General features: G+C 62.4%; 116 protein-coding genes and 1 other annotated feature (2 of these 117 running past the window's edge). Of the genes, 68 read left to right on the forward strand and 48 right to left on the reverse strand.

All coding sequences use genetic code 11. The features are described 5' to 3' along the window. The 5 genes in view from ACDK93_RS03190 to ACDK93_RS03210 are tightly spaced (at most 59 nt apart) and all read left to right on the forward strand, a layout consistent with a single transcriptional unit that may run on beyond the window. Positions 1-757, forward strand: the 3' portion of a protein-coding gene (locus ACDK93_RS03190; protein WP_458071143.1) for an ABC transporter permease. Its footprint begins 245 nt before the window's first position; the window shows 757 of its 1,002 coding nt (coding positions 246-1,002); its start codon lies off the left edge, out of view; its stop codon occupies positions 755-757. Then, positions 754-1,875, forward strand: a complete 1,122-nt coding sequence (locus ACDK93_RS03195) for an ABC transporter permease (RefSeq protein ID WP_458071144.1) — start codon at positions 754-756, stop codon at positions 1,873-1,875. Before ACDK93_RS03190 ends, ACDK93_RS03195 begins: the two co-directional genes overlap by 4 nt. A 51-nt stretch (positions 1,876-1,926) precedes the next feature. Continuing rightward, positions 1,927-2,934 carry an autoinducer 2 ABC transporter substrate-binding protein gene (locus ACDK93_RS03200; RefSeq protein ID WP_458071145.1) on the forward strand — a complete coding sequence of 336 codons (1,008 nt, stop codon included), beginning with the start codon at positions 1,927-1,929 and terminating at the stop codon, positions 2,932-2,934. A gap of 59 nt (positions 2,935-2,993) precedes the next feature. Further along, positions 2,994-3,881 carry an NAD-dependent epimerase/dehydratase family protein gene (locus ACDK93_RS03205; RefSeq protein ID WP_458071146.1) on the forward strand — a complete coding sequence of 296 codons (888 nt, stop codon included), beginning with the start codon at positions 2,994-2,996 and terminating at the stop codon, positions 3,879-3,881. A 44-nt stretch (positions 3,882-3,925) separates the two neighbouring features. Further along, positions 3,926-4,615: an aspartate/glutamate racemase family protein gene (locus ACDK93_RS03210; RefSeq protein ID WP_458071147.1), complete on the forward strand. Its 690-nt coding sequence runs from the start codon at positions 3,926-3,928 to the stop codon at positions 4,613-4,615. A 20-nt stretch (positions 4,616-4,635) separates the two neighbouring features. Here the strand turns inward: ACDK93_RS03210 and otnC are convergent, their stop codons facing one another. Continuing rightward, positions 4,636-5,307, reverse strand: coding sequence for a 3-oxo-tetronate 4-phosphate decarboxylase (otnC, locus tag ACDK93_RS03215; protein ID WP_458071148.1), 672 nt, complete (start codon positions 5,305-5,307; stop codon positions 4,636-4,638). 142 nt (positions 5,308-5,449) lie between these two features. Between otnC and ltnD the strand changes: the two genes are divergently transcribed. The 3 genes from ltnD to otnK are packed head-to-tail and all read left to right on the forward strand — an operon-like array spanning position 5,450 to position 8,498. Beyond that, positions 5,450-6,415, forward strand: coding sequence for an L-threonate dehydrogenase (gene ltnD, locus ACDK93_RS03220; protein ID WP_458071149.1), 966 nt, complete (start codon positions 5,450-5,452; stop codon positions 6,413-6,415). Positions 6,416-6,447: 32 nt separating this feature from the next. Next, entirely contained in the window at positions 6,448-7,233 is a 786-nt protein-coding gene (otnI, locus tag ACDK93_RS03225; RefSeq protein WP_458071150.1) for a 2-oxo-tetronate isomerase, read from the forward strand. Then, positions 7,230-8,498: a 3-oxo-tetronate kinase gene (gene otnK / locus ACDK93_RS03230; RefSeq protein ID WP_458071151.1), complete on the forward strand. Its 1,269-nt coding sequence runs from the start codon at positions 7,230-7,232 to the stop codon at positions 8,496-8,498. The genes otnI and otnK overlap by 4 nt, the downstream gene beginning before the upstream one ends. Before the next feature lie 21 nt (positions 8,499-8,519). Here otnK and ACDK93_RS03235 read toward each other — a convergent pair whose 3' ends face one another. The 3 genes from ACDK93_RS03235 to ACDK93_RS03245 all read right to left on the reverse strand — a co-directional run bounded on the left by ACDK93_RS03235 (position 8,520) and on the right by ACDK93_RS03245 (position 10,537). Beyond that, the gene (locus ACDK93_RS03235; RefSeq protein ID WP_458071152.1) at positions 8,520-8,957 is read right to left on the reverse strand and encodes a hypothetical protein; all 438 of its coding nucleotides are present in this window, start codon (positions 8,955-8,957) and stop codon (positions 8,520-8,522) included. A 148-nt stretch (positions 8,958-9,105) separates the two neighbouring features. Then, positions 9,106-10,053 carry a serine/threonine protein kinase gene (locus ACDK93_RS03240; RefSeq protein WP_458071153.1) on the reverse strand — a complete coding sequence of 316 codons (948 nt, stop codon included), beginning with the start codon at positions 10,051-10,053 and terminating at the stop codon, positions 9,106-9,108. 22 nt (positions 10,054-10,075) lie between these two features. Then, positions 10,076-10,537 (reverse strand): hotdog fold thioesterase, encoded by a 462-nt coding sequence (locus ACDK93_RS03245; protein ID WP_458071154.1) that lies wholly within the window; start codon positions 10,535-10,537, stop codon positions 10,076-10,078. A gap of 73 nt (positions 10,538-10,610) precedes the next feature. Here ACDK93_RS03245 and ACDK93_RS03250 point away from each other — a divergent pair, with 73 nt between their 5' ends. Both ACDK93_RS03250 and ACDK93_RS03255 read left to right on the forward strand, forming a co-directional pair. Then, complete coding sequence (locus tag ACDK93_RS03250; RefSeq protein ID WP_458071155.1) at positions 10,611-11,663, forward strand: 2Fe-2S iron-sulfur cluster-binding protein; 1,053 nt, start codon at positions 10,611-10,613, stop codon at positions 11,661-11,663. Positions 11,664-11,722: 59 nt separating this feature from the next. Further along, on the forward strand, positions 11,723-12,724 hold the full coding sequence (locus ACDK93_RS03255) for an IS5 family transposase (RefSeq protein ID WP_458071156.1): 1,002 nt from the start codon (positions 11,723-11,725) through the stop codon (positions 12,722-12,724). A 198-nt stretch (positions 12,725-12,922) separates the two neighbouring features. Here ACDK93_RS03255 and ACDK93_RS03260 read toward each other — a convergent pair whose 3' ends face one another. From ACDK93_RS03260 to ACDK93_RS03275, 4 genes are all read right to left on the reverse strand, one after another. Further along, positions 12,923-14,302: a leucyl aminopeptidase family protein gene (locus ACDK93_RS03260; RefSeq protein ID WP_458071157.1), complete on the reverse strand. Its 1,380-nt coding sequence runs from the start codon at positions 14,300-14,302 to the stop codon at positions 12,923-12,925. A gap of 87 nt (positions 14,303-14,389) precedes the next feature. After that, the gene (locus ACDK93_RS03265; RefSeq protein ID WP_458071158.1) at positions 14,390-15,091 is read right to left on the reverse strand and encodes an HAD family hydrolase; all 702 of its coding nucleotides are present in this window, start codon (positions 15,089-15,091) and stop codon (positions 14,390-14,392) included. Positions 15,092-15,130: 39 nt separating this feature from the next. After that, positions 15,131-16,552 carry a LysM peptidoglycan-binding domain-containing protein gene (locus ACDK93_RS03270; RefSeq protein WP_458071159.1) on the reverse strand — a complete coding sequence of 474 codons (1,422 nt, stop codon included), beginning with the start codon at positions 16,550-16,552 and terminating at the stop codon, positions 15,131-15,133. A 220-nt stretch (positions 16,553-16,772) separates the two neighbouring features. Next, positions 16,773-18,173 (reverse strand): Do family serine endopeptidase, encoded by a 1,401-nt coding sequence (locus ACDK93_RS03275; RefSeq protein ID WP_458071160.1) that lies wholly within the window; start codon positions 18,171-18,173, stop codon positions 16,773-16,775. Between the two features lie 442 nt (positions 18,174-18,615). On the opposite strand from ACDK93_RS03275, the gene ACDK93_RS03280 reads away from it, so the two are divergent. The 9 genes from ACDK93_RS03280 to ACDK93_RS03320 all read left to right on the forward strand — a co-directional run bounded on the left by ACDK93_RS03280 (position 18,616) and on the right by ACDK93_RS03320 (position 29,029). Next, positions 18,616-20,775 (forward strand): adenosylcobalamin-dependent ribonucleoside-diphosphate reductase, encoded by a 2,160-nt coding sequence (locus tag ACDK93_RS03280; protein WP_458071161.1) that lies wholly within the window; start codon positions 18,616-18,618, stop codon positions 20,773-20,775. Positions 20,776-20,834: 59 nt separating this feature from the next. Beyond that, on the forward strand, positions 20,835-21,596 hold the full coding sequence (locus ACDK93_RS03285; RefSeq protein ID WP_458071162.1) for a hypothetical protein: 762 nt from the start codon (positions 20,835-20,837) through the stop codon (positions 21,594-21,596). Positions 21,597-21,763: 167 nt separating this feature from the next. After that, complete coding sequence (locus ACDK93_RS03290) at positions 21,764-22,534, forward strand: TSCPD domain-containing protein (protein ID WP_458071163.1); 771 nt, start codon at positions 21,764-21,766, stop codon at positions 22,532-22,534. 197 nt (positions 22,535-22,731) lie between these two features. Continuing rightward, the gene (locus ACDK93_RS03295) at positions 22,732-24,978 is read left to right on the forward strand and encodes an NACHT domain-containing protein (protein WP_458071164.1); all 2,247 of its coding nucleotides are present in this window, start codon (positions 22,732-22,734) and stop codon (positions 24,976-24,978) included. A 154-nt stretch (positions 24,979-25,132) separates the two neighbouring features. Beyond that, positions 25,133-26,338 (forward strand): IS4 family transposase, encoded by a 1,206-nt coding sequence (locus ACDK93_RS03300; RefSeq protein ID WP_458071165.1) that lies wholly within the window; start codon positions 25,133-25,135, stop codon positions 26,336-26,338. A gap of 169 nt (positions 26,339-26,507) precedes the next feature. After that, positions 26,508-27,338, forward strand: coding sequence for a hypothetical protein (locus ACDK93_RS03305; protein WP_458071166.1), 831 nt, complete (start codon positions 26,508-26,510; stop codon positions 27,336-27,338). A 59-nt stretch (positions 27,339-27,397) separates the two neighbouring features. After that, complete coding sequence (locus ACDK93_RS03310; RefSeq protein ID WP_458071167.1) at positions 27,398-27,805, forward strand: GFA family protein; 408 nt, start codon at positions 27,398-27,400, stop codon at positions 27,803-27,805. Positions 27,806-27,857: 52 nt separating this feature from the next. Beyond that, complete coding sequence (locus tag ACDK93_RS03315; protein ID WP_458071168.1) at positions 27,858-28,313, forward strand: hypothetical protein; 456 nt, start codon at positions 27,858-27,860, stop codon at positions 28,311-28,313. Between the two features lie 188 nt (positions 28,314-28,501). Beyond that, a complete protein-coding gene (locus tag ACDK93_RS03320) occupies positions 28,502-29,029 on the forward strand; it encodes an AAA family ATPase (RefSeq protein WP_458071169.1) in 528 nt (175 codons plus the stop codon). A gap of 35 nt (positions 29,030-29,064) precedes the next feature. On the opposite strand, the gene ACDK93_RS03325 is transcribed toward ACDK93_RS03320, so the two are convergent. From ACDK93_RS03325 to ACDK93_RS03340, 4 genes are all read right to left on the reverse strand, one after another. After that, positions 29,065-29,355, reverse strand: coding sequence for a 4Fe-4S binding protein (locus tag ACDK93_RS03325; RefSeq protein WP_179482997.1), 291 nt, complete (start codon positions 29,353-29,355; stop codon positions 29,065-29,067). A gap of 191 nt (positions 29,356-29,546) precedes the next feature. After that, entirely contained in the window at positions 29,547-29,870 is a 324-nt protein-coding gene (locus tag ACDK93_RS03330) for an NIPSNAP family protein (protein ID WP_184507835.1), read from the reverse strand. Between the two features lie 222 nt (positions 29,871-30,092). After that, positions 30,093-30,527: an ester cyclase gene (locus ACDK93_RS03335; RefSeq protein ID WP_458071170.1), complete on the reverse strand. Its 435-nt coding sequence runs from the start codon at positions 30,525-30,527 to the stop codon at positions 30,093-30,095. 38 nt (positions 30,528-30,565) lie between these two features. Then, positions 30,566-30,949, reverse strand: a complete 384-nt coding sequence (locus ACDK93_RS03340) for a DUF4267 domain-containing protein (RefSeq protein WP_458071171.1) — start codon at positions 30,947-30,949, stop codon at positions 30,566-30,568. A 99-nt stretch (positions 30,950-31,048) separates the two neighbouring features. Between ACDK93_RS03340 and ACDK93_RS03345 the strand changes: the two genes are divergently transcribed. The 3 genes from ACDK93_RS03345 to ACDK93_RS03355 all read left to right on the forward strand — a co-directional run bounded on the left by ACDK93_RS03345 (position 31,049) and on the right by ACDK93_RS03355 (position 32,951). Further along, positions 31,049-31,618: a TetR/AcrR family transcriptional regulator gene (locus ACDK93_RS03345; RefSeq protein ID WP_458071172.1), complete on the forward strand. Its 570-nt coding sequence runs from the start codon at positions 31,049-31,051 to the stop codon at positions 31,616-31,618. A gap of 146 nt (positions 31,619-31,764) precedes the next feature. Next, complete coding sequence (locus ACDK93_RS03350) at positions 31,765-32,076, forward strand: hypothetical protein (protein ID WP_458071173.1); 312 nt, start codon at positions 31,765-31,767, stop codon at positions 32,074-32,076. Between the two features lie 467 nt (positions 32,077-32,543). Further along, a complete protein-coding gene (locus ACDK93_RS03355; protein ID WP_458071174.1) occupies positions 32,544-32,951 on the forward strand; it encodes a BLUF domain-containing protein in 408 nt (135 codons plus the stop codon). Positions 32,952-33,148: 197 nt separating this feature from the next. Here the strand turns inward: ACDK93_RS03355 and ACDK93_RS03360 are convergent, their stop codons facing one another. Beyond that, entirely contained in the window at positions 33,149-33,574 is a 426-nt protein-coding gene (locus ACDK93_RS03360) for a response regulator (protein ID WP_458071175.1), read from the reverse strand. 151 nt (positions 33,575-33,725) lie between these two features. On the opposite strand from ACDK93_RS03360, the gene ACDK93_RS03365 reads away from it, so the two are divergent. The 4 genes from ACDK93_RS03365 (at position 33,726) to ACDK93_RS03380 (ending at position 35,571) form a co-directional block, all read left to right on the forward strand. Further along, on the forward strand, positions 33,726-33,953 hold the full coding sequence (locus ACDK93_RS03365) for a hypothetical protein (RefSeq protein WP_458071176.1): 228 nt from the start codon (positions 33,726-33,728) through the stop codon (positions 33,951-33,953). Between the two features lie 251 nt (positions 33,954-34,204). Next, positions 34,205-34,606, forward strand: a complete 402-nt coding sequence (locus ACDK93_RS03370) for a hypothetical protein (RefSeq protein ID WP_458071177.1) — start codon at positions 34,205-34,207, stop codon at positions 34,604-34,606. A gap of 27 nt (positions 34,607-34,633) precedes the next feature. Continuing rightward, positions 34,634-35,017, forward strand: coding sequence for a GFA family protein (locus ACDK93_RS03375; RefSeq protein WP_458071178.1), 384 nt, complete (start codon positions 34,634-34,636; stop codon positions 35,015-35,017). 146 nt (positions 35,018-35,163) lie between these two features. Continuing rightward, positions 35,164-35,571 (forward strand): hypothetical protein, encoded by a 408-nt coding sequence (locus ACDK93_RS03380; protein ID WP_458071179.1) that lies wholly within the window; start codon positions 35,164-35,166, stop codon positions 35,569-35,571. A gap of 172 nt (positions 35,572-35,743) precedes the next feature. Here the strand turns inward: ACDK93_RS03380 and ACDK93_RS03385 are convergent, their stop codons facing one another. From ACDK93_RS03385 to ACDK93_RS03395, 3 genes are read right to left on the reverse strand one after another with little or no spacing between them, the layout of a single operon-like run. Further along, positions 35,744-36,271, reverse strand: coding sequence for a hypothetical protein (locus ACDK93_RS03385; protein WP_458071180.1), 528 nt, complete (start codon positions 36,269-36,271; stop codon positions 35,744-35,746). Positions 36,272-36,331: 60 nt separating this feature from the next. Next, positions 36,332-37,519: a peptidoglycan-binding domain-containing protein gene (locus ACDK93_RS03390; protein WP_458071181.1), complete on the reverse strand. Its 1,188-nt coding sequence runs from the start codon at positions 37,517-37,519 to the stop codon at positions 36,332-36,334. A gap of 38 nt (positions 37,520-37,557) precedes the next feature. Continuing rightward, on the reverse strand, positions 37,558-38,013 hold the full coding sequence (locus tag ACDK93_RS03395) for a lysozyme inhibitor LprI family protein (RefSeq protein WP_458071182.1): 456 nt from the start codon (positions 38,011-38,013) through the stop codon (positions 37,558-37,560). A gap of 117 nt (positions 38,014-38,130) precedes the next feature. Between ACDK93_RS03395 and ACDK93_RS03400 the strand changes: the two genes are divergently transcribed. The 5 genes from ACDK93_RS03400 (at position 38,131) to ACDK93_RS03420 (ending at position 41,554) form a co-directional block, all read left to right on the forward strand. Beyond that, a complete protein-coding gene (locus tag ACDK93_RS03400; RefSeq protein ID WP_458071183.1) occupies positions 38,131-38,487 on the forward strand; it encodes a hypothetical protein in 357 nt (118 codons plus the stop codon). A gap of 219 nt (positions 38,488-38,706) precedes the next feature. After that, on the forward strand, positions 38,707-40,227 hold the full coding sequence (locus ACDK93_RS03405) for a serine hydrolase domain-containing protein (RefSeq protein WP_458071184.1): 1,521 nt from the start codon (positions 38,707-38,709) through the stop codon (positions 40,225-40,227). Positions 40,228-40,300: 73 nt separating this feature from the next. Then, a complete protein-coding gene (locus ACDK93_RS03410; RefSeq protein WP_458071185.1) occupies positions 40,301-40,669 on the forward strand; it encodes a DUF6249 domain-containing protein in 369 nt (122 codons plus the stop codon). Continuing rightward, positions 40,662-41,231 (forward strand): RNA polymerase sigma factor, encoded by a 570-nt coding sequence (locus ACDK93_RS03415; protein ID WP_458071186.1) that lies wholly within the window; start codon positions 40,662-40,664, stop codon positions 41,229-41,231. The genes ACDK93_RS03410 and ACDK93_RS03415 overlap by 8 nt, the downstream gene beginning before the upstream one ends. Next, on the forward strand, positions 41,228-41,554 hold the full coding sequence (locus ACDK93_RS03420; RefSeq protein ID WP_458071187.1) for a DUF5056 domain-containing protein: 327 nt from the start codon (positions 41,228-41,230) through the stop codon (positions 41,552-41,554). Before ACDK93_RS03415 ends, ACDK93_RS03420 begins: the two co-directional genes overlap by 4 nt. A 250-nt stretch (positions 41,555-41,804) precedes the next feature. On the opposite strand, the gene ACDK93_RS03425 is transcribed toward ACDK93_RS03420, so the two are convergent. Further along, on the reverse strand, positions 41,805-42,197 hold the full coding sequence (locus ACDK93_RS03425; protein WP_458071188.1) for a YidH family protein: 393 nt from the start codon (positions 42,195-42,197) through the stop codon (positions 41,805-41,807). A 449-nt stretch (positions 42,198-42,646) separates the two neighbouring features. Here ACDK93_RS03425 and bla (ACDK93_RS03430) point away from each other — a divergent pair, with 449 nt between their 5' ends. After that, positions 42,647-43,684, forward strand: a complete 1,038-nt coding sequence (bla, locus tag ACDK93_RS03430; RefSeq protein ID WP_458071189.1) for a class A beta-lactamase — start codon at positions 42,647-42,649, stop codon at positions 43,682-43,684. Between the two features lie 220 nt (positions 43,685-43,904). On the opposite strand, the gene ACDK93_RS03435 is transcribed toward bla (ACDK93_RS03430), so the two are convergent. Then, the gene (locus ACDK93_RS03435) at positions 43,905-44,345 is read right to left on the reverse strand and encodes a hypothetical protein (protein WP_458071190.1); all 441 of its coding nucleotides are present in this window, start codon (positions 44,343-44,345) and stop codon (positions 43,905-43,907) included. Positions 44,346-44,846: 501 nt separating this feature from the next. Here ACDK93_RS03435 and ACDK93_RS03440 point away from each other — a divergent pair. After that, entirely contained in the window at positions 44,847-45,932 is a 1,086-nt protein-coding gene (locus ACDK93_RS03440) for a hypothetical protein (protein ID WP_458071191.1), read from the forward strand. Positions 45,933-45,954: 22 nt separating this feature from the next. Here ACDK93_RS03440 and ACDK93_RS03445 read toward each other — a convergent pair whose 3' ends face one another. Further along, positions 45,955-46,596 carry a TetR/AcrR family transcriptional regulator gene (locus tag ACDK93_RS03445; RefSeq protein WP_458071192.1) on the reverse strand — a complete coding sequence of 214 codons (642 nt, stop codon included), beginning with the start codon at positions 46,594-46,596 and terminating at the stop codon, positions 45,955-45,957. An 80-nt stretch (positions 46,597-46,676) separates the two neighbouring features. Between ACDK93_RS03445 and ACDK93_RS03450 the strand changes: the two genes are divergently transcribed. Beyond that, entirely contained in the window at positions 46,677-47,411 is a 735-nt protein-coding gene (locus ACDK93_RS03450; protein WP_458071193.1) for an SDR family oxidoreductase, read from the forward strand. 199 nt (positions 47,412-47,610) lie between these two features. On the opposite strand, the gene bla (ACDK93_RS03455) is transcribed toward ACDK93_RS03450, so the two are convergent. After that, on the reverse strand, positions 47,611-48,534 hold the full coding sequence (gene bla, locus ACDK93_RS03455) for a subclass B3 metallo-beta-lactamase (protein WP_458071194.1): 924 nt from the start codon (positions 48,532-48,534) through the stop codon (positions 47,611-47,613). Positions 48,535-48,645: 111 nt separating this feature from the next. Continuing rightward, the gene (locus ACDK93_RS03460) at positions 48,646-49,593 is read right to left on the reverse strand and encodes an AraC family transcriptional regulator (protein ID WP_458071195.1); all 948 of its coding nucleotides are present in this window, start codon (positions 49,591-49,593) and stop codon (positions 48,646-48,648) included. A 102-nt stretch (positions 49,594-49,695) separates the two neighbouring features. Here ACDK93_RS03460 and ACDK93_RS03465 point away from each other — a divergent pair, with 102 nt between their 5' ends. Then, positions 49,696-50,442, forward strand: a complete 747-nt coding sequence (locus tag ACDK93_RS03465) for an SDR family oxidoreductase (protein ID WP_458071196.1) — start codon at positions 49,696-49,698, stop codon at positions 50,440-50,442. A gap of 30 nt (positions 50,443-50,472) precedes the next feature. On the opposite strand, the gene ACDK93_RS03470 is transcribed toward ACDK93_RS03465, so the two are convergent. Continuing rightward, on the reverse strand, positions 50,473-51,534 hold the full coding sequence (locus tag ACDK93_RS03470; protein WP_458071197.1) for an SDR family oxidoreductase: 1,062 nt from the start codon (positions 51,532-51,534) through the stop codon (positions 50,473-50,475). On the opposite strand from ACDK93_RS03470, the gene ACDK93_RS03475 reads away from it, so the two are divergent. Continuing rightward, positions 51,500-52,477 carry an AraC family transcriptional regulator gene (locus tag ACDK93_RS03475; RefSeq protein WP_458071198.1) on the forward strand — a complete coding sequence of 326 codons (978 nt, stop codon included), beginning with the start codon at positions 51,500-51,502 and terminating at the stop codon, positions 52,475-52,477. The genes ACDK93_RS03470 and ACDK93_RS03475 overlap by 35 nt on opposite strands. Before the next feature lie 269 nt (positions 52,478-52,746). Here the strand turns inward: ACDK93_RS03475 and ACDK93_RS03480 are convergent, their stop codons facing one another. The 4 genes from ACDK93_RS03480 to ACDK93_RS03495 form a co-directional block, all read right to left on the reverse strand. Next, entirely contained in the window at positions 52,747-53,373 is a 627-nt protein-coding gene (locus ACDK93_RS03480; RefSeq protein WP_458071199.1) for a cytochrome P460 family protein, read from the reverse strand. A gap of 106 nt (positions 53,374-53,479) precedes the next feature. Then, positions 53,480-54,499 carry a GlxA family transcriptional regulator gene (locus tag ACDK93_RS03485; protein ID WP_458071200.1) on the reverse strand — a complete coding sequence of 340 codons (1,020 nt, stop codon included), beginning with the start codon at positions 54,497-54,499 and terminating at the stop codon, positions 53,480-53,482. A 325-nt stretch (positions 54,500-54,824) separates the two neighbouring features. After that, a complete protein-coding gene (locus ACDK93_RS03490) occupies positions 54,825-55,604 on the reverse strand; it encodes a TIGR00266 family protein (RefSeq protein WP_458071201.1) in 780 nt (259 codons plus the stop codon). Positions 55,605-55,866: 262 nt separating this feature from the next. Next, a complete protein-coding gene (locus ACDK93_RS03495) occupies positions 55,867-57,429 on the reverse strand; it encodes a histidine kinase famiy protein (protein ID WP_458072330.1) in 1,563 nt (520 codons plus the stop codon). 58 nt (positions 57,430-57,487) lie between these two features. On the opposite strand from ACDK93_RS03495, the gene ACDK93_RS03500 reads away from it, so the two are divergent. The 3 genes from ACDK93_RS03500 (at position 57,488) to ACDK93_RS03510 (ending at position 59,822) form a co-directional block, all read left to right on the forward strand. Continuing rightward, a complete protein-coding gene (locus ACDK93_RS03500) occupies positions 57,488-58,156 on the forward strand; it encodes a GFA family protein (protein ID WP_458071202.1) in 669 nt (222 codons plus the stop codon). Between the two features lie 82 nt (positions 58,157-58,238). Beyond that, on the forward strand, positions 58,239-58,817 hold the full coding sequence (locus tag ACDK93_RS03505; protein WP_458071203.1) for a transglycosylase SLT domain-containing protein: 579 nt from the start codon (positions 58,239-58,241) through the stop codon (positions 58,815-58,817). A 204-nt stretch (positions 58,818-59,021) separates the two neighbouring features. Beyond that, the gene (locus ACDK93_RS03510; protein WP_458071204.1) at positions 59,022-59,822 is read left to right on the forward strand and encodes a transporter; all 801 of its coding nucleotides are present in this window, start codon (positions 59,022-59,024) and stop codon (positions 59,820-59,822) included. Between the two features lie 174 nt (positions 59,823-59,996). Here the strand turns inward: ACDK93_RS03510 and ACDK93_RS03515 are convergent, their stop codons facing one another. Continuing rightward, positions 59,997-60,308: a putative quinol monooxygenase gene (locus ACDK93_RS03515; protein WP_458071205.1), complete on the reverse strand. Its 312-nt coding sequence runs from the start codon at positions 60,306-60,308 to the stop codon at positions 59,997-59,999. Positions 60,309-60,473: 165 nt separating this feature from the next. On the opposite strand from ACDK93_RS03515, the gene ACDK93_RS03520 reads away from it, so the two are divergent. Then, positions 60,474-61,391 (forward strand): M14 family metallopeptidase, encoded by a 918-nt coding sequence (locus tag ACDK93_RS03520; protein ID WP_458071206.1) that lies wholly within the window; start codon positions 60,474-60,476, stop codon positions 61,389-61,391. A gap of 8 nt (positions 61,392-61,399) precedes the next feature. On the opposite strand, the gene ACDK93_RS03525 is transcribed toward ACDK93_RS03520, so the two are convergent. After that, a complete protein-coding gene (locus ACDK93_RS03525; protein WP_458071207.1) occupies positions 61,400-62,251 on the reverse strand; it encodes a lysophospholipid acyltransferase family protein in 852 nt (283 codons plus the stop codon). Between the two features lie 304 nt (positions 62,252-62,555). Between ACDK93_RS03525 and ACDK93_RS03530 the strand changes: the two genes are divergently transcribed. Then, positions 62,556-62,777, forward strand: coding sequence for a TonB-dependent receptor (locus ACDK93_RS03530; protein ID WP_458071208.1), 222 nt, complete (start codon positions 62,556-62,558; stop codon positions 62,775-62,777). A gap of 136 nt (positions 62,778-62,913) precedes the next feature. Here ACDK93_RS03530 and ACDK93_RS03535 read toward each other — a convergent pair whose 3' ends face one another. Continuing rightward, entirely contained in the window at positions 62,914-63,441 is a 528-nt protein-coding gene (locus ACDK93_RS03535) for an SRPBCC family protein (RefSeq protein WP_458071209.1), read from the reverse strand. 320 nt (positions 63,442-63,761) lie between these two features. Here ACDK93_RS03535 and ACDK93_RS03540 point away from each other — a divergent pair, with 320 nt between their 5' ends. Continuing rightward, complete coding sequence (locus ACDK93_RS03540; RefSeq protein ID WP_458071210.1) at positions 63,762-64,289, forward strand: BLUF domain-containing protein; 528 nt, start codon at positions 63,762-63,764, stop codon at positions 64,287-64,289. Here the strand turns inward: ACDK93_RS03540 and ACDK93_RS03545 are convergent. Next, positions 64,276-65,139 carry an NmrA family NAD(P)-binding protein gene (locus tag ACDK93_RS03545; RefSeq protein ID WP_458071211.1) on the reverse strand — a complete coding sequence of 288 codons (864 nt, stop codon included), beginning with the start codon at positions 65,137-65,139 and terminating at the stop codon, positions 64,276-64,278. The two genes, ACDK93_RS03540 and ACDK93_RS03545, sit on opposite strands and share 14 nt — an antisense overlap. A gap of 178 nt (positions 65,140-65,317) precedes the next feature. Here ACDK93_RS03545 and ACDK93_RS03550 point away from each other — a divergent pair, with 178 nt between their 5' ends. From ACDK93_RS03550 to ACDK93_RS03565, 4 genes are all read left to right on the forward strand, one after another. Continuing rightward, on the forward strand, positions 65,318-66,220 hold the full coding sequence (locus ACDK93_RS03550) for a LysR family transcriptional regulator (RefSeq protein ID WP_458071212.1): 903 nt from the start codon (positions 65,318-65,320) through the stop codon (positions 66,218-66,220). A 93-nt stretch (positions 66,221-66,313) separates the two neighbouring features. Then, a complete protein-coding gene (locus ACDK93_RS03555) occupies positions 66,314-67,684 on the forward strand; it encodes a peptide MFS transporter (protein WP_458071213.1) in 1,371 nt (456 codons plus the stop codon). Between the two features lie 114 nt (positions 67,685-67,798). Continuing rightward, positions 67,799-68,317 (forward strand): MarR family winged helix-turn-helix transcriptional regulator, encoded by a 519-nt coding sequence (locus ACDK93_RS03560; protein WP_458071214.1) that lies wholly within the window; start codon positions 67,799-67,801, stop codon positions 68,315-68,317. 8 nt (positions 68,318-68,325) lie between these two features. Continuing rightward, entirely contained in the window at positions 68,326-69,831 is a 1,506-nt protein-coding gene (locus tag ACDK93_RS03565) for a DHA2 family efflux MFS transporter permease subunit (RefSeq protein ID WP_458071215.1), read from the forward strand. Positions 69,832-70,219: 388 nt separating this feature from the next. Here ACDK93_RS03565 and ACDK93_RS03570 read toward each other — a convergent pair whose 3' ends face one another. Continuing rightward, positions 70,220-71,617 carry an Hsp70 family protein gene (locus tag ACDK93_RS03570; protein ID WP_458071216.1) on the reverse strand — a complete coding sequence of 466 codons (1,398 nt, stop codon included), beginning with the start codon at positions 71,615-71,617 and terminating at the stop codon, positions 70,220-70,222. Positions 71,618-71,733: 116 nt separating this feature from the next. Next, positions 71,734-72,642: a LysR family transcriptional regulator gene (locus ACDK93_RS03575; protein ID WP_458071217.1), complete on the reverse strand. Its 909-nt coding sequence runs from the start codon at positions 72,640-72,642 to the stop codon at positions 71,734-71,736. A gap of 139 nt (positions 72,643-72,781) precedes the next feature. Between ACDK93_RS03575 and ACDK93_RS03580 the strand changes: the two genes are divergently transcribed. Continuing rightward, on the forward strand, positions 72,782-73,543 hold the full coding sequence (locus ACDK93_RS03580) for an SDR family NAD(P)-dependent oxidoreductase (RefSeq protein WP_458071218.1): 762 nt from the start codon (positions 72,782-72,784) through the stop codon (positions 73,541-73,543). Between the two features lie 477 nt (positions 73,544-74,020). Here ACDK93_RS03580 and ACDK93_RS03585 read toward each other — a convergent pair whose 3' ends face one another. Then, positions 74,021-75,097: a DUF6765 family protein gene (locus ACDK93_RS03585; protein ID WP_458071219.1), complete on the reverse strand. Its 1,077-nt coding sequence runs from the start codon at positions 75,095-75,097 to the stop codon at positions 74,021-74,023. Continuing rightward, positions 75,094-76,056 (reverse strand): LysR family transcriptional regulator, encoded by a 963-nt coding sequence (locus ACDK93_RS03590; RefSeq protein ID WP_458071220.1) that lies wholly within the window; start codon positions 76,054-76,056, stop codon positions 75,094-75,096. The genes ACDK93_RS03585 and ACDK93_RS03590 overlap by 4 nt, the downstream gene beginning before the upstream one ends. Before the next feature lie 110 nt (positions 76,057-76,166). Between ACDK93_RS03590 and ACDK93_RS03595 the strand changes: the two genes are divergently transcribed. The 3 genes from ACDK93_RS03595 to ACDK93_RS03605 all read left to right on the forward strand — a co-directional run bounded on the left by ACDK93_RS03595 (position 76,167) and on the right by ACDK93_RS03605 (position 77,920). Next, complete coding sequence (locus ACDK93_RS03595) at positions 76,167-77,246, forward strand: NAD(P)-dependent alcohol dehydrogenase (RefSeq protein ID WP_458071221.1); 1,080 nt, start codon at positions 76,167-76,169, stop codon at positions 77,244-77,246. 209 nt (positions 77,247-77,455) lie between these two features. Further along, complete coding sequence (locus ACDK93_RS03600; protein WP_458071222.1) at positions 77,456-77,677, forward strand: hypothetical protein; 222 nt, start codon at positions 77,456-77,458, stop codon at positions 77,675-77,677. A 30-nt stretch (positions 77,678-77,707) separates the two neighbouring features. Continuing rightward, on the forward strand, positions 77,708-77,920 hold the full coding sequence (locus ACDK93_RS03605; protein WP_458071223.1) for a hypothetical protein: 213 nt from the start codon (positions 77,708-77,710) through the stop codon (positions 77,918-77,920). Between the two features lie 8 nt (positions 77,921-77,928). Here the strand turns inward: ACDK93_RS03605 and ACDK93_RS03610 are convergent, their stop codons facing one another. The 4 genes from ACDK93_RS03610 to ACDK93_RS03625 all read right to left on the reverse strand — a co-directional run bounded on the left by ACDK93_RS03610 (position 77,929) and on the right by ACDK93_RS03625 (position 80,954). Continuing rightward, entirely contained in the window at positions 77,929-78,789 is an 861-nt protein-coding gene (locus ACDK93_RS03610; RefSeq protein WP_458071224.1) for an endonuclease/exonuclease/phosphatase family protein, read from the reverse strand. A 94-nt stretch (positions 78,790-78,883) separates the two neighbouring features. Continuing rightward, positions 78,884-79,627 (reverse strand): DUF1223 domain-containing protein, encoded by a 744-nt coding sequence (locus ACDK93_RS03615; protein WP_458071225.1) that lies wholly within the window; start codon positions 79,625-79,627, stop codon positions 78,884-78,886. A 121-nt stretch (positions 79,628-79,748) separates the two neighbouring features. Beyond that, positions 79,749-80,435, reverse strand: coding sequence for an EAL domain-containing protein (locus tag ACDK93_RS03620; protein ID WP_458071226.1), 687 nt, complete (start codon positions 80,433-80,435; stop codon positions 79,749-79,751). A gap of 375 nt (positions 80,436-80,810) precedes the next feature. After that, complete coding sequence (locus ACDK93_RS03625) at positions 80,811-80,954, reverse strand: hypothetical protein (protein ID WP_458071227.1); 144 nt, start codon at positions 80,952-80,954, stop codon at positions 80,811-80,813. 60 nt (positions 80,955-81,014) lie between these two features. On the opposite strand from ACDK93_RS03625, the gene ACDK93_RS03630 reads away from it, so the two are divergent. Continuing rightward, positions 81,015-82,475: an APC family permease gene (locus ACDK93_RS03630; protein WP_458071228.1), complete on the forward strand. Its 1,461-nt coding sequence runs from the start codon at positions 81,015-81,017 to the stop codon at positions 82,473-82,475. A gap of 72 nt (positions 82,476-82,547) precedes the next feature. Here the strand turns inward: ACDK93_RS03630 and ACDK93_RS03635 are convergent, their stop codons facing one another. After that, entirely contained in the window at positions 82,548-82,928 is a 381-nt protein-coding gene (locus ACDK93_RS03635; RefSeq protein WP_458071229.1) for a winged helix-turn-helix transcriptional regulator, read from the reverse strand. 81 nt (positions 82,929-83,009) lie between these two features. Between ACDK93_RS03635 and ACDK93_RS03640 the strand changes: the two genes are divergently transcribed. From ACDK93_RS03640 to ACDK93_RS03655, 4 genes are all read left to right on the forward strand, one after another. Continuing rightward, complete coding sequence (locus ACDK93_RS03640; RefSeq protein WP_458071230.1) at positions 83,010-84,068, forward strand: SDR family oxidoreductase; 1,059 nt, start codon at positions 83,010-83,012, stop codon at positions 84,066-84,068. A 328-nt stretch (positions 84,069-84,396) separates the two neighbouring features. Next, complete coding sequence (locus tag ACDK93_RS03645; RefSeq protein ID WP_458071231.1) at positions 84,397-85,539, forward strand: hypothetical protein; 1,143 nt, start codon at positions 84,397-84,399, stop codon at positions 85,537-85,539. A gap of 264 nt (positions 85,540-85,803) precedes the next feature. After that, on the forward strand, positions 85,804-86,934 hold the full coding sequence (locus tag ACDK93_RS03650) for a carboxylate-amine ligase (RefSeq protein WP_458071232.1): 1,131 nt from the start codon (positions 85,804-85,806) through the stop codon (positions 86,932-86,934). Next, positions 86,931-88,100 carry a hypothetical protein gene (locus ACDK93_RS03655; protein WP_458071233.1) on the forward strand — a complete coding sequence of 390 codons (1,170 nt, stop codon included), beginning with the start codon at positions 86,931-86,933 and terminating at the stop codon, positions 88,098-88,100. The genes ACDK93_RS03650 and ACDK93_RS03655 overlap by 4 nt, the downstream gene beginning before the upstream one ends. A gap of 219 nt (positions 88,101-88,319) precedes the next feature. Here ACDK93_RS03655 and ACDK93_RS03660 read toward each other — a convergent pair whose 3' ends face one another. Beyond that, a complete protein-coding gene (locus ACDK93_RS03660; RefSeq protein ID WP_458071234.1) occupies positions 88,320-89,216 on the reverse strand; it encodes an SDR family oxidoreductase in 897 nt (298 codons plus the stop codon). Positions 89,217-89,313: 97 nt separating this feature from the next. Between ACDK93_RS03660 and ACDK93_RS03665 the strand changes: the two genes are divergently transcribed. The 5 genes from ACDK93_RS03665 to ACDK93_RS03685 all read left to right on the forward strand — a co-directional run bounded on the left by ACDK93_RS03665 (position 89,314) and on the right by ACDK93_RS03685 (position 95,976). Continuing rightward, on the forward strand, positions 89,314-90,150 hold the full coding sequence (locus ACDK93_RS03665) for a helix-turn-helix transcriptional regulator (protein WP_458071235.1): 837 nt from the start codon (positions 89,314-89,316) through the stop codon (positions 90,148-90,150). Between the two features lie 345 nt (positions 90,151-90,495). Then, positions 90,496-90,549 (forward strand) — a sequence feature (sul1 is cis-regulatory element that is thought to sense ions involved in sulfur or methionine metabolism; They are found in Alphaproteobacteria). A gap of 83 nt (positions 90,550-90,632) precedes the next feature. After that, a complete protein-coding gene (locus ACDK93_RS03670; RefSeq protein ID WP_458071237.1) occupies positions 90,633-92,087 on the forward strand; it encodes a SulP family inorganic anion transporter in 1,455 nt (484 codons plus the stop codon). Between the two features lie 107 nt (positions 92,088-92,194). Further along, a complete protein-coding gene (gene mgrA / locus ACDK93_RS03675) occupies positions 92,195-93,226 on the forward strand; it encodes an L-glyceraldehyde 3-phosphate reductase (RefSeq protein ID WP_458071238.1) in 1,032 nt (343 codons plus the stop codon). Positions 93,227-93,759: 533 nt separating this feature from the next. Further along, positions 93,760-94,422 carry a cytochrome b gene (locus ACDK93_RS03680; RefSeq protein WP_458071239.1) on the forward strand — a complete coding sequence of 221 codons (663 nt, stop codon included), beginning with the start codon at positions 93,760-93,762 and terminating at the stop codon, positions 94,420-94,422. 102 nt (positions 94,423-94,524) lie between these two features. Continuing rightward, positions 94,525-95,976, forward strand: coding sequence for a glycosyltransferase family 2 protein (locus ACDK93_RS03685; protein WP_458071240.1), 1,452 nt, complete (start codon positions 94,525-94,527; stop codon positions 95,974-95,976). 399 nt (positions 95,977-96,375) lie between these two features. Here the strand turns inward: ACDK93_RS03685 and ACDK93_RS03690 are convergent, their stop codons facing one another. After that, positions 96,376-97,536, reverse strand: a complete 1,161-nt coding sequence (locus ACDK93_RS03690; RefSeq protein ID WP_458071241.1) for a family 16 glycoside hydrolase — start codon at positions 97,534-97,536, stop codon at positions 96,376-96,378. Between ACDK93_RS03690 and ACDK93_RS03695 the strand changes: the two genes are divergently transcribed. After that, positions 97,535-98,983, forward strand: coding sequence for a sensor histidine kinase (locus ACDK93_RS03695; protein ID WP_458071242.1), 1,449 nt, complete (start codon positions 97,535-97,537; stop codon positions 98,981-98,983). The two genes, ACDK93_RS03690 and ACDK93_RS03695, sit on opposite strands and share 2 nt — an antisense overlap. Then, positions 98,976-99,755, forward strand: coding sequence for a LytR/AlgR family response regulator transcription factor (locus ACDK93_RS03700; protein ID WP_458071243.1), 780 nt, complete (start codon positions 98,976-98,978; stop codon positions 99,753-99,755). The genes ACDK93_RS03695 and ACDK93_RS03700 overlap by 8 nt, the downstream gene beginning before the upstream one ends. A 70-nt stretch (positions 99,756-99,825) precedes the next feature. Here ACDK93_RS03700 and ACDK93_RS03705 read toward each other — a convergent pair whose 3' ends face one another. After that, positions 99,826-101,349 (reverse strand): glycosyltransferase family 39 protein, encoded by a 1,524-nt coding sequence (locus ACDK93_RS03705; protein ID WP_458071244.1) that lies wholly within the window; start codon positions 101,347-101,349, stop codon positions 99,826-99,828. 163 nt (positions 101,350-101,512) lie between these two features. On the opposite strand from ACDK93_RS03705, the gene ACDK93_RS03710 reads away from it, so the two are divergent. Next, on the forward strand, positions 101,513-102,139 hold the full coding sequence (locus ACDK93_RS03710) for a hypothetical protein (protein WP_458071245.1): 627 nt from the start codon (positions 101,513-101,515) through the stop codon (positions 102,137-102,139). Positions 102,140-102,228: 89 nt separating this feature from the next. After that, positions 102,229-103,308, forward strand: coding sequence for a hypothetical protein (locus ACDK93_RS03715; RefSeq protein ID WP_458071246.1), 1,080 nt, complete (start codon positions 102,229-102,231; stop codon positions 103,306-103,308). Positions 103,309-103,406: 98 nt separating this feature from the next. On the opposite strand, the gene ACDK93_RS03720 is transcribed toward ACDK93_RS03715, so the two are convergent. The 3 genes from ACDK93_RS03720 to ACDK93_RS03730 form a co-directional block, all read right to left on the reverse strand. Continuing rightward, the gene (locus ACDK93_RS03720) at positions 103,407-104,552 is read right to left on the reverse strand and encodes an acyltransferase family protein (RefSeq protein ID WP_458071247.1); all 1,146 of its coding nucleotides are present in this window, start codon (positions 104,550-104,552) and stop codon (positions 103,407-103,409) included. 76 nt (positions 104,553-104,628) lie between these two features. Next, a complete protein-coding gene (locus ACDK93_RS03725) occupies positions 104,629-105,573 on the reverse strand; it encodes an alpha/beta hydrolase (RefSeq protein WP_458071248.1) in 945 nt (314 codons plus the stop codon). Between the two features lie 317 nt (positions 105,574-105,890). After that, complete coding sequence (locus ACDK93_RS03730) at positions 105,891-106,064, reverse strand: hypothetical protein (RefSeq protein ID WP_458071249.1); 174 nt, start codon at positions 106,062-106,064, stop codon at positions 105,891-105,893. A gap of 395 nt (positions 106,065-106,459) precedes the next feature. Here ACDK93_RS03730 and ACDK93_RS03735 point away from each other — a divergent pair, with 395 nt between their 5' ends. Beyond that, the gene (locus tag ACDK93_RS03735) at positions 106,460-106,918 is read left to right on the forward strand and encodes a PA2169 family four-helix-bundle protein (protein WP_458071250.1); all 459 of its coding nucleotides are present in this window, start codon (positions 106,460-106,462) and stop codon (positions 106,916-106,918) included. Positions 106,919-107,050: 132 nt separating this feature from the next. On the opposite strand, the gene ACDK93_RS03740 is transcribed toward ACDK93_RS03735, so the two are convergent. Together ACDK93_RS03740 and ACDK93_RS03745 are read right to left on the reverse strand one after the other, a co-directional pair. Next, complete coding sequence (locus ACDK93_RS03740; RefSeq protein ID WP_458071251.1) at positions 107,051-108,151, reverse strand: catalase family protein; 1,101 nt, start codon at positions 108,149-108,151, stop codon at positions 107,051-107,053. A 229-nt stretch (positions 108,152-108,380) separates the two neighbouring features. After that, positions 108,381-108,875, reverse strand: a complete 495-nt coding sequence (locus tag ACDK93_RS03745) for a pyridoxamine 5'-phosphate oxidase family protein (RefSeq protein WP_458071252.1) — start codon at positions 108,873-108,875, stop codon at positions 108,381-108,383. A gap of 222 nt (positions 108,876-109,097) precedes the next feature. Between ACDK93_RS03745 and ACDK93_RS03750 the strand changes: the two genes are divergently transcribed. Then, positions 109,098-109,253 carry a DUF3309 family protein gene (locus ACDK93_RS03750; RefSeq protein WP_458071253.1) on the forward strand — a complete coding sequence of 52 codons (156 nt, stop codon included), beginning with the start codon at positions 109,098-109,100 and terminating at the stop codon, positions 109,251-109,253. A gap of 115 nt (positions 109,254-109,368) precedes the next feature. Here ACDK93_RS03750 and tsaA read toward each other — a convergent pair whose 3' ends face one another. Further along, complete coding sequence (tsaA, locus tag ACDK93_RS03755) at positions 109,369-109,893, reverse strand: tRNA (N6-threonylcarbamoyladenosine(37)-N6)-methyltransferase TrmO (RefSeq protein ID WP_458071254.1); 525 nt, start codon at positions 109,891-109,893, stop codon at positions 109,369-109,371. 277 nt (positions 109,894-110,170) lie between these two features. Between tsaA and ACDK93_RS03760 the strand changes: the two genes are divergently transcribed. Further along, positions 110,171-110,704 carry a DUF6630 family protein gene (locus tag ACDK93_RS03760; protein ID WP_458071255.1) on the forward strand — a complete coding sequence of 178 codons (534 nt, stop codon included), beginning with the start codon at positions 110,171-110,173 and terminating at the stop codon, positions 110,702-110,704. Between the two features lie 8 nt (positions 110,705-110,712). Next, positions 110,713-111,018 carry the 5' portion of an N-acetylmuramoyl-L-alanine amidase gene (locus tag ACDK93_RS03765; RefSeq protein ID WP_458071256.1) on the forward strand. It continues 483 nt past the right edge of the window, so only the first 306 of its 789 coding nucleotides appear in the window; its start codon is at positions 110,713-110,715; its stop codon lies off the right edge, out of view.

Here is a 111,018-nt window from a genome sequence, read left to right on the forward strand (position 1 = left end):
GGCACCGCTGCTCGGGTTGGCGGCCATGGTTTGCGGGCTGCTGGCGCAGTCGCACGGGCTGCCGCTGAGCTATGCGGTGCTGCTGTGCGTCGCCATCGGTCTGGTGCTCGGCACGCTCAACGGAGTGCTGGTGGCCACGCTGAAGATTCCGCCCATCGTGGTGACGCTGGGGACCTACAGCCTCTACAGCGGCCTGACCTTTCTGTATTCCGACGGCACGCAGGTAGACTCGGTTCCGCCGGCGTATGCGGCATTCGGCAACGGCCACCTGTTCGACTGGCTGCCGCTGCCAACCCCGGTGCTGGTCTTGCTGGTGGTGCTGGCGCTGTGCTGGTTTCTGCTGCGGCATACGCGCTTCGGCCGGTCGATTCTCGCGGTGGGCAACAACGACGCCGCGGCTTATCACGCAGGCCTGCCGGTCAAGTGGGTGCGCGTGCGTGTGTATGCCATTTCCGGTGTGCTGGCGTGCTTCGCCGGGCTGATGTTTCTCTGCTACACCGGTTCGGCAACGGTCACGGCGGGCACCGGTGATCACATCGAACTGCAGTCGATCGCGGTGGCCCTGGTCGGAGGCACTGCGATTGCCGGCGGCCGCGGCAATCTGGTCGGCACGGTGCTGGGCAGTTTGTTTCTCAGCGTGGTGTTGACTGCGCTGGTGTTTCTGCACGTGCCGCCGATCTGGTACTCGGCGGGCGAGGGTCTGATGATCCTGGCTGCGGTGCAGGGCGGCTTTGGTCGACGGAGTGCGACGCAGTGAACGCATCGATTCGCACGGCGTCGCTGCAGAAAGCCGGCCGGCTCGACAGCACCGTTTCCGACAATGCCTCGAGCAACGCCGTGACGCCGTTCAACCGCCGGCGCCTGCTGCCGATCGGTGGCTGGGAAGCGGCGCTGCTGCTTCTGCTGTTGGCGGTGATTGCCGGGTTCGGCATGAAGGTGCCGGGTTTTTTGGACAGCACCTCGGGACTGCTGGCGCTGACGGAAAATTTTTTGCCGTTCGGCCTGGTCGCGCTGGGCCTTTCGCTGGTGATCTTTACCGGCGGTATCGATCTGTCGGTCGGCGCCACGGCCAGCCTCGCCGCGGTGGTGGCGGCGCAGATATGGAGCACCTGGGGCGTCAATATCTGGCTGGCTTCTGCGATCGGCGTGCTGATCGGTGGCGTGCTGGGTGCGGTCAACGCGCTGGTGATCATCCGGCTGCGGGTCGAGCCGCTGATCGCCACGCTGGCGACGAGTTTCATCTACGGCAGCATGGCGGTCGCGATCGCCGGCGACTCGCCGCCGTCTGGATTTCCCGATGCGTTCAATAATCTCGGCGCTGGCGCGATGGCCATCAGCGCATCGTTTCAGCTGCCTTATCAGATCCTGCTGTTCGCCGGCCTGGCGCTGTTGTTCTGGCTGCTGGTGGCGCGCAGCGCGTTCGGCCGCAAGCTGGTGACGGTGGGCTATAGCGCAGAAGCGGCACGCTACTCGGGCATTCGCGTCAACCGGATTCTGGTGACGGCCTATGTGCTCAGCGGTGCGATGGCCAGCATCGCCGGCCTGGTGCTTGCCGCGTATTACAGCGCCGTGCGGCCGGACATGGGCGATGTGCTGCTGCTGACCACGATCACGATGGTGGTGCTCGGCGGCGTCAGCATCTTTGGCGGCGAAGGGAATCTGCTGGGCGTGATTCTGGCCGTGCTGCTGCTCGGCTTTCTGCGGCAGGGCATGCTGATCGCCGGCTTCTCCGACATGGTCACGACGATGCTGACCGGCGCGATCCTGATCGTTTCGATCGCCGTGAAAAATCTTTTCGACACCCGCGGCCTCAGCCTCGGTACCCGAATCCGGGCGCTGTTCAAGCGCTCGATATCGCCCGGCCATGCGTCGTGATTCCACGACTGCACAACGGGTTTCCCTGTAACCAGACGCACAGGAAAAGTCATGACTAACAAGCGCCGCCGTATCACGCTGGCCATCGTTGCCACTCTGCTCGCGCTGGGCGTGGGAGCCGTTGCCCAGGCCCAGCAGACGCCGGATATTTCCAAGCGCATCAAGGTTGCCATGGTGCCCAAGCTGGTGGGTCTGTCGGTCTTCAAAGCCAATCAGCAGGGCGCCGAGATGGCGGCCAAGACGCTGAATATCGACTTTCTCTATACCGGCCCGGTGACGGCGTCGGCACAGGGACAGGTCGATGTGTTCAACAGCCTGATCGCGCGCAAGTTCGATGTGATCACCACCACCTCGAACAACCCGACCCAGCTCGCACCCGCCCTGCGCCGCGCGATGAAGCAGGGGATAAAGGTGGTTTCCTACGACAGCGACGTGGCGCCCGACGCGCGCGACTTCTTCATCCAGAACACCGCCTACCCGGCCTTCGGCAAGGCGCTGGTGGAGTCGGTCGCGAAGTTTGCCGGCCCGGAAGCGAAGGTCGCGATTCTGTCGTCGACCAAGGATGCGACGATCCAGAACGAGTGGATCAAGGCGGTGAATGCGTATATCGCCGCCACGTATCCGAAGATGAAGATCGTCACCACCGACTACGGCCAGTCCAGCCCATCGCAGTCGCTGACCGCTGGCCTCAATATCCTGCAGGCGCATCCGGAAGTCACGGCGATCATCGCTCCCGATGGCGCGGCCGAAGTCGGTGCGGCGGCAGCGGTGCAAAAACTGGGCAAGACCGGCAAGGTCTTTGTCACGGGCTGCTCCGACCCGGATGCCATTCGTCAGTACGTCAAGGCCGGCATCATCAAGGCCAGCCCGCTGTGGGATGAGGTGAAGGAAGGTCAGCTGGTCATGCACGTGGCGCGCCTGGCCGCCAACAATGCGCTGAAGCCGAACGACCATCTGAGCGTGCCGGGCCTGGGCGACTTCGAGGTCAAGAACAAGGTGATCATCTTCAGCGAGCCGCTGGTCTTCACGGCCGAAAACATCGACCAATATAAATTCTGATCTGTTTTTCCGGCGCGCGCAGCATCTGCCGCGCCGGCTCCACTACCAAAGGAAATGTTATGAAGCGTGTGATCTTTACGGGCGGCAGCGGCAAGGCGGGCAAGCACGTCGTGCAGGACCTGGTCGACCACGGCTACCGTGTGCTCAATCTGGATACCAAGCCGCTTGACAATCCGGCGGTGCGCACGCTGATCACGGACATCACCGATTCCGGCCAGGTGTTCAACGCGCTTTCCAGCTATACCGGGCTGCACGAGTTCGACGAGAACCTCGAGCCCGAGCCGATCGATGCGATCGTCCATTTTGCGGCGATCCCGCGCATCATGATCGTGCCGGACAACGAGGTCTACCGCATCAATGTGATGGGGACGTACAACATCCTGGAAGCGGCCGCCAAGCTCGGCATCAAGAAGGTGATCATCGCCTCCAGCGAAACCACCTACGGGCTGGTGTTCAACTACACCCATCGCAATCCGGAATATTTCCCGCTCGACGAGGAATATCCGGTCGACCCGCGCGACAGCTACGCCACGTCGAAAATCTGCAACGAGCGCACCGCGCAGGCGTTTGCCGGCCGCACCGGTTCGGACATCTACGCGATCCGCATCGGCAACGTGGTCGAACCCCACGAATACGCGAATTTCCCGGAGTTTTTTGCCAAGCCCGACTTCCGCAAGCGCATCGCGTGGAGTTACATCGACGCCCGCGACCTCGGGCAGATCGTGCGCCTGGCGATCGAGAAGGACGGCCTGGGTTTCCAGATTTTCAACGCCGCCAATAACGACGTGTCGTCCGATCTGCCGACCGCCGAACTGCTCAAGCGCTATTACCCCGGCGTGCCGGTCAAGGGCGAGCTCGGCGAGTTCGAGACCCTGCTGTCCAACCGCAAGGCGCGCGAGGTGCTGGGCTTCAAGGAAGACCACAACTGGCGCATGTACGTGAAGTGATTCGCCCTGAGCTGTCCGCACCATTTGAGTAGGAGAAACGCATCATGAGCACCCAGACCACGCTGGTCATCATCCACACCGGGCCGGTGACCGTGCAGCCGCTGGCGTCGCTGGCGCCGGAGCTGCTGCCCGGCGTCCGCATCGTCAACCTGGTCGACGACAGCCTGCTGAAGGATGTGATGGCCGCCGGCCACGTCACGCCGGCCGTGACCAGCCGCCTTGCGCGCTACATGCTGATCGGCCAGGAGATGGGCGCGACCATGATCCTCAACGCCTGCTCGTCGGTGCGCGAGGCCGCCGACGCAGTCAGTCCGCTGTTGAGCGTACCGATGCTGAAGATCGACACGGCGATGGCCGAGGCCGCGGTCGCGCGCGGTACGCGCATCGGCGTGGCGGCGACCGTGCAGACGACGCTTGATCCGACCGCGCGACTGATCGAGCAGGTGGCGATCGAGAATGGCAAACGCATCAGCGTGACGAAAAAGCTTTGCGAAGGGGCCTTCGACGCTTTGCTGGCTGGCGATTCGGCGAAGCACGACGACATCGTCGGTGCGGCGCTGATGAAACTGGCCGGCGAGGTCGACGTGATCGTACTGGCTCAGGTATCGATGGGGCGCGTGGTCGACAGCCTCGGCGATCGCATCGGCGTGCCGGTGCTTACCAGTCCGCGGCTGGGCATGGAACGCGTTGCCGAGGCGATGCGCGCCCACCTGCAGCAGGCCAAGGCGGCCTGAGGACGCGTGGGAGCGGCGCGTCAGGTCGCTTCGTGGTTGTGTGCGTCGGGCGGCGGCGGGGCGGTGAATACGCGCTGCAGTTCGGCCACCTGCTCCGGCGACAGCAGGCGCGGATTGAGGCCCCGCAGCAGCAGATAAAGCCGCGCGGTTTCCTCAAGCTCTTCGATGGCGTAAACCGCGGCGCTGAGACTCGAACCGGCGACAACCGGTCCGTGGTTGGCCAGCAGCACCGAGGCGTGTCGGCCGGCCAGACCGCGGATCGCCTCGGCCACCGCGGGATCGCCGGGTCGGTGGTAAGGAACAAGCGCGGTGTCGCCGACGCGCATCACGTAGTACGGCGTCAGCGGCGGCAGCACGGAGCGCGCATCGATCTCGGGCAGCATCGACACGGCGACCGAGTGCGTGGAGTGCAGATGCACCACGGCGCCGGAGCCGGCCCGGGTTTCATAGAGCGCCAGATGCAGCGGCGCCTCCTTGGTGGGCTTGTCGCCGTCGATATGACGACCTTCGGCGTCCACATGCGACAGTCGCGCCGGGTCGAGAAAACCCAGCGACGCGTCGGTTGGAGTCAGCAGCAGGCTGCCGTCTTCCAGGCGTGCGCTGATGTTGCCGGATGAGCCATGCGACAGGCCGCGCTCGAACAGCGAGCGGGCGAACAGGCAGATCTGCTCTCTGGCCTGTGATTCACGCATGGTCGGTTTTCCTGTTTGAGGAGATGATGATGGACGCTGTGTTATCAGCCCGCGCCCAAGCGGTCAACCAGAACGTGATAGCGCAATCATCGCGGTCGGGCTTGGCGATGATTGTACGCGCCCTGCATCCGAGTCACGCAGCATGAGCATGGGCGCAAAGCCTGCTCCTCTCGCGCACGGGCGGCTTCCGCTGGGCGGGCGCACGGTGGCCGTGATCGGGCTGGGTTCCATGGGCGGCGGCATGGCCGCCAGCCTCTTGCGCGCAGGCGCCAACGTGCGCGGATACGATCCGTCCTCCGAAGCACTTGCGCGCTTTTCCCAACTCGGCGGCGCCACCGCGTGCGATGCCCTGCACGCGGTTGAAGGCGCCGAGTTCGTGCTGAGCGTGGTGGTGAACGCCGAGCAGACGGAACAGCTGCTGTTCGGCGAACGCGGCTGCCTCGAACACATGCTGGCCGGTGCGCTTTTCATCTCCTGCGCCACCATGTCGCCGGCCAACGCCCGCTCTTTGGGCGAGCGGGTGCAGACGTCTGGACGTCTATATCTCGATTCACCGATGAGCGGCGGTGCCGCGCGTGCGGCGGACGGCTCGCTGAGCATGCTGGCTTCCGGCAGTGCGGCAGCGTTTGCCGCGGCCGAGCCGATCCTGGCCGCGCTGGCCGGCTCCGTTCATCGCCTCGGCGACACGGCGGGACAGGCGGCGGCTTTCAAGATGGTCAATCAGCTGCTGGCCGGCGTGCATATTGCGGCCGCCGCCGAAGCGATGGCGTTCGCCGCGCGCGAAGGCCTGGACCTGGCCGAGGTATATCGCGTCATCACCCAGTCGGCCGGCAATTCGTGGATGTTCGAGAACCGCATGCAGCACGTGCTCGACGGTGACTATGCGCCGCGCAGCGCCACCAGCATCTTCGTCAAGGACCTCGGCATCGTGCTGGAGATGGGTCGAGAGAGCGATTTCCCGCTGCCGCTGGCCACCACCGCGCTGCAACTTTTTCTGATGACCGCGGCGAGCGGGATGGATCGGGACGACGATGCGTCCGTTGCACGCCTCTACGCCCAGCTCGCCGGACTTCAACTGCCCATCAACCGGGCCGATGCAGCCGCTTGAATGCATCCCCTGCCTTATCCAAGGAACGCGCCATGCCTCGCTTCGCCGCCAACCTCAGTTTCATGTTCAACGAGCATCCGTTTCTCGATCGTATCGATGCAGCAGCCGAAGCGGGCTTCGCGTTCGTCGAATTTCTTTTTCCGTACGATTACCCGGTCGATGTGCTGGCGCAGCGTATGCAGCGCGCCGGCGTTCGCACGGTGTTGTTCAATCTGCCGCCGGGCGACTGGGATGCCGGCGAGCGGGGCCTGGCGGCGCTGCCCGAGCGCGCCGACGAGATGCGCGCGGGCCTGCATCGCGCCTTGCCCTATATCCGCGCGCTCGGGGTAAAACAGGTGCATCTCATGGCCGGCTTTGCGCGTGGAGTGGAGGCGGATCGCGCCTACCGCGAAGCGATTCGCTGGTGCGCCGCGCAGCTCGCGGCGGAAGGCGTCACGCTTCTGCTGGAGCCGATCAACGGGCGCGATATGCCGGGCTATTACCTCAACGATGTCGATGCGGCCGCGATGCTGATCGAGTCGCTGGCGCTGCCAAATCTGAAACTGCAGTTCGACGTGTATCACGCGCAGATTCTTCATGGCGACATCACCCGCCGGCTGCAGCGGCTGATGCCGTTGATCGGCCATATCCAGATTGCCGGCGTGCCTGATCGCCATGAACCTGACGACGAGGAGCTCAATTACCCATACCTCTTCCGTGAGCTCGACCGGCTGGGCTACGACGGTTTCGTCGGCGCCGAGTACCGGCCGCGTGCAGGCACGGCAGAAGGTCTGGGCTGGTTTGCTCCGTATCGCCGCGCTGCGCAGGTGGCCTCATGAACCTGCTGCTCGGCGCCATCGCCGACGATTACACCGGCGCGTCCGACCTGGCCAGCACGCTCGCCGGCAACGGCCTGCGCGTGGTGCAGACGATCGGCGTTCCGGCAGCGGATATTGCGCTGCCCGATGTCGACGCGGTAGTGATCGCGCTGAAAAGTCGCTCGATCGCACCTGCGGACGCGGTGGCGCAGTCGCTGGCCGCCGAGGCCTGGCTGCGCGAGCGCGGCGCGCGGCACGTGCTGTTCAAGATCTGCTCGACCTTCGACTCGACCGCGCAGGGCAATATCGGTCCGGTGACCGACGCGCTGGCGCAGCGCGCCGGTGCGATGCCGCTGGTCTGCCCGGCGTTTCCACGCAACGGCCGCACGGTGTATCAGGGCCACCTTTTCGTCGGCGCGCAGCGCCTGGACGAGAGTCCGTTGAAAGATCATCCGCTCACGCCGATGCGCGATTCCAGCCTCGTGCGCCTGATGCAGGCGCAGAGTGGCCGGCCGGTCGGCCTGCTGCCGCTGTCGGCCATGGCGCAGGGAATGGATGCCACGCGCGAGGCGCTGGATCGGCTGCGCGAGCAGGGCTGCGGCAGCGTGATCGCCGACGCGGTGTTTGAATCCGATCTGGAGTTACTTGGCCGCGTGGCGCTGGACGATTCACTGTCCGTCGGCGCCTCCGGCCTCGGTCTGGGTCTGGCGCGCGCGCTGGCATCGGCGCGATCCGGGTCCGCCGATACGCCGATGCCGGCAGCGTTGGCGGGCACTACCGGCGCGCTGATTCTGGCCGGCAGCTGTTCGGCCGCCACGCTGGCGCAGATCGCCGTGGCCGAAGAGCATATGCCCGTGCTGCGACTGGATGTGCCGGCGCTGCTGGACGGCCGCGCAACGATCGATACGGCCGTGACCTGGGCGCGCGAACAGCTGCAGCACGGCCATGCGCTGGTCGCCAGCAGCGCCGCGCCGGCGCAGGTATTCGAACTGCAGGCGCGCTACGGCGCCGAAAAAGTCAGTGCGCTGCTCGAAGGCTCGCTGGCGGCGATCGCCCAGCAGCTGGCCGAGCAGGGCTTGTCGCGATTGATCGTCGCCGGCGGCGAAACCTCGGGCGCGGTGGTCGATCGCCTCGGTATCGACGCCTTTCTGATCGGCGCGGAACTGGCGCCAGGCGTGCCCATGCTTTACGCGCTGGGTCGTCGCCATGAAGGCCTGCAGCTGGCGCTGAAGTCGGGCAACTTCGGCGACCGGGATTTTTTCATGCACGCGGCGCAGGCGGGCTGAGCCGCGCGAGCGCCGCCGAATTCAGCGTATCCGCAGCGCCAGCCACGACAGCAGCGCCAGCAGGTTGATGCCGACGCGCGACGTGCCGGGGCCGCTGGTAGCCAGCACGAAACCCTGCGTGCCGAAGCGCCAGTCCAGCGCCAGATGCGGTGGCAGGTGCAGGGTGGAAAACACGTTGACGAAGGCGCCGCTGGATAGCGCATAGGTGAACACCGAGGTCGCGATCAGCGGCACCTGCAGCAGCTGTGCCCAGCGCGAAAACGTGATGCCGCGCTCGCTGTTGTCCAGCAGCAGCACGCCGGCCACCAGCACGAACGCGAATACCGCCAGATCGATCAGCGCGAAGACGCTTTCGTGAGTCGAACCCAGCGGCAGCAGCCGGCGCAGCGCGGCCACCACGCCATAAAAGCCGCCGGCGATTTCCAGGATGCCGATCAGGCGAAAAAGAACCAGGCGCATGCGTCACTCCAAAATCAAGACACGGCATTGTACGTGCTGAGGGCGCGTGCCCTTCGACTTTGCTGCGCGACGCTCAGGGAGAGCGGTTGAGATTTGACGTTTGGCGTATCGACGCATGACGCATCGGCAGTCGCTCGCGCAAAAATCGTTACGTCAATTCATCGGCCAGCTCGTGCAGGTCGGCAATATGCTGCTCCCACCAGCGCGATTCGACCGCGAATGGAAACGCCGCAGGGAAGGCCGGGTCGTGCCAGCGCGTGGCGATCCACGCGGCGTAATGCATCTGCCGCATCGCGCGCAGCACCGGCACAAGCATCAGCTCGTCGTCGTTGAAATCGCGGAACTGGCGATAGCCTTCGAGCATCGCCTCCATATGTCGCGGCTCGCTGGCCAGCATCCACAAGTCCTGCACGGCCGGGCCCATGCGTGCGTCGTCGAGATCGACAAAGTGCGGGCCGCCGTCGGTCCACAGCACGTTGCCCGGGTGGCAGTCGCCGTGCAGGCGCAGCTGGCGCACCGTGCCGATTGCCGACTGCCGCTGCTCGATCGCGCCATTCAGCCGTTCGGCGGCGGCGCGATAGTTGCCTTGCAGCGACGCCGGCAGCAACGATGAGCCGAGCACCGCCTGCATCGACTGCCGCACCATCGTGTCGCGATCAAGCGTGCCGCGATGGGCGAACGGCTGACGTGCGCCGACGACGTGCATGCGCGCGATCAGTCGACCCAGCCACTGCAGTTGATCGGGCGATTCCAGCGTGGGCGCACGGCCGCCGCGACGCGGGGTGAGCGCGTAGCGAAACCCGGCGTGCTCCAGCAGCGTGCGATCGTTGAAGCGCAGCGGTGCGACCACCGGCAGTTCGGCCGCGGCCAGTTCGAGGGTGAAGCTGTGTTCCTCGATGATCGCCGCATCGCTCCAGCGCCCGGGCCGGTAGAACTTGGCGATGACCGGCGAGCTGTCCTCGATACCGACCTGCCAGACGCGGTTCTCGTAGCTGTTCAGCGCCAGCAGGCGGCCGTCGGTCCACAGGTCACAAGCCGCCACGGCATCGAGCACGCAGTCCGGTGTGAGCGTGGCGTAGGGGGCGTCGCGGTTCAAAGCGTGCTCACGGCAGGAGGGTTCACTTCGAGGTGGCGCCAATCACGCGTGCAGGCACCACGGCCATCGTCAGCCGCGACACGCAGACCAGCGCGCCTTCCTCGTTCTCGATGCGGATCTCCCACACCTGGGTGGTGCGGCCGAGGTGAAAGGGTCGGGCGGTGCCGGTGACGATGCCGCTGCGTACGCCGCGGATATGGTTCGCGTTGATGTCGAGGCCAACGCAGAGCTCTTTTTCCGGATCCAGCGTGAGCATCGCTGCGCTGCTGCCCAGCGTTTCGGCCAGCAGCACCGAGGCGCCGCCGTGCAGCAGGCCGAATGGCTGGTGCGTGCGGTGGTCCACCGGCATGGTGCCCTGCAGCCAGTCGTCGCCGACGGCAGTGAAGCGGATGCCCAGCACCGCCATCGCGGTGTTGACGTTCCACGCGTTGATGCGCTCGAGGTCGGTGCTCTGTTGCCAGATCGGGGTGGTAGATGTCGTCATCGTTGATTCCTGCCAGTCGAACCGCCATTGTTGTCCGCTGTCACCGCCGCGACAATGCATCAGGAAAACTCGGGTGTTCACTGCCACCATCAAATCCTCCGGTCGCCAGTTCTCCATCGCGGCCGATGAGCCCGTGCTCGAGGCCGCCCAGCGCGCCGGCATTGCGTTGCCTTACTCCTGCCGCTCGGGCGTCTGCGGCAGCTGCAAGGCCACCCTGCTGCAGGGAGATTGCGAATACACGCACAACCCGCCGGTGGCGCTGAGCGCCAGCGACAAGGCCCATCACGCCGTGCTGCTGTGTCAGGCCACCGCCACCAGTGACCTGCTGCTGGACGTGCGCGAAGTGACCTCGGTCGAGGCAATCGCCCGACGCCAGCTCGACGTGGTGGTAGCGGAAAAGTGGCAGCTAGCCAGCGACGCGGTGGGCCTGCACCTGCTGCCGGCGCCGGGCGAGGCCCAGCTCAACTGGGTGCCGGGCCAGTATCTGGACGTGATCCTGGAGAACGGCAAGCACCGGCCCTTCTCCATCGCCAACGGCCCGCAGGCGGACGGCATGATCGAGCTGCACGTGCGCCAGGCCGCCGGCGGCGGCTTTACCTCGTGGGTTTATGAAAGCCTCAAGGTGGGCGACGTGCTGCGTATCGAAGGCCCGCTGGGCACCTTCGTGCCGCGCGAGGATTCCGAGCGGCCGATGATCTTCATGGCCGGCGGCACCGGCTTTGCGCCGATCAAGGCCATCGTCGAGCACTTCATCGCGCTGGGCACGCGCCGGCAGATGCACGTCTATTGGGGCGCGCGCAGCGCCGCGGATATCTACATGCCCGCGCTGGCGGAGCGCTGGACCAAGGCGGCGCCGAACCTGCATTTTCACGCGGTGGTATCCGACCCCGAACAGGCCGGCGGCATGCGCAGCGGCCTCGTGCACGAAGTGGTGCTGCTCGATCACCCGCAGCTGTCCGGCTACGACGTCTACATGAGCGGACCGCCGCCGATGATCGAGGCCGGCCACCAGCTGTTTCTGCAGGCCGGCCTGCCCGAGGATCGCCTGTACTACGACTCGTTCGAGTACGCGCCCGATGTGCTGGCGCAGATACTCAACGGCCGCGCCGGGATTCACCACCTTTAGGGAAACTCTGATTTTGCTTCGTTGTCGAAGCGTGCACCCGATGCGAGAGAGCGTAGACGATGACCGATCAGCTGACCTTGGCGACACAAGTCGACGGAGGATTTGAAGCTCACCGCAAGGCGACACGACGCGATGTGTTCTTGGCGGAGATGGACAAGGTCGTGCCGTGGTCGCAGCTGTGCGCGGTGATCGAACCGTTCTACCCCAAGCCACGCGCCGATGGCGGCGGCCGACCGGCCGTGGGTTTGGAGCGCATGCTGCGCATCCACTTTCTGCAGCAGTGGTACGCGCTGAGCGATCCGGCGGTGGAGGAAGCGTTGTACGACTCCGCGTCGATGCGGCGGTTTGTGGGCATCGATCTGGGGCGCGAGCCGGCGCCGGATGAAACGACGGTGTGCAAGTTCCGCCACCTGCTGGAAAAGCACGGGCTGGCCAAGACGCTGTTCGAAGCGGTGAACCGGCATCTGCACCATCAAGGGCTGAAGCTCTCGCAGGGCACGATCGTCGATGCGACGATCCTGGGTGCACCGTCGTCGACGAAGAATCGGGACAAGGCGCGCGACCCGCAGATGCACCAGACCAAGAAAGGGAATCAGTGGTACTTCGGCATGAAGGCCCACATTGGTGTGGACGAAGCCACTGGCCTGGTTCACAGCGTGGTGACGACAGCGGCCAACGTAGGCGATGTCACCCAGGTGGGCGATCTGCTACACGGCAAGGAGCGGGCCGTGTTTGGCGACGCCGGCTACATCGGCGCGCAGAACCACGCCAAGGCCAAGCGTGGGCGCCAGTGGTATATCGCCGCCAAGCGGAGCAAGGTCAAGGCGATCGAGGATGAGACCTTGCGCGAGTTGACCGAACAGATCGAGCACATCAAGGCATCGATCCGCGCTGTCGTCGAACACCCCTTCCGCGTGATCAAACGGCAATTCGGTCACGTCAAGGCGCGCTATCGTGGCCTGGCCAAGAACGGTGCACAGGTGCTGACGCTGTTCGCGTGCGGCCGACGCCGCGGCCCACGACTCGCGCGGCATCCCCCGCTTGTCGTACGCCGAGGCTAGGCCGAAGTTCGCTGCGGCCAGACTTTCGTCGTCGACGCGCAGCGCAACGATGCGCCGATAGAAATCCGCGGCCTCGCCGTAGCGGCGTTTGCGCATGGCCAGCGCGGCGTGCGTCGCCCATCCTTCCGCCTGCGCACGCGCCGCCTCGGGCGGCAAGGCGTCGAGGTAGCATGAGCCGTTTACGGCGTTGGGAGCGGGCTATGGGTGGTAGCGCTGCCGCAGCACCTCGAACACCGCGCGCAGTCCCATCGCCTCGCCGCCGCGCGGGCGGCCGGGGCGGTCGGCGTCGTTCCAGGCGTAGGTATCCAGATGCATCCAGGGAATGGTGCTGGGGACGAAGCGCTCCAGATACAGCGCCGCGGTAATCGCGCCGGCGTGCCGCGACGGCGCGGAGTTGACCAGATCGGCCACGTGCGAGTCGAGCAGCTTGCGGTACGGTGCCCACAGCGGCATCGGCCAGACCGGATCGTTCACCGCACGGCTGGCGGCCATCATGTCGGCCGACAGAGCGTCGTTGTTGGCAAACAGCGCCGGCAGATCCGGGCCCAGCGCCACGCGCGCCGCGCCGGTGAGCGTGGCGAAATTCAGCATCAGGTCGGGCTTCTGTTCCGCGCCGTAGGTCAGCGCGTCGCACAGCACCAGCCGACCTTCGGCGTCGGTGTTGTCGATCTCCACCGTGATGCCCGAGCGCGTGGTGATGATGTCGCCGGGGCGAATCGCATTGCCGGACACCGCGTTCTCCACCGCCGATACCAGCAGGGTCAGGCGCACCGGCAGCTTTGCCTGCATGATCAGGCCGGCCAGCGCGATCGCGTGCGCGGCGCCGCCCATGTCCTTTTTCATCCAGCGCATGCCGTCGCCGGTCTTGATGTTCAGCCCGCCGGTGTCGAAGCACACGCCCTTGCCGACCACCACGATTTTCGGGTGCGAGGCCTTGCCCCACGACAGCTCGATCAGCCGCGGCTCGCGGTAGCTGGCGCGACCGGCGGCGTGCAGGGTGGGGAAGTTGGCCTTCAGCAGCTCGTCGCCAACCCACTCGCGCACGCTGGCCTTGTGCGCCTTGCCGAGCTGCTTGATCGCCGCGGCGAGATGCGGCGGCCCCATGTCTTCGGTCGGCGTGTTGACCAGGTCGCGCACCAGCGCGGTGGCGTCGATCAGCGGCTGCAGTTTTTTCAGATCGTCCGCCGCCACCGCTAGTGTGGCCGGCGTGCGCCTTGCCTGCCGGTAGCGGGTGAACTGGTAGGCACCAAAGGCCCAGCCCAGCGCCGCCTGCAGCGGATCGGCCAGCACGCTTTCATCGGCCAGGTGATACGTCGCCTCGGGCAGGGTGATCGGCAACCCGCTCAGCGCGCCGAAGGAATCGCTCGCGACCACGCCGGCCAGTATGCGCACCAGCCTGCCGCTGGCATCGTTGATCAGGGCAAACGTGCCCGGGTTGGCGACGAAGCCGCTGTCGTCCAGCGCGCGGCGCTGCGGCGCTGTAAGCCGTTTGCGTGCCGCGGCGAGATGTTTGGCGTCGACGGTTTCAAGGGCGATGCTGTGGCGCGCGCTGGCGTTGCGTTCGGTCAGGGCAGGCATGCGATTTCCTCTATCTGTTATTGGAACGGACGTCGCCGTTTCCACATCAGTCCAGCCGCCAATCATGCCCGCTTTGCGCCGTGCTGACTATGCGGCGGGATGCCGTGTTTCGAGCCAGTTCACCAGCGCCGCCATGTCAGGCAAATCCAGGTCGGGCGCGCGGCCCAGCCCAGCTGGCCACGGCCGGCGATCGCGATTCATCCACGCCGTGCGCATGCCGACCTCGCGCGCGCCGACCACGTCGAGCTGCGCATCGTCGCCGATATGCAGGATGTTTTCCGGCGCCACGCCCAGCCGCTCGGCGGCCGCGAGAAAAATGCGCGGGTCGGGTTTGGCCGCGCCGGTATTGCGCGCGCTGACGTGATGATCGAAGTGCATGTGGATGCCGACGCGTTCGAGGTCCGCATTGCCGTTGGTCACGCTAGCGATCGGCCAGCGCGCGTTGAGCCGCGCGAGCGCTGCCAGGCTGTCTGGATAAAGCTCGACGCTGTTGCGTGCGGCGAAATAGATTTCCCACAGCGCGTCGACCGGCGCACTGGCGATACCGCAGCTGGCGAAGGCGTGCTCCAGCGTGAGCTGGCGCTGCGTGCTGAAATCGTGCGCCAGGTCGGGGCGATCCTGCGCCACCTTGCTGCGCAGCTCGCGCATCGCCGGTACCGGCCAGGCGCGAGCGACGTCGGGGTGATGCTGCTGCAGCCACGCGTCGACCGCGTGGTCGGCGCGTTCCAGTGCGGGCAGCACCGGCCACAGCGTGTCGTCGAGATCCAGCGTGAGGGCGAGTATCCGCACGTCGCTGGAGTCAGAGAGACAAGGGCAAGCGCAGGACGATCAACGGTTGCCGACGCGCAGCGTCTGGCCGAGCTTCACGTTGTTGTCCTTCAGATGATTCCAGTCGCGCAGCTGCGCCACCTCGACCGAATGCTTGCGGGCGATCGAGAACAGCGTGTCACCCTTGGTCACGGTGTAGCTCTTGCCCGCTTCGCCGGCGCTCTTCCTGCTCTTGGCCTGCGCCACGCTTTCTTTCTTCGCGCTGCTCTTGGCCGGTGCGGCTTCCTCGGCAGTCTTGGCGGCGTGTTTTTCGACCTTGCTCTTCTTCGAGGTCAGCACCGAACCCTTGACGTGCGCAAAGCTGGTGACCGCGACAGCAGCCACGCTGCCCTTGACGTTGGTGATCTGGGTCTTGTCGCTGGCGGCGGCGACTTCCTTGCCCTTGCCGGCCACGAGCGTTCCCGAAACCGCGGAGGCCACGGCCACGCGCGACGCTTCGCTGGCGGCCGGCGTCGAGCTCGGCACGGTGACCGGCGCAATGTGGCTGGCGTGACCGCCGGTCTCGGCGAGAATCGCGCTGCGACGGCTTACATCCACCGCGGCAAGCGCGGCACCGTCGCTGAAGGGCACAACGCCGTGGCGACGCATCGCGGCCTTGGCCGCGTCGGTCTGCAGAAAGTCGATGAACGCGGTGACATCGGCGGCCTTCGGGTTGCGCGGGTTGGTCACCAGGTACAGCGGGGTGAACAGCACGTAGCTGCCGTTACCCACAGTGGATGCCGTCGGCGCGATGCCGTTGATCGGAATCATCTTCAGCTTGGGATTCGACGCGGCGTCCGCCATCGTCGCCACACCCAGACCGTTTGGATTGAGGCCCACGCCCTCTTCCAGCTTGTGCGTGTTGACGTAAAGGCGCGGCGCGGCCACCGGCTGGTTGCCGCGGCCGAACAGCAGTGTGCGCAGGCTGTATTCCACGCCGTCACCCGGGCTGGCCACCGCGTACAGATCGATCGGCGCACTGCTGCCGCCCACGTCGCTCCAGTTGGTGATCTTGCCGAAATAGATGTCGTGCAGCTGCTTCAGCGTGAGGTTGTGCACCGGGTTGGCCGGGTTGGTCACCATGACCAGCGCGTCCCAGGCCACCGGGGTAAAGGTCAGGTCGGTGTTCTGCGCGCTGCCGTCGCTGGGGCGCGCGCTGCCGGCGAGATCCGCCGTGCCGCTCGCCACGGCATCGATGCCGGACGCGGTATTGAACGGCTGCAGCTCGATCGAACCGTGGCCGGCTTTTTCCCACGCCTGCGCCACCTCGTCGACGACGCCCTGCGCCGTGGCCACGTCGCCGCGCCAGATCAGGCTCGGGCCTTTGGCGACGGCGGCTTTGGCATGCGACTTCGTATGCGTGGTCTTGGCGGCAAAGGCGGAGGTGGCTAGGCAGGCCCCGATCAGGGTGACCGACAGCAGGCGGGCAAGACGAAGAGACATGTGGTGGAGAACCCCGGTTAGGTGAGTGGCGATGGGTAAGTGGCGAGAGTATGGCGCCTTGCCGGCGCTCATAGGTGTAGAGCTGACAAGGTATTTCATCGGCCTGAACGCAAAACATCAAGCGCTTTCATGAGTTTATGTTCAGACAGTGCGCCGATCCCTCCGTTCTTCATTCGTCCGGCGGCCGTCCGTGGCCGCCCGACGCCGGCGCGGCGTCGAATCAGTTGATCACCACGTAGCGGTTGCTGCCGTCGGCATGCGCCACGATCAGCACCAGCTGACGCAGGCGCACCTTGGCCAGGCCGCGCAGCACGCTCACGCTGGGAATGCGCTGGTTGCCGATGCCGACCACGATGTCGTCGGTGGTCAGCCCTGCGCGCGCCGCCCGGCTGCCCGGCTGCACCGAGCTCACGGCGGCACCGAACATGCCCTGCTCGCGCTGGCTGTCGGTGAGGTCGCTAAAGCTGACGCCGGCGAGCCGCGCATCTAGCTGGCCGCCGTCGACGGTGCCGAGTTTTTCGGCGCGCAGCGTGGCCGTGACCACGCTGCTCTGGCCGTCGCGCACCACGCCGAGCCGCACGCTGCTGCCCAGCGGCAGCAGGCCTTCGGTATTGCGCAGATCTTCCACGGTGCGCAGCGGCTTGCCGTCCAGCGTGGTCAGCACGTCGCCGGGCTCCAGGCCGGCCTGCTCGGCGGCCGAGCCCGAACTGACGCCGGTCACCACCACGCCGTTGGTGTCCTTCAACGACAGCAGCTTGGCAATGCGCGGCGTGATCGCCTGCGTCTGCAGGCCCAGGTTGCCGCGTTCCACCTTGCCGTGCGCCAGCAGCTGCGCCATCACCTCGCTGGTGATCGCCGTGGGCACCGCAAAGCCGATGCCGACGTTGCCGCCGGACGGCGAAAAAATCATCGTGTTGATGCCGACCAGTTCACCGCGCAGGTTGACCAGCGCGCCGCCGGAGTTGCCCGGGTTGATCGAGGCGTCGGTCTGGATGAAATTCTGAAAGCCCGTGCCGCCCGAACTGCTGCTGCCCAGGCCCGAGCGGCCCAGCGCCGAGACGATGCCCGACGTCACCGTCTGCCCGAGCCCGAACGGGTTGCCCACCGCCACCACATAGTCGCCCACGCGCAGCTGGTTGGAATCGGCCAGCGGCAGCGCCTGCAGATGGTCGGCCGGAATCTGCACCACGGCCACGTCGGTATCCGGATCGGTGCCCACGCGCTTGCCCTTGAACGTGCGCCCGTCCTGCAGCGTCACGCTGATGTCGTCGGCGCCGCCGACCACGTGGTTGTTGGTCAGCACATAGCCCTTGGCCGCATCCACGATCACGCCCGAGCCCAGGCTCTGCTCCACCCGCTCGGCAGAACCGCCCGGCAGGCCGAACAGCTGGCGCACCACCGGATCGTCGAAGTAGGGGTTCTGCACCTGCACGTGCTTTTTGCTGGAGATGTTCACCACCGCCGGCGTCACCCGCTGCAGCATCGGCGCCAGTGACGGCATCGCCTGACCGTCGATCGCCGGCGGCATCGCGGCACGGGCGACGATGGGCAGGCCGCCGAGTGCCGAAACAGCAAATGTGGCGGTCAGCATAAACAGAAAGCGGGACGGGCGCAGCGGCATGGTTCCTCCTCAAAGTAGCGTGGCAGGACAGCAATAAAAATTGGCGACAGCATGAAACACCGCGCGGAGCGCAGCCCAGCTTCGACCCGCGCTGGAGGCGGCGGTTCCTTGCGGCAACGCAGTTGTGAAATTGCGTGCACAAACACTTTACATCGACCGACGTCGGGGGTAACGTCACTCGACGACGGCGACCACAACATCTTGTGTCCCGCCTCCAAGGTTAAAACAAGTTGTGGTGTCGAACGTCAAACGGTTTGGGGGAGTCGTTGTCGTGGAACGCAAGCGGCGGGCGGGTTGCAGGGCAATCCTTCCGACGCTGCCGCCGTCGTAGAAACGCAGCAACACGCTGTGGCTGGCGCCCGGAGTTTCGCCGCCGCAGCACGACAAATCATTCGAATAAAGTCACCGCGCCGCCAAGGCCATGACCGGAGTAAGGAAGCCGATGAGCACAGTGCGTGCCCCAGCCACAAACCCATCCATCGCCCGCGACGCCGTAGACATTCCGCTGCAGCCCGCCTCGCTGGACATCTGGGATAAAAAATATCGCCTCAAGTCCAAGTCGGGCGAGGCGGTCGATGGCAACATCGACGAGACCTATCAGCGCGTCGCACGCGCCTTGTCCGACGTCGAAGTCAGCGACGAGCTGCGCGGCCTCTGGTACGAAAAATTTCTGTGGGCGCTGCGCCGCGGTGCGATCCCCGCCGGCCGCATCACGTCCAACGCCGGGGCGCTCGCGCACAAGCCGGCCACCAGCACGATCAACTGCACCGTCTCGGGCACCATCCGCGATTCGATGGACGACATCCTGGAGAAGGTCCACGAAGCCGGCCTCACGCTGAAAGCCGGCTGCGGCATCGGCTATGAATTTTCCACGCTGCGTCCGCGCGGTGCGTATGTGTCGGGCGCCGGTGCGTACACCAGCGGCCCGCTGTCGTTCATGGATATTTACGACAAGATGTGCTTTACCGTGTCCTCCGCCGGCGGCCGTCGCGGCGCGCAGATGGGCACGTTCGACATCAGCCATCCGGATGCGAAAGAGTTCATTCGCGCCAAGCGCGAGGACGGCCGCCTGCGTCAGTTCAACCTGTCGCTGCTGATCACCGACGGCTTCATGGACGCGGTGGAAAAGGACAAGGACTGGCCGCTGGTCTATCCGATCCACGTCAAGGAAAAAGGCGAGATCGATTTCAACGACCCCAGCAAGGTCGTCTGGCGCGAGTGGCCCACGCACGAAAACTATGTCGATCGCGAAGACGGCCTGGTCGCCTGCAAGATCTACAGCACCATGCGCGCGCGGCACCTGTGGGACATGATCATGGTGTCCACCTACGACTTCGCCGAGCCCGGTTTCATCCTGATCGACAAGGTCAACGAGATGAACAACAACTGGTGGTGCGAGCATATTCGCGCGACTAACCCCTGTGGCGAGCAACCGTTACCGCCGTACGGCTCCTGCCTGCTCGGCTCGATCAACCTCACCACCTTTGTGCGTGATCCGTTCGGCCCCAAGGCGCGCTTCGACTGGGACGAGTACCGCGAGGTGGTGAAGGTGTTCACCCGCATGCTCGACAACGTGGTCGAGATCAACGGCCTGCCGCTGCCGCAGCAGCGCAACGAGATCGAATCCAAGCGCCGCCACGGCATGGGTTTCCTCGGCCTGGGTTCCACCATCACCATGCTCAAGCATCGCTACGGCACCGCCGAGGCCGTGGCGTTCACCGAAGACGTTTCGCGCGAAATGGCCATCGCCGGCTGGGAAGTCGCGCTCGAGCTGGCCAAGGAAAAAGGCCCGGCGCCCATTCTGGCCAAGGACTTCACCGTCACCGGCGAGATGCTGCGCAAGCGCCCGGAGATGGCCACCGACGGCTACAAGGTCGGCGACACCATCCCCGGCCGCGTGCTGCACGCCAAGTACAGCCGCTACATGCAGCGCATTGCCGAGGTGGCGCCGCATCTGGTCGCCGAGCTGGCCGAAACCGGCGCGCGCTTCACCCACCACAGCTCCATCGCGCCCACCGGCACCATCTCGCTGTCGCTGGCCAACAACGCCAGCAACGGCATCGAGCCGAGCTTTGCGCACCACTACTCGCGCAACGTGATCCGCGAAGGCAAAAAGTCGAAAGAGAAGGTCGAGGTCTACAGCTACGAGCTGCTCGCCTATCGCGCGCTCATCAATGCCGACGCATTGCCGTTCACCGACGAGCCGGCCAACAAGCTGCCCGAGTACTTCGTCGCCGCCGACGACATCAGCCCGAAAGAGCACGTCGACATCCAGGCCGCGTCGCAAAAGTGGATCGACTCGTCGATCTCCAAAACGGCCAACGTGCCCACCGATTACCCGTACGAAGATTTCAAGGACATCTATTTCTACGCCTACAAACAAGGCCTGAAAGGATGCACCACGTTCCGCTTCAACCCCGCCGCTTTTCAGGGCGTGCTGGTCAAGGAAGCGGATCTGGAAAACACCCTCTACCGCTTCGAGTTGGAAGACGGTAGCGTTGTCGAACTGAAGGGCAACGAGCAAGTGGAGTACGACGGCGAAATGCATTCCGCCGCCAACCTCTTCGATGCCTTGAAGGAAGGTTATTACGGCAAGTTCTGACCCTTCGCATGCGTCCTGCGTGCGATAAATCAACGTCGTTCATCGGAGGGGAACCCACAATGTCCATCGACACCGAAGTAGAAAACAGCACAGTCACACCGCCCGCCACGGAAGCACCGGTTGTCGTCGAGACGCCACCACCGGCGCCCGAGCCCGCACCGGCTCCGGTGGCCGCCGTTGAAAAGCCCAAAGCCAGAAAGGCGCCGGCCAAGAAAGTGGCTAAGGCTGCCGTGAAAGAAGCCGCGCCTGAAAAGGCCGCGGCCAAAAAAGCCGCCCCCAAAAAGGCCGCTGCCACGAAAGCGGTAAAGAAGGTTGCCAAGAAGGCTGCTGCTAAAAAAGTCGCCACCAAAAAAACGGTGAAAAAGGCCGTCAAGAAAGTAGCCAAGAAAGCCGCGGTGAAAAAGGTCGCCAAAAAGGCCGCCGTCAAAAAGACGCCCGCCAAGAAAGCCGCGGCTAAAAAAGCGCCTGCAAAAAAGTCCGCCGCGAAAAAGTCGTCGGTCAAGAAAACCCTCGCCAAGGTCGTCAAGAAAGTCTCGGCCGCGGAAAAGAAAGCAGCCAAGGCGGTCAAGAAGTTCGCCGCCAAGGTCGTAAAGAAGGTCAGCAGCAAAAAGTCGGCTAGCAAGAAAGCCGCGCCAAAGAAGGCGGACGTCAAGAAATCCGCCAGCACCAAAAAAGGTGCAAGCAAGAAAGCCGTTCCAAAGACGGTGAAAAGGTCCACTGCCAGCACCGTAAAAGGTGTAAACAAGAAAGTGGCCGTCAAGGCAGCCAAGACGGCTCCCAAAAAGTCCGCCGCCAAGAAAGCCGCTGCAAAAAAGAAGTAAGCCGTAGCGCATCCGGTCCGGCCACGCGCCGGGCCGGGTGCTTTTTCACCAGGCCACACCCTCCGCGCCGCCGCGCCGCGTGAGCCAGCGACACCGCCAGGCGCCTTTCATTGGCTGCCCGCAAGCACCACATCTATCTCCATAACGCCCCAACACAGAAGAACATCATGGCGACCAAAATCGACAAAAAGATCACCGGCTACAACGTGGTCAAACCCGAAGACAAGGTTGCCGCGCCCGCGGTCGCTGCACCCGTCGCGCCCAAAGAGCCGCCGATGGCCGAAGTGATCCAGATGCACGAAAGCGTGGAGCGTCCCGACACCCTCGTGGGCTCCACCTTCAAGATCAAGTCGCCGCTGTTCGAGCACGCGCTCTACGTCACCATCAACGACATCGTGCTTAACGCCGGCACGCCGCACGAACAGCGCCGCCCGTTCGAGATCTTCATCAACTCGAAAAACATGGACCACTTCCAGTGGATCGTGGCCCTCACACGCATCATGTCCGCCGTGTTCCGCAAGGGCGGTGACGTCACTTTCCTGGTCGAGGAAATGAAAGCCGTGTTCGACCCGCGCGGCGGCTACTTCAAGTCCGGCGGCGTCTACATGCCCAGCATCGTCGCCGAGATCGGCACGGTGGTGGAGCAGCACATGAAAAACATCGGCATGATCCACGATCCCGAGATGGACGAATCAACGCGCCAGCTCATCGCGGACAAGCGCGCTGCCTATGAGGCCGCCAGCGCAAAAAAAAACTCTGAGGTAGTTGTGGCGCCGGCCGCTTCAGCGTCCGCGCCGGCCAGCGACAGCAAGCCCAAGCTCAATGCTGCCGGCTTTCCGCCGGGAGCCACGCTGTGTGTGAAGTGCAATACGCAGGCGCTGGTGCTGATGGATGGGTGCCAAACGTGTTTGAATTGTGGGTATAGCAAGTGCGGTTGAATATAGGTATTTGCTGTCGCCTTCATTCGCTGTATTAAGGTAACTTTTATGCGGTTAATTTCTATCGCTTACGTGCCTATCAAGCCTGAATTATTAGGCAAGTTGCAAGCTAACGCACCGCTTGAAAATTGCTACTAGCAATGACGACCAGGTCGTAATTTAACTCATTGCCACAAGGAAGAGGGTGGAATATGTCCGTGAGCTGGAAATCTCTTGAGCAACACGTTCGTGGCATAGCAAATCTCCGCTGGAATGCAGTGTGCAAACCGGAACATATCGACGGTGTCGACTTTGACTGTGTTGTGCGCGTTTCCAATGATGAAATTATCATAATTGAAATTACCCAAGAGCGAAGCCTGCAAAAAGTTCGGGATGATCTAAATAAAATCAATCCAACTAAGATCCGACTTGCAACTCAAGGGCTAATATGTCGCGCTTTTATTGTTTTAGAAGATGAGCCAACTGCGAGCATGGTTGAAGCTGGACGCATGGCGCACGTTGAGGTCTGTTCAGCGGTGACTTTTGAAAGATCTTTTTTTGATTTTTCGGCCTATAACGCGCTACGTATTGACCTACCGTTTGGTAGCGCAGTCGACTCTAAAACCGGCGAGAACGATCCGCGCGAATTTGTCCCAATTCGCTATACAGAAGCGGATGGCAGCTCTTCTTTTTCCGTTTCTGACTTAGTTTCAAAGCTGCTCAGAGGAGGTCAAATCGCTCTAACGGGTGACTATGGCTCGGGGAAGAGTCGCTGCGTGCGAGAAGTATATGCTGCTCTGGGCAGCAAAGTCAGAGAGGCTGGTGCGTTTCCAATTGCTATAAATTTACGTGATCATTGGAGCAGCTCAAATGCTTTAGAAATTCTCGCGGGGCACTTAGGAAACATCGGTCTTTCTAGCTCGATCGATAACTTAGTACGTCTTCTCAATGCAGGCGCGTTAATATTGCTGCTCGACGGTTTTGACGAGATTGGCGCCCAGTCTCATGACATCCGTGTAGATGATCGTATTGGTTTGCGGCGTCATGCAGTGAGAGGCATAAGGGATTTAATCCAGAAGTCTAAGGCTGGAATACTTGTTACCGGCAGATCCCATTTTTTTGACAGCGACGATGAAATGCTTCAGTCACTAGGGCTAATGGGAGGGCGATTTGATGCTGCTCTTCTTAAGGTGCCTGACAATTTTACTCAGTCGGAGGGAGAGACATATTTCCGCGCACTAGGAATTAGTGCTGCTGTTCCAAATTGGCTGCCTCGTAAGCCGCTCGTTTTTCAAATTTTAGTAGAACTTGATAAGCAAGACGTCACTAGAATTCTTACTAAAGAGCACGGACAGTTTGAATTTTGGGGAGCGTTCCTAAACGCTGTTTGTGTTCGAGAATCGAAGGGCGTGGCGGAGTCTATTGCCCCACAAACCATAAGATTTATTTTGTATAAGCTCGCTGCTAAATCCCGATATTCCGATGTATTTCTTGGTCGTCTTACTCCTCGTGATATCGACGAGGCGTATGAGTGGGCAGTGGGTACATCTCCTGATCAGACGGGAAGGCAGCTTCTTGCGCGGATGTGCACTTTGGGGAGAATCGAGCCTGAATCCCCCGACAGACAATTCGTCGACAACAACATAGTCGATATTTTGAGAGCCGAGCATTTAGTCGCTGAAGTGGTAGCAATGGGTGACTATGATAATAAGCAGAAGTGGAAGCAATCATTAAGGTTTATCGGTGCTGTGCATGCTGCCTCTACCATCCGAAGCTGCGATTTGGAGCATTTATGTTTTGCTTATTTGATGAAATTTGGCCACGTAGCGAATACCAGTAAGTTGGGTGAAATAGTTTCTACATTGACGATATTTGGCGAGGAAAAAATCGATTTTAAATCTCTCCATCTTTCCCATGCGGATATTCCAATTTTGAATCTTGGCGGGAGGGTCATTTCTAATTTAAAGATTTCTAGCGCAGTAATTGGAGTAATAATGCTTCAGGGAACTCCTATCAAAGAGACTGACTGGTTCACACTGGAAGGATCGCTAATAAACACTGCAACCGGAGTTTCAAGCCAAAATGGTTTGCCGTCTTGGATTAAGGATACGGAAGTTATTGACTTTGATAGGATGTCGAACTCTGCTCGAATAAAAGATAGTTTGTTGACTGCTCCACAAAAGCTTTTTCTCTCAATCATTCATAAGATTTTTTTCCAGCCAGGTGCTGGACGCGAAGAAGCTTCTCTTTTGAAGGGCGGCTATGGTCAAAAGTATAGCCCGCAGCTGGTGGACGCAATTCTAAAAATGTTACTTCGTGAGAAAATTCTTGAAAAATTCAAAGGAGATGATGGGCTGGTATATAAGCCTGTGCGTAGGTTCACGGAGAGAATGAATAAGATTCGCTCTGAATTGACGCTTTCGGAAGATGCTTTGTGGCACGAGGTTACAGCTTTATCTGCCTAATGAAACTCTGATTTTTCGCCGAAACCGGGGTCAGAGTCTGAGGTTTCCCCACAAATCTTTTCGATTGATTAATGGTTTAACTGTTGATTGAAGGAACAGTGCGCGCATGATGCGGTCATTCCTCACGGGTTACGAAGCCAGAGGAGACCACACCATGCGCGCGACCGAAGTATTGCAAAAGTGTCTGCGCGACACACTCGGTTCGATGCATGCGTTGCGTAGCCGTGTACTGTTGCGCGCCGTCGAGGCGATGATCCACGGCAGCCGCCTGACGCTGATCGATCTAGCGCGCTCATGGCCTGACGCTGAGCGCGTCCGTGCACCACTCGAGGCGCTCGATCGGCTGCTGGGCAACCGACATCTGCATCTTGAGCGCAGGCATGTCTACAAGGACATGGCTCGTTGGCTGGTGCGGAACAAGCAACCCACCATCGCCATCGACTGGTCTGATCTGAAGTCCGACCGAAGCTGGCATCTTCTACGCGCAGCGATTCCCGTGGGTGGCCGTTCGTTGCCGATTCTGGACATGGTGTTTCCTAGCGGGCAGCAGGGCTCCCCAAAAGCGGAAAAGCAGTTTCTTCAACGGCTAGCTCAGGTCTTGCCCAACGACGCAGCCCCGATTTTGGTCACCGATGCCGGCTTTCGCGGCCCATGGTTCAGGGCGGTCGAAGCGATGTGCTGGCAATGGCTGGGCCGCTTGCGCAACACCACGTATCTCAAGCCCATCGACGTGCCTGATGAGCCGGATGAATGGGTGACATGCAAAGCCATGTACGACCTGGCGACGCGTGGACCGCGCGACTTTGGTGCGATGGAAGTCGCGCGCAGCAAGCCGCTGACGTCGCGTGTGGTGTTGCACGCCAAACCGCCCAAAGGACGCAAGCACCGCAATCGGTACGGTGCGCCAGCGCGCAATTCCAATAGCCGTAAAAACGCTCAACGCGAGAGCAAACCGTGGTTGCTAGTAGCCTCACCATCGCTGAAACTCAGTGCGCAACAGCTGATTACGCTGTACGGCCGGCGCATGCAGATCGAGCTGTCGTTCCGAGACCTGAAATCCCATCGCTACGGGCAGGGTTTTGAAGACAGCCTCACGCGCAAAGGTGCGCGGATCGAAGTGCTGTTGCTGCTCAGCGCGATGGCCGCGTTTGCCAGCTGGCTCGTAGGCATGGCCTGCGAAAGCTGCGGTATCGACGACCGGCTCGCGCCGTTCCGATCGAAGCGACGACTCTACTCGGTCATGCGGTTGGGCCGTGAGGCACTCGTGCGACGGTGGTCGAGTACGCGCTTGAGGGAACTCATCGATCAGCTAAGACACCCCAGTTCACAACTGCTGGATCAACTGGGTGTGCCACCATGAAAACGTGGGGAAACCTCAGGGTCAGGTTGGTCAGAGTAGACTTTTCTAATTAGTGAAAAGTGTTGGGGAAATTTAGACGAAGATCAGAAGATGCGGGTCGTGACGCCTCTCTTCTACACTCGAATCTTGCTTCAGGCTAAAGCGCTTCGCATTGACGCTCGGGGGTTCCATGTTCGGATGGTTTCGCAAGGAAGCGTTGCTCGATGCCGAGTTGACGGCATGGCAGTTTGACTGCTTCGACTGGTTGGTGCGGCATACGGGTGGACTGGAAGCTTTGCATTCGCGCAGGCTCATTCTGCCGACGCGGGAGTTCTTTCCCCAGCGAGGAAGGCACGACGCGGCTTTTGCCGAAGCGGTCTTCGAGCAGGTAAAGGCGCATGCGGGCATGGCCGACTGGCCGTGCGCGTTACAGCTGCAGGAGGGCGATCCTGACCCGAGGGTCTCGACGTATGCGTTCGTGCAGGGTGCACCGCAGTCACCCGCGGGGACGTATCGCGCATTGGGCGACGAGGGTGCGTTGATCACTTACCATCCGGACCAGTTGGCCGACCCGGTCGCGCTAGTGGCGACCTTCGCTCACGAGTTGGCGCACTACCGCACGGCACGTTTTCCGGAGCCGCCGCCGGGCGGTTGGGACGTGTGGGAAATCGCCACCGACCTCGCAGCCGTCTATCTGGGCTTCGGCGTATTCCTTGCCAATACGCGCTTCCACTTCAGTCACTTCTCCGATGGCCGCACCAGCGGCTGGCGTTGGCGCCAGCAAGGCTATGTCTCCGAGCCGGAAGTGCTGCATATGCAGGCTATCGTTTCCATCGCGATGGGCGCGCCCCAGGAGCAGACGCTGGCGCATCTCAAGCCGGCACTCAAGGGCATCTTCAAGAGGGTATGGAAGGACGCAGCGCTCGCTTCGCAACGGCGGCAGCCTCAGGAGGCCCTCACGGCGGAGGGCAACCCGGCAGAGGCGGATAGGATGTCGGGGATAAATGAAGTGCGCCACTGACCGTGTCGAGTTTTCCTGATACCTTTTTTGAAGCATTAGGCAGCAAAGGAAACTTCGATATGACCGCTCCCTTTTCCGGCGGGTGCGCCTGTGGGGCGATTCGTTACGTGTGTTCACGTGCGCCCATCGCCATGCTCAATTGCCACTGTCTGGATTGTCAGCGTGCCAGCGGTGCGCCGTTCGCGTCGGGTTTTATCGTGGCGGCCGCGGATATGGAGATCATCGGCACGCCGAAAACGTATTCGGTGCGCGCTGGCAGTGGCGCGCTCGCGACGCGCAGTTTCTGCCCCGAGTGCGGCTCGCCGTTGTTCACGCGCGGCGATGCCAACCCGGGATTCCAGTCCGTGCGCTTTGCTAGCCTGGATGACGCGTCGGCGTTTCAGCCGATGCTGGACATCTGGACGGCCAGTGCACAGCCGTGGGTTTGCCTCAGTCAGGCCATTCCGCACTATCCTCGCGTTCCCTGATGTCGGTCGCTGGCAGTTACCGCATGGTGATTCGCGCGGGGTGGACATTGCCTTGCACAGCTATTTCGGCATCAAGCCATCTCAGGAGCTCGGCATGGGTTCGGTCTTCGAGAAGCTAAACCTTAAAGACCACGGGGAGATCGTGGTGGTCAACGCGCCGGCGTCTTTCGGGGCCGAGCTGGCCGCGCTTAACGGTGTTGCCGTGCTGCGCGATCTTCAGAAGGTAGAGGCCGTTTCTTTTGTGCTCGTGTTCGCCACGCGGCAGAGCGAGGTCGACGCTATTTCCCCGGCCCTTGCCGACAAACTCAGGGGTGACGCGTTGCTGTGGTTCGCCTATCCGAAAGGCACGTCCAAAAAGTGCACGTGCGATTTCAACCGGGATACGGGGTGGCGCGTTATTCGTCGTTTGGGATTCGAGACGGTTCGCGCGGTGGCCATCGATGACGATTGGTCGGCGCTGCGTTTCAGGCGCGTCGAGTTCATCAAGTCGGCAGCGACATCGAAATAACATTCGGTCCGGAAACAGGGGCAGAGTTGGGGTTTCCTCACGTTTTCACGCGAACCCACCGAGCGGATCCATGGGCGATGGCGTGGGATTGTCCTGGCTGCTCCATCAGATGATTCGATGGAACATGTGGCCATCGCCACACCATGCCTCTCGCCCCCAATGCACGACCGAGTATCGAGCCCGTACTTATGATTCTTGATTCTCTCGGACCACGTATCTGCGTCATGGGGCCGTCGAATAGCGGTAAGTCGACTTTGGCGGCCGCCATCGGGCGGGCGCGCGGGTTGACACCCATTTACCTGGATCAGCTTCACCATTTGCCGCAAACGAATTGGCAGCCTCGGCCGCACGAAGCATTCATCGCCCTGCACGATGAGGCGATTGTGGGCGCGAGCTGGGTTATGGAGGGCAACTATTCTCGCTGCCTACCGCAGCGGCTGGCACGGGCAACCGGGTTCATCCTGCTGGACACCGCAACCGCAACCAGCCTTCTGCGCTACCTCCGCCGATCGTGGTTCGAGCGCGATCGGCCCGGCGATCTAGAGGGGAGCCGAAACAGCGTCCGATGGGCGATGATCCGCCATATCGCGATCGTTACCCGAGAGAACCGCCGGCGCTACAAAGAACTATTCGACCGTATCAGCTTGCCGAAGATCAGGCTGGCAACGACGCGCGAACTCGAGCAGTTCTATCGGTCTGAACGGCTCGGCCGCTAACCGCCTTACGCACTCGCGGCAGCGCGCACGCAAAATCAGGCAATTGCTTTGACGAGCTTGATGGCGTGCTCCGGACACGCCTTGACGCACAGGCCGCAGGCGCGGCATTGATCCGCATTGGGCGTGTAGGCGACTCTTCCGCCGTGAACGCGATTTTTAAGCTTCGATAAAAATCCCAGCTTGGCGTAGTCGGCGGGTTCGATGCTGCGAATGGCGAACACGTCGTAAGGGCATACCTCCACGCAAGGCCCTTTGGCTTCGCAGCGAGAAAAATCGACGACGGGGATAAATTTGCCCGAAGGCTGTTTGCAGACTTCATCGTGCATATCGCATCTCCAGCGGAAGGCGGCCACGAGTAGCTCGCCCGAAATTCGCCATGGTGAGTGTTGGCTCTGCCGCTCGATCCGCGATGGTTCGCCAGGCGTTCTTTATCCAGACCAGCGTTGCCTTCGGCGAGCCCGCCTGCTGGCGAGTCAGACGACGATAACGCGTGTGCTTTTCGGCCACACCATTGCGATTATCCGAATGGCGAACCCGCCGCCGGCATCAAGACCGTCGATTCGACGCCCAGGATGTCGGCGACATCGAAGCCGCGCGCGTCGTTCGCCGCTTCCGGGCTTTGTATGTAACGCTGCGCGACCTCGCCAGGATCGTCGCCCTCTGCGTAGGAAACCAGCACGAAGGCTCGGGGCGTGACATCGGCCTTGGCCGTCCAAACGCCGTGAGCCTCGACGCCGAACGAGGGAAAATTGTGAAGGTGGCGGGGAAAGACGGTCCCGACGTAAAAATCGAGCGCCTCTTTCGTGCGCATCGTGTAGACCCGAAGTTCAAAGGTTCGCATGATGGATTCCTGTGGCGGATAGAAGAGGGCGAGGGTGCCGTCGGCAACCACGGGTACGTGCAGGTCGCGGCAGGCATCGCGTGTGCGACAGCGGACGAACCGATACGGCGCCGATAAAACTGATCTGCCGGCCCGATCGTCACGACGCTGCGCGGCACTGGACGTCCGACAACGATGCGCTTCGCTACCGTCCCGGCATCGCCTCGCTGCGGACGTATAGAGTTACGGCTGGCGAGGCGGCTGCACGGCGCCCATCTGAATGAAGACGTCGAGGGTGTTGAGCTCGTCCCAATGCTCGACAAAACGGCCGTTCTCGACCCGCCAGATATCGATCGAGCGCATGACGAAGGGGTTGCCCGTGGCGGGGTAGCCGAGCAGGTTTCCGGTATGCGTGCCCTCGTAGCGATACCGCCCGACCACGCGCGACCCGTCCGCCGAGACGATGACGTCTTCCGCCGTGACCTTGAGGTCGGGCACACCGGCGATGATGGCGCCTAATACCTTCTTCGAACCTTCCAGGCCCGGTTCGGCGAAGGCGTTGTGGTTCACGTAGTCGGGTGCCTTGATCTCGTCGAGGCGCGATACATCGTGGCTGGACATAATGTCGGCGAATAGGTGCCCGAGCTTGACCAGATCCGTTGTCATTGCGTTCGTCATTGTTTATTCCTTTCCAGTTGTCAGTGAGGGATGAGTTTTTACTTCGCGCCGAAGATCAGGCATGCGCCGGTGGCGACGATGACAATGCCCGTAAAGCCATGCATGCCCAGGGCCAAGCCTTTGCTTCCGCCCGATCGAAGCACGGTCACCATGTCGCCAAAGGCGATGAGGCTCGCCACCAGCATGAATTCGCCGAGCAGCCGTGGCGATCCATTCGTCATGAGCAGCACGACAAAAAGTCCGGCAGCGATATCCCGCGTGCCCTTGACGGACAGCCACGCGGTCAACCCGGTCGACGGCGGTGGCGAATGGGCGATGCCGAACTCTGCCGACGCGGCGGCAGGGCTCCACCAAAAGCGCGATCCGAGAAAAAGAATGCCGGCCGCGATGAGGCCGGCGAACACGTACCCGATATGTAGCATTGGAATCTCCTGTCAGTTGCAGAACTACTAGCACTGACAGAAAACATGTCAACACTAATCTAGCGTTGACAATTATTCTTCTGCCGATAGGCTGGGCGAATGACCATCGCCGAACGCAGAAAAAACCAGCGCATGGAGCGCTACGAACTCATTCTGGCGGCAGCGCGCCAATTGGCCGAAGCCGAAGGGTGGGACGCCGTAACCACACGGCGGCTTGCCGCGCTGATCGACTACAGCCAGCCGGTTCTCTACAGCCACTTCAAAGGCAAGGCCGACATCATGGCCGCCGTGGCGACGAAAGGGTTCGAGGAGCTCGCGGCGCGCTTGCAGAAGGAAACGGCGAAAAAGAAAGGTAAGCCGGATGCCCTGCGCAACGTCTGCGCCGCCTACCTCGATTTTGCTCGCTCCAACGCCGTCGTTTACGAGGCGATGTTCGTCTTGCCGACCCAGATCCAATTCGCCAGCGAGCACACGCCGCCTGCTCTGCGTGCGTCCTTTGCCGAGCTGGTCGCCGCGCTGGGCCCCGATCGGGAGGATCCGGTCTTTTTGGCCGAAGTGCTTTGGAGCGCGCTGCACGGCTTGGTCGTTCTCGCGAAAACCCAGCGCATCCCTGCGGCCGGTGCAAAGGCGCGACTCGACATTCTCGTGCAAAAATTCAGTCGCGATTAGCGAGAGCCTCGTAAACCTATGTGGCCTATGCGCTGCCGGCACGTCGTGCTGGCTTGATGGCCTTTCAGGCCACAAGGGGGATGTCCGTTTTAATCTTTCCATGCGGACGGCTAATCCTCCGCCAAACCCTCGTCAGAGCACCCATCATGCAACTCGTATTCACCAAAGGATCTGGAAAGCACGACACGATGGATGTGATTCGGGATCAGGTTGTTGTCGAAACGATTGCTTGCCCCAGGCAGGGCATCATTCCGCATGACATGGTTCATTACGCGGTCGAGCAGACGCTGCACCGGCGGGGTTTTATCGGCCGTATTCTCGATGGTGACGATGCCTCGTTCCAGATGGATGCCAATGTCGAAAGCGATGGCGTGGAGCGTTTGGTCGAGGTATTTCAGGCGGACGGCTGGTCGGGGTGGGCAGTACGCCGACCGACATGCTTGACTTGTATCGGGTGACTTGTCGGGCCCGCCAATGCGCGCCCTTGCCGTTGGATGTGGCCGACGTCGACGTCGTGCGCCCGAGCATCCTGGAGCTTACGCAGCAATGACAATCCATTCCCGTGGGCGAGTCGCTGGCTTTCGCGTTCGAACCTCGCCCGCATGCGCCATAGCGGGTCTGTCACCCGGCCTGCCGCTGGTGACACGGAGAGAGAGCCCTTGGCGCGGCGTTGAAGTCAGCGGGGAAACCAGGCCGGGCTTGCCGAGGCTTCTGAAAACGGAGCGTACGCTGCGACGCCCGATGCCGATCCGCATACGCAGCGCCGCTGCAGGGTGTTAGCCTGGCCCAGGCCGAGCCTCGTGGGCACCTGTCGCCGCGGTAACACGACCTTGGAAATTTGCAGCCGCCCCAGGCAGCGGTCACTATAAGCGGCTGCAAGTCATTCAAGAGTCGGCAAATCATGGACATGGCAGGCGTTGTTTACATGAGCCGTGCGACGCGGCCGATGCAGTCCGTCGATCTCGACCGGCTGCTGATGGACGCACGAACGCACAACGCGGAAAAGGACGTGACCGGCGTTCTGCTGTACGGCGCCGGCCAGTTTTTCCAATATTTTGAAGGCCATCCGGCCGACGTGGAGGACGTTTACGAGCGCATCCGCCGCTCTGGCCTGCACCACGAGCTGGTCGAGCTGGAGCGGCGCCGGGTGCCGCAACGCTTATTCCACAAGTGGTTCATGGGCTTTCGGGACGCCCCCGCCAGCGTCATCCAGAAGCTGAGCCAGCAACAGTGGATGCATGAAATACCCTGGGCCGAAGATCACTCGGCCGCCTCTCCGGGCATGCAGCAGCTGATGGCGTTTCTCGCCTCTGGCTCGACGGACGACGCGTAAAGCAGAGGCGGACGGTCAGTCGGGAAAGCACTTATGGCCGTGAGGGCCCGGATGCGTGCCGGGCGGACAGACCAATCCCGTTCGGGCGTCCTCGACGCAGCCGGTCAGAGCGGCAAGCGAGAGCGAGCAGAGAAGCAGTAAGACCAGGGCGCGTGCTTTTGTCATGGCGCAGTATCTTTGAGTAGGTCGCCCGATCATTAGTCCTTCGTGGTGAACCCCTGATCAACATGCAGCGCATGTTGTTGCGAGGTTCGCAGTCGCAAAAAGGCGCGATCGATTTGTTGCGTGACGGCTTCGCGCCCGAAAGGCTTTTGCACGAAGCTGTAGCGATCGGTCAGCCCTTCGATGTCAGCTTGAGCATCAGCCGATAGCAGCACCACCGCAATGGCGGGATGAGCCGTGACGGCCACGTCTGCCACATCGATGCCGTTCATGGCACCCGGCAGCAGGACATCGCAGAGCAGCAAATCGATGCGTGACTCACGGCCGATCCACGCCACAGCAGACAGGTAACTATCGGCCAAAAGTATGTCGACGTCTGGCAATGACTCAACGAACAGCTTGAGCGCATCCAGCACTTCGCGATGATCCTCAACGATGAGAACCACAAGCCGGTTATCCATTTTTATCCCCTTGGGCCGCGTTAAGCGATCCAGGGCCGAGCTTAGCGTCAATTCATGGCAGCGTGGGGTTGGCGCCGGTGAAGCGTTCCCCTTGCACGGGCCATTCACCGTCCCGAGCCTAGCGTCCGTGTTACTTGCCGGAGGAACGATCATGGAAATTTTCGATATTCCCTTCAATCCTGATGCCTCGCATGGCTGGACGGTCCCCATTCCCCGAGATGGCGAAAAGCGGTTTGCGTCGCGCGCCGATGCGCTCGCCTTCGCCCAATTGCTGGCCAGAGACGAAACCGCAAACCGGTACACCAAAAACTATCTCTGCGTTGAAGGTGGCGATAACCAGTGGCGGCTGTTTACCTCCGATCTGATGCCTGTCGGCTGATCAACACCCTTATCGATCGTTGAGGGGAAATGGCGCCGGCGTATTGGTGAAACGGCACGGTGCCGTGCTTTTGCAGCGATGAGGCCGTAGTGCAGGCTCCGAATGCGCATCCGCTTGTTGGCTTTGCGGAGCGCGTATAAGCTCGCGACGAACCAAGGCGCTGTGCATGCTTCTCTGCTTTCGATCAGGGATGTATAAACGGATCCGGGTATGCAGATTCAGGGGGCCGTCCATGACGTAGTCAGGTGACCATGAGCGACGACATGCCAACGTCATTTTTCATTCTTGCAGGCGCCGCCCTCCTGATCACGTACGTCGCGATGCAGATCAGCCTGAGACGAGTAGTAAGGCGTCTGAAGCAGGTTGATACGCCCTTATGGCTTGCCATGGGCAGTCCAGAACCCACCTATTTCACGCGATTCAGGGACTACACCACGTCGAGGCCAATAAACGTGGTCGCGCCGCCTGCTACCGAGTACAGCGAATTATCAATTTGGCTAGATCAGCGTAGTTACGAGCGAATGAATGACGTCGAGATCACCGTAAATGCTGGCCGCTACAAGCGGTTGCGCAACGTGCGTATTGCCATCTGTGTTTTTGCGATTTGCGTGTATCTCTACGTTCGATTCGTGGCTCACCAAGCGGTCAGCTAGGTGGCACAGCAATCAGCGCATATTTCGATGAGCCAAGAGCAGCATCCACCATCGCTGCACGGGTCCTGCCATTGCGGCTTGGTGCGTCTCACGCTGCCTTGGGCACCAGACACGGCAACCCGCTGCAATTGTTCGCTGTGTCGGCGCACGGGAGGAATATGGGCCTACTACGACATCGGTTCGGTCTCGATTCAAGGCCATCCCGAGAATACGGAAAGCTACGTGTGGGGCGATCGAACCTTGAGGAATGTTCGGTGCAAGAATTGCGGCATCGTCACCCATTGGGAACCCATTGAACCTGCATCCTCCACTCGCCACGGAGTGAACCTGCAGAATTTTGAACCGGCGCTATGGGACGCGGTGGTGATCAGACGCTTCGACGGGGCAGATACCTGGGAATTCCTCGATTGAGCGCTTGCCGTCCGTCGTATCGGGCGCTCGGACGTTCACAGGTGCCGGATAACCATTGGTTCGAAGCAGATGCCTCCGCCGCTGCTCACGTTCGGCACTAGGCGTCACAGAAATCCGCAGAAGCACATCGGCGGGACAAGAGCGTTATGTTCGCTATCAAGTCTGAGGTCATCGATCCCAAAGCACGCACCTTCGTGTTCACCGAGCAGAAGACCATGTACGGCGGCAAGCGGATTGCCGAGGGCGACGGCATCTTCGTCTTCGCAAGCGAAAATGCAGGAGGGTCCGGCCTCCTAGCCATGGGCACGGTTACGTCAGTGAGCGAGGTACCTAGGAGGCCCGGCATCGCGCGTCAGACTCCACGTGTCAGCATCGTCGTACGACGGGACGCGCTGGCGAAGTGCCGCCTCGGGCGAAGCGAGCTCAAGCCCCATGCAAACTGGAACGACGGCGTCCCCCAAATGGAGCTGAACTTCAAGTTCTACCGGCAGGCCACCGACAAGATTGTCGGCCTCTCGGCCGAGGCGGCCCAATTTCTGCGCAGCTTCTTCTAAGGGGCCGGGCTGGCGGAACTGCTGGGGCGTGCAGACCGGTGGTCGCTGTTTCGGGTTTCACAGGTGATCCGCGCCGCGCTGCATGCGCCGGTATATCAGTCGCTTGTGTGTCCAGTAACGCGCACTAGCGAATGCTTCAAAGGTGACTGGCGGTAGCGGGAGTATTCACAATTCACGGTGGAACCAGTCGTACCCATTTCTTGCCATCCAGTGCGCATACGCCATGGCCATCCGGGCACTGCGCCAGCGTGCCGGCTGTTTCTGCCGCCTGAACCTGCTCGGCCCATTTGAGGTTACTCAGGTCCTGCCGCGCCGACCAGACCATATAAGTCGACGCGCCGACGATGGCGAACGCACCCATCAAAAGGCCGATGAAGCCTTTCCAGGCGGTCGCCACATGTGCGCGATCCGTCTTCACGATACGTGATTCCAGCGTGTTGACCGCACCGATCATTTTCCTCACTTGAACGTCGAGCTGCTGCACGCCGTGGCCTAGGCGCTGGAGCATGTCGGAGACGGCGGTATTTGCGCCGGCCGAGATGGATCTGGCAGCCGTCTGTTTCACACTCTCAACAATGCGCGCCACGGATTGCTCCGCGACATGGCTGAGGCCTTGCGCGGTCTGAGTCAATTGCTGCGTCGCTTGCTGTGACTGCTGAGCGACATGTTCGCCGAGCTCGTTCACACGGTTGGCAAACATGCTGATCTTTACGACGAGTGCTTCCAGTTCCGGCTATTCCATGGCTCTTCCTTGTAAGTGTTAGCGTGACATCGGCGCAGCCTGCTGCGCGACAGGACCTTGGGCAGTGATTTGCGCCGCCTGTTGGTTGATGGTTTGGTTCTGTGCCTGTATCTGCGCCTGCTGCTGATTGAGCTGCGCGCCCATCGCCAGATAGGACTGGCCCTCTGGCGACTGCTCATAGCATTTGCCTACGGCAAGCATGCCCTTGGTATCGCCTCTTTCAGCGGCGCTGCAGATCGCCTCGAACATGTCATGTGTTGAGCTGTCCTTGGTGACCGCCTGCGCCGGTTCGGCATAGGGGCCTCGGCTGTTTTCCAGCTGGTGTACCTGCTCCTGCAACATCGAACGTGTTGCCGGGCCAGCAACGCCATCCACCGTCAGGCCATTATTCCGCTGGTAATTCTCGACCGCGTGGACGGTATCGCGACCGAACCGACCATCGGCACGCAAGGCGTGACCATGGCTGTCGGTATAGCCCAGTGCGGCAAGCTCGGATTGCAACGCGATGACGTCCGCTCCCTTGCTGTGTTCTTTCAGAACAGCAGCGTGGCTGGGTGCGGATTGCTTATGTGCATGATCGGGTAGCTTGCCGTCGGCGAGGTTCAGCAGGTCGGCTTTTTCTTCTTCGGCGCGATGTTTCAGGCCAGATAGCTCTCTAGGAGAGCTTTTGAAAAGCGTTTCGTTGTGCGCAATTTTATAGTCCTGCACAGCTGCGACTATATCCTTGTCGGATAGGCCGTCTAGCTTGAGGTTCTTGCCGAATTTTTCGTGCAGGCCATTCTCGAAAACTTTCGTGTTTCCGCCAAACTGCACTGCGGTGCTCCACAGAGCATCTTGTACCGCCGGCCCGCGTGAGCTGAGATCGATGCCCTCGCTCTTCAGAGCCTCCACCTGCGTGTCGTAGTGGGTTCGCTTGATGTAGTCAAACTGATCTTGACCAAATCCCGGATCGTTGCTCGCCAGCTCTTTCCATTTGGCATCGAAAGCCGGAGTGGTCGGCCGCAAGCCGTCGAAGTCCTTCTTGTATGCCGATTGGTGGAGATATTCGTTGAGCGTTCCCTCTTTGCTCGAGAGCTGGTAGGTGCCATAAGAGACACCGCCATGATCGTCCTTACCTGTGGATATGGTCCCAGGGTCTCCGCGACTCTCCCTGCTGGCGGACGTCATGCCAAGATGCCATCCCTCAGGGATGTGTGGATCAGCCATGCCTTTCTCCTTGGTTTTGGCGTGTTTAGATAATCAACTCATTTTGTATTGCTCAAGCGCAATTCAAGTTCGGTCGCGCGCTTGGCGGTTTCCGTCATAAAGCATTCGTACCCTTCAAGTATCTCTTGCTGGCCTGCATCGGCGCCTGTGACACATTGCGTATCACGATGCTTGATCCATTGGCGCTCACCGTCGCGTAGCTTCAACCTACTTCCGGCGTCCAATTTGGCCATAAGCAGCTTGTAGGCCTTATTGAGCCGGCTATCGTGGTAGTTGGTTTCGGCGACATAACAATCGCGCACGTTCCAAGTATTGGCATCGGCGCGGTCTATGCACGGTTGCAGCGATGCTCGAATATGTATCCGCTGATCTTCAGCGGCTTGAGCAGACTCGCTCGTGGTCGGGTCCTGCGCCCATGCCGTCGCAACCATCCCCGCCAGTATGAAAACACTAATTACCGATAGAGCGACAAACCTCGATCGAACGCGTGACATCCTATCCTCCTTAACGAAGCGTCAATCAGTTTGGCCGAGCTTATACCCATCTAATTGACGTCTGCTACCGGCCGCTACCGGCTAAATTTGTTACGTGGAGTCAGTGCGCTACAGCGCATGGGCGCAGGCAGCATCTATGCCGGTGGGGGACTGATCGCGCGCTATCCGCAAGCGGTACGTGTTGGAATCGTCGTCAACGGCGTGATGTTGTTGGCGTGCGCCTATGGCATCTATCGCCGTTACCTGTTCGCGTGGTGGGCCGGATTCGCGGTGCTGCTATTGAGGCAGGCGTACTCCGTGGTCGATCTCTTTATTCGCGGGGGTCCGGGCAATCCAAGTATGCCCGCCGTGCCGTTCGCTGTGGCATCGCTGATCGTCGCAACGATCTGGGGTGCTGCTGGCGCGTGCAGGGGGTTCACTTCCGGAGGTGGAAAAGTTGAGCGGAGTTGTCTGTCACTGCGTCACCGTGAATAAAACAGGTGAGAGCGAACGCCGCTTACTACTGGCATCAGGCGTTCGCCGATGAGTCGGTACAGCGCGAACTGAACCGGCGTAGGGCTAGTATGAAAATCCGCCGCGAGCCCCGAAGGGTCGATAGTCACTTTCTCGGCGCGACTGAATCCAACCGGTGGGTTTCCTGCATCTAAGGGATGAATACCGCCATATCGGCCGGTGACCCAGAGAGCTTCCTCCATGATCGAGCGTATTACCCTCGTCAGGTCCAGGGCGCGCGCGCTTCGGCTCGCCCCTTGGTGGGCCTTTCTTTCGCTGTGTTGCGCCGCGACGACTTGCATGGCCACGACGCCCACGAACACGCAGCTGCCCGATACGCCGGTGGGCCACCTCGCCGGTGAGCTGATCCGCCATGCCAACAACGATGGCCCTGTACGGATCACGCAATGGGTGCCTAGCGTCCTGTCGGCGTCTGTCGCCTCCGACGACAAGGCGGCGTTTATCGTGGACCTGGCGTCGGCGGCACGCGACAGCGCCGGGCTGGACGTGTTTGATGTGCGTACCGACCCGCACCAGCCGGGGCTGCTCGAAGTTGCCGTCAAGGGACGGCGCAACGCGCAGACCGCCCTGTTCTGGCTGGTCGCCGACCCGGCGCATCCAGGCCAGCTCGCGGATGTGCATTTGGTCCCGATGGACAATCCGCTGTATGCCGACTGGCCCAAGGGCCCGGTGTCGCATGCGGAGTTGGGAAAACAGATACACGCCGTACTGGACAAACTGGTAAGTGTGTCCGATTTCTCCGGCTGCGTGACGGTTTCCGACGACGGCGAAACCGTGTTCGACGAATGCCGAGGCTTGGCCGAACGTAGCTTCAATGTACCGGTGGATCATCGAACGAAGTTCCACATCGGCTCGATCGGCAAGATGTTCACCGCGGTCGCCATCGCGCAACTGGTCGAGGCCGGCAAACTGTCGTGGAACGACACGCTGGCGAAGCTGGTTCCGGAATACCCCGACCAGGCGACGGCGAAGAAGATCACGGTGTGGGAGCTCCTGCATCACACCGCAGGCCTGGGCGATTTCATGGTGCGGGATTATTTCGAGCACGCCGCGCGCTTCGTCAACCCGGTGGACTATCTGACGCTGATCGCCCGCCAGCCCAAGCTGAGCGAGCCGGGCAAGGGGCTGAACTACAGTAACGCCGGCTACCTTTTGCTCGGGCGCGTCGTCGAGAACGTATCGGGCGAAAACTACTTCGACTATATCCAGCATCATGTCTTCGAACCGGCGCAGATGGCGTCCAGCGGTTTCGACAGCGAGGACGAGATCGTGCCCGGGCTTGCGGTCGGCTACTACCACGACGATGGGGTGTTCTCCCGCACGTGGAAGGGAAATTGGGTGCAGAGCGGCTACAAGGGCAGTCCCGCCGGCGGGGGTTATTCCACCAATGCCGATCTGCTGAGGTTCGCCAATGCTCTGCATGGAGGCAAGCTGTTGAAGTCCACAATGCTGGCGAAGATGTTCGACGACACGGTGCCGGCCGGTCCCGGTGCCATTGGAGCCGGCATCGACGAACGGCTCTCGCACGGCCTCCACATTCGCGGCCACCAGGGCGGCATTGAGGGCACCACGGCCGACCTGGAGATGGTTTGGGAAACCGGTGCCGCCGTGGTGCTGACCAGTAACGAAGGGCCGTCTCAACATTGGCTCTTAGCCGAACAGATTGCCGACTTGCTTGCCGCGGAAGGCGCAAAAAAATGAGCTCGGGAAAGCGCCCGGTTCCATCATCTGTCACCTGAGCCGTCCGGCTCGATACATCCTCTGGAGCAAGGCCATGGATTACTTTTTGATTCCCCTCGTTGTGATGTCGGCCCCTGTGCTTATCATCCTGATCGTGCTGCGCTATGGCTACAAGCGGACACAGGCGCGCTACAACACCCTGCTGCAACTGGCCGACAAAGGCGTAAACCTCACGCCGGAACTGTTGTTGGAACCGCGAACTGCCTTTTGCGAACGGTGTAGGGCGTTGGCGCTGATCGGCGGCGGCCTGGGGTTGATAGCCATGTTTTTGGCGTTGCCAGGCCAGCTCGATAACGGCCTGGGTATCGATCGTCTGTGGGGTATCGGCCTGTTGCCGTTGATGACGGGTTTGGGTTACCTCGCCAGCTGGTGGTTGAACCGGCGCGGAGATGTGCGTGGCTGACAGCGCCGCCGAGGCGCGCATCGATCAGGCCCTGGCACTACGCGTACGGCTGGACCGCGACACCCGGGCGTTCGAGCAATTGGTGCGCCGGCACCAGGGCATGGTGCGCGCGCAATTGCGTCGGCTGCTCCATGGCGACGATGCCGCCGCCGACGATCTGGCACAGGAAACCTTTGTGCTGGCCTGGCGCAAGCTGGATCAGTTCCGTGGAGAGGCGCGATTTTCCACCTGGCTGTATCGCATTGCCTACACCTGTTTTCTGCAGACGCGTCGCGGCCCTTCGCGGCCCGACGCTCTCGACGACCAGGCCGTGGAGCAACTTCGGGCGCCGGGGCGTCGGATCGACCTGCAGCTCGACCTCGAACGCGCCATGCGCCGGCTGTCCGCGGCCGAGCAGGTGGTGCTGCTGCATTGCGTGCAATTGGGCCTCAGCCACGACGAGGCCTCTTACATACTGATGATGCCGCTGGGGACGGTGAAGACCCATGCGACACGTGGCAAGGCAAAATTGAAGACATGGCTGGCCGAATGGCGACATGTTGGCACGGAGGAGACATCATGAACGACCCGCACGACGACGCCATCGACGCACTGCTGCGTCGGCAATTCGACGGACCGGTGGCTGACGACGGTTTTAGCGAACGGGTGATGCAGCATTTGCCATCGCGCCGCCTTCGTCGCACCGCGTGGCCGCTGTGGCTTGGCGTGATGCTGGGGGCAGTGGCGTGCGGATTTTGCCTGGCGAATGTGCCGCTGCTGCACATGGGCTGGCGGGACTGGCTGGCCGGCAATATATCGACATCGGCCATCAGCATGTTGATGGCGATGGTTGCCATGTCCTTGCTGGCTTTGGGATGGAGCTTGGCGGAGAGCGGTGATCGCTGACAAGCGCGATTGCCAGTGGCGCGGTGAAGCATCCATCACCCGGGTTTATCGTCTGGAGGTTGCCCGCGCAGCGCGTATTTTCCGATCGCCCTCGGCTAAATCGGTTTCACGAGGCGGACGCTTGCAACCAGCACAAAGGGCCATGCCGCCTGCGCGCCGACTGACCCACCTGGCCCAAAGCCCACACCGGACGAGCTTCGCTCTCCTCAGCCATACGGTGACCTGCGCAGGCTTCGCCTGAAGCCCGAATTCACGCGCTCCCCGCCGCCAACATCATGTAGACCATCATCGATGCGGCCAGCAGCGCCACCAGAATCGTGACGGTCACGACGAGCCAGCGATTTGCGCGAACCTCGCCGAGCTGAATGGCGCGATTCACCGCGTGATAGTGCACGGCGGCAAGCACGGCGAGTATCCCGCCGAAGGCCATCATGACTTCACCGATCGGAAGCGACATGCCAGTCGGGTTGATGTGGGTCCCTGGCTCCAGATGCGCCGCGAGTTCGCGCAGCCATACGCCGAACTTCGCAATCACAAATCCAAGCGTCATGACGGAAATGCTCGTTCGCACCCACGCCAGAAACGTGCGCTCCGACGCCAGGAATTGGGTCGCCAGGTCTTTCTCAGGGATTTTCGCGAGCACGGTGGATCTCCGGTCGAATCGTGGTGGCTGGACGCATCCGGCAGGATGCCGGTGAATGGCCGGCGCCTATGGTATTGCCACTACGCCTGAGGTTAGGCATTCGTGCCATACCGATGCCGCCCTTTGGCATGGCATCGTGCCGCAGCGACTGTGAAAAGTGGGCCTGTCGAGCGACTGCGTTGAGAGCTTCGGCGCAGTCGCGTCGAGTGGGCGCTTTGCGCGCGCCTCATCAGCGACTGTTCCGTTTGTCAGACTAGCGCCGCGAGCATCAGACGACGGCCGAGGGCGTGCCGCGAGTTGCTGGCGAATCGGAGTCGGCAGATCGGTTCTGCTTCGGCTTTCCGCGTGGCCAGTGGCGGAGCCTTCACCCGCCCTGCTTACTTCAACAGGTCGTTGAGTCGATTTTTCATGCGAAGACGTTTTGCAAAGCTCCATACGAAACCATACGCTTGCCCGGCATATCCAGCCTTTGGGAATCCATGACTAAGTACATCAGATTATTCGTCTGCGGCGTTGCCGGTCTTTGTTTGACATTCGCGTTGGTCATGCCTGCCATGGGCGCCGAAGCCCCGGATAGAGGCTTGCAAAAAGCCTTGGCGCAACTCGCCGACAGGGTGCAGCCCGGTGTTCTGGGCATCACGGTGGTGGATCTGGATACGCGCGCGCGCATTCGAATCCATGCCGATCGCGCGTATCCGATGATGAGCGTGTTCAAGACGCCGGTTGCCGCGGCGGTGCTTGCGCAGGTGGATGCGGGCCGCATCCGTTTGAATCAGGAGGTGACGATCACTCGCGAACAAGTTGTGGGTGGGACCGCCGTGCCCTCCATCGGCGCGCATTTCTCGGGCGCGCAAATGCATTTCACGGTCGAGCGATTGCTGGTGGCCGCGGTAAGCGAAAGCGACAACACCGCCGTCGATGCATTGATCCGATTGGTGGGCGGCCCGCAGGTGGTCACCGACTTCTTGCGCAAGCATGGTATCGAGGGCATGCGTGTTGACCTGGGCGAAGGCGGCATCAGCCAGATATTCGCCGACACGGCGAATGGACAGATCATCCCGACCAACGAAACCGATGAGGCGGCGCTGGCGCGGCGGCGCCGAGGTTATCGTGCCTATCTCGATGATCCGCGCAATCGAACCACGCCGGAAGCAGCAGCCGAGTTTCTTGAAAAGCTTTGGGCGGGCCAGCTGCTTTCGGCGGATTCGAGCAGGCGGCTGCTCGATCTGATGTACGGGCAGACGAAGCCGGTTCGTTTGCGCGCCGGCCTGCCGGCCGACGTGCGCTTCGCCGACAAGTGCGGCACGTCCTCTTCGCTGGATGGCGAAACGGCGGCCTACAACGATATCGGCATCCTCACCTGGCCCAATGGCCACACCGTTATCGTGGCCGCTTTCCTCACGGGATCGAAGGCGGATAAACCGACGCGGGATGCGCTGTTTGCCGAGATCGGCAAGGACGTGAGCAGCATGTCCGCAAAGCCGTAGACAACGGCGTCCGAGATGTTTCGATGATGGGTGACGATCAGGGCGGGCTTTGCGTTCGTTCTCTGCTCGCAGATGCCATGGCCTGCGCTGGAATCGAAAGGGAGCCGCGAGCGGCTCCCTTTCTAACACCCTCGCTCAAACAAACGGCGGAACGCCAGGCCAGCATGAGATGGGGTGTGCGGCGTTTGCTGGCTCCCTTGCCGTCATCACGACGAGGGGTTCATCCGCCGGCAGAGCTGCCTGCGGATGGTGTACTAACGGGAATGCTGGCGGGTCGCGAAGCATGGGTCGTGGCCTTGGCATGCGACTTTGTGCGCGGACCTTGTGCGGCCGCCAGCGCAGCCTTGTCCTGCTTTCTCTTGGCCTTGGCGGCCACTTTGGCCGCCTTGCTGGCTCTCTTGGCCGCCTGCTGTTTGGCTTTGGCGGCTTGTTTTGCGGCTTTTTGTGAAGCCTTTTCAGCCTGCCTCGTCGCCTTGTCAGTGGCTTTGGTCGTCGCATTCGGCGCCGCTGCCGGTGCGTTGGCGGAAGCGGGCGTGGGCTGAGCTGCCTGTGCCAGCACCGAGCCGGATACAGTCGCGCCGGCGGCAAGCCACGCCGTGATTAAAAATTTTCGAATCATGATGATGAGGCCTCTGTTTTTGAATTGACGCCGCCCCGGCATGCGTTGCGCGCGCGGGCGATGGGGCCCTGCGACAATGCATGGATATCGGCATACTGACGCTGAATAGTCATTGGGAAACGGGGCCGGGCACTACCGCTTGAAAGTGCAGAGCTAGACGACGTGCCATCGAGAACGGCGGCATGGCTCTGCTATGGCGGCCTTTCGCCTACATGCCCATGGTCACGGCAATCGCCTGCCGTTGGAAAAAGCTCCCATCCATTTCACTTGCGCAAGCCTCCGCTTTGATACATTCCTCGTCCTCTTCGCAGCATTTGTCCAATGCGAGCGAGGCATGTTCCATACAGTGTTCTTCCACACGGCGTCATGCGAGAGGAAGAACCGGTGTCAACCCTATCCAGTTATACAGCCAGGGCACCGGCGCTTTATCGGTTGCGATGGGCGCTATTTTCTATCGCCATGCTCGCGCCCTCGCCACACGTTCTTGCGTTCGACGTGCCCCCTGTTCCGATGACGCCGGCACGATGGCAGGCGAAGGGTGACGTGTCGTTTCGATTCGATCCAACCGAGCAGGACGTGCTGGTGGTCGACAGGGGTTATGCCGAACTGAAGCGCACGAACTTCAGCAATGGCACGATCGAATTCGACGCAAAATTTGTGGGCGGTCGCATTACCGGCATCACCTTTCGCCAGCACGCTGACGCCGCCGATGCCTTGTATTTTCGACCGAGCGCCGATTGCGCGGTTTCGGAGCAATGCATCCAGTACATGCCTACGGCGCATCATCTGTTCGAATGGGATTTGTACGGGCAGTATCAAACGCACGCGCCCATCGATCCCGTCGGTTGGAACCATATCAAGCTGGTGCTCTCCGGCGCGCGCATGCAGGTTTTCATCAACGGCGCACGCTCGCCCACGCTGGCCGTCGGCAGGCTGGTCGGCGGGTTTCCAGGCGGTACGATCCGGCTGCATGGACCGGCTTCCTATGCGCATTTTCGCATCGCGCCAAACGTTGTCGACGGGTTGCCAACGATGGCCGCCAGCGATCCCGCGCAGAGCGATCGGCGATACGTTCGCCATTGGCTCGCTTCGAAGCCCTTCGTCATGCCCAGCCGTATGGATGCCACGCTGCAGGAAAGCACCGGCATCGATCCCGCGTATTCGGCCATGCCGAAAGCTGCGTCGTCGTGGAAGCCGATCGCGCCGGACCCGGGTGGCCTGATCAATCTGACACGCTGGTACGGCGACGCGCAAATCGGCCACGCCATCGCCGGCATCTGGCTGAAGACCACGATCGACGCGGACCACGACCGGATCGAACACGTGGACATTGGCTGGACTCGGGAGGTCTGGGTCTTCGTCAATGGCAAGCTGGCCTTCCAAAGCAAGAATCTCTACGGCATCAGAGGCGCAAGCAAGGAGCCGGATGGACGCCTTTCCCTCAGCAACGGATCGTTCGAACTGCCGCTGCACAAGGGTGCCAATCAGGTGGCCGTGGCCATCGACGACAACTTCGGTGGCGGCGAACAGCATTTCGGATGGGGACTGGCGATGCGCCTGGCCAATACCGACGGCATTCGCCAGATGAGCGATGCCATGGCGAAAGCAAACGTGGCGAGGGCGCGTTGAAGGTTGGCGAACGGCGTCCTGGCTAAGCGATGCCGCCGCGCGACGCCGCTACCAGATAGGCCCGGCACATCAGCGGAACCTGCGTCCGCAGCATCGTCAGCGCCGCCGGCGAGGCATCGTTTTCCAGGCCGGCTCGCACGGTGCCCACCAGCAGGGTGCGCACGGCGAACGTGACGGTGGCGACGTCGTCGAAGCCGGCGTCCGGCGCGCTCGCCAGAAGACGCGCAATGGCGCGATCGGTCCGGTCCAGCACGTCGTTGATCAGGCTTGCGGTATCCAGATCCGCGGCAACCGTGTAAAGCGCAAGTGAGCCGGGTAGATAGCGCAGCTTCGCATCGAGGTAGGCGCCGACCAGGCCGTCCGACATGTCGCACAGCCGCGCACCCCGGTAGCGCGCGCAGGCCTCTTCGATGGCGACGACGACCTCGTCCAGATACTGGTCCAGCACGGCATAAAGCAGCGCCTGCTTGTGCGGAAAGTACTGATACATCGTGCCCACGGATACGCCGGCGCGCTGTGCCACGCGTGTCGTGGTGAGACGGGCGATACCGTCGGACAGCAGAACCTGAATAGTCGCCTCGTGAATTGCCGTCACGGTCGCCGTCGAGCGCGCCTGGCGCGGCGATTTGCGGGGCTTGAGCGCGTCGGTGGGCACGACTGGCATATGCGAATGTAAAAGCCGAAAGATGGTTCGCATATCACAGTACAGCACCACACCCCCACTCACCATCCGAAGGAAACGCCATGAACACATCAGATCGCCGTATCGCCCTGATCACCGGCGCCAACAAGGGCATCGGCCTGGAAGTCGCGCGGCAGCTCGGCAAGGCCGGCCACCACATCCTGCTCGGCGCCCGCGATGAAGCACGCGGCCGCGAGGCCGAGAAGATCCTGCGCGACGAAGGCATTGCCGTGCGCTTTGTCGCCATCGACCTGGCCGATGGCGCATCGCTCGCTGCCGCCGCGGCCGATATCGAGGCCAAGGAGGGCCGCATCGATATTCTGATCAACAACGCCGGCATTGCGATACAGGGCGACGGGCTGCCCGGTACTACCGACCTCGACGTCGTAAGGCGCACGTTCGAAACCAATTTTTTCGGGACTATCGCGGTGACCCAGGCACTGTTGCCACTGGTGAAAAAATCTCGCGCCGGTCGCATCGTCAACGTCTCCAGCAGCCTCGGCTCGATCGCGCTCAACGCCGACCCGAACTGGGATTACGCCGCGGTCAAACTGATCGGCTACAACGGCTCGAACGCCGCACTGAACATGTTCACCGTGCTGCTCGCTGCCGAGCTCAAGGACAGCGGCATCAAGGTCAACGCGGTCAACCCGGGCTACACCGCCACCGACCTCAACGGCAACAGCGGCCACCAGTCGATCGAGGAAGGCGCCGCCGAAACCGTACGTATGGCGCAGATTCCCGATGACGGTCCGACTGGCGCGTTCACCAGCACGCAGGGTGTTGAGCCCTGGTGATCGCTGCTCGGGCGCCACAAGACGACCGCGTCAGAGTGCATGTCTCACAGCAGCGATGGCGGAAAGAGAAAAGCGCAGGACGCGCTTTTTATGAGATGACCTAGCCGCGAATGTGACGCTCGGCGCGGCATGGAGAGTTTCTGCACAGGTTGGTTTCTGCGTGGATTTTCATGCCGAGCGTCCGCCGCTGATCACATACTTACCGTCCCGCATGCTTTTCCGAAGCGGCATCGGCGCGTTGCTTCACTAGCTGTGCCTCGAAACTTTCGCGCGAGTCATTGGCGTAAGTCCGGCACAGCGTGGCGTCGATGAGCGCGTCAGTGTCGCCGTGGCTATGCCTGGCTACCCGCGCCCAGAAGTCCACCATCTCCGGATGCGGCGCGAGCGCGATATCGCAAGGCAGCGCCGCGACCATCGCAAAGCTGGTGCGAAAGTCCTTCACGGCATCGGGATACTTCGTGTTGCCGATCAGTGTGAAATCCGGCGCCGACAGGCTGCCGACGTCGACCATACGCAGGCAGCGTCTGCCCTCGCACGAAGTCCATGTCCAGGTCGTATTGCCTTTGGTATGACCCGGCGTGGCGTGCGCCGTCAGACGCAGATCGCCCAGGCGCAGCTGTTCGCCGTCAGTCACCGCGCGCGTCACGAGCACGGGCGGAAAGGCGAATCGATCGCCGTACTCCGGATCGTCGCGCCCGCCGCGCGCCAGCAGCGCGGCATCCGCAGTGCCCGCGATCACTTGCGCGCCCGTGTCGCGCGCAAGCCGCGCGATGCCGCCGGCATGATCGCAATGCGCGTGCGAGTTGAGTATCCATCGGACGTCGCGCAGCTGGATGCCCAGCGCGCGGATATTCGCTTCGATCAACGCCGCATCCTGCGGCACGCCGCCATCGATCAGAACGTCACCCGTCGGCGCGGTAATAAGGAACACGCCGAGACCACGCGGCCCGACAAACCAGGTATTGCCATAGATCCGAAACGGCGTCTGCGCCGCCGTCCAGGTCGGATCGTTCGCGCAGGAGCGTTCGCTTGCGGTGTTTGCTTGCTCTGCCGATTGCGTCTGCGCATGCGCACTTGGTGCGATCAAACCGGTCACAAAAATCGCCACTCGCCATGCGCGCATGCCGCACTCCATTTGTGGAAAGGTGCAGCATCCATGCTTCGCGTGACTCGCCGGGGACGCGACGCGGGCATTTTGCGGGCGGCGGGTCGCTACGACGACCCCTCGATCACTTTAGCCGCGTACGCCGATTCCCAGCTCCCGCTCGGCATCCTGCACCGGCGCATCGACATGCTCCCGCGCGTAATGCGTCGGCGGCTGGCCGACGTGGCGAGTGAAGGCGACGCTGAAGGTGCTGGCCGAGCTGTAGCCGATCCGTTCGGCGATGGCGGCGACGCCGGTTTCGTTTTTCCGCAGCAGATGCTTGGCCAGAGCCATGCGCCACGCGAGCAGGTAGGCCATCGGCGCGATCCCGACCGTGCGGTTGAAGCGTTCGAAGAACGCCGAGCGCGACAGCGCAGCTTCGCTGGCCAGCTGCGCCACCGTCCAGCTGCGGTCGGGCTGCGCGTGCATGGCGCGGATGGCCAGGGCGAGGCGATCGTCGGCCAGGCCGCGTACCAGGCCGGATGAAGCCGCGGTGTCGGCGTTCGAGCGCAGCGCTTCGATCAGCAGCACCTCGAGCAGGCGCGCCAGCACCACATCGCGCGCGGGCCGCTGCTCGCGCGACTCTTCGCCGACGAGCGTCATCAGTGTTGCCAGACGCGGCTCGCCCCGGATATGCACCAGCCGGGGCAGCAGCGCGACGAGCAGGTCGGCATCGGGCGACTCGAAGCTGCAGTGGCCGACCAGCATGCGTAAATCGGTCGGGCCGTTCTGGTTGCCGATGCGAAAGACGCCGTGGCCCTGCGCCACGGGCAGGCTGTTGAGCCCCGCCGGCGGCGTTTCCAGGCTGGACATGGCGACGCCCCAGGCGGCAGGCAGCAGCAGAAAGTCGCCCGACTGCAGCGTCAGCGCGGGCTGTCCGTCGACCTCGACCCGGCAGGCGCCCTCGAGCACCACGAAGTACCACGGCTGGCCCGCGTCCGCATGACGGATATGCCAGGGGCCAGCGCCCACCACGACTTTGGAGTACTGCGCACCGGGCTGCAGCAGCGAGACCACCTCGGCGAGGGGATCGATCATGTCCGGACTCCTGACGATGAAACATGGACTGATCATTGTAGTGAGTACGGTGTTAGCGGCCTATCGTGACGTTCCCCCATGCATCACCCCAGGAGTTTTCCCATGAACACGGTCCTTATCACCGGCTGCTCGTCCGGCTTCGGCGTCGAGATCGCCCGCCATTTCCTCGACCGCGACTGGCAGGTCATCGCCACCATGCGCACCCCGCGCGAAGACGTGCTGCCCCGGTCCGAGCGCCTGCGCGTGCTGCCACTCGACATCACGGATGCCGCAAGCATTCGGCAGCTCGTCGAGGTCGCAGGGCCGATCGATGTGCTGGTCAACAACGCCGGCTTTGGTGCGGGCTCGCCGGTCGAACTCACGCCGATGGCCACCGCGCGCGAGCTGTTCGAGACCAACACCTTCGGCACGCTGGCGATGACGCAAGCCTTTCTTCCGCAGTTCCGCGAGCGTGGCGCCGGCGTGATCGTCAATGTAACGTCCAGCGTGACGCTCAAGGCGCTGCCATTGGTCGGCATTTACAGCGCCAGCAAAGCAGCGGTGAACGCATTCACCGCATCGCTGGCGGCGGAGGTCGAGCCGTTCGGCGTGCGCGTGCGGCTGGTGTTGCCGGGACGAGCGCCCGAAACCCGCTTCGGCGACAACGCCAGCACCCGCCTGCACGGCATGGACCACGCGGCCTATGCGGATTTGGCGGCGGGCGTTCTCGCCCGCATGCGCGACGAATCCGGTCCGGTCACGCACTCGTCCGACGTGGCCGAAGCCGTGTGGCGCGCCGCCACCGACGTATCGACGCCGCTGCGCATTCCTGCTGGCGAGGATGCGGTCGAGTGGGCCAAGGGAAGCTGAGGCGGAGCAGTCGGCAAGCAGTTCGCCGGCTCAGCCCTTGAAATAATCCGCCTGATCGAGATCGGCCAGCAGGCCCGGCTTTGTCGGCGTCCAGGCGAGGCGCTGCCGGGTCAGCTGGCTGGAGGTTGGGTTGTCTCTTGAGATGAATTCCGAGAGGAAGCTGAACTGCTTTTTTGCCTCGGTCGGCGACTTGCTGACGACGGGCACATCGAGGCGCCGTCCGATCAGCTCGGCAATCTGCCGGAAGGGAACGCCTTCTTCGGCGACGCCGTGGTACGTGCCTCCCGCTGGACCGTTCTCGAGGGCGAGACGGAACAAACGTGCCGCATCGATGCGGTGCACCGACGGCCAGCGGTTCTGACCGTTGCCGACGTAGCCGGATTGCTTTCTCTTTTTAGCCGTCTGAATGAGCATCGGGACAAAGCCCTGATCACCGGCGCCATGCACGCTGGGCGGCAGGCGTATGGCCGATGTTCGCACGCCGCTGGATGCGAGCTTCTGCAGGAGATCTTCCGTCTCGGCGCGGGGCGCGGCGAAGAAGTCGGGATCGTACGGCTGATCCTCGGTGGCGAGTTGCCCGGCTTTCATCGCCATGGTGGCGAAGGGCGCGACCAGGGGGCGATCAGTTCCAGCGAGCGATCGACCGATGGCCTCCAGCGCGCGCCGGTCGGTGTCCACCGCCGCTGCCATGAACCGCTGCACGATGCCGGTGGGAGCGCCGCCAAAGAATACGCCCAGACGCCGCCCGAGGGCGATGTGCGAAACCTTGTGATAGAAGGCCGTGTGAATCGCTCCGTCGGCGGTGGCACTGGCTCGGCGCAGGCAATCGAGATCCTCGATGGAGCCGAGCACCACGCGGGCTCCGGCATCGATCAACTTTTTTCCCGACGCCGCAGAGCGTGCCAGACCGGTGACCTGATGGCCTGCTGCGATCAGCTCCTTGACGATGGCAAAACCAATAAAGCCCGTGGCTCCGGTGATAAAAACGCGCATGCCTTTCTCGCGGTGATGAGGGATAGCGGAAAAGTTAGGCGATCTCTGCGATACAATCCATGCGATGGAGTCGCTATTTATATCGAGATCGTCCAGCATTGCCTCGGTTCCGCTCTCCGACGTACTTTCGTTGCTCAACCCGCGTGGCTACATGTCCGGAGGGATCGACGCGGGCGGCGACTGGTCGATCCAGTTCGAGCGCGATGCCTACTTCCGCTGCTTCGCGGTTGTCTCCGGCGAATGCTGGCTATGGATGGAGGGGGTACCCGAGGCGGTCTGTTTGCGCGAGGGCGAGTTCGTCGTGCTGCCGCACGGTCGGGCGTTTCGACTGGCCAGCGATCTGGCGCTGGCTCCGGTGGACATCATGACGGTGATTTCCGCGCCTCTGAATGGCAACGTTTTGTGCTGGCAGGGCGGCGGTGCATGCCTTGCGCTCAGCGCGCTGTTTACCTTTGCCGGCAACGATGCGGACATGCTGCTGAGCGCGTTGCCGCCGCTCGTGCACATTCGCAAGGACGCCGACCGCGCCGCGCTGCGCTGGTATCTGGAGCGCATGATGAAGGTGATCCGCGAGCCGCAGCCGGGCGGCGTGCTGCTGGGCGAGCACATTGCGCAGATGATGCTGATCGAAGTGCTGGGCCTGTACCTCGGCGAGACGAAAACGGCCGGCGTCGGATGGCTCTGCGCGCTGGCCGACAAACCGATCGGCGCCGCGATCTCGGCCATGCACCAAAACCCCAGCGACCGTTGGACGCTGCAGACGCTGGCGCAGCGCGTCGGCATGTCGCGATCCGCTTTCGCCGTGCGCTTCAAGGAAAAGGTCGGCACCTCGGCCATCGAGTATCTGACCCGCTGGCGCATGCGCCGCGCCGGGCATCAGCTGGTGAATTCCAGCGAGTCGGTGTCATCGATTGCCTTCGCGCTCGGCTACGCCTCCGAGAGCGCGTTCGGCTTCGCCTTCAAGCGGGAGATGGGCTGTTCGCCGCGACAGTTCGTGGCGGCCCGAATGTCAGCTGCGTCGATGCTCGATCAGCATCCCTGAATTGAAAGACGCCGCGCGACTGGTTCAACGTGGTCGCAGGTCAGACAGTTCTGAACGTGGTGACGCGCGCGCTAAAACCAGGAAAGTTTTTATCCAACCTTCGCGTCATCACGCGTCGAAGAGACTATGTTTGTCGTTCAACCCAAAACCTGACAAACATCGGTTGCCGGTACCGTGGATTATCGACCCGACGTTGTTGCCAAGCCGACCGCTGTCAACAGAAACATTCGTCGGGAGCCCGCGCCGAAGGTCGCCGATAACAGCAGCGCTCAGTGAACTGTTCTGGCCAGTTCGGCCTCGTCCTTGAGATAGCTTGCGCTGAGCGTCGCGTGTTTCTGCGCCACAGGCAGCAGCGTCGGATAGAACTGCACAAACGTGGTGTCCACCGCCGCGTGCTCGCGATGGCAGGCGTAGCAGTCTTCGGTCACTGGGATCTTTTTGCCCGGAGCATTGCCCTCGATATCGAAAAACGCCCAGCCGCCGTCGAACCGGGTAGCGTCCTTTACGTGCATCTCGAAGCCCAGAACGTCCGTGCTCTGGAAGTGGCCGCGTTGATTGATCGAGCCCTTGCCGGACGAGCTGCGCACTTCGAGCACAAACTGTGTTTTGTCGGGCCATGTGCCGCTTTGCACGAATACCCGATAAGCCTCCGGATTGACAAAGACATTGTCGAACACCGGTTTGTCCGATGCGATCGCCTTTTTGTTGTAGCTCATGTCCAGGCCGGAACTCAGAAAGACCCACTCCCGATAGTCCGTCGGCGGCACTATGCGGCCGTCAGTGGTGTAGACAGGCTCGTGGCCATTTTTGGTCTGGCCTTCAGCGAACGCCGCGACCGGCAATACGGCGACCGTCGCAGCAACAAGAGCGAGGCGAACGAAAACGAATTTGAGCATGTCATGCAATCTCTGTGCTGTTGCGTTTAAAGACGCCTGAAGGCGCCCGATTTTCCATGCGGCGGCAGCCAGCCGCGTGGTCGGCACGACGGCAAGGGCTGAGCCTCTACGAGGGCTGCTTCTCTGCCTGGTGAGCGTGGCTTCGATGCAGGGCATCCGGTACGGCCACACCAAAGCGCTGGCAGTAGGTGCTGGGTGATACGGAGAACCTGCGCTCGAACGCTCGCCGAAATGCATCGGCGCTGCGAAATCCCACGGCGCGGGAGATCGCATCGATGCGCAATCCCTGCGTCAAAAGTTTTCGCGCATGATCCAGCCGTATGCGCTCGGCAAACCTGGCCGGCGGTTCGCCGACGGCCTGCATGAAGCGTCGGGTCAGATGACGCGGACTGGTCGCTGCACGTTCGGACAGTGCGGCAACCGAATGATCGGACTGCGGGTTGGCGAGCATCCAGGTCAGCAGCTCGCCCAGCTTGCCGGCGCTCTGCTGCTGCCATTGCAGGGGCTCGGAAAACTGGGCCTGGTCGCCGGCCCGTCGGTAATGCACGACGAGTTGCCTCGCGCACGCGATGGACACCGCTTCGCCCAGATCGTCGGCAATCAGCTTCAGGGCCAGATCAATTGCCGCCGTTACGCCCGCCGAAGACCAGAGGTTGCCATCGTGGATGTACAGAACGTCAGCATCCACCGCCAGCGATGGAAAGCGCGCGCGAAGCTCATCGGCATATTTCCAGTGCGTGGCAATTCGATGGACACCCTCGGTAAGTTCGGCCGCGAGAAACGCACCGGTGCAGACGCTGACCAGACGACGGCTACGACGCGCAAGCGTGACCAGCAACTTGCGCTGCGACTCGTTCAATTGAAGAGTTCGCGCGCCACAGCCTCCCGGGATGATCAAGGTGTCCGGGTGCAGGTTGGCATGCAGGCAACGATCGGCCAGCACGCGCGCACCGTTTTCTGCCCGCACGACCTCACCATCCAGGCTCCACAGCTGCAGGCGGTAGCTGCCGGGTACCAAGGCGTTGGCCGCATCGAACGCATCCAGCGGACCGAACACGTCGAGCGTCTGGAAACCTTTGAAAAGGATCAGCGCGATCGTTCGCTCGCCTGACTCGGCGGGATTCAAAAGCGTACGCGCCGGGTGACGCAGAGCGCTTGCTGCAAAAACGACGGCATGAAATGAATTCCCTCAGGGGCCAGGCTCTCGATTCTGCAGACTGAGTGGTATGGCGTAAAGGACAGGAATACGACAATTTGGGACCGGCGGCGTTTGCCGATGACCCGCTCGAGCGTCGTGGACTCTCGGTGAACCACGCCTGCCCAAAACGATGGGCAAGGGTCGCTGGACAACTTCGATGGCGTTGCCGATGCCCCGCATGGCGGGGATCGACGAGTCACGGCGGCCGTTTACGCCGCCGCAGGCCGACAGCCTAGCCTGGTCCGGCCGTGGATCAGTTGTCGTTATTGTTGAGCATCGAGCCGACGATGCCGCCGAGCAGGCCGCCGCCGATACCGACCGACGTTGCCCTTCCGCCGCCGCTGTTGCTGGAGGGCAGGTATTCGGCGATCTGGTGGGCGAGACGGGAGATGGGCAGCGTCTGCAGCCACACGGTGCCGGGGCCGGTCAGCGCGGCGAGAAAAATGCCGTCGCCGCCGAAGATCGCGTTCTTGATGCCGGGCACCGTGGTGATCTGAAAACTCACCGACGCCTGGAAGGCGCCGACGTGGCCGGGGTGCACGCGCAGGGTTTCGCCGGGTGCCAGATTTTTCTGGATGAGTTCACCGGAAAGCTCCAGCCATGCCGTGCCGTTGCCGCCGATCTTCTGCAGCAGGAAGCCGTCGCCGCCGAAGATGCCTGCACCCAGCGATTGCTGAAACCCGACGCCCAGCGTGACCTGCGGCGTCGCGCAGAGAAAACCGTGGCGATGCACCATGTACTCGTTGGACGGACTCACCGGCACCGGCACGATATGCCCGGGCACCTTGGTGGCAAAGGCGACCTCACCGGGTCGCTGCACGGCGCGGTATTCGGTCATGAAGAAGCTGCCGCCGCCGACGGCGCGCTTGAACATGCCCATCAGTCCGCCGCCGCCGCCCATCTGGGTGTGCGTGGTCATCTGGATCGATGAGGTCATCCACGACAGCTCGCCGCTCTCGGCGAATACGCTGTCATTGGGATCGAGCTGCACTTCCAGCACGGGCATGACCGTGCCCTGGATACGGGTCTGCATGAGTCGCTCTCCTGACGTTGGCGGTATCTGTTTGTCCCCTGGGCTGCAAAGGCCATCGGCCGTTCCAGCCTGACTTGCGGATAGTACGCCGACGCTAAACGAAAGCGAGTGCCGGGCGCTGCGGTGGTGGCCACTGGTGCGATTGGGTGCGCACTTCGGTGCGCCTTGTCGCCGCCATCAAGGCGGCACAGAGCGCTGATTCCCGCGCTGTCGTGACGTGGCGCGGGCAAGCACATGCTGGCGCATCCCGCCGCGCGACGTGTCAGCTCACGCCCGTATGCCCGCCCAGAACGATCTTCACCTTGCGTGCCAGTTCGGAACGACCGTACGGTTTGTGGATGACGTCGAATTCGCTGCCGCGCGCATCGGTACGCTCGATGGACGAGTCGGCATAGCCGGTGGTCAGCAGCACCTTGAGGCGGGGCAGACGTTGGCAGGCCTTGCGCGCGAGGATCACGCCGTTCATCCCGCCGGGCATGATCAGGTCGGTGAAGAGCAGGTCGACATTCGCCTCGGTGTCGATGGCGTTCAATGCATCGGCCGCATTGTTCGCGATGGTGACGCGATAACCGTATTCCTCGAGAATGTCTCTGGCCAGCAAGGCCACGTCCTCGCGATCCTCTACCACCAGGATATGTTCGCGGCCGCTGTGCGGCACGACTTTTTCCTTCAGCGCGGCGGCCGGCGAGTGCTCCAGCGCATCGCTGGCCGGGAAGAACAGGCGCACGCAGGTGCCGACGTTTTCCTCGGAGTCGATCATCACCGTACCGCCGGACTGGCGCGCAAAGCCGTAAACCATCGAGAGACCGAGTCCGGTGCCTTTACCCTCTTCCTTGGTGGTGAAAAACGGATCCATCACGCGCTTCTTGATTTCCGCCGGCATGCCGGCACCGTTGTCCGAGATGGCGATGACCACGTATTTGCCGGGTTTGAGGTCGATGCTGTCGTATTCGTTGCCGTGGACCACGCTGACGTTTTCCGTCTTGATGCGTATGAGCTGATCGTCGCGCCCAGTCATCGCATCGCGCGCATTGATGACTATATTGAGCATGGCCACTTCGCACTGCGTGGAGTCGATGCGCGCGTTCAACAGATCGGGCGCCAGATCCAGCTCCAGTTCCGCCGACTCGCCGAGCGCACGTGACATCATCTCGTGCATGTTGGCGATCAAGTGGTTGACGTTGACCATGCGCCCCTCGAGTTGCTGCTTGCGCGCAAACGCCAGCAGCTGCTTCGTCAATGTGCCGGCGCGATCCACCGCTTTCTGGCAGATGTCGATCTGGCGATGCAGTTTCGGCCGGTCGATCTCGGCACGTTCGATGCCATGTCCAATACCTTCGAGAAAGCCGGTGAGCACCTGCAGGATATTGTTGAAGTCGTGCGCAATGCCGCCGGTGAGCTGTCCCAGCGCTTCCATTTTCTGCGACTGGCGCAGCGCGTCTTCGGCGTCGCGGCGACGGCTGACGTCGAGCTGCGAAGCGAAGAAATACACAAGGTTGCCCTGCTTGTCGTACACCGGCGAAATGAACAGTGCGTTCCAGAAAGTGGAGCCGTCCTTGCGATAGTTGAGAATTTCGGTGGCGTACTCGCGCCGCTGCTGCACGGCTGCGCGAATGCCCGCGACGGCCTCGGTATCGGTGTCCTTGCCCTGCAGAAAGCGGCAGTTCTGCCCGACGATTTCATCCATCGCGTAGCCGGTCATACGGAGAAACGCCTTGTTGGCGAAAATCACCGGGTTGTCGGGTCGATGCGGATCGGTCACGGTCATCGGCATGCGGGTGATTTCGACGGCCGCAAAAAACATGTCTTCGCCTGGATGATCCATGCCCTTGTAGGAGATGGCGGCGGAACAATCGGGCGGGTTGACGTCGGTCGATTCAGTCATGCGTTCGCTCTGCTTCTATGTATCGATACAAGGGGATTGGTCTGGCCTCGCTGGCGGTCGGTTATCGACCCGCGATGAGTCGCCGGGGGTTGGCCACAAATATTTCGACGGCATTCGCGCGTCACAAGGCGGGCTTCACGCGGCGTCGATGTTTGCGCGCCCGTTCGTTAAGCTCGGTGAAGAAGATGTGCCCGAACAAAACGTTCCCGAGCTGCGTTTCGAGCGCTGTAGCTGCGCACCGGGGTCAGTCAGCATGGAGTTTTTGATGGAGCTAGCGATGATTGATGGTGCCTGCCACTGCGGCACGGTGCGGTGGCATCTCGACCGCACGCCCGATAGTGCGACCGCGTGCAACTGCACGATCTGCCGCCGCTACGGCGTGCTCTGGGCTTACGGTCACGAGAACGAAGGCATTCGAATCTCGGGACACACGCAAACCTACTGGCGCGGTGGCGGGATCGAATTCCACTTCTGCTCCGCGTGCGGCTGCGTCGCGTATTGGCGCGCTCGCGCGGCGGATGCATCCGGCCGCCGTCGGATCGGCGTCAATCTGCGCATGGCGGAGCCCGAGTCGGTAGCGCGCATTCCCGTTGAGCATCTCGACGGACTGGAGACCTTCGAGCCGCTGCCGCGCGATGGTCGGTGTGTCGGCGATTATTGGTTCTAGCGCGTGTTTTCGGCAGTGAGCGCATCATGAGTGCGCCACCGGCTGCTAACCTGCGGGCATGTATAGAGCCTCGCATTCCACGATGATCGGACGACTCGGCCTATCCCTTTTCGTATGTGGCCTGCTGATGTTGAGCGGGTGCGCGACCACCGCCCCGCCGCGCAACACGCAGAGCATTTGCCAGGTCTTCGATCAATACCCGGGCTGGTATCGCGATGCTCTGGCAGCACAGAAGCGTTGGGGTACGCCGGTGAACGTGCTGATGGCCTTCGTGCAGCGCGAATCCGACTTCCGCGGCAAGGCGCGCCCGGATCGGCCGCACTTTCTCTTTATTCCTTTGCCGCGCCGTTCCAGCGCCTACGGCTACGCGCAGGCGCAGGACCCGGTGTGGAAGGAGTATCGGAAGGAAAACAGCGGCTGGTTCAAGAGCCGCAAAAACATGAACAACTCGCTCGATTTTCTCGGCTGGTACACCGACCGCATCCACCGCGAGCTGGGCATCTCGAAGTGGGATCCGAAGAATCTATACCTCGCCTATCACGAGGGCATCGGCGGCTATCGCAGCGGCCAGTGGAAGCGCGATGCCCACCTGCTGCAGACCGCCGACGTCGTTGACCACCTCGCACGCGACTACGGTGCGCAGCTGCGGCAATGCAGATAGAACGTCCTGGCTCGCGGCGAGGCTGAACGGCGTTCCGATGATTTGGCCGTCCAAACAGGCGTGCTCGATATACGCATTGTTTACACTGAAGGGCAGAAAAAATGCGCTCCCGTTATGGCCGGGGATGTAAGTTCTTGCGACACCCCTCGCGCGCAGATCGATCACGTATTTGCCTGTCGTGCTCAACGCCATGCCGGATAGCTCATGAAAAAAACGCTTTTCCTTCTTGCGGCGGCGCTGCTTAGCCAGAGCCCGCTCGTTGCCCAGTCCCAGACGGCTGACACTACGCCTATCTGTACCGATCGTCCGACCAAGGCAAATGCGACCTGCACCGTGCCACAGGGCAGCTGGCAGCTCGAAACCGATATCGGCAACAGCACGCACGATCAGCAGGGCGGTATGAGCACCGATACCCTCTATTACCTCAATCCCTATCTCAAATACGGCCTCAACGATTACCAGGATATCGAGATCAGCTGGGCGCCGGCCGTCCGTCTGCGCACTAAGGAAGACGGCCAGACACACACCGATTCCGGTGTCGGCGACGTCTACTTGAGGCTGAAGTCGCGGCTGTTCAACAACGACACCGTCAGCCTTGCGCTGATTCCCTTCATCAAGGTACCCACTGCATCGCATGGGCTGGGCAACGACCGCTGGGAGGGTGGCCTGGCTGTGCCGATTGGCGTGGCGTTGCCGCAGGGTTTTTCCCTGACGCTCGGGCCGGAACTCGATGTCTTGGCCGATAGCGATGGTCACGGCCACCACGCGGCCGTGACGGGCCTGGTCAACGTTTCACATGCGCTGAGCAGTCGGCTGAGTTTTGCCGTGGAGCTGTGGGCTCAGGACAACCGCGATCCAGTCCGTACGGTTCATCAGCGCTCGGCCGACGCGGCGCTGATCTTTCTGGTGAACCCGACCCTGCAGCTGGATATCGGCGCCAACTTTGGGCTCAACAACAGCGCGCCGGACAGCCAGATGTATCTTGGACTCTCGCACCGCTTCTAAAAACCGCTGGCGAGCCGGAGCCTGGTCGGTGTTCATCTTTCAACGCAGGTTGACGCGCAGGTTCGGCCTGCTGCTGGACACATCGAACCTGCTGTGATCGAGCAGGCGCGAAGGTCTGCCAGTGGCGTTGGAGGGATGGTGCCTCGACCAACCGCGCACCACCCAAACGCCACCTCAGGCGTCACGCATCACGTGCAGTACGCGGCTGGCAATCAGGTGGCCCGCCTCTTCGCCGTACTTGCGCATATGGTCGGTTGCCGCGTGCGCGTCCAGTGCCTCCACGCTGGCCCACTTTTCGATGACGACATAAGTGTCGGCACCGATGGCCTCGCGCGCGCCATCGAGTCCGGCGTCGTTGTCGATGATGGGGCGGTATTCGATACAGCCGTCTTCGCTGTGCACGACCGGCACCACAGTGAGAAAGTGCTCCAGCAGTTCGCTGCGGTGACCGGGCTTGGCGGTGATGATGGCGACAACATGAATCATTTCGGTCTGCTCCAGATGGGGGAGTGCAAGCTACCAAGGTGGGCATTCAGATCGAGTGAGGCCAGCGGCATGGCTTGGCGGTGAAAATTGCCGATAGCGGCCGATTCGCCGTTTCCTGCAATGCTAAAGTGCCTTGATTGATCTCACTGCAGGACAAGACGCGCGATGAAGACAGAAGCCGCTTACGCCATCGGCACACCTGGACGTCCCTGGGGTGCCGCCGAAGTTGCCCAGTGGGTGTCGCGTCAGGTGGTTCGGCGCAGTTACATGGCGGACGTGGTCGGCGTGATCGATGGTTTTCGCGCGCGCTTCGACGTGTCGGAGTACGGCCGGGTCGAGTATGCGCCGGACAGCTATCCGCTGTTCGCGATCAAGAGCCTGGACTGGCGCGAAGGCCTTCCCGTTGTGCTTGTGACCGGTGGCGTGCACGGTTACGAAACCAGTGGCGTGCACGGCGCGCTGCAGTTCATCGATCAGCAGATGGCACGGTACGCGGGGCGGCTCAACATCCTCGTGGCGCCGTGCGTCAGTCCTTGGGCGTACGAACGAATTCACCGCTGGAACGCGCTCGCGCTCGACCCGAACCGCTGCTTTCGCGACGACAGCCCGGCACAGGAATCGGCCGCCCTGATGCGTCTGGTCGCGCCCCTGCGCGATCTCGTTGTGATGCATATCGACCTGCACGAGACCACCGACAGCGACGAGTCCGAATTTCGCCCGGCGCTGGCAGCGCGCGATGGCATCGACTACGAGCCGGACGCCATTCCGGATGGCTTCTACCTGGTCGACGACAGCGAGCGTCCGCAGCCCGCGTTCCAGCAGGCGGTGATAGCAGCAGTGTCCAACGTCACCCACATCGCCCCCGCCGATGCCCGCGGCGAAATCATCGGTTCACCGATGGTCGCGCCGGGCGTCATCGAGTACTCGCTGAAAAAGCTCGGCCTGTGTGCACGCATCACCAACGCACCCTACGTCACCACCACCGAGGTCTATCCCGACAGCACCCGCGCCACGCCCGAGCAATGCAACGCTGCGCAGGTAGCCGCTGTGTGTGCGGCGATCGATTTTGTGCTGGCCGCGTAGGGGTGAGTTCAGTCCGATGAGCTTGTGCGTGTGACCAGCGGGATCGGAGCTTGGCTTATGGAGAGCCCAGCCGCCACGATGTCATGCACCCGCGCCGCCAATGCCTTGCGGTCGGTTCCGGGTGGAATGGCGATCGGCTCGTGGAAGGTCACGCGCACCAGCGCGCCGGACATGCGAAAAAAACGGCTGACGTGCGGGCCGGCTTCCATGCCGCCGTGGAAGGCGTAGCCGTCCCGATCACCGCCATCGGATAGCGCGCGGCCGTCGACGGAAACGACGTCCAGCGTGAACGGCTGCAGCTGCCACGCCTGTGCGGCGGCCTGCGGACCGAGAAACGGCGCAAGCAGGCTCGACTTGAACGGCGCGACCTGTTCGCCGGATGAGGTGGTGCCCTCGGCGAACAGCACCAGGTCGTGATCGGGGCGCATCTGTGCGGCGATGGCGGCCGCCACGCTGGCCGTGTCCTGCCGGCGTCGGCTGATGAAGACCGTTTGACCGAGGCCGCCGATAAAGCGCACGCCCGGCCAGCTTTCCATGTCGTCCTTGGCGATAAAGCGAGCGCGCAGGATGCTCCCCAGCAGCACGATGTCGTAATGTGAAATGTGGTTGCCGACAAACAGCGTGCCGCCCGTGTCGCGCGGTGTGCCGACGATCTCCAGCCGCAGCCCCATCGCACGGCGCAGGCAGATGAACCAGAAGCGCGGCAGCACAAACGAGGCGCGCCCGCGGGTGAAGCGCATGAACAGCCACTGCGGCGGCATCAGCACTGCGCTCGCCAGCAGAATCGCGGCAATCTTGAGGCCGGCCCGCAGCGAAGCGAAAGTGGCGCTGGTTTTGGGGCGTGTGCGGTCGATGTTCATGCGTTAGCTACATAGTATCCAGGCGTGGCGGAAGCAGGCGGCCATGGCGCGCGCGGATTGCGTATTGTCCACTGCCGTCGGCTCGCTTTGTCGATGATGGAGTTGACTGTCGGGCCGGTAAGCTCTGGCGTGCTAATGGCGAGGACCGCCAGATGCGTTATCCGCCATGGTTTGTATTCACCCGCCGCTGCAAGATCGACCACTCGTTCGTTTTCCTTTTTTTGCTGGCGTACGTCATGTGGCTCCCCCGAAGAGGCGACAAGGGTCTATGCTCGTGCTCTGTACCTGCTCAGAGGCATCCGTCATGAGCAACGTCGCCGGCAAGACCAGCAACGGCTATAAGTACGAAGGCGACCATCATCCGGGCAGTTCCGGCCGGGTCAACTGGACGGCAACGTATCGCCTGAAGGGCGAGTTCGCCGGCATCCGTTATGGGCTGGTGTACGACATGCTCGGCGTTTCCACTGATGGTGTGGACAGCGTGGTGAAAAGCGATATCGAAACGGTGTGGACGAACGCGGCCTGATCGGCTGCTGTTTTCATCCGTCATCCAGTCACACGGGTTGCGCGCATCCCGACTCATCAAAAAGGCCTGCCGAAGCGCTTCGCACGCGTCGGCAGGCCCATTCCATTGGCACGCCGGCTGTGGCCGGCCGCGTGTCTTACGGGGTCTCAACCACCTTCTTCAGGTTGTCCAGACCGGTTTGGTACACGCCGCTGATAACCTTCGTCGCGGTCGCGTCATTGGCATCGTCGGCGGGTTTGGGGCCGGTGTCCTTGCGCTTGAAGGTGCCCGACCAGATGACCCTGGCGCTGCCCTTGCCGGCGGCGACGACCCGGAAGGTCGACGTATACGATGTCACCGGCAGCACGCCATCAACGATGACGTACTTGAACTTGTGGCCCTTGTCGTTGAAGGCGATCAGCTTTTCGTGGACCTTGCCGCCGTCGCCGAGCGTGAGCTGGCGTTCCGCACCGGGCTGGTTATCCGTACCGGCCACGATCTCGTCCTTGGCCACCGCAGGATGCCAGGTGTTCAGCGCACCGAAGTCCTTGGCCTTGGCCCACACTGCATCCGGCGTGGCGTGGATGACCACGCTTTTGCTGACCTTGAGCAACGGCGCAGCGGCCAGGCCGATACCGGGTAATGCCACGAGCGCCAAAAACGCAATCTTGTGAAATCTTTTCATGAAAGACGACCCCTTGATTGGTGGATGCCGGAGCGCGGGGCGACCCTGCCGATCCCGGGTGCCGGACCGGGCGAATCTGACACAAAGCCCGGCCGGCGGCTTGCCGCACTGCAGCGTTGCACAGTGGTGTCCGGTTGCCCTGCCGGCCTCATGCGAACCCGATGGAGCGCCAGCGGCGCCGCCCCATCGGGCTATCCGCGTGTTTTTGTGCATTCCCCGCCGAATGTTCTGGCAAAAATTGGCACGGGACTTCAGCATGCCAGCATGCTGGCAGCAGCATCACGCGCGGTGATTGCCAGACCACAGGTTCAACTACACCCATGACTGATTTGAAAGCCGTTGCCTACGTAAGCCGATCAGCGCCACCCATGCGCGCCCGCGATCTGGAGTGTTTGCTGATGGACGCGCGCGCGTTCAATGAAAAACTGCGGGTAACCGGCGCATTGCTGCATCACGACGGCAGGTTCTTCCAGTATCTCGAAGGGCCGTCCTCATCGGTTGACAGCGTCTATCAGCGGATCAGGCATTGCGGCAAGCACGGGGATTTGGTCGAGCTGTTGAATCATCCCATCGCCACCCGGCAGTTCGTGCGCTGGCATATGGCGTTCAGCGAGGCGCCGCTGACCACGCTGCAGGCGCCGACCAACGAAATCTGGGCGATGAAATTGCCTGCGCTGAATCAGCAGCAGGCGCTTTCGCCGGGTCTGCAGCTGCTGATGAACTTCTGGGAGCCGATGCAGCGCGTGAACGCTACCGACTACGCGCAGCGCGTGCAGTCTCGATCGGATGATGGCGCTTTTGCCAATTGCTCGTGCACGCTTTGCCGATCATGCATCAACTGCGCATGACCAGTTGGGCGATCACCGTATCGAGCGCGGTGTTGCCTTTGCGCACATCGGCGTCATCGGATTCGAAGCGTATCCAGCCTTGGTTGAACCCGTCGATCATCTGCGCACGCGGCGTGGGGTTCTTCATGCCCTGGCTTGTGAACAGGTCGATCCAGCTATCGCGCGGCACGACCGCGGCCTTCACAGGGTGACCCAGCACTCTGGCGAAGGCGGCGGCCAGCTGATTCGGTGAGACGCGCTGCGGTCCTTCCAGTTCGACGATACGCGAGCCGGCCCATGTTTCCTGCAGCAATTCGGCAGCAAGCTTGCCGATATCGCCGGTGGCAACCATCGGAAAGGCCTTGTCCAGTGGCTGGAGAAAGCTTCGTAGTACGCCTTCTTCGCGTGCGGCCGGCACATCCCAGAGCGCGTTCTCCATAAACCATGCGGCGCGCAAAAAGGTTACAGGTGACGGCAGTTCGGCCAGGCTCGCTTCCATCATGCCCAGCAGGTTGAGCAGGTTGGGTTGGCTGGCCTGGGCGCCGATGGTGGATAAACAGACGATGCGCGGCGGGCGCGTGATTTTCAACGCTGCATGCAGTGAAGCAAGCATGGCGTTGCCTTCGATAAAGCCGGGGCTGGGATCGAATATCGGCGGCAGCAGTACAAACACACCATCGACGCCTTGAAAGGCGTTGGTGAGTGCTGCAACGTCGTTGACGTCGGCGACGCCGATCTCGCAGCCGCGCGATTCCCACCGCTTGGCCTTTTCTGTGTCACGTACGACGGCGCGAACCGTAAGACCCTGCGCGATCAGGGTTTCGGCGACGGCGCTGCCGACCTGGCCGGTGATTCCGGTGATGGCATACATGATGATGTTCCTCGTTGTGGTCGACTGAAATCCGAGCCGTTCGCGCCAGGCCGTTCGGGGCCGACGGCGCAGCTGTGCGAATTGCGCTCGCAATACGGGCAAGATTAGCGACAAGAAGATCTTGACTGAAGATCACTTTTTTCAGATCTTTCATGACTGAGAATCATGAGTGGACAACATGGCCTTCGACGGGAAAATGCTCGCCAACCTGGGTGTGCTGGCAGCGGTCGTGGAGTCGGGCAACTTTGCGCGCGCGGCGGATGCGCTTGGCATGACGGCCTCGGGCGTGAGCCGTGCCATCAGCCGCATGGAGGCGCGACTCGGTGTTCGGCTGCTGCACCGAACGACCCGCTCGATTACGCTGACCGATGAAGGCGAACGCTTCTACGCCGAGGTGCAGCCGCTGCTGGTGGGCATCGAGGAGGCGGCGTCGCACGCCGGCAGCGCGTCGGCGTCCGTGCGCGGCCGGCTGCGGATCAATGCGGACCCTTTGTTTTCACGGGAAGTGCTGGCGCCGAAATTGCCGGCGTTCATGGCGCGTCATCCGGAGCTGGAAATCGAGCTGATCACCCGCGACGAGCTGGGCGACATGATCGGCGATGGCATCGACGTGGCAGTGCGCTTCGGTGTTCCGCCATCGTCATCGCTGGTGGCAAGGCTGTTGCTGGAGACGCGCATCATCACGGTGGCGTCGCCGGCGTATCTGAAAAAGCACGGACACCCCAGGACGCCTACCGAGATCGCCAGCCACACGTGTATCCAGTTTCGCGACTCGCAGACGCGTCGGCCATTCGACTGGGAGTTTCGCAAGGGCCGCAAGGTTGTGCCGGTAACGACGCATGGCTCGCTGCTGGTTACCGATGCGGGAACCCTGATCAGCGCCTGCGTTGCCGGTGCCGGGCTGGCGCAGATGATGTCGCTGGGCGTGGTGCAGGATCTGATCGCCAGAAAAAAGCTGGTGCAGGTGCTGCCTGACTGGGCCGATGAGCGTTTTCCGCTGTACGCCTTTTATCCCTCACGCCATCATCCGGCTGGGAAAGTGCGCGCCTTCATCGACTTCTGCCTGGAGATACTTGCCTGACGCCGCGACTTCGTTGCTAAAAAATTACAGACGGCGTCGGCAGCTTGTGCGAATAATCACCACTTATCGATCCGCTTCTCAATTCGGGGCTTCATGGCAACCAACGTAACGACCGGCGCGAAGACGTTCTTCGGCGAACCGCGGGCTCTGGCTTTTCTCAGCTTTACCGAAGCGTGGGAGCGGTTTTCGTATTACGGCATGACCTCGATCCTCGTGCTCTACATGAGTCAGGCGCTGCTGCTGCCGGGGCATGTCGAGGGCATCGTCGGCTTCACGGCGTTTCGGGCCGGGCTGGAGTCGGTGTTTGGACCGATGACGACGCTGGGGCTCGCCTCGCAAATCATGGGGCTGTACACCGGCTTCGTGTATTTCACCCCGGTCCTCGGCGGCTGGGTGGCCGATCGCTGGCTGGGTCGGCGGCTGGCCGTGATGATCGGCGCGATGATGATGAGCGTCGGCCAGTGGGCGATGGCGTTCGACGCCTCGTTTTTGATGGCGCTGCTTTTGCTTGTGGTTGGCTGCGGATTGCTGAAGGGCAATATCTCGACTCAGGTCGGTGAGCTTTACGCCGAAACGGATGGCGAGGGCCGCACGCGCGCGTTCGCGATTTTTTCGATCGGCATCAATGTCGGCGCGGTCGTCGGTCCGCTGCTGTGCGGCCTGCTGGCGCAGCTGTACGGCTGGCATGCGGGGTTTGCGCTGGCCGGCACCCTGATGCTGATCGGCCTGTTCACCTACATCGCCGGCTTTCGCTACCTGCCGAAGGACCGGCCGCGCGCGGGCCAGCGCGAGAAAACGTCATTGACGAGACGCGAGTGGCGCGTGGTCGGCGCGCTAGGGGTTGTGGCGGCGATCACCATTTTTCAGTCCGTTGGTTATTACCAGAACACCAATCTGGCGCTGGTGTGGATCGATCGCAGCGTCGATCTGAATTTCCTCGGCTTCCACGTGCCGGTGGCCTGGTTCAACTCAATCGATCCGCTGTCCAGCATCGTTTTTGTGCCCGTGCTGTTCGCCCTTTGGCGATTTCAGGCGGCGCGCGGCAGCGAGCCGGATGATCTGGGCAAGATCGCCACGGGCGCGTGGGTAACGGCGGCAGCGAATGCGCTGCTGGCCGTGTCGTGCCTGCTCAGCACGCGCACGCCGGTGCTGGTGCCGGTGATTTACGACATCCTGCTCGGCATCGGCTTCCTCTACTACTGGCCGACCCTGCTCGCGCTGGTGTCGCGCGCGGCGCCCGCGTCGATCAAGGCGACCCTGATGGGCGCCGTGTTTCTCAGCCTGTTTACCGGCAATTTCATCATCGGCTGGCTCGGCGGTTTCTACGAGCACATGACGCCGGCCGGCTTCTGGTCCATGCATGCCGGCGTTGCGGCGGTCGGCGGTGTGCTGGCCATCGCGCTCAGCCGGCCGTTGAAGCGGATGCTGGCGGTGGATGGCATGGACGTCCAGACGTCCCGCTAAGCAACCGGACTCGCTCGATACCTGGATGAAGCGTTCGCGTGAAGCGCGCGCCGCTATAGTCGCCAATATATTTGCGACTATGCAACTATTGCGCTGTCAGCTATAATTGCGCCCATGCGCTCATCAAAGGCCTCTGACGACTCCCTCAGTCATCGCCTTATCGCCGCGATCATGCCGCTGATGAAGGGCAGCCAGGCCGAGGTGATGTCGGCTACCGCGGAATTCGAGCTCACCATGACCCAGCTGCGCATGCTGTTCGTGCTGGAGCATGCCGGGCGGGATATGGCCGTCAACGAACTCGCCGAGCAGGTGGGCGTGTCGATGGCGGCGACCGGGCGCGCGGTGGATATCGTCGTTCGCACCGGCCTGCTGTCGCGACGGGAGGACGAGAGCGACCGCCGCATCAAACGCATTGGCCTGACCGAATCCGGGCGCGCCGCGATCGTGCAGATCGGCCAGGCGCGTCGCCGCGCGGTCGAGTCCTTCGTGGCGAAACTCGATGCCGATGAGCGCGCCGCGCTCGATACGGCTGTCGCCACGCTGGGCGAACTGACCGCGCGGCATCTGCCGCTGCCGGACGTAACGCACGCGTCGCCATCGTCCGTCACGACACCTTCCAAAGTTTCCAGGTGAACAAGCTCATGCCGAATCCAAAAGCTCCTGCTGAAGCCACGCTCGATCCGCACCTGCTGCGCATCGCAGCGGTAGTGATCCTCGGCACCTTCATGTCGATTCTCGACACCACCATCGTCAATGTGGCGATCAGGGACTTATCGAAAAGCTTCAGCGCGCCGCTGGCCACGATGCAATGGATTTCCACCGGCTACATGCTGGCGCTGGCCACGGTGATTCCGCTCACCGGCTGGGCCGCCGATCGCTTCGGCACCAAGCGCCTGTACATGGCGTCGATCGGCATGTTTCTGCTGGGCTCGGCGCTGTCCGGCGCGGCGTGGTCGGCCGGTTCGCTGATCGTCTTTCGCGTGCTGCAGGGCCTGGGAGGCGGCATGATCATGCCTGCCGGCATGACGATTCTGACCCATGCGGCCGGACCGAAGCGAATGGGCCGGGTGATGGGTATCGTCGGTGTGCCGATGCTGCTGGCGCCGATCGTCGGGCCGATTCTCGGCGGCTGGCTGGTGGATGACGTGTCGTGGCGCTGGATCTTTTTCGTCAACCTGCCGATCGGCGCGATCGCGCTGTTTGCCGCCATGCGCGTGTTCGAGCGCGACGAGCCCAAGCCGCACCACGCGCTGGACTGGCCAGGCCTGCTGATGCTCTCGCCGGGGCTGGCGATCTTCGTCTACGGTTTGGCGGAAACCGCGGCCGGCTCGGGTCTGAATTCGCTCGGCGGCGGTGGCGCGGTGCTGCTCGGGCTGCTGCTGGTGATCGCCTTCGTGCTGCATGCGCGCGTGCGTACGGGCGCGCTGATCGACGTGAACATGTTTGCGCAGCGCGCCGTCGGTGCGCCGGCGCTCACCGTGTTTCTTTTCTGCACGGCGTTCTTTGGCGTGGCGCTGCTGATGCCGCTGTATTTCCAGTTGGTGCGCGGCGACTCGGCCCTGCGCGCTGGCCTGCTGCTGGCCGCACAGGGCATTGGCGCGATGATTTCGATGCCGATCGCCGCGCGCCTGACCGACAGGCTCGGCGCACGCCGCGTCGTGACGTTCGGCCTGTCGCTGGTGGCGCTGGGCATGTTGAGCCTCAGCCGGATTTCGGCCACGACGACCGTCCTTCAGGTGGAGCTGACGCTGTTCCTGATGGGCCTGGGCATGGGCTCGACCATGATGCCGGCGATGAGCGCCGCGCTGTCGTCGATCGAGCGCCACGCGGTGGCGCGCGTGACCGCCGGGCTCAACGTGCTGCAGCGGGTCGGCGGTTCGATCGGTACCGCGCTGTTGGCGGTGGTGCTATCACACGAGCTGGCCGCGGTGATGCCGGCCGGTTCGGGTGCGGCGACGGTACATACCGGCGAAGCAGTTCCGGCGCTCGCCGTTGTGAACGCGGTTCCCGCGCTGGGTGCCGCCTTCGGCCATACCTTCACCTGGTCGCTGGTCCTGGTGGTGTGTGCGCTGGCTGCCGCATTCTTTATTCGCCGCAGTTATGCCGATGCGACGACGCCCGGCGCCGCGCAGGTGATCGTCGAATAGTATGCGGGTGCCCTTAGGTTCCTCAGTAATTGGTGCCAAGGCAAGCGGATCCAGCTTTCGATCCATCCCGGTCCAGCCACTTGCCAGGGCTGGCCTTTTTGCATCCGGGTTTCGCAATGTTCCGCCGCTTTGCGATGCGGCGTGCGGTGGCGGGCGAACAACCTAAGCCCACGCTCGTGCACGACCACAGAATCCGGGCATAAAAAAACCCGCAGAGGGGAGTCTGCGGGTTCGGGGGGTTCCATCTAAGTGCGGGCTATCGGAGGGGAGCCAATGCCACGCGGTGGGAGCGATGTCTCACGACATGGGGGTTAATGTACTCTGTGGTTCGTTAATGAAACGTGACCAGAAACGAGCCAATTCACCGGGTTTTGCACATCCGACGGAACTAACCTGGATCGGCCTCACTTGCCGCCACGGCGAGCCCCGAAACCACGCCCAGCGACGGATCGCCCAGCACCAGCGGAGTCTCCGGGAAGCACGACTGCACATGCTCGCGGATCTGCGGTGAGCGCGAGGTGCCGCCGGTCAGGAAGAGGCTGGCCGGCAGCTCGGCCAGGTCGCCGCGCACGGTGGTGAGGGTCCGCTCCATCTGCAGCAGGAAGCTGTCGATGGCGGCATGAAAGTCCTCGCTGGCGAGCTCCACCGCGAGGCCGGGCTCGAGGAAGTCGAGATTGGCGCGAAAGCCGGCCGACGCGCTCAGCGTAATCTTGCTGCGCTCGGCGAGCTGGTTGAGTCGGGTGGTGGCACCGGCTTCCTGCAGGGCGCGCAGGCGCGAGCCGTAAGGCTCGTCGACAAGGCGATAGTCCTGCTGGCGGAATTCCCGCTGCTTGGGCAGGTTGTGCACGCTGGCGGCGTCGACGTAACGATGGGCCGGCATGCTGATGATGTCCTTGCCCAGCTGCGGCATGAAACTGTGCAGGCTCACATTGACGTCGAGATCGGTGCCGCCCTTGGGCAGGCCCCAGCTGCGCACGATGCGCGGCGCCTCAATGCCACCGAGCTGCGCGTGCGCCACGTCGGTCGTGCCGCCGCCGATATCCACCACCAGCACGTGCTGACGCTGCGCCAGGCTCTTGTGATAGTGCATGGCCGCCGCGGCGGGCTCTTCCAGAAAGCTCACGCTGTCGAAGCCGGCCGCGGCCGCCGCTTCGCGCAGAATCTCGATCGCCTGCAGCGAGCCCTGTGCACCCATCGAGCTGCGAAACTCCACCGGCCGTCCGATCACCGCGCCGCGCACCGGTGTGCCGAACTGCTGGCTGGCGCTGAGCCGAATGTGTTCGATGATGTGCGTGGCGATATGCACGATGACCTTGCGCACCTGCGGATCGAGCCTATAACCGAACATCGACTTGGGCGATTCGATCAGGTTGCCGCCGCCGCTTTCCAGATAACCCTCGACGGCGGCCTCGCCGAACAGCGCATGCTGAAAACTGGCGACGGATGCGGTGGCGTTGCGCGTTTGTTCTTCCATCCACTGCCGGCGCACCACGCGCAGCGCTTCGCTGCGCAGCTCATGCTCGCTGCGCGCCACCGGCGCTTGTCCGCGCCCACTCGCGGCGGTTGCCAGCTGACGCTGCTGCTGACGGGCCAGGCGCAGCTGGTTTTCGAGCTGTGCTTCCAGCGCCGGCGTCAGGGTGAAGTCGCCGGGGTCGGGCACCAGCTCGGGGAAAAACACCGCCGTACGAAACTGCTCGGCGTCGCCGAAGCGCACGAGCTTGAGTTCGCCGTCGATGATGGCGGCCGCGGCCGAATAGCTGGTGCCGAAATCGATACCGATATGCATGGGTCACGCTGTCGCTGGATGGCAACCCGGCATTATGAGGGTTGCGCCGGCGACGGCCCATGACCACGAACGTTCGGCACGGCCGCGCTCGACCGCACCTGCCGGTGAAAAGCGCGTCAGGCCAGCGGCTCCAGATGCGGCTGCAGTACCTGCGTGATCCAGGCCATGAAAGCCTGCACGCGTCGGGGCAGGTTGCGGCGGTTGGCGTAGAGCAGCGACACCGGCATCGGTTCGGCGCGGCAATCCGGCATCACTTCCACCAGCCGTCCGGCGTCGATCAGCGGCTGCAGGCCGGCCGCCGGCGCCTGGATCAAACCCAGTCCCGCGATGCATGCGGCCGTGTACGAGTCGCTGTTGTTGACGGTGATGCTGCCCGCCATCGGCAGGCTGGCGTAGCCGCTGCCGTCGGGATATTCCCAGCCCGGCGAGCGCGCGCCCAGGGTGGACACATAATGGACGAGCTGGTGCGTCGCGAGGTCGTCCAGCGTCCGCGGCGTGCCATGGCGTTCGAGGTAGGCGGGGCTGGCGCAGTTGATGATGCGGAATGCGCCCAGCGGTCGCGCGACCAGGCTGCTGTCGACCAGCGGTCCCACGCGCAGCACGCAGTCGAAGCCTTCGCGCACCAGATCCACCAGTCGATCGGTGCTGCTCAGCTCCAGCTCGAGCAGCGGATGCGCCTGCATGAATTCCGCCAGCTGCGGCAGCACGAAAAGCCGCGCCACGCCGCCGGACATGTCCACGCGCAGCCGCCCGCGCAGCGACTGTTCGCCCTGCTGGAACATCGACTGCAGCTCGTCCACATCCGCCAACAAATCCTTGCTGCGCTCGTAGAACGCCTGGCCGTCGTGCGTCATCTGCACCTTGCGCGTGGTCCGGTGCAGCAGCCGCGCGCCCAGGCTGGCCTCGAGCTGCTGCACGGCGGTCGAGGCGCTGGCTTTGGGAATGCCCAGGCTGTCGGCCGCGCGGGTAAAGCTGGTCAGTTCGGCCACCCGGATAAAGATCTGCATGGCTTCGAGCGTGTTCATACGGCGCGGCTGTCCCGGCGGGTCGGCTTATTGATCGGTTTATTTGAACATATAAATCGAATATAGACGATTTATCATCGCCAATTAGACCAATAGAGTGTGTTTATCGAATCATCCACTCACCCCCAAGGAGTCACCCATGAGGACACCATCGATTGCCATCATTACCGGCGGCAGCCGCGGCCTGGGCAAGAACACCGCCATGAAACTGGCCGAGCAGGGTACGGACGTGATCCTGACCTACCGCAGCGGTCACGAAGAGGCGCTAGCCGTTGTCGCCGCCATCCAAAAGCTTGGCCGCAAGGCCGTGGCCCTGCCGCTGGACGTCGGCAAGAGCGCCAGCTTCGACGATTTTGCTGCCACCGTTCGCGACGCGCTGGGCAAGACGTGGCAGCGCGAGAGCTTCGACTTTCTGGTCAACAACGCCGGCAACGGCCTGCAGGCCAGCATCGCCGAGACCACCGAGGCGGACTTCGACGACCTGGTCAACGTCCACTTCAAGGGCGTGTTCTTTCTCACCCAGAAACTGCTGCCGTTGATCGCCAACGGCGGGCGCATCGTGAATATTTCCAGCGGACTGGCGCGCTTCTCGTTGCCCGGCTCCGCCGCCTATGCGGCGGTGAAAGGCGCGGTAGAGGTATTGACGCGGTACATGGCCAAAGAACTCGGCTCACGCGGCATCGCGGTAAACACCGTGGCACCGGGTGCGATCGAAACCGACTTCCGGGGCGGCGCCGTACGCGACAACCCGGAGATGAAAAAGATGATCGGGTCGATGACTGCGCTCGGCCGCACCGGTTTGCCCGACGACATCGGCGGCGTGATTGCATCACTCCTGCTGCCGGCCAATGGCTGGATCAACGCCCAGCGCATTGAAGCCTCGGGCGGCATGTTCGTCTGAACCGCTCGTTGGAAGAGGGTGCCAGCGCATGCGTCGCTGGCACTTTTTTTATTTCTACCAGCAGCGAATGTCCAAAGACGGCATGCGCGAGCAGCGCAATCTCGGGTGCGTCCAGCCGATGCAGAAATTCCTTATCATTTCGCTTTCGACAGAGAGCGACGGTGTATGGATCCGCAGCCGCATATCTATTGCCCCCTGTGCCGGTGGGAGCCGAACGGCAACAGCATCTGGTACTGCGCACCGTCAGAACCTGGCGCCGGATGCCGCACCCGCTGGAACACCTTCTGGACCGCCGGCTGCTGCCCCGGCTGCGGCCACTTCTGGGCAAAAACGCAGTGCCATTCGTGCAAGCAGTCGTCACCGCACGAGGCCTGGTATCACTATCCATCGGACGGCGATCGCGCGAGCGAAAAAAAGCGGGAACTTGAAACCTCGCGGTAACTGGCGGACAGGGACGACGCGGTGTTTTCGTCTCGATCAGGCCAGCCGCACACCATGCTTGGGCAGAATCACCTGCGTCACCACGAAGCGATGCTCCTTGATCGCGTCGTGGAATTTGCGGTAGTCGGATTGTTCGAAGGCTTCCGACCACACCGGCTTTTCTCCGCCATCGCCGTCATGGTCGACGATGCCGGTGGCCTGGTCCTTCCACGAACCGGGGCCTTTGCCGATGTAGGGCGTTACCGTTTCGGCGAAGCCGGGCAGCTGGCCTTCGGCGAGCGCGGCGCACAGTGCGTCCAGCCGTTTGACCGGATCATCATCGCGATTAGAAGAAAGCAATGACGCCAGCGCCACTCGGGTTTCTTCGAGCAGTCCTGGCTCCTGCGCGAACGCCGCGTTGCCGCGGCGAAATCCCTTGATGGCGCGATACGCCATGTCCGCCGCTTCCATGAAGATGGGCAGGTTGTCGCGCTGGAAGGTCAGGCCGTGGCCGTTCTGGTACTGCCACTTGGCCCAGGGCTGGTCGGGAAAATGCAGGGCTGCGCCGTGGCCAAGCTTGACCAGATGATCAAGAAATTCCGACTGCGCCGTATGCACCGCATCACTGGCAAGTTGCTCCAGCTTCCCGAGCCACGCGTCGTGGGAGTAATCCTCGCTCGTCAGTGACGTCACCACATTGTGGTCGCTGATGGTGCCGGTAAAGTTCTGGTGCGCCCAGGTGTCGACGTAAACATGCAGGGTCACGCCCAGGCGGTGCAGCGCATTCTCGGCGCCACGGTTGGCGATGGCGTGCGCGACCATATCGCGTGCGATCGCGCTATCGGGTTTACAGATGGATTTGTCTTCCAGCGTGTCGCCTTCGCCGGCCGGCAGAAAGTGGAACGGCGCCCAGATGCGCTTGTCGCTGGTGTTGCTGATATTCATGTAATCGAACATCTTGTGTGCGCTGGCAAAGCGCTCGTAGCTCTCGCCCCCGGCGAACTCCAGCGTGCCGCTGACGGTGGCGTCATCCACGTACTGGCAGCAGTGCGCCACGATCTCGGCCTCCGGCTTTTCAAGCCCGGCGAGGCGGCTGACGAGATAGATCACGCCGTAGTGGAAATCGATATTCACCGGCTGGCCTTTTGTCGCGTTTTTCGAAGCGGCGGCATTGTCGCCCCGCGCTGGGATTCTGCCTGGGCCAGTCTTGTACGCAGTGCCTCAATCATGGCTGAAAGCGCTGGCGGCGTCTGGCGCCGGCTGGGGTGATAAAGGTAGTAACCGGGCAAGGTGGGGCACCAGGGCTCAAGCATCCGCGTGAGCCGACCTTTGGCAACATGGTCCGTTACCATTTCTTCGAAGACGTACGCGATACCCTGGCCGGCGAGCGCCGAGGCGAGAATCATGTCGCCATCGTTGAAGGCAAGATGTCCTTCCACGCGCATCTGAAATGGACGTCCATTCTCCTCGAACTGCCACAGGTAGGCACCGCCAGAAGTGGTGTAGCGATAGTTGATGCAGCGGTGTTCGGCCAGTTCGCGCGGATGTTGGGGCATAGCGCGTTTGGCGAGGTAATTGGGTGAGGCGACGACGGCGATTTTGATATCCGCACTGATGCGCACGGCAATCATGTCCTTGTCGAGCTTGTGCCCGTGGCGGATGCCGGCGTCGTAGCGGTCGGCGACGATATCGGTGAGTCCTTCGTCGATGATCAGCTCCAGGTCGATCTCCGGATAATCGGCAAGGAAGTCGGGAATCAGCGGTAGCAGCACGCTATGGGCCGCTTGCCGAAGCGTCGTGATGCGCAGGGTACCGGACGGCTTTTCACGCAGCTCGCTCAAGGCGCCGAGCCCTGCTTGAATGTCGTCCAGCGCAGGCCGCAGAGTGCGCAGCAAGCGTTCGCCGGCTTCCGTCGCACGCACGCTGCGCGTGGTGCGCGCGAGCAGGCGCATGCCGAGCCGCGATTCTAGTGACTTCATGGCATGGCTCAGAGCGGAGGCCGACATACCCAGGCGCGTGGCTGCCTGCGTGAAGCTCATCAGCTCCGCCACCAGGGCAAAGGCCGCCAGATCGTTGAGCTCGTCGCGCTTCATTGCTGCATTTGCCTCATAAGTTCATCCCGTTAAACGCATCTTATCAAGCAAAGCCATCGCGTTTAGGCTGATGTTCAACGCGTCGAAGCGCATTTGCTTGGAGCAAAACGATGACACCGAACGTTCGCGCTTCATCCCTGCGCCAGGCCTGGGGCCTGGCCTCATCGGGCAAGGACCAGCCGCTGGCGCCGTGGGCCTTCAAGCGCCGCGCGCTGCGACATTACGATGTCGCCGTGCGCATCACCTACTGCGGCGTTTGCCATACCGATCTGCACACGATTCAGGGCGGGCGCGATTTCCCCGTGGTGCCTGGGCACGAGATGGTCGGTGAAGTGACGGAAGTGGGAGCTGGGGTCACCCGGTTTGCGGTGGGCGACAGCGTGGCGATCGGCAATATCGTCGATTCATGCGGCCATTGTGCACCGTGCCTGCAACACGACGAGCCCTACTGCCGCGAATTTCCCACGCTCACCTATGGCGGCACGGATCGCCATGACGGTCAGCCGACCTACGGTGGCTACTCCAATGAATACGTGGCCAGCGCGGATTTTGTCTACCACGTGCCGTCCGGACTGGATCCGGCGGCCGTGGCGCCGATGCTCTGCGCCGGCGTGACCACCTGGTCGCCGCTGCGGCACTGGAAAATAGGGCCTGGCATGACGATCGGCGTGGTCGGTCTCGGCGGTCTTGGACACATGGCGGTGAAGTTTGCTCACGCGCTGGGCGCAAAAGTCGTGGTGTTCACTACCTCACCGGGCAAATGCAGCGACGCGCTGGCACTCGGTGCGGACGAAGCGATCCTGTCTGCCGACGCCGAGGCGATGGCGGCGCAGAAGTACCGCTTTCGCTTCATCCTGGATACCGTGTCCAGCCGGCACGATCTCGATCCTTACCTGCTTGCGCTTGATATGGATGGCACGCTGTGTTGCCTGGGTATCCCCGACGCGATGGATTTCACGCCGGTGCTGCTGACCATGGGGCGGCGACGTCTCAGCAGTTCCGGCTCGGCCGGCACGCGCGAGACGCAGGAGATGCTGGATTTCTGCGGCGAGCATGGCATCACGGCCGACGTCGAGATTATCGCAGCCGCGGCGATCGACGAGGGGTTTGCGCGGCTCGAGAAAGGCGAGGTTCGCTATCGGCTGGTGATCGACATGGCGACGTTGTCGAAGCCTGTGGCCATGGCGTAGCCGTCGGCAGTATCGGTAAGACGCTTGCAGCAGAGTCGCGCATCGGCGAAATAACAGAGGGTCATCGCGTTTAGCCTTCCATCTGGCGTGAAAGGTAACTACGGTGTTGCTAGCCGTTCATGGCGCCGCGCGATCCGGATCGGCGCGCTGTCATGCCTCCTTCACTGGCGCAAGATCAACTTATGCGTTCATCCGCAGGAGCATGCCGCATGACCGGTTCCACACCCCAGACGCACACCCGCACCGTCGATGGCACCACGTATACCGTGCAAACATCGCAGCACGAGCGCGGCATCTCGATTGTCGTCACTGTTCCCGGTATCGGCCCGGAAGAAGAGAATGACCGAACGTACGCGTCCATTGACGAAGCGCTGGCTGCGGGCGACGAGATCGCGCGTTCGCTGATTCGCCGTCAGGAACTGGCAAGGTAGACTGATGCCATCCGACGTGAGAGACCCCCGATGAGCAACGCATCTGGCTACAAGATCTATCCCTCGTCCCAGGTTGAGTCTTCCAGTGACGGGAGCTTCGTTTACGAAGCGATGTACACCATTGAAGACAAGGACGGGCTGCGCGGTGAACCGATCAAGGTCGCCGGCGTGTTCCAATCGGCTGAGGAAGCGATCGCCGCTGCCCAGGCGGCAGGCGAAAAGCTGCTCTCGCAGATGCACTAACGTTTGCGCTAATGCTGCTTTGGCGTTGCCGGCCAGGCGAGTGCGGCGACTACCGGAAAGTGGTCAGAGGGATAGCGGCTTCCCTCACTGGTTGTGATGGTACTTGCCGTGATCGCGTGAAAGCCGCGGGAGAGAATCCAGTCGATGCGCCGATCCGGCACGCCGCTGAAATTATGGAAAGTCTTTTCCGGACCGCTGCGGCTGTGCGCGTTGATCCATGCGTCGTCCAGCAACGAGGTGAGTACCGCATGGTCGGGCCTATCCGGCGCGCTGTTGAAATCACCGGTCATAACGATGGGTAGATTGGCAGGTAACGCGCTCAGACGGGCAAGAATTTCCTCGGCGGAGCGCGTGCGCGCCAGCTCCTCCTGATCGCGATACGGAAAATGCGTGTTGCAGTAATAAAATCGCCGGCCGTCGGCTTTGCGTTCAAACACGGCCCAGGTCACCATTCGGGGATAAGGATTGCCCCAGGTGATGCTGCCGGGTTTGTCTGGTGTGTCGGAAAGCCAGTAGCTGCCGGCGTCGATGGCGCGCAGCCGGTCGGCTCGATAGAACACGCCCATATGCTCGTCACCCTCATCGCCGCGGCGGCCGATGCCGAACCACAGGTACTGCGGCAGCTTGCCAACGATGTAATCACCCTGGAATTTGTTCAGCTCCTGCGTGCCGAGCACGTCGGGATGCTGCGCTCGTATCGTGCGCACCATGATGTCACGGCGATGGTTCCAGTCGTTGGCGCCATCGTTGGCGATGCCGGTACGCACGTTGAACGTCATGATGAGCAGCGTCTGGGCGGTCAGTGGCATGGCGCGTAGCGCGAGAACGGCGAATACGAGGGTGGAAATGATCCAGCGAGTCGCGCGCATGTTGAAGCGTCCATCGAACAACGAAAGCTGAAGTATCGCAGTGCGCTAATCGACCATCCACAAGCTTCCAACGGGCGCTTTCAACGGCGCGCAATCAGCGTGAGGCGGTATCCGTATTCACGCTGGAATCTTTTGCAGCGCTGAGAATCTCGCCTCCGCTCTTGATCTGCACCAGTGCCGCGGTCGACAGGCCGCGTGTGGATGCGGCGGGAATAGCGAAGGTTTTTGCACGACCGTCCCACGTGCCGAGGTTCACCAGTTCGCGCACTACGTTGCGATGTGGCAGCGTGCGGCCGCTGTTCTCGCCGGCGCGGATGGCTACGTTGATGGTGCGCGGATCGTAGCGGACCAGCCACACGTCGGCTGGCGCGTCAGGCTTGCCCGCGCCCACCTGCAGCTGGCCTTTGGCCCAAGACAGCGCCGGACCATGCGTATGCGCCTGGGCGACCACCTGATCGAGCTGCGCGCGATCACTGCCGACAATGGCCATCTGCCCGTTCACGATGACCTGCGGTGTGTACACGCCATCCCGTTTTTGATAGCGCGAATAGTCGTACTGGCGGTTAGTGAACGCCTCGCTGGCAAAGGTGTCCTTCCAGCCCAGGTTGTCCCAATACGTCACCGCAAAGGACAGTGCGAGGATGTTCGGCTGCCCGGCGATCGCATTGAGGTTCGCCTCGGCCGGCGGGCACGAGGAGCAGCCCTGGCTTTGGAACAGCTCCACCACGACCGGTGACCCGGTGGCCGGGGGCTCCTGTGCGTAGCCGATCTCGCTGAAGGCGATCAGCGCAAACGCGCCGAGCAGGAATTTGGCAGGCAGTCGAAAGAATGTGTGCATAGCAGGCTCCGGCCGACACGGCGGATGGTTGAGTACAGCGGTGCGTGTCGTTACCCGAGTTCTTCGCCGAGGCAGCAGCGAAAGTTACCTTGCCGCGGCGGCGATAGGTTCTGCCTGCCGCTCAGTCAGCATCCGGCCAGCAGATAGCCGGCAGGTGCTCGAATCCGGGCTCAGCGAACAGGAAACCCTGAAAAAGATGCACGCCCATCGATTGCAGCATCCGCATTTCGCCGATCTGTTCGATGCCTTCGGCAATCACCGCAATGTGCAGCGCGTGGCAAATGTCGAGCAGGCCCCGGACAATAGTCTGGCGCACGGGGTCCTGATCGATATCGCGAACGAGTGCCATATCCAGCTTGATGATATCCGGCTGAAACTCGGACAGCAGGTTGAGCCCCGCATAGCCGGCACCGAAATCGTCGAACGCTGTCTTGAAGCCCTGACGCCTGTATTCCACCACGATGTGCTTCAAATGGGCCTGGTCTGGCCGCTCGTTTTCGGTAATCTCAAAGATCAGCCGGTCGGTGGGAAAATTGCAGCGTTGCGCAGCCATCAGCGTGGCGCGTATGCAGGTGCTCGCCTGGTACACCGCGTTCGGCAGAAAGTTGATACTCAGAAAGCAACGGATGCCGAGTTTCGATGCCATCTCGACCGCAGTCACCCGGCACGCCTGATCAAACGTATAGCGATTGCGGTCGGTCACCTGACCGAGGATGCTGGCGGCGCTGCTGCCATCCACCCCGCGGATCAGGCTTTCATACGCGTATACGCTGCGGTCGCGCATGTCGACGATGGGCTGGAACGCCATCGTGAAGTCGAAGCCGAGCGGCTCTTCCTCGCGGCATAAAGAGCAGGGTCTTACTTCGTTCGAAGCTGACACGCGCTGGTCTCCCGTGGATCAATGCGCTGGTGTCGAATTGGGACCAGCCACGCCGACATTAAACGAAGTCGATGATGGTGACACGTGAAAATCATGGCCACGCAAAAACCTTCGCTAGTGCGGCGTATCTATCGCGGCGCAGCGGGTCACGTTCGGGATCAGTGTGGGCAGCAGGCACGACAGCCATGGCCTCTTGCGGACTCGTGCAGCGGCCGCCGGGTGGGACACCGACAACCGCCGCGCCATGACGACGCAAGAGGAACCGGGTCTGCTTCGCCGCTGGCGCATCCACGCTGGGCTGCGCTATGGCTTGGGCTTCTTGCTCGGGACGTTTTGCGGTTCGTGTGGCGTCCCGGCGTTCGGCTCGCTGCCCTTGTCGTTGGTCTTGGGCTGCTCTTCCGGGTAGCCGGAATTCTTCGGCGACGGCTTGGCAGGCTTGTCGGTCATGCGGGCTCTCCTCAAGGCAACAGGTTTTCAGTTTTCGCCGGTGCGAGTGATGATGAGGTCATGACTGCACCGCCCGCGTTTGGACGTCTGCTGCATGGCATACTCGGGCCACACAGGTTGACCAGCGGACCGCACCCGATGACCACTCTCGACGCTGCCGCTGACCTTGCCGGCCACGCGCCAGCGCAGCCTCGACGCCATCTCGGTATCCGCCACGGCATCGCCATGTGTGCCGGCATGGTGATCGGATCGGGCATCTTCAAGTCCACGCCGACCGTGGCGGCCAGCATCAGCTCGCCAACCGGCCTGTTTCTGGTCTGGATGATCGGCGGCGCGTTGTCGTTCTGTGGCGCGCTTTGTTTCGCCGAGATGGCGGCGGCGTTTCCGGATGCGGGCGGCGACTATCACTTTCTGCACAAGGCGTACGGACGCAAGCTGGCGTTTCTGTTTGCGTGGTCGCGCTTTGCGGTGATCCACACCGGCTTTATCGCCATTCTCGCGTACGTGTTCGCCGACTACGTCAACGAGGCGCTGCCGCTGGGCCAGCACGGCACCGGCTTTCTCGCCGTTGGCACGATTGTGCTGCTGTGCGTGATCAATTTGCGCGGCGTACGCACCGGCATGGGCGCGCAGACCGGCTTTGTGGCGGTGGTGGTGTGCGGCATGCTGGCGCTGGGCGCCGCCGGCGTCTGGATGGCTATTCGCGGCATGCCGCCGCTCAACGATGCGCCGGTCCCGGCCGCCAGCGCCTACGGGTCGGCGATGATTTTCGTGATGCTGGCCTACGGCGGCTGGAGCGATGCGGCCACGCTGTCGTCCGAGCTGCGCGCGGGTCCGCGCGGCATTGTGATGACGCTGATCGGCGGCATGTCGCTGGTCACCGTGCTGTACACGCTGGTCAACTGGGCCTACGTGCGCTGCCTCGGTCACGCGGGCCTGGCCGCCAGCAACGCGCCAGCCGCGACGGCGATGCAGCTGGCGTTTGGACGCACGGGCGAGTGGCTGGTGGTGGGCGCGGTGGCGGTCACCTCGATCGCGGTGATCAACGCGCTACTGATTGCCGGCGCGCGCACCACATACGCGGTGGCGCGCGACAGCGGCCTGCTTGGTTCAGTCGGCGAATGGGACGGCGCGCGGGGTATCCCCGCCACTGCGCTGCTGACCATCGGCGGTGTGGCGCTGGTCGAGGCGGCGGTGGCGGGACTGACCCACGGCGCGTTCGCCACCCTGGTCGACTTCGTCTCGCCGGTCTACTGGTTTTTTCTGGTGCTCAGCGGCGCCGCCGTGATCGTGCTGCGCTTTCGCTTCCCCGATGCGCCGCGGCCGTTCAAGGTGCCGCTGTACCCGTTCCTGCCGATTCTTTTTTGTGCGACCAGCGTCTACGTGCTTTACGCGACGCTGGCCTACGTCAAAGCCGGTGCGCTGGTCGGCATCGTGGTGCTGGCATTTGGCATGCTGCTGCTGCCGTGGTTTGGCAAGGCGAGAAAGCGCGCGCATCCCCTGCCGCAAATCGCAGACTGATCGGCGCCTCGCGAGACGGCGGAGGCGTTGCTTCAAAGTTACTCGCCGGGAATCTGGGATCGGAGGAGATCGTCAACGCCGCCGCGATGTCCTGCGCGGCTTCAGTTCATCCAGCGCCGAGGCGTTGCGGCGCGCCCAGTCATATACCAGCTCGATCGGTTCGATCATGCGCTGCCCCAGCGCCGTGAGCGAGTAGTCGACCTCGGGCGGCACGGTGTCGTGCACGTGACGGTGCACCAGGGCGCTGGCTTCGAGTTCGCGCAGGGTCTGGGTCAGCATCTTCTGCGAAATGCCGGGCAGGCTGCGCAGCAGAACGCCCGAGCGCGCTCGGCCCTCATGCTGCACATGCAGTGCGTGCAGGATCATGCTGGTCCACTTGGTAGCGAACAGCTCCAGCACGCGGCGCGGCGCGCAGTCTTCCAGCCATTGGTCGTCGGGCGAGCCGGGTTTCATAAGGGTGGTTACCTTTTGGTGCCGACTTGGTTTGTCGCCGCGGCGGAATTAGTTTGATCGATCATTCTTGCAGAGATACTCATGAACAAGGCGCTCGTGGTGGGAACCAGCGGTATCGTCGGCGGCGCTACGGCGCGGCTTCTGGTGGAAAAAGGCTGGTCGGTGGCCGGCGCGGCGCGTCGACCGCCGGCGCAGGATGGCGTGACGCCGGTAGCGGTGGATCTCACCGACGCCGAAAACACGCGCACCGCGCTGGCCGACGTGGCGCCGTCGCACGTATTCATCGCCACGTGGTCGCGCCAGGCGACCGAGGCGGAGAACATCCGCGTCAACGCCGCGATGGTGCGCCATCTGCTCGACGCCCTGCGCCCTGCTGGCAGCGTGCGCCACGTCGCGCTCGTTACCGGCCTGAAGCACTATCTCGGGCCGTTCGAGGCCTATGGCAAGGGCGTGCTGCCGCAGACGCCGTTCCGCGAGGAGCAGGGGCGTTTGGATGTGGAGAACTTCTATTACGCGCAGGAGGACGAGGTGTTTGCCGCGGGCGCACGCGACGGCTACAGCTGGAGCGTGCATCGCCCGCACACGATTACCGGCGTGGCGGTTGGCAACGCGATGAATATGGCCACCACGCTGGCAGTTTATGCGTCCGTTTGTAAATTCACCGGACGTCCGTTTCGTTTTCCCGGCTCCGCTACACAGTGGAACAGCCTCTCTGACATGACCGATGCGCGTCAGCTGGCCAAACACCTGCTGTGGGCGTCGACGAACGCTATCGCCGCCAACGAGGCGTTCAATATCGTCAACGGCGACGTGTTCCGCTGGCGCTGGATGTGGTCGCGCCTCGCCGACTGGTTTGGCCTCGACGCCGCGCCGTTCGACGGCACGGTGCAACCGCTGGAATCGCAGATGTCCGGCGATGCTTCCATCTGGCGCGAGATCGCCGCGCAGTACGGGCTGGTCGAGCCGGATATCGATCGGCTTATCTCGCCGTGGCATACCGATGCCGATCTGGGCCGCCCGATCGAAGTGGTCACCGATATGTCCAAGAGCCGGCGCATGGGTTTTCTCGACTACCAGCCTAGCGACGACGCGTTCTTTGATGTGTTTGCGACGCTGCGCGAGCGCAAGTTGATTCCCTGAAGCGAAAGGCTTTACGTAGGTTGGGGTGAGCGAAGCGAACCCCAATGCCGCGGCTCCCGACGTTGAGGTCAGGGGCCGATGATTCGGCCCGCCCTTCGGGGCATTCGCATGCGAATGTTCGTTAGGGCGTTCCGCCACCGTAGGTTGGTGGTGAGCGAAGCGAACCCCAACGCAGCGGCACCTTGTGTTGGGGTTCGCTGCGCTCACCCCAACCTACGGCTCACCGCCAACCTACGGCGAAACTTGCCGCATTCACTTGCAGGACATCTGCCACTCACGACACTGCGCAGTCGGACTTTCGGGAGTGGCTGTGCCAAACGCTATCGATATGAAAAACGTTTCCCGCCAGGCGGATGCACGCCCACGCGTTGCGCTTCGACTTCTGCTGCTTGCCACCGGCCTCGCATCGATATCTATCGCCGACGCACGCGGTGGGTCCCGAAGCACATCGCACGCGTCGGCCGATCAACTCGCCATCCAGGTCACCGATGATCGGCTCACCCTCGCCGTCACCGACGTGCCGCAGGTCTATCTCTACGGCACGATCGACGAGGATGCGCCGCAGCGCGTCGGCGCATTGATCCGGTCCGGCAAGATTCCCAGCGGTTCGGATATTTATTTGAATTCGTCCAGCGGTAGCATTGGCGCAGGCATGGCGCTGGGCCGGCTGTTCCGCACCGGTTCGATGGTTACGCACCTGGGCAAGCCGCGGCGCAAGGGCGAGTCGAATACGGCCATCTGCGTGGGCGCCTGTGCGTATGCCTATTTCGGCGGCCTTTATCGCTGGGCGCCGACCGGCAGCGACCGCATCGGCGTTTCGGCCTATCCGACAACATCGGCGTCGGCCGGCGTCGCCAGCCAGTCGCCGCAGCCATCCGGCGACGTCGCCGGCTATCTGAAGGAGATGGGCATCGACACCGCCGCGCTGGCGCCGACGCCGGGGACGGCATCCAACGGCACCGTGTGGCTCTCCGCCGACCAGATGATGGCCTCGGGGCTGGCCAACAACGGACGGCTGCCGCTGGTGGCGAAGTTTCAGAAACTGTCCACGGGACCTTACCTGACGCTGGATCAGGTCGATCGACACGGCCAGCACCGCATGACGATCGAGTGCAAACCCGGGCGCGTGATTCTCACGGCGATCAACAAGGTCGGCGCAGAGCGCGCCAAGGATATCGTCATGCGTGGAACCCGCTCGTATTTCGAGCTCAACCGGCAGGAGATCCTGACCCAGCAAAGCGGCGGCGCGGAAGTGGCCAGTGAGTCGATCAGCATGACGCGGACCTATCCGCCGGCGCGCCTGCAGTACATCATCTACGCGCCGTCCGTTGGCGCCTGGGTGGCCGGAAGGACCAGCGCGTTCCGCAACGGATTCACCTTCGATCTCAATCCAGTCCGCAGCACGCTCAAGCAATACTACGAAGCCTGCTGGCAGGCGGCACCGTGGCCGACGAGCAAGCAAAGTTCGTGAGCGCGCGGCTGTCGCAGCGCCTCGGCTGATCGCGAGGCCGTGGATTTATCGAAACATTGTCGAACGACATCCGGTCATTCAGAAGCACCGGCCATGCCGGGGCTTTTTTTCGCGCAGTCGTCCGTTGGCGTGCCCTGCCGTCACATCCCAACGCACAGTAATCGATTGCGCTAGCCGCGCTTTCCGCCGCGCGGTCATGCCTGCCTGCTTAACTATGTGCGTCCTTTCCGAATTCGCGGGCCGGACGAGCAAAGGAGCAGGGGCATGATCACGTTGGGTATGGAAGAAGAGATTCAAATCATCGATGACCAGGGGGAACTGGTCGCGCATGATTTTTCGGCGGATTTCGCCGAAGCCGCGGTTCCCGAGGGACTGATGGACAAGGAGATCCATCGCTGCGTGATCGAAACCAAGACGCGTATTTGTCGAACGGTGCCGGAGCTGCTTTCTTGCGTGCGGCTGATGCGTGGGCAGGCGCGGCGGCGAGCTGCATCGCAAGGGCAGCGCATTCTCATCGCCGGCATCCATCCGACGTCGGCATGGCAGCCGCAGCCGATGCACGAGGGTGCGGAGTTTCCGCACTATGCGAGTCTGATCGACGAGTACCGAGACGTGTCACGCGGTGCGCTGAGTTTCGGCATGCATCTGCACCTGGGCTTCGAGCTGGGCGCGCCGCGCATGGCGATCATGAACCGGCTGCGGCACGTGCTGCCGGAAGTCCTGGCGCTGTCCGCCAGTTCGCCGTTTTTCGAAGGTCGCGACACCGGCCTGCAGTCGTGGCGCCACAGCCTGCTGGACCGCTATCCGCGCATGGGCACGCCCGACGCGTGGGAAAGCGAGCAGCACTATCAGGCGCACGTGGACCGGCTGCGAGCGGTGGGCTGCCTCGGCGAAGACCAGGGCTTGTGGCAGGACATTCGCCTGCATCATCGCTACGGCACGCTGGAGGTGCGCATCATGGACACGCACCCCGATCTGGTGCGCATCGGCCTGATCGCCACGCTGCTGAAATGGGAAGCCGAAACGCTGCAGCTGGAAATTCGCGCCGGCAGGCAGGGCCCGGCGTGGTCGCGTGCATGCATCGATGAAAACAAATGGCGCGCGCGCCGGCACGGCTTGCGCGCCCAGTGGATCGACTGGAACCGCGACACGGTGTCCGACACGCCCGAACATTTCGAACGCTGGTGGTCGCGCGTGGCGCCGCGGGCGAAGGACGCCGCCGAGCGCAGCTATTGGGAGCGGCATCTGGCCGATGCGCTCATCCAGCGCACGTTCGCCGACGTGCTGCGCCAGCAGGCGCTGCGGCACGGCGACTGGAAAACCACGCTGCAGTGGATGGCCTCGCTGGCCAGTGACGCCGCCTACGTGCCGCAGGCGGCGGAGGCCCTGGCATGAGTGGCTTACCCAACGTGCATCTCGAATTTGTCGGTGAGGCGAAGTTCGCCCGCGCGCTGGCGGACACACGGGCACCGCATCTGCCGCAGAGCCTGCTGTCCGACCACTATGCCGTCGGCAACCGCGCGCTGCGCGCTGCGCTCGATCGAAAGATTGGCCATCTTGTCGGGGCGTTGCAGCCACATCTGCATCCCGGGCGCGTGACGTGGCCCGGCGCGCGGGTGGACGTGCTCGCTCTGGACATGGCGTTCACCGAGCACTCGACGCAGCCGTTCGATCTGGCGTGGGTGGAAATTCAGGCCTTCACCTCGATGCTGCCTACCTTCCACACGATGCATCTGGCGCAGCGTCGGGCCAACGATATGGACGTCCATCTGCTGCCGTACGATCCGCTGCCGCGTGAGACTTTCTGGGTGGATCATTCGCGCCAGTGGCTCGCTCCGCATGCCGACACGGTGCTGATCGAGGATCGACCCCGCGACGGTTTGAGCTGGCCGGATTTCGACGGCGCGCGCCACTGGTGGAATGTCGACGTGCATGACTGGCGCGATGTCATCGTCGAAGACGGCCATCTCTACAGCCCGGATCGCTCCAAGCGCTACGCACACGTGTGGAACCGGCTGATTTTTTCCGACCTCTCGCTGGAAGATCGCGCCGTGGCCGAGGCGAAAATGCGTGCCGCACATCGGCTCAACTGGCACAGCCATCCGGCCTGGTACGACGGTGTGCATAAGGGCACCCTTGCCGATCTGCCGCTGGCGGCGCACGAAGCCTGTCACTGGGTCGAGGACGGCGCGCTGCGCGCGGCGCAGTGGAGCAATCCCGAGCGCTGGGTCGCCAAATCCGTCAGCGGGCACTCCGGCGTCGGCCTGCTGCTCAACCCCACCAGCGCCGAACTCCAGGCGCTGCCCACGCCGCGGCAGTGGATCGTGCAGAACAAGTTCAGGCAGGTACCGATCGGCAAGCACCCCATCACCGATGAGCCGCTGTTCGGCGAAGTGCGCTGTCTGCTCGCACTGCAGGACGGCAAGGCGCCGTGGGTGATGGCGTGGATCTTCCGCTGCTCGACCAATGGCATCGCCACCATGAGCGGCCGCAAGACCCGCCCCGGTGAAGGCATGACGTTGCTGTACTTCGATACGCGCGAGCCAGTGGATGAGGCCTAGTCACCTTATGCGATCAGAGGGCTTGCCGGTGACCGCTGCGACTATGACGGCACGAAGCGCTAACGAACATTCGCGCAGGGAATGGACCGAAGGGCGGGCCGAATCATCGGCCCGCAAAACCTGCGCCGTCGCGTGCCATGTTGGGGTTCGCTGCGCTCACCGCAAACCTACGTGCCTGGACAACGTATTCCCGTCTCCGGCCGCAGGTGCATCGATGGCTCAGCCAGTGGCGGAATAATCCATCCGTTTCAGGTCGTCCAGCAGGCCTGGCCCGTTCGGATGCCAGTCCAGAACGCGACGCGTCCATTCGCTCGACGACAGCATATCCAGGCCGACAAATGCGCCCAGCCAGCCGAAGTGATCGGCCGCTTCATTCGGCGAGATGGACTTTACCGGCAGGCCCAGTCCGTCACCGATCGCCTGCGCGATATCGCGCGCCGCCACGCCTTCCTCGTCGACCGCGTGATAGCGCGCGCCGGGCGCGCACTTCTCGATGGCCAGCCGGTAGAGCCGGGCCACGTCGAGCACGTGCGCTGCAGGAAATCGGCTGAGTCCTTCGCCGACATAGGCCGACACGCCCCTGGCGCGCGCCACCTCGATCAGCGGCGTGACCAGACCCTGCTTGACCGTGTCGTGCACCTGCGGAAGCCGCATGACCGACACCGCGACGCCAGCGGCCAGCATCTCCTCGCCGGCGATTTCCGAAGCGGATCGCGGGTTGGGATGAGCTTTGTTGAACACGTCCTCGGTGGCGGGTTTGCCCGGCATGGTGCTGCCCATGCCCGTACCCGAGGTGATCAGCAGTGGGCGGCTCGAACCGATCAGCGCCGAACCCAGTGCCTTGATCGCGCGGCTATCCTTCTCGCAGTTGGCGACGAAGTTCGAGAAGTCGTGGTCGAACGCGGTGTGGATCACCGCATCGGCCTTGGCAGCGCCGCTGCGCAGGCTGTCCAGATCTTCCAGCTCACCGCGATGCACTTCGGCACCGGCCGCTGTGAGGACGCGCGCGCCTTCGTCAGAGCGGGTCATGCCGATCACCGGGTGGCCGGCCGCGAGCAGCTCGGGCACGATGCGCGAGCCGATAAAGCCGGTGGCGCCGGTGAGAAATATGCGCATGAAGAGTCTCCAGTGGTGAGTATTCGCCTAGACTAGTCCTGCGCTCATACGGGTAAAGTAGTGACGTTATCAAGGTATAAAAACCAACAGGATGCTTATGTCCGTCCCCCTCGGCAACGCGCTCGGCACCTATTTGAGAGACCGGCGCACCCGGCTCGATCCAGCGTCTTTTGGCTTCGGCGGCGGCCGCCGGCGCACGCCGGGACTGCGTCGGGAAGAAGTCGCCCAGCGCGCCAATATCAGCCCCACCTGGTACGCGTGGCTGGAGCAAGGGCGGGGCGGCGCGCCGTCGCCCGATGTGCTCAACCGCATCGCCAAGGGGCTGATGCTGACCGAGCCCGAACGCGAGCACCTGTTCATGCTCGGCCTCGGCCATCCGCCGGAGGTGCGTTACAAGGCCGCCGAAGGCGTCACACCCCGCCTGCAGCGCGTGCTCGATGCGATGGACGTCAGCCCGGCCATCGTCAAGACGCCGCTTTGGGACGTGGTCGCCTGGAACCGCGCCGCCGCGGCGCTGTTCACGGACTACGGCGCCCTGGCCCCGAATCAGCGAAATATTCTTCGAATGATCTTTGCCGATGCGCACGTGCGCGCCGCGCAGGAAGACTGGCAAAGCGTGGCCCGTTTCGTCGTGGGCGCGTTTCGCGCCGACGCGGCGCGGGCCGGTGCCACAGCGGAGATCGGCCAGTTCGTGGAAGAGCTGTCCCGGCTCAGCCCTGAGTTCGAGGCGCTGTGGCTGGCCAACGACGTCAACGCGTACGGTGAAGGCCTCAAGCGTCTGCACCACGAAAAGCTGGGGCTGCTGGAACTCGAATTCTCTGCCTTCGCTGTCGACGGCCGACCCGACCTCGGCATGATCGTGTACAACCCGGTCACCCGCGCGGAGGCGGATCGCATTCGCGCCTATATCGAGTCCCGGGCGGTGCCGGGTTAGGCGAGGATTCGTTAGTTTGCTGATTCAGTCGTCGTCGACGTGATTGGTCGTCTTGGATCTGGCTTGTGCAGGGCGCTTGACGTATCCAAGACACGTCGGGCTATCGGACGACGGGCAACGCGCATGCTCGTATCGCCAGCAACGCCATTCGATGGATGCCTGACGTTCTGAAATAACCTGGGGAATCCGTGAAAGGTGTCGACCGACGCCAGCGAGAGCCGCGCCGTCATGCGGAGCTCCTGCCGCGTGATCCACCGTCCCCGCGAATCATCATTCACCTCATGCCGCCTTTTCCGTCATCGCGAATTGATGCCGCGCCGCATTAAGGCGACAATAGCGCCATCCGTCGGACCCGGCTCAGCCGGGTGGCTCGTCCGGGCGCCTATCCCCCGGAAATCCCGCAACGCACCGCGCTCATCGCCGCTCACAACGGGTGATCACAACCTCGCCGCTGCGTCTGCGACATCCACTGGCTAAAAAAAATGAGGATTCTCTACACGTTCCGCCGTGAGTGGCTGACCAACGTGCCTACCGAACTGTTGTCCGGCGCACTGGTTGCACTGGCGCTCATTCCCGAAGCCATCGGCTTCTCCATCGTGGCCGGTGTCGACCCGAAGGTCGGCCTGTATGCGTCGTTTTCCATCGCGGTGGTCACGGCCATTCTTGGCGGAAGACGGGCGATGATCTCGGCTGCCACCGCGTCGACCGCGGTGCTGATGATCACCCTGGTGCGTGATCACGGTCTGCAATATCTTTTTGCGGCGACGATTCTGATGGGACTGCTGCAGGTTGTTGCCGGCGCCGCACGGCTGGGCCTGGTGATGAAGTTTGTCTCGCGTTCCGTCATGACCGGCTTTGTCAACGCGCTGGCCATCCTCATATTTATGGCGCAGCTGCCGCAGTTCGTCGGAGCCGCCTGGCCGATGTATGCGATGGTCGCCTGCGGGCTGGGGATCATTTATCTGTTTCCACTCATCACAAAGCGCGTGCCATCGGCCTTGGTGAGCATCATCGTGCTGACCGCGTTCACGCTATTCACCGGCCTCAAGCTGCGCACCGTTGGCGACATGGGCCACCTGCCGTCGAGTCTTCCGCTGTTCGGCATTCCGCAGGTGCCGTTTACCCTGGACACGTTGAGAATCATCTTTCCCTATTCGCTGGCGATGGCGGCGGTCGGCCTGCTCGAGTCGCTGCTGACGGCACGGATCGTTGACGACATGACGGATACCCCGAGCAACAAGAGCCGCGAATGCGTCGGGCAGGGCGTGGCGAATTTTGTCACCGGTTTCCTCGGCGGCATGGGCGGTTGCGCAATGATCGGGCAGTCGGTCATCAACGTCACCGCCGGTGGACGGACGCGGCTATCCACGCTCTTCGCCGGCTGCTTTTTGCTCTTTCTGATCGTGGTGGCAGGCGACTGGGTGAAACGCATTCCGATGGCAGCGCTGGTAGCCGTCATGATCATGGTGTCGATCAGCACCTTTGACTGGTCTTCTTTCCGAAATCTGCGCTCGCATCCCTGGCAGTCGAGCGTCGTCATGCTTGCCACGGTCATCGTGGTGGTCGCGACGCGTGATCTGTCCAAAGGGGTGCTGGTTGGCGTCCTGCTCAGCGGCGTGTTCTTTGCCAGCAAGGTCGCGAACCTGTTTACCGTATCGATGCAGCTTGCCGATGACGGGCGAGTGCTCACCTATGTCGTGACGGGCCAGGTTTTCTTCGCGTCGGCCAGCGGACTTGTGGATGCGATCGACTATCAGGCGCTGCCGCCGGAAGTCCGCATCGACGTCAGCGGCGCGCACTTCTGGGATGTCAGTGCGATCAGTGCGCTGGACGACATCGTGCTCAAGCTGCGCCGCCATCACGCTGCGGTCGAGATCGTGGGCCTCAATCAGGCGAGCGCGTCGATGGTCGAGCGATTCGCTACGCATCAACGCTAGATTTTTTATTCGAGAATACTTTCCGGCTCGGCTTGGCGCGTCTTTCATCACGCAGCCGCTAGCATTGGATCCATTAAAAAGTCGGTCCATTTCCCTGGAGAATTCACGTGACCTATCAAGCGGCAACGAATCGTTATGACGACCTGATGCCTTATCGCCGCTGCGGCCGCAGCGGCATCGACCTGCCGGCGATTTCGCTCGGGCTGTGGCAGAACTTTGGCGGTGCGGATGTCTTCGAGACGGGGCGCGCCATGCTGCGTCGCGCGTTCGATCGCGGCGTGACGCATTTCGATCTGGCCAACAACTACGGTCCGCCGTACGGTTCGGCCGAGGAGAATTTTGGCCACGTGATGGCGACCGATCTGGCGCCGTACCGCGATGAGCTGATCATCTCCAGCAAGGCCGGCTGGGATATGTGGCCTGGCCCTTACGGCGGCATCGGCGGCAGCCGCAAGTACCTCATCGCCAGCCTCGACCAGTCGCTCAAGCGCATGGGTCTGGATTACGTCGACATTTTCTATTCACACCGCGTCGATGCCACCACGCCGCTGGAAGAAACCATGGGCGCGCTGGCGCACATGCATCGCCAGGGCAAGGCGCTGTACATCGGTATTTCCAGCTATTCGCCCGAGCTCACGCGCAAGGCGGCAGCCATTCTCGCCGAGGAGCGCGTACCGCTGTTCATCCACCAGCCGAACTACTCGATGTTCAACCGTTGGGTCGAAGACGGCCTGCTCGACACGCTGGAAGAGCTGGGTACCGGCTGCATTGCCTTTTCGCCGCTGGCGCAGGGACTACTCACGTCGAAGTATCTCAACGGCGTGCCTGCCGATGCGCGCGCTACCCGCGATGGTTCGCTGAGCAAGGATCAGCTCAGCGAGAAAAATATCTCACGCATCCGCGCACTCAATGCGATTGCCGAACGCCGCGGCCAGACGCTGGCACAGATGGCCATCGCCTGGGTGCTGCGCGATCCGCGCGTGACCTCGGCCCTGATCGGCGCGCGCACCGTCGAGCAGCTGGATAACTCGCTGGACGCCGTGCACTCGCTCGACTTCTCGGCCGAGGAGCTGGCCGAAATCGACAAGTACGCGACCGACGGTGGTACGGATCTGTGGAAGGGCTCGGCGGAGCTGTGAGTTCGACGTGCGTCGAACGAAGCGACGCCGTGCCGTCGCCTCGTCTGACGTCGGAAGCGTCATATGGCGAAATCAGGCTGCGATAAATCCCGTGGTTGTTTCCCGGTGATCGCCGAGAGCGTCAACCCGTAAGAGGCCGTGACGTTGATGGGCGAAAAGCGGTCTTTTGGCGCCCCATCGTAGGTTGGGGTGAGCGGAGCGACTGTGGAGGCGGGACGCCGCAACGAACATTCGCGCAGCGAATGGCCCGAAGGGCGGGCCGAATCGGCCCGTAACCCCAACACCGGCGCGGGTCAAAGTTGGGGTTCGCTGCGCTCATCCCAACCTACAAAGGCGTGCGTTCGGGCTACTCGAACAGGGTTTTCGGGTAGATGGTGCGTCACGACGCCACCCCGCTTTCACACGCTGCTTGCCCTGTATGGGCAGCGGTTCAGCGCGGGTCTGGATAAGCTAGCCTTGTGGAGCCAGCACGCCGTTTGCGGTGCGCACTGCCATGAAACATCCATCCCTTGCCTCCCTCACAGCAGATCGTCGTGAAAACTTCCCCTCCCACGAAAGGCGCCATCCTTCGAGCGGTGCCGGATACCCGGCCTGGATCGACCACGCCGATCGCCGCCACCTCCGAAGATGCGCTGAAATACACCCGCGTCGCCATGCTTCTGCACTGGACGATCGCGTTGCTCATCCTCGCCAATATAGCGCTGGGGCTCGCAGCCTCGCTGTTGCCGCCCTCGGTGTTACCGGAGACGTCGGTGCGCTTTGTCATCGACACGCACAAGTCCATCGGCATTACCGTGCTGGGGCTGGCGATTGTGCGGGTGCTGTGGCGGCTGACGCACCGGCCGCCGCCGCTGCCCGGCGTTTTTGCCGGCTGGGAGAAGGCCGCGGCGCATGCAGCGCATATCGCGCTGTACGTGCTGATCTTTGCGCTGCCACTGTCGGGTTGGGCGCACGACTCGGCGTGGGACGGCGCCGCGACGCATCCGATGCACCTGTTCGGGCTGGTGCCATGGCCACGTATCGGTTTTCTGATGCATCTCGACCCCGCGCTGAAAGATCAGCTGCACACGCAGCTGGGCACGCTGCACACCTGGTGCGGTTACGCGCTTTACGTGGTGCTGGCGCTGCACATTCTTGGCGCACTCAAGCATCAGTGGATCGACCGCCACCCGGTACTTGGGCGCATGCTGCCGTAATGTTCGTACTCGCTCGACGTACTCACACCCATATAGCCGCGACATCCGAGGTCGGCAACGCCGATTCGCGCAGGTCGCCGATAATGAAATGGAAGTAGGTTGATGGATACGCCACTCAGCTCTCTCGATCGCGCGCTGGCGCTCGCCTCGCCGCGCATCTCGCCCGTACGCACGCCGGCGATCAGCATGTTTATCCACGGCGGCGTGATGGTGCTATGGCTGGTGCTGTTCGCGCGTGCGTTTTTTCTGCACGGCGTCGGCGCATGGTCCACCGGCATTGCCTATGTGATTTACGACACGGCGCTGCTGCTCTTCGTAGCGTGGAAGTCGCTGTCGCTGATGAAGCCACTGCCGCCCGTGCCGGTGAGCCGGACGACGCCCACGCTCGGCGTGATCGTCGCCGCGCACAACGAAGCGGCCGTGCTGCCCATCACGCTCAACGCGCTGCTCGCGCAGACCAGGGTGCCAACACAAATCGTGATTGCCGACGACGGTTCGACCGACGGCACCGCGGAGCTGCTCGCGAGCCGCTTCGGCCTGGTCGATCCCGGTGAAGGCCAGCTCAGCGAACAGAGCGCGCTCCATCCCGCGATACGCTGGCTGCGCGTGCCGCACGGCGGCAAGGCGCGCGCGCTGAACGCCGCGATGCTGGTGATGACCACCGAAACGGTGATGACGGTGGATGCCGACACGCTGCTCGAACCGGAAGCCTGCGCGGCGATGGCCAACGCCTTCGCGGCGTTGCCGCAGCTGGTGGTCGCCGCCGGCCTGCTGTCGCCGGTGTGCAGTCGCACGCTCAGCGGCCGTTTCTTTCAGTGGTTTCAGACCTACGAATACATTCGCAATTTCATCTCGCGCTATGCGTGGATGCGCGCGCACAGCCTGCTGCTGATTTCCGGCGCCTTTGCGTGCTTCCGGCGCGAAGCGGTGTTGACCGTCGGCGGCTTCGATCCGGATTGCCTAGTCGAAGACTACGAGCTGATCCACCGGCTTCGCCGCTACTCTTTCGATCGCGGCCTGGGTTGGGACGTGCGCGTGATCGGCACGGCGAAGGCACGCACCGACGCGCCGAGCACGCTGCCGAGCTTTTTGCGCCAGCGGCGGCGCTGGTTCGCCGGCTTTCTGCAGACGCAGTACTGGTACCGCAGCATGATCGGCAACCGCCGCTACGGCACGCTCGGCACGCTGATGCTGCCGGTCAAGGCCTTCGATACCGTGCAGCCGCTCTACGGCCTCGCCGCCTTCGGCCTGCTGCTCGCGTTTCTGTTCGGCGGGCGCTTTACCATCGTGCTGCCCGTGCTGGTCATCATCCTGGTCAAGATCGCCATCGACCTGGCGTTTCAGGCGTGGTCGGTGCATCTGTACCGTCGCTGGAGCGGCGACAGCACTACGTCGAGTTTCGGCATGGCGCTACTGGCTTCTGTGATCGAGCCGTTCTCGTTCCAGCTGATGCGCCACGGCGGCGCCACGCTCGGCTGGGTGTACTTTTTGCTGAAGCGAAGCGAATGGGGCAAGCAGCATCGGGTGGGGCTGAATTCGGTGGACCAGCCCTGAATCCTGCGGCGTGGAAATGTCTGCTGGTAGTTAGCGAATACACGCAATGCAAGCTGGTCGTTCTGGTGCATTTTCAAAGCGCTCTTGTCGCGCCTATTCGCCCGCCACGATAGCCTTCGGGTCTTTCGATGCGTTCCATGCCTTGTATTGGGCCGCCGCGGTGGCACCCTCGGCAGAACCCTGGTCTTTCTTCCCGGCAACCGCGATTTGCGCCGATATTAAAGAGCGCCGCGAGCGCGGTACAACGAAGCGCTATGCGTTTAAGTCGAGCGAATGGCATGAGGGTTTCCCTCTGAATCGGGCTGGCCGAAGCCACCCGGAACAAGGTGATGGAATCGGTCGTTTGATGACTGGAACGACTTGCGACTTGCAAAAGTTCGGTTGGCGAAGCCCCCGACGCTATTTTTCTTTTAGACCTCCCGCCTGATCCATTCTCATGATGAAGCCCCAGCCGTAACGGCCGCGCATATCGGGCGTATTGCCGTCGATGGCCACGACAATGTCGTTCGTGCCTTTGTGCAGGGGAAGATCGAAGCCGTCGTTCTGCAGTGACAGGCGACCGTCGGGCGGCTTGCGACCGCCTTTGACGTTGTAGAGGTTCTTGCCGGAAAACACGGGTTTGCTGTTAGCAAAGACCCATATCTCGCGCAGCCAGCCGATAGCCACGTGCCGAACCTGTTCGCGGCCTGATTGCACCGTTGTGCGCAGCCAGATTACTTGCGGGGGCGAGTGCTTGGGCGTCGGGGCGTGATACCGGCTGAGGTTGATCAGGCCGCCGTCGTCCGGTACGACGGGCGACCACGTCACACCGGACGAGGGCATGTCCATTAAACCGAGATGGTCGGTGCTGCTCATCGATACGGGATCGCTATCCTCCCATCGCGTGAGATAGCGGCGATCATGTGCAGCAGGATCCACGACCGGCGTGGGGTCGAGACCATCGGTTACGCCCGGTGCAAGCGTGAGGTTGGCGAAGTAAGCCGTCCCCTCGAACGCGATGGTTCCGGAACTCGCTTCGCCTTCCAGATGCGCGACGCGTAGCGAAGGTTCGTTACGTCCGTTCACGTAGACGTTCATGCGTTTGCCCGAAATGACCAGCCGCAGATGATTCCATTCGTTTTCGCGGAAGGGCGCCGAGGCCTGGTATTGCGGATAGACGTCCCACAGCACGCGGCCTTTGATGATGGGTACGTACTGCAGGCAATCCTGCGATGCCGGGCAGTTTGGGCCGACCCGGATGTACAGCATTTCGGCGTTGTTGCCGTCTTTCTGGCGAAAGCGAATGCCGGGCATTTCCTCGCCCACGGGCTTGATATCGAACTCGATGGTGCCGTTGTCAAAACTCCGGTCTTTCAGCGCCGCAAAGCCCTCCTCGCTCTCGGAGGTCACCTGCAGAATGCCCAGCGGGAAGGCCTCTTTGGTGGTGAATGTGGCGTTGCCGTGGGTATTCCAATAGCCGGCCGTCAGTGGAATGTGTAACGGGGCGATGGTCGAGGCGAACGCCGAGGCGGCGCCGCAAAGGCTGAGTGCGCACACCGAACGAATAAAGCGCTTTTGCATGGGTATCTACCGCAGGATGAGTGCGGGCAATCTATCGTCGTGTTCGGTGCGCATGTTGCGTCATGATGCGAAGCGGATCGGAGGCATGCTGAGGCGGGAAACCGCACGTGCGATGAAATGTTTCTGGCGGCAAAACTACGGTCGCCGTGTTCGACGTGCCGTTCGTTGTATCCATTTCATATCGGTCCTTGACCGCCTGGGCTTGTACTCGAGCCGGTTCGTAACATGGTTACCCCAGCCAGCCTCGCGAAGACCTATTTTCTTGGCATTGCCATATGCGCCCGCCCAATGCAGCGAGCCTTCGAGCGGACAGGCAAGGACGACACGGCGCGTGCTTAGCAACCATACTCCACGCATGGAAAAAAGCTCCTTCAGCAGGCTGCGTGTGGCGCTTATCTCGCTGCTCGCCTGGACGGCGGTCGGTGTAGTTTTCGCGGTGCCGCGCCTTGCGTCGAACGCGGCGTGGTGGTTTGTCCTGCGTGGCTCGTTGGCGGACTGGTGGGCCTGGGGCTTGCTGGTGCCGCTGATCCTGGCCGTGGATCGACGCCTGCCCATCGGCGTGAACAACGTGAAGATGCGGCTTGCGGCGCATATCGCAATCGGCATTCCGACCACCCTGGTTTACAGCTATCTCGCAGCGCTGCTTCAAGTGGCCCTCGGCGTGGTGGCGTGGCCGCAGGCGATGGGCCTCGGACCCTTACGCGATGCGATGAAAGGAGGCGTGCTGTGGAATCTCCTGGTTTACCTTCTGGTGGTCGGCGGTTGGCAGGCGGTGCAATACAGTCAGCACTATCTGGCATCGCAGCTGAGGCTGGAGCGGCTGGAGCGCCATTTCTCCGAGGCGCGTTTGAATGTGCTGCGCATGCAGCTCGATCCGCACTTTCTTTTCAATGCTCTCAACACCATTTCGTCGCTTGTGGGGAGTCAACCCAAGCTGGCGCGCGGCATGATCGAGCAACTCGGCGATCTGCTGCGGCTGTCGCTGGAGTCCGGGCGTAGGCAGCAGGTATGCCTTGGTGAGGAGCTGGAGTTCCTCGGGCACTACCTCGCCATCCAGAAGACCCGCTTCGGGGATACCTTGCAGGTCGTCGTCGATGTTCCCGCCTGCGCACAACCTATTTTTGTGCCGAGCCTGATCCTGCAGCCGCTGGTCGAAAACGCGGTGCGGCATGGATTGGCGCCGCGACCGGGTGGCGGCACCGTCTGGGTGCGCGCGTCGATCGAGGGCGCGATGTTGTGCCTCACCGTTGAGGACGATGGCGTGGGGTTAGGTGATAACTGGACGGACGATCGCGCGGGTTTGGGACTTGGCGTTACTCGCGAGCGCATCGCCATGCTTCATCCTGGGCGGGATGCGGGTTTGTATATCGGCTCACGCGACGGTGGCGGCACGCGCGTGCGCGTTTTGATACCCGCGAACACGACTGAGGCGCTTGGCGATGAATGATCGACAGACCTATCGCATTCTTGTCGTCGACGACGAGCCGCCGGCACGCGAGCGGCTGCGCGAGCTGTTGGACCGCGGTTCGGACATCGGCGAAATAATGGAAGCTGCCAATGGGCTCGACGCGGTCGAAGCGATTCTACGAGACAAGCCGGACGTGGTGTTTCTGGATGTGCAAATGCCCGGGCTCGACGGCCTGGGCGTGATCGAGACAATCGGTATCGAGCGGATGCCGGTCACGGTCTTTGTCACCGCCTTCGATCAGCATGCCGTACGCGCTTTCGAGTCGGCCGCCATCGACTACGTGCTCAAGCCTTATGGCGACGAGCGCATGGAGGCTGCCTTCTCTCGCGCCAAGTCACGGCTTGACGATCGGTACGTGCGTGAAGTCGGCCAAAGCGTGCTCAAGCTGCTCGACGACCACCGCCTGGAAAAACCGTTTCTCGATCGCATCGTGATCCGAGAGCGCGACAAGACCGATCTGATCCGGGTGGAAACAATCGACTGCATCGAGAGTGCGGGCGTTTATGTCGCGCTGCACGTGGGCAAGGAACGTATCATCCACCGCGCCGCGCTCGGCGAACTCGTCGGACGACTCGACCCACGCCGCTTCGTCCGCGTGCATCGCTCGACCGTCGTCAACATCGACAGCGTGCTGCATCTGGAGCCGGCCAGCCATGGAGAGTTCGATCTCGTTCTGCGCAGCGGTCACTGGGTGCATGTCAGCCGCACGTTTCGACCCTTGCTGGAGGCTCGGCTTGGTCAGGCTTTGTGACGCGGAATCGAGGGGACTGATGCAATCCGAAAGATGATCTATTCCATCCGCTATGGATTCTTTCTGCGCCCTACCCAAACTCCGGCCCGTGCTTCCACAGCTCGCTCCGTGGCTTGCGCGTGGGGCCGCATACGAAGATATCCGGGTGATCTACGCTTTCTTCATTGCGTATGCCCCACCTATTGGTGATGTGGCCAGCCACTCGGCAATCGGTGAGAAGCTCGTTGACGCGTTCCAGCGAATTTCCCAGCACGATAAGCGTGGTGGGCGGAGTTTGCGGATAGCCGCGTAGCCAGCCGGAGTTGATCGTCGTGATCGGCGTGGGCAGATGGTAGCGCGGCCCCAGCAGGGCTAGGGCGCCGTATTCGCCGTAGTTACCCACGGCAATGCCGAGATGCGCTTGCTGGTCGGCAGGCAGTGCGTCGCGAATGGCTGCCACTTTCGCGACCAGTTCTTCCCAGCCGATTTCCTCGCGAAGGTCGTTGTTGTTCTTCAGCGCAAAGTCCCGCAACGGACCGCTCGATGCGATGGGCACAATGCGTAACGTCGCGTAGATGCCGACCGCGAAGACGCCCGCAAAGGCCAGCGAAGCGATTCCGTATTTCCAGGCCGGACGCAGCGTCTGCAGCCATCGCTCGCCTACAACGGCGCCCATGGCCAGCACCATCGGATAAGCGCCGCCGGTGTAATAAAAGCGTCCTCGCGCAAGCAAGAACAGCGCGATCGGCACCACGTACATCCAGGCCAGCATGCGGTAGCGGCGATCCTTGAAGTAAGCAAACAGACCCGCCAGCCAAACGGGCGCCGCAAACAGGTTGGCACCCAGCAGAATCTGATCGCGCAGGAAACCTTCGGCACGGCCCTGATGCACGTCGCGCGCGTGGATGCCCTGCAGAAAATGATACGAGATGAAGTCGTGCCGGATCAGCCAGACGAGGTTGGGCGCAAAGATCAGCAGCGCGATGGCGCCGCCGGCCCAGAACCAGCGATTGGCGACATATCGCCGTGCGTCGGTTAGCAATAGGCCCACCAGCACGCCGGCGAGCTCGAACGTGATCGAATACTTGGTCTGCATGCCGAGTCCGGCGAATACGCCAATGGCCATCCACCAGCGCGGCTCGTCGTCCCGCAGCAGGCGAATCGTGCACCACGCGATAAGCACCCACCACAGCAGGTCGAATGACGAATACTGAAACTCCGTCGCCCAGAACAGCGGCAAGGGTGATAGCGCTACGGCGATGGCTGTAAAGGTTTGCGCCAGCCTGCCGCCGCCCAGGTCGCGCGCCATGAGGCCGCTGGCAATAATCACCAGCACCTGCGCGAGCACCGAAAATACCCGAAGGCCAGTCAGCGAAAGCCCGAACATCTTCAGGCCCAGGTGCTCCAGCGCCGCGGTCAGCGGCGGGTAGGGCACAAAGCCCCAATCCAGATGTTGCGCATCGCTGAGGAACTGCCATTCGTCCCGATGAAAACCGTACTGCCCGTTGGTCACCATATGGGCCACGCCGACCAGCAAGGCGATAAGCAGCACCGGTGTGGCGCTACCTCCGTGGCCCAGCCTGGCGCGTTGAACTGACACACTATCCGCAGCCATACGTACATCCTTGAGTGGACCGATGGTTTGCCCCATGCCGGCCCCGCCATCCGGGAGGCCACTGCCTTACTCGCCTAAGATAGCTAATGTTCCCTGCGGGCCGCTACCTGTCGCGGATGGTTGTAATCGCTTACTGTGCAAGCCCCATCTAGGGAGGGAACCTATGTTCGGTCAACGCTTTCTCGTCATTTATTCCGGTGTGCTCACCGCGGTGTTTGCGGTATCGATGCTTACGGGATTCTCAAAAAATCCTGTCGCCACGTTCGATGAAATCAACGTCCACCGGATCAACGTGCGCGAGCCCGACGGCACGCTGCGAATGGTGATTGCCGACAGCGCGAAATTGCCGGGTGTGATCGTCAAGGGCAAAGAGCAGCCCAAGGTGGATCGGCCGCAGGCCGGAATGATTTTCTTCAACGACGAAGGCTCCGAGAACGGTGGCCTGATCTTCGGCGGCAAGCGCGACGCACACGGCGACGTGGTGGACTCCGGAGGCAGCCTCTCGTTCGATCGCTACAACGCCAACCAGGTCGTGCAGCTGCTGGGCGTCGATGACAAAGACAACAGCATGGCGGGCATGGCCGTATCGGATAGCCCCGAAAACGGCAGAGGCCACCGCCGTATCTGGGTGGGGCGATCCGACGGATCGGCCTTGCTATCGCTGATGGACGCCGGCGGCAACGAGCGCATCCAGATGAAGGTTGCCCCCAACGGTTCGGCCGAGATCGATTTTCTCGATGCGAAGGGCAAAGTCGTCAAGGCGATCAGGGGAGATAATGCATCGCCGTAAAATCTATGGATCGCGAAGGCCGCTTCCGACCCGAAGCAGACCTGGCGAAACGGAAACCCAGATAAAATTTCCTCAACCGGAGGAGCTTTATGCCGATAGATCAATGCGAGCTGGCGAAAATGAAGGCCACCTATGAGGCCATGGACGACGGAAGACTGATATTCATCGCCCGAAACAAAATGCTGGATTTGACTGACGAGGCCAAACTTGCATTAGAGGACGCCATTCGCCGTCGCGTCCCGGAAGAATTCGGGGACTTGCCATTCTGCAACAACGAAGATTCACCAAGCTCTTCATCAGATTCTGCGCTAGATGTAGCACAGGGCCAGAATGATTGGAGAGCTATTTTTGGGCTATTTCGGAAAGGGCCACTTCTACCAGCCGATGTCGCCGAATGGCAATTCTGTTGTTTTGAGTGGCTGCTCAAGCACACCGGGGGCATTGACGCGTATTTGCAGCGCAGACTGATCCTTCCGACGCGAGAATTCTTTCCACATGATGGATCGCGCGGCCACGAGCTCGCAGAGCGCATATTTGAGCAAGCAAAGGCGTTGGCTGGCATGGCGGATTGGCCATGCCAGCTGGAGTGCCAGGATGAAAGCAGCAAGGTGATGGTCGCCTCCTCGCACCTCTTGTTACCCGCATCGGACGTTTCCCCGGCGGGTACATTTCGTGCCCTTAAAGACGGAGGGGCAGTTATCACCTATCATCCGAGACAGCTAAAAAATCCCATGTCGCTTGCGGCGACTTTTGCGCACGAGTTGGCACACTACCGCACCGCCCAATTTCCAGAGCCTCCCCCGGGGGGCTGGAAAATGTGGGAGCCGGCTACAGATCTCGCCGCCGTTTTTCTTGGCTTTGGAGTATTCCTTGCCAATTCACGTTTCCACTTTGAACATTTCAGAGATGAAAAAAAATGGCGCTGGCAACCCTCGGGGTGGCGTTCGCAAAGTCAGGGCTATATTTCGGATGTCGAAGTGCTACACATGCATGCATTGGTTTCAAAGACATTGGGCGCTGGAGTTCGAGAAACGCTACCTCATCTGAAATCGGCGTTGCATGGCATATACAAGCGCGTATACAAGGACATCTCTGTGCCGGAGGTTGCCAAGAAGTTTTTGAATGTTCCGAACGCCACAAGAAAAACCACATCAGCGTTCGACGGATGAGCTCATCGCTGATAGAGCGAATTATTGATGTCCGCTTGCGACTCTCAACAGACATCCGTGCGGCTCTCGTTCGACTTGAATGATTAGCCCAGAACATCTCATCCCCGCGCAGCGACAACATTTTCAGTTGCAGGATGCGGCGAAACACTGCTTTTGCGCCGATCCCGAAGACGAAGAAACGGCCGCTCAACGATATAGTGGAGCAGGGCGGCCACGCAGACGGCGACCAGCGCGCAGCAGACGAACGTCACGATGCCGCGGCTTTTGAGGATTTCAGGGAGATAGCGCGATGCGATTTTCAGCGTCGCCTTGTGCGTCAAGTAAATACTGTAGGACGCGCCGGCGATCCAGGCGACGCCGGGAACTCTCGCTTTGCCGAGCAGGCCGCTTGGACTGGTGGCGGCCGCCACGAGCAGGGCGAGGCCGATGGATAGGACGGGGAATCCAACGACGCAGGCGGCGAAGGTGAGGGTGTCGCGGAATATCCAGGCGGCGAAGCCGACGACGACGATGCCCAGAAGCGCGATCGTATTGGCGTGCTGCTGAAGGCGCTGCCACAGCGGCTGTCGGTAGACACTCAGCATCGCCAGGGCAACGCCGCACATCAGGCCATCGAGGCGCGAGTAGGTGGGGTAATAAATCAGCTGCATGTAGCGCCACACGTCCATTTCCGCGTCACTACCGCCGGCGGGTCCCGCGAACTGCGACCACGCGAAACCGCGCCATACCATCCCCAGCAGCATCAGGCTGATCAGTACCGCGACCACGCGCTTCGCACTGATTCGTGGCGCCAGAGCGAGTATGGCCAGCGGAAACAGCAGGTAGAAATATTCCTCGACGCATAGCGACCAGGCTGACGAGAAGGCGTGGGGAACACGTTGGCTCATGAAGAGGTTCATGGTGAAGGTCAGGAACTGCCACAGCGGCTGGATGACCGGTTGCTCTCTGAGCGAGGGTAAGGCGAAATAAAGCGCCAGCACCACCAGGTATGCGGGAAGGATGCGGTAAGCACGCTGGCGGTAAAACGCTTTCAGGTGCAGTCGGCCGCTGCGTTCGTAGCGCACAAAAAGCTGATGTCCGATCAGATACCCGCTGAGCACGAAAAACAGGTCGACGCCCATCCAGCCATAGCGTTCGATCCAGCCGAAGCCGTAGCCCATGCCGCCGACCAGCCACGAGTGTGTACAGATAACCGAAACGATGGCCAGCGCGCGCAGCAGGTCGAGGCCGGGCAGACGTTGCATGCTTTCTTTCCTTGAAATGATGGCGAAGGATAACGACTGTCGTCGCTCATTGTCGACGTGTCCTCACTTTTTCCAGTCACGGCTTCGTCGCTTGTGAACCTTGCACCACGCCGATGGTACGCAGCCACACCTCGACCAGCGCAGGCCAGCCGCTGATCGGAAACTTGCTGGGCCGCAGCCCGAACGCATGGCCGCCGTTGGCGTACAGGTGCATTTCCACCGGCACGTTGGCCTGCTTCAATGCGGCGTAATAAACCAGCGATTGCTGCACGCCATCCACGTTGTCGTCTTCGGCCTGGGCAAGAAACGTGGGCGGGGTGTCGTGAGCGACGGGAACATTCTTGTTCAACGTGCCACCGTCGGCGGTGAGGTGCCCCGGATAGATCGCTATGGCGAAATCCGGTCGGCTACTATCCCGGTCGGCCGCGTCCACCGGCTTGTACAGCTCGTGCTTGAACCGCGTGCTGGCTTCCGCCACCAGAAATCCGCCCGCCGAAAATCCGAGCACGCCCACCCTGTCTGGATCGATATGCCATTCGGCGGCGTGCAGACGAACCAGTCGGAGCGTTCGCTGGGTGTCCTGCAGCGAAGGCACCGAGGTCGTGAGGTTGTGCGGACGACAGTCGCACTGCCACACGTAGGGCACGCTCGGCACGCGATACTTCAACAGCACGCAGGTGATGCCGCGTGCGGTGAGCCAGTCGCATACCTCGGTGCCTTCGAGATCAATCGCCAGCATCTGAAAACCTCCGCCCGGAAGCACCACGACGGCGGCGCCGGTGTTTTTTCCTCCCGGGCTGTAGACCGTCATCGTGGGGTGCGCGACGTTGGTGATGGACGCGTAGGCTTTGGCGGGCGTCAGGGTGACCTTCTCGGGTCCGGGCAGCGGCTGCGGGTCGGGTGCGGCTTCGGGCCAGATCGGCATCTTCGTGTGGCCGGCAGATGGCTGCCATACGGTGGTCGTCGCGTGGCCGCTTGCGCCCAATGCAAACAGAAGCGCGGCGACAATCCCCCATTTCATGGCGTTCCCCCGTTCCGGTGCGCAGGCATCGTGCTGAGGCCACGACGTTTGATTTGACCGATCCTGCCAAATCCTGCCTGCAGCATGGGGCATGCCTCGGTTCCCGCTGTGGCTTTTTTCGGGCACGTGCGCGTGCGGGAGGCGCCAGCTTCAGTATCGCCCTGTTCAAGCACCTGCTTCGTTGGCTGCCGTCGCCAGTCTTCAGGCTCTCGGCGCTGGTCTTCGACGCCGCATAACGGAATTATCTTGTTTTATGGACAGACATTTTCGGACGTCGGCGAAGCGCTGGCGAGCCAGCGTTTCGCCATGCCGGTAACTCACCAGCCGCGGTAGTAGTAGTGCGGGTGGCCGTAATAGCCGCCGCGCGGCGGCACGACGATGCAGCCGGACAGCGCGGCCAGCATCGATACGGTCACTAGCGTCAGCAGCAGCTTTTTCATGGTGACTTTCATGGTTTTCTTCTCCTCGGTAGTGATCGCAAAAACGTCCACGCATCGCTGCTGTTGACGCGATTTCCTGAAGTGCCCGGAAACGGGTGGCCGTGCGTTCATCAACCCGACGACCAGCTGACTGACTGCGCAGTCGCGATCTCCACGTGCAGCTCGGGAACATGTACGAGCACAGCCCGCTGGTCGGGCCCGTGCCGAATATCGACATGGTCTTGTTGCGGCAGCGGCGCATAGAGCCGAGTTGAACAAGTGAACTGGAGGAAAATTCCGGCGGCTCAGTACAGATGAAGCAAATACAGATGAAGAACGTCGTGCAGTTATTTTCACGGCGTCATGCAAACTGTCTCCCTAACCTCCGTCTTAGCGTTCAAGCACGAGCGCTGCGCGCTGAGGTGCGGTAACTCCCGCAGCGCCAACCCATTCCCCAGGAGTCTGCGATGAGCACGAACGACCATGATGTAAAAATTCTCAACGGCCTGATCGAGACCACCATCGACAGCGCCGAAGGCTATGAAGAAGCGGCGAAGGACGCCGATAACTCGCGCTTCACCGCGATGTTTCAGAGCCGCGGCTCCGAGCGTCACCAGGTTGCGTCCAAGCTGCAGCAGCAGGTGATTTCGTTGGGCGGCAAGCCGCAGGACAGCGGTACCGTACTGGCTTCGGCGCATCGCGTATTCGTCAACCTACGCCACACGATGAGCAAGGGCGATACCGCGGTAGTCGACGAGGTCGAGCGCGGTGAAGACCACATCAAGGCCAAGTACGAGGACGCGCTGAAGGACAACGAGGTATCCGTGCCGACCAAGCAGGTGATCACGGATGCCTATGCGTCAGTCCGCCAGGGACACGACCAGATGCGCGATCTGAAGCACGCGCTGCACAACCAGCAGAGCTGAGCGTGATCTGCTTTGCCCTATGGCGAGCGTGCTAGGGAAAAGAAGGCCGCCTCCGGGCGGCTTTCTTTATTCCAGTTCGGGTGAGTGGCGTCGATGCCGAACGTCGAGAAACGCGGCCTCGCGCGACGCGCGTTAAACCGACGGCAACGCGGTGGGCTCGTCGATCGATACCTTGTTCTGTCGCGCGCGAATCTTCGACATCGTGTCATACACCACCTTGCGCACGCGCATGATCGAGCCAATCGGACGATGCGCAGCGAGGCCGTGCCACGGGCTGAAGGCCACGCGGGCATCGATCGCCGCCGAGCGCGCCTCGGACCACGCTACCTGCCGCGACACGCTGATGTGTGCGACGGTAATGAACGGGCTCTTGTCTTCCGGCCAAGGCACCGAGGCATCTTCGACCGGCATGGCGTCGATATCGGTGCACAGCTGCACGCGGAGCTCCCACAGCGCATCGTTTTGGGCGAAATACGCGTTGACCGCATCGCGGGTACCGTCGGGCTTGTGATGCAGGTCCACCGGCGCATCGGTCAGGGCCTTCAATGCGGGTGAGGCGGGAGCAATGGAGAACTTGGCGATATAGGGGCCGTAGAGCGAAGGAACCTGGCTGTAAAACGTCTCGCCAAGGATATTCGTTTCCGGGTAACCGCCCATGGCGATGATGGTGCCACTCTTGCCGCCAAAGGCCTCCACCACTTTCTCCGTACCGCGCGCCACTGCGGAGAACGCCTTCTTCAGCGATTCGCCTTTGTCGGTGGTGGAAGCCAGCAGTTTGAGATTTTTCAGAAAGTGCTTGGCATCGGGTGCGCCAAACGCGGGGCCGTTGACCATGACGAAATCCTGCGTGGTGTCGCCCTCGCTGCCCGGCAGGCGATCGCCTTCGACCTCGATCAGCTTGATGGCAAGTGCGCGCGGTGTGGAAACCTTGTCGTCCAGCACGTCGCCCGGCACGGTGGAAAAACGCAGAATCGCCGGGTAGGTGCCGGCCTTGGCAAACAAGCCTTGCGCCAGCACGGGCGGCAGATGGTCCAGTACACGCACTTGGCCGATGAGCAGACCGTGGCTTTTGGCGTGCACGCCACGCAAGCCGTGCCTGGTGTCTTCGAACGTCTTGTGGCTGATTTTCTCCAGCGTTTCGATCAAGCCATGAATCGTTTTGGCTTCACCGTCCTCCGGCTTTTCAAAGGACGCCCGGTACGGCAGCGGCGCAGCGGGAACGTTGGCGTTCATTGGGTGAATCCTGTCGGGGGAAGTGTATGGGCACACGGCTCCAGTCAACGTGCGGTGTGGATAGCGTCGGCGTGATGCTCCCCGTTTCGCTGCGCACAAAAAACCGCGCCGGGATTCCCGGCGCGGAAAAGGGTTTTGACCGACCACTGCCAGTGCATCGGTGCCGTCGTCGGAGGGAGCCGATCGGGCAGATGCGACAGTACCCAGCAGTCGTCTCAAATCCTGCGAATCAGCCGAGATCGACCTTCTTGTTTTCACCCAGCTGTGGCGGCTTGCCGGTGATCCGCGCCTTCAGATAATCGAAGGCCACCACCATGCGCGAGCCGGGCGCGTCCCAGTATTCCGCCTGGTCCACGTCGACCTTCAGCAGGGCGAGATTGGGATCGGTCTTTCCATCCGGAAACCAGGCCTTGAGCATGTCGTTCCAGTGCGCATCGATGTCGGCACGATCGAATACCAGACTGGCCGCGCCCGATAGCGAGACGAAGCTGTTGTCCGACGCGCTGGCATAGGCCGCGTTGACCTGATGCTCGCGCTGCATTTGGTCGGCCTTCGGCGAATCGGCGCGTGTGAAAAACCACAGGCATCCGTCGTCGAAATTTTTCTGGCTGGCCACCATCGGGCGGCTGCGCAGGCGCCCGTTGTCCTCACTGGTGAGCATCGCGACGCGGGCATCCTTGATGAGGCCCCAGATTTTTTCGCGTTCATCTTTGCTGCTGGTCATGGGAGTTGTCTCTGCTGGGTGGATGCCAACGCTCGCAGTCCCCCGGTGAACATGAAGGCAAGCCCATGCATGCACCGCATCCACATTCCCGGACATGCTGCGCAGGCACATCAGCGGCCCAAGAAGCTCCTCACACGACCTATACGTGGCGATAGTGCAGGATGCGCCACCCGGGTGCTGAGAGCACCCCAACCTGTTGCAAGACTGCCGGAGTCTCCGCTCATGCTCGTTACCATACTGCTGGTCATTCTCATTCTGGCGCTTATCGGTGGCCTGCCGCGCTGGGGCTACTCGCGTTCATGGGGCTACGGCCCCAGCGGCGGCCTGGGCCTGATCGTGATCATTCTGATCGTGCTGCTTCTGATGGGTCGTATCTAAGCCTCGGCCTTATCCCTCAAAAGCCCGGCGATGATGCCGGGCTTTTTTGTGGGCATTGATGAGGTGCTTGGGCCCGGAGGAGGGACGGCGCCTTCGGGTCAGCTCAAGATCGCGGTTAGCTGCGCGGACGCTTGGGGCCGGGCGCCGAATGCGTGCCCTGGGCGGCGTCGATCGTATCGATCCAGCCGGCGCGCGCAGACGGAAACGCATCGGCATAGGGCACGTAGGGTTTGATGTCGAGAATCGGCGTGCCGTCCAGGAGGTCCATGCCGCGCACGCGCAGCGCGCGATCCTCGACTGCAACCAGTTCAACCGCGGACAGCCCGATGGCGTTGGGCCGATGCGGCGAGCGTGTGGCCAGCACGCTGCGTTTGCCGCCGCCGCGCGGCGGTCGCACCTCGGCTTTCCAGCCGTCGCTGCGATGAAATACGAATACCAGCCAGATCCGCTCGAACCCGGCCAGATCATGAAATGCCGCCGCGGGAATGCCCTCGACAAATTCGATGGTGGCCTCGGCCGTGGCACCGCTTTCGGTGCCTTCCACCACGGTGGACTGATGCGGCGCGTCGATGCGTCTGGCATACGGCGAGCGCACAAAGGCAATAGGTGAAAAGGTAAGGTTGTCTGGTGAGTCCGGCATGCCGCAAGTATCCCATCCTCGCCATACGCACGCTGGCGCCGGGTCTCGCATCGTCATCCCGGCGAACGCCGGGACCGAGCGCCTGTAAGCACGCGTAGTCGATGGCCCCAACCGGCCGCGCCGCGATGGAGCCCTTCCGGCGTGTGCCGTGATGCAATGGCAAATCGTTGCGGCGGGCGAGTCTCCGTTGCCGCTACCCGCTATTCGCTGCGCTTCCAAAATGCCTTCTTCGCGCGCACCATGCACCGCTTCCATAACGTGTTCCAAGTGATTGCCCATGAGCCATGACGACGACGATTTCGAGACCGAGTACGACTTCGATGAAGCCGACGATGACTCGGTCGAGTCGCAGGTCTGGCAGCTGCTGCGGTTGATCAATCCGGGCGACGACGACATGGCCTTGCAGCAGTTCGCCGACTACCGCGAAGCGGTGGCCGAGGTCGAGCCGCAGGACGTGGTGCCGGTGGAAGTAATCGGCCGCGTGATCGACTGGCGTTCGGGCTTTATTGTGGACGAGCACGATCTGCGCTCGCTGGTGCAGGCGATCAACGAGCTGGCCTCGCGCTGGAACCTCACGATCGACTGGAACGGCGATCCGGACGACGACGAATTCTTCGACGACATCGACGCATCCGGCCTGTTCGGCATCGCCTACGATCGCCTCGCCGAATTCGGCTACACATTGTGGGCGTGGGAAACCGAAACCGAAAGCCACGCCGGCTGGATGACGCTGACGCGGGACAACGAGCCGATGCGCGAACTGGCGACCGTGCTGGGCATCAATCTGCGTCTGGGCAGCGAGGTCGGCTGAGACGTCTTATGCGGAAACATCCCTCCGACAGAGCAAAGCGGCTGCTGCAGAGGGCGATACTGCCGATTGCCACGGCTCTGCTGGCGGCCTGCGCCGCAGCACCCGTACATAACCCGCTCGCCACCTGGGTACCTTCGCCAAACTACAGCGAGCGTCGAGCCCAGCTGATCGTGCTGCACTTCACCGATGAGAACTCGGTGCAGAACAGCCTGAAGACGCTGCGCACCGGCAATAGCGAAGGGTCGGTCAGCGCGCATTATCTGATCGGCGGCGATGGCCACATCTATCAGCTGGTCGCAGATTCCATGCGCGCC

The organism is Rhodanobacter sp. BL-MT-08 (genome assembly GCF_054161255.1).

Coding starts and splice junctions, on each gene's coding strand:
- ACDK93_RS03515 (WP_458071205.1), bottom strand. CDS start 60,308: ATGATTCATGTTGTCGCCATCATCACCGCCAAGCCCGGTCACCGCAGC.
- ACDK93_RS03545 (WP_458071211.1), bottom strand. CDS start 65,139: ATGTATGCCATCACCGGAATCACCGGCCAGGTCGGCAGCGCCGTCGCC.
- ACDK93_RS03500 (WP_458071202.1), top strand. CDS start 57,488: ATGCGTTCGCTCTGCTTCTATGTATCGATACAAGGGGATTGGTCTGGC.
- ACDK93_RS03725 (WP_458071248.1), bottom strand. CDS start 105,573: ATGAAATGGGGGATTGTCGCCGCGCTTCTGTTTGCATTGGGCGCAAGC.
- ACDK93_RS03595 (WP_458071221.1), top strand. CDS start 76,167: ATGACACCGAACGTTCGCGCTTCATCCCTGCGCCAGGCCTGGGGCCTG.
- ACDK93_RS03715 (WP_458071246.1), top strand. CDS start 102,229: ATGCCGATAGATCAATGCGAGCTGGCGAAAATGAAGGCCACCTATGAG.
- ACDK93_RS03350 (WP_458071173.1), top strand. CDS start 31,765: ATGCAACTCGTATTCACCAAAGGATCTGGAAAGCACGACACGATGGAT.
- otnC (WP_458071148.1), bottom strand. CDS start 5,307: ATGCGTGAATCACAGGCCAGAGAGCAGATCTGCCTGTTCGCCCGCTCG.
- ACDK93_RS03565 (WP_458071215.1), top strand. CDS start 68,326: ATGCCGAATCCAAAAGCTCCTGCTGAAGCCACGCTCGATCCGCACCTG.
- ACDK93_RS03465 (WP_458071196.1), top strand. CDS start 49,696: ATGAACACGGTCCTTATCACCGGCTGCTCGTCCGGCTTCGGCGTCGAG.
- ACDK93_RS03645 (WP_458071231.1), top strand. CDS start 84,397: ATGAAAAACGTTTCCCGCCAGGCGGATGCACGCCCACGCGTTGCGCTT.
- ACDK93_RS03685 (WP_458071240.1), top strand. CDS start 94,525: ATGGATACGCCACTCAGCTCTCTCGATCGCGCGCTGGCGCTCGCCTCG.
- ACDK93_RS03590 (WP_458071220.1), bottom strand. CDS start 76,056: ATGAAGCGCGACGAGCTCAACGATCTGGCGGCCTTTGCCCTGGTGGCG.
- ACDK93_RS03405 (WP_458071184.1), top strand. CDS start 38,707: ATGATCGAGCGTATTACCCTCGTCAGGTCCAGGGCGCGCGCGCTTCGG.
- ACDK93_RS03255 (WP_458071156.1), top strand. CDS start 11,723: ATGACCGATCAGCTGACCTTGGCGACACAAGTCGACGGAGGATTTGAA.
- ACDK93_RS03330 (WP_184507835.1), bottom strand. CDS start 29,870: ATGCGAACCTTTGAACTTCGGGTCTACACGATGCGCACGAAAGAGGCG.
- ACDK93_RS03530 (WP_458071208.1), top strand. CDS start 62,556: ATGAGCAACGTCGCCGGCAAGACCAGCAACGGCTATAAGTACGAAGGC.
- ACDK93_RS03665 (WP_458071235.1), top strand. CDS start 89,314: ATGTCCGTCCCCCTCGGCAACGCGCTCGGCACCTATTTGAGAGACCGG.
- ACDK93_RS03635 (WP_458071229.1), bottom strand. CDS start 82,928: ATGAAACCCGGCTCGCCCGACGACCAATGGCTGGAAGACTGCGCGCCG.
- ACDK93_RS03400 (WP_458071183.1), top strand. CDS start 38,131: ATGGGCGCAGGCAGCATCTATGCCGGTGGGGGACTGATCGCGCGCTAT.
- ACDK93_RS03280 (WP_458071161.1), top strand. CDS start 18,616: ATGAGCACAGTGCGTGCCCCAGCCACAAACCCATCCATCGCCCGCGAC.
- ACDK93_RS03640 (WP_458071230.1), top strand. CDS start 83,010: ATGAACAAGGCGCTCGTGGTGGGAACCAGCGGTATCGTCGGCGGCGCT.
- tsaA (WP_458071254.1), bottom strand. CDS start 109,893: ATGCCGGACTCACCAGACAACCTTACCTTTTCACCTATTGCCTTTGTG.
- ACDK93_RS03475 (WP_458071198.1), top strand. CDS start 51,500: ATGGAGTCGCTATTTATATCGAGATCGTCCAGCATTGCCTCGGTTCCG.
- ACDK93_RS03470 (WP_458071197.1), bottom strand. CDS start 51,534: ATGCTGGACGATCTCGATATAAATAGCGACTCCATCGCATGGATTGTA.
- ACDK93_RS03550 (WP_458071212.1), top strand. CDS start 65,318: ATGGCCTTCGACGGGAAAATGCTCGCCAACCTGGGTGTGCTGGCAGCG.
- ACDK93_RS03670 (WP_458071237.1), top strand. CDS start 90,633: ATGAGGATTCTCTACACGTTCCGCCGTGAGTGGCTGACCAACGTGCCT.
- ACDK93_RS03460 (WP_458071195.1), bottom strand. CDS start 49,593: ATGATCGATCCCCTCGCCGAGGTGGTCTCGCTGCTGCAGCCCGGTGCG.
- ACDK93_RS03560 (WP_458071214.1), top strand. CDS start 67,799: ATGCGCTCATCAAAGGCCTCTGACGACTCCCTCAGTCATCGCCTTATC.
- ACDK93_RS03270 (WP_458071159.1), bottom strand. CDS start 16,552: ATGTCTCTTCGTCTTGCCCGCCTGCTGTCGGTCACCCTGATCGGGGCC.
- ACDK93_RS03285 (WP_458071162.1), top strand. CDS start 20,835: ATGTCCATCGACACCGAAGTAGAAAACAGCACAGTCACACCGCCCGCC.
- ACDK93_RS03200 (WP_458071145.1), top strand. CDS start 1,927: ATGACTAACAAGCGCCGCCGTATCACGCTGGCCATCGTTGCCACTCTG.
- ACDK93_RS03375 (WP_458071178.1), top strand. CDS start 34,634: ATGAGCCAAGAGCAGCATCCACCATCGCTGCACGGGTCCTGCCATTGC.
- ACDK93_RS03420 (WP_458071187.1), top strand. CDS start 41,228: ATGAACGACCCGCACGACGACGCCATCGACGCACTGCTGCGTCGGCAA.
- ACDK93_RS03535 (WP_458071209.1), bottom strand. CDS start 63,441: ATGAAAAGATTTCACAAGATTGCGTTTTTGGCGCTCGTGGCATTACCC.
- ACDK93_RS03690 (WP_458071241.1), bottom strand. CDS start 97,536: ATGCAAAAGCGCTTTATTCGTTCGGTGTGCGCACTCAGCCTTTGCGGC.
- ACDK93_RS03710 (WP_458071245.1), top strand. CDS start 101,513: ATGTTCGGTCAACGCTTTCTCGTCATTTATTCCGGTGTGCTCACCGCG.
- ACDK93_RS03575 (WP_458071217.1), bottom strand. CDS start 72,642: ATGAACACGCTCGAAGCCATGCAGATCTTTATCCGGGTGGCCGAACTG.
- ACDK93_RS03335 (WP_458071170.1), bottom strand. CDS start 30,527: ATGACGAACGCAATGACAACGGATCTGGTCAAGCTCGGGCACCTATTC.
- ACDK93_RS03630 (WP_458071228.1), top strand. CDS start 81,015: ATGACTGCACCGCCCGCGTTTGGACGTCTGCTGCATGGCATACTCGGG.
- ACDK93_RS03380 (WP_458071179.1), top strand. CDS start 35,164: ATGTTCGCTATCAAGTCTGAGGTCATCGATCCCAAAGCACGCACCTTC.
- ACDK93_RS03450 (WP_458071193.1), top strand. CDS start 46,677: ATGAACACATCAGATCGCCGTATCGCCCTGATCACCGGCGCCAACAAG.
- ltnD (WP_458071149.1), top strand. CDS start 5,450: ATGAGCATGGGCGCAAAGCCTGCTCCTCTCGCGCACGGGCGGCTTCCG.
- ACDK93_RS03275 (WP_458071160.1), bottom strand. CDS start 18,173: ATGCCGCTGCGCCCGTCCCGCTTTCTGTTTATGCTGACCGCCACATTT.
- otnI (WP_458071150.1), top strand. CDS start 6,448: ATGCCTCGCTTCGCCGCCAACCTCAGTTTCATGTTCAACGAGCATCCG.
- ACDK93_RS03520 (WP_458071206.1), top strand. CDS start 60,474: ATGAAGACAGAAGCCGCTTACGCCATCGGCACACCTGGACGTCCCTGG.
- ACDK93_RS03355 (WP_458071174.1), top strand. CDS start 32,544: ATGAGCCGTGCGACGCGGCCGATGCAGTCCGTCGATCTCGACCGGCTG.
- ACDK93_RS03505 (WP_458071203.1), top strand. CDS start 58,239: ATGATCGGACGACTCGGCCTATCCCTTTTCGTATGTGGCCTGCTGATG.
- ACDK93_RS03570 (WP_458071216.1), bottom strand. CDS start 71,617: ATGCATATCGGTATCGATTTCGGCACCAGCTATTCGGCCGCGGCCGCC.
- ACDK93_RS03305 (WP_458071166.1), top strand. CDS start 26,508: ATGTTCGGATGGTTTCGCAAGGAAGCGTTGCTCGATGCCGAGTTGACG.
- ACDK93_RS03495 (WP_458072330.1), bottom strand. CDS start 57,429: ATGGATCATCCAGGCGAAGACATGTTTTTTGCGGCCGTCGAAATCACC.
- ACDK93_RS03365 (WP_458071176.1), top strand. CDS start 33,726: ATGGAAATTTTCGATATTCCCTTCAATCCTGATGCCTCGCATGGCTGG.
- ACDK93_RS03660 (WP_458071234.1), bottom strand. CDS start 89,216: ATGCGCATATTTCTCACCGGCGCCACCGGCTTTATCGGCTCGCGCATC.
- ACDK93_RS03540 (WP_458071210.1), top strand. CDS start 63,762: ATGACTGATTTGAAAGCCGTTGCCTACGTAAGCCGATCAGCGCCACCC.
- ACDK93_RS03600 (WP_458071222.1), top strand. CDS start 77,456: ATGACCGGTTCCACACCCCAGACGCACACCCGCACCGTCGATGGCACC.
- ACDK93_RS03345 (WP_458071172.1), top strand. CDS start 31,049: ATGACCATCGCCGAACGCAGAAAAAACCAGCGCATGGAGCGCTACGAA.
- ACDK93_RS03410 (WP_458071185.1), top strand. CDS start 40,301: ATGGATTACTTTTTGATTCCCCTCGTTGTGATGTCGGCCCCTGTGCTT.
- ACDK93_RS03615 (WP_458071225.1), bottom strand. CDS start 79,627: ATGCACACATTCTTTCGACTGCCTGCCAAATTCCTGCTCGGCGCGTTT.
- ACDK93_RS03435 (WP_458071190.1), bottom strand. CDS start 44,345: ATGCCGGGGCGGCGTCAATTCAAAAACAGAGGCCTCATCATCATGATT.
- ACDK93_RS03700 (WP_458071243.1), top strand. CDS start 98,976: ATGAATGATCGACAGACCTATCGCATTCTTGTCGTCGACGACGAGCCG.
- ACDK93_RS03740 (WP_458071251.1), bottom strand. CDS start 108,151: ATGAACGCCAACGTTCCCGCTGCGCCGCTGCCGTACCGGGCGTCCTTT.
- ACDK93_RS03385 (WP_458071180.1), bottom strand. CDS start 36,271: ATGTTTGCCAACCGTGTGAACGAGCTCGGCGAACATGTCGCTCAGCAG.
- ACDK93_RS03625 (WP_458071227.1), bottom strand. CDS start 80,954: ATGACCGACAAGCCTGCCAAGCCGTCGCCGAAGAATTCCGGCTACCCG.
- ACDK93_RS03620 (WP_458071226.1), bottom strand. CDS start 80,435: ATGGCGTTCCAGCCCATCGTCGACATGCGCGACCGCAGCGTATACGCG.
- ACDK93_RS03395 (WP_458071182.1), bottom strand. CDS start 38,013: ATGTCACGCGTTCGATCGAGGTTTGTCGCTCTATCGGTAATTAGTGTT.
- ACDK93_RS03605 (WP_458071223.1), top strand. CDS start 77,708: ATGAGCAACGCATCTGGCTACAAGATCTATCCCTCGTCCCAGGTTGAG.
- ACDK93_RS03695 (WP_458071242.1), top strand. CDS start 97,535: ATGGGTATCTACCGCAGGATGAGTGCGGGCAATCTATCGTCGTGTTCG.
- ACDK93_RS03745 (WP_458071252.1), bottom strand. CDS start 108,875: ATGACCAGCAGCAAAGATGAACGCGAAAAAATCTGGGGCCTCATCAAG.
- ACDK93_RS03360 (WP_458071175.1), bottom strand. CDS start 33,574: ATGGATAACCGGCTTGTGGTTCTCATCGTTGAGGATCATCGCGAAGTG.
- ACDK93_RS03760 (WP_458071255.1), top strand. CDS start 110,171: ATGAGCCATGACGACGACGATTTCGAGACCGAGTACGACTTCGATGAA.
- ACDK93_RS03290 (WP_458071163.1), top strand. CDS start 21,764: ATGGCGACCAAAATCGACAAAAAGATCACCGGCTACAACGTGGTCAAA.
- ACDK93_RS03480 (WP_458071199.1), bottom strand. CDS start 53,373: ATGCTCAAATTCGTTTTCGTTCGCCTCGCTCTTGTTGCTGCGACGGTC.
- ACDK93_RS03325 (WP_179482997.1), bottom strand. CDS start 29,355: ATGCACGATGAAGTCTGCAAACAGCCTTCGGGCAAATTTATCCCCGTC.
- ACDK93_RS03300 (WP_458071165.1), top strand. CDS start 25,133: ATGCGCGCGACCGAAGTATTGCAAAAGTGTCTGCGCGACACACTCGGT.
- ACDK93_RS03650 (WP_458071232.1), top strand. CDS start 85,804: ATGATCACGTTGGGTATGGAAGAAGAGATTCAAATCATCGATGACCAG.
- ACDK93_RS03555 (WP_458071213.1), top strand. CDS start 66,314: ATGGCAACCAACGTAACGACCGGCGCGAAGACGTTCTTCGGCGAACCG.
- ACDK93_RS03490 (WP_458071201.1), bottom strand. CDS start 55,604: ATGCAGACCCGTATCCAGGGCACGGTCATGCCCGTGCTGGAAGTGCAG.
- ACDK93_RS03750 (WP_458071253.1), top strand. CDS start 109,098: ATGCTCGTTACCATACTGCTGGTCATTCTCATTCTGGCGCTTATCGGT.
- bla (WP_458071194.1), bottom strand. CDS start 48,534: ATGCGCGCATGGCGAGTGGCGATTTTTGTGACCGGTTTGATCGCACCA.
- ACDK93_RS03525 (WP_458071207.1), bottom strand. CDS start 62,251: ATGAACATCGACCGCACACGCCCCAAAACCAGCGCCACTTTCGCTTCG.
- ACDK93_RS03205 (WP_458071146.1), top strand. CDS start 2,994: ATGAAGCGTGTGATCTTTACGGGCGGCAGCGGCAAGGCGGGCAAGCAC.
- ACDK93_RS03705 (WP_458071244.1), bottom strand. CDS start 101,349: ATGGCTGCGGATAGTGTGTCAGTTCAACGCGCCAGGCTGGGCCACGGA.
- ACDK93_RS03720 (WP_458071247.1), bottom strand. CDS start 104,552: ATGCAACGTCTGCCCGGCCTCGACCTGCTGCGCGCGCTGGCCATCGTT.
- ACDK93_RS03370 (WP_458071177.1), top strand. CDS start 34,205: ATGAGCGACGACATGCCAACGTCATTTTTCATTCTTGCAGGCGCCGCC.
- ACDK93_RS03310 (WP_458071167.1), top strand. CDS start 27,398: ATGACCGCTCCCTTTTCCGGCGGGTGCGCCTGTGGGGCGATTCGTTAC.
- ACDK93_RS03235 (WP_458071152.1), bottom strand. CDS start 8,957: ATGCGCCTGGTTCTTTTTCGCCTGATCGGCATCCTGGAAATCGCCGGC.
- ACDK93_RS03735 (WP_458071250.1), top strand. CDS start 106,460: ATGAGCACGAACGACCATGATGTAAAAATTCTCAACGGCCTGATCGAG.
- ACDK93_RS03320 (WP_458071169.1), top strand. CDS start 28,502: ATGATTCTTGATTCTCTCGGACCACGTATCTGCGTCATGGGGCCGTCG.
- ACDK93_RS03210 (WP_458071147.1), top strand. CDS start 3,926: ATGAGCACCCAGACCACGCTGGTCATCATCCACACCGGGCCGGTGACC.
- ACDK93_RS03340 (WP_458071171.1), bottom strand. CDS start 30,949: ATGCTACATATCGGGTACGTGTTCGCCGGCCTCATCGCGGCCGGCATT.
- ACDK93_RS03445 (WP_458071192.1), bottom strand. CDS start 46,596: ATGCCAGTCGTGCCCACCGACGCGCTCAAGCCCCGCAAATCGCCGCGC.
- ACDK93_RS03245 (WP_458071154.1), bottom strand. CDS start 10,537: ATGACGACATCTACCACCCCGATCTGGCAACAGAGCACCGACCTCGAG.
- ACDK93_RS03510 (WP_458071204.1), top strand. CDS start 59,022: ATGAAAAAAACGCTTTTCCTTCTTGCGGCGGCGCTGCTTAGCCAGAGC.
- otnK (WP_458071151.1), top strand. CDS start 7,230: ATGAACCTGCTGCTCGGCGCCATCGCCGACGATTACACCGGCGCGTCC.
- ACDK93_RS03390 (WP_458071181.1), bottom strand. CDS start 37,519: ATGGCTGATCCACACATCCCTGAGGGATGGCATCTTGGCATGACGTCC.
- ACDK93_RS03610 (WP_458071224.1), bottom strand. CDS start 78,789: ATGCGCGCGACTCGCTGGATCATTTCCACCCTCGTATTCGCCGTTCTC.
- ACDK93_RS03655 (WP_458071233.1), top strand. CDS start 86,931: ATGAGTGGCTTACCCAACGTGCATCTCGAATTTGTCGGTGAGGCGAAG.
- ACDK93_RS03260 (WP_458071157.1), bottom strand. CDS start 14,302: ATGCCTGCCCTGACCGAACGCAACGCCAGCGCGCGCCACAGCATCGCC.
- ACDK93_RS03580 (WP_458071218.1), top strand. CDS start 72,782: ATGAGGACACCATCGATTGCCATCATTACCGGCGGCAGCCGCGGCCTG.